Genomic DNA, 114,218 nt, shown 5'->3' with positions numbered 1-114,218 from the left:
ATGAATTCACCAGCAAGGCGATGTCTTCTACCCGATTGCGCAAGGGCGGCAAATGAATGGGGAAGGCGCTGATGCGGTAGTACAGGTCCTGCCTGAACTCGCCTTTTTCCATCATTTTTTCCAGCGGCTTGTGGGTGGCGGCAATCAACCTGAAATTGGCGTGGAAGGTCTCGACACTGCCGACCCGGCGATAGGTGCCCGATTCGATCAGGCGCAACAGTTTGACCTGCATGGCCAACGGCACATCGCCAATCTCATCCAGGAACAATGTGCCGCCCTGGGCGGTTTCGACCAAGCCGGGCTTGCGGGTGATGGCGCCGGTGAAGGCGCCTTTTTCATGGCCGAACAGCTCGCTCTCAAAGAGTGTTTCGGTCAAGCCCGAGCAATCCACCACGACAAACGGCCCGCTGGCCCGTTCGCTGGTTTCATGGACGGCGCGCGCGAACAGCTCCTTGCCGGTACCCGACTCGCCCAGGAGCAGCACCGGCAGCATGGACGGCGCCACCCGCTGCAGTTCCGACAGGGCAAGGTTGAAGGCCGGTGAACAACCGACCAGCCCTTCGTTGCTCGGCCGCGCCGAGGCGCTGCGCACCAGCGTCAGGCGCTCAACATAAGCGGTGATCACCCCATGTTCGTCGAGGATCGGCCGTAATTCGACGTCGACATGCTCAGGCCCCCGAGGCGTGTGGTGGATGTGCAAGACACGATCCGGCCCGCGCTTTTCCTGGGCCTTCTTCATCGGGCAATTCTCACCCGCCTGGTCACAAGGGACGTCGTAATGGTGTGAGATCTGATAACACTTATGGCCGATAAAGGGTTTGTCAGCGCTGCCGAACTGGCGCTGATAGGCCGTGTTGGCTGCCAGGATGTTGTAGTCCGGATCGAGCACGATCATCGGATTGGGTTCGTGTTCCAGAAACGAAACAAGCGACTGCACTTGATCCGGGTGTGGAACGGCGTTGGCTGGGGTAGGCAGAAAAGTCTTCATCATGGCTCCTGGAATCCATTTTTCCATCCTGTTGTGGCACTGCCACCTCTGTCAAGGCACTGCCAATGGCAGAAGAATCCCCCAGATACAGGCCTGAATACCCCTATACAGAAACACAAAGCCCAATAAAATCAATTGGATATTAGGCTATTTCGGCAAAACCATGGCCTGGCAAACTTATTGCTATGTCAGTCCTTAGTCTAAGCGGCTCGAAAAAAAAGCCCCCCCTAAGGAGACAGTTCATGCGCGTCAAACTTCACGTCGAAGGCTTCTTCGACTCTGCCACCAACACCGTCAGCTATCTGGTACTGGACGAGACCACCCTCCACTGCGCGATCATCGACAGCGTATTGGATTACGACCCTAAATCCGGCCACACCGCCACCACGTCCGCCGACCGCCTGATCGCGCGGGTGAGCGAGCTGAATGCGCAGGTCGAGTGGATTCTCGAGACCCACGTCCACGCCGACCACCTGACCGCCGCGCCCTACCTGAAAGAAAAGCTCGGCGGGAAGATCGGCATCGGCAGCCAGATTTCGACGGTACAAAAGGTCTTCGGCACGCTGTTCAATGCCGGTAGCGATATGCCCCGCGATGGCAGTCAGTTCGATCACCTGTTCGTCAACGACGAGTCGTTCAGCATTGGCACGCTGCACTGCACCGCACTGCATACACCCGGCCATACGCCGGCCTGCATGACTTATGTCGTCAGCGATGGCAGCGAAACGGCAGCCTTCGTCGGCGACACGCTGTTCATGCCCGACTACGGCACCGCCCGCTGTGACTTCCCCGGCGGCAATGCGCGCACGCTGTTCCAGTCAATCAACAAAGTGTTGAGCCTGCCGGCGGATACATTGCTGTATATGTGCCACGACTACCAGCCGGGCGGCCGCGAGGTGCAATTCGTCAGCACCGTTGCCGAACAGCGCGAGCAGAACGTGCATGTGCGTAATGGCATCAGTGAGGAGGAGTTCGTGGCGATGCGTACCAAGCGGGATGCCTCGATGGACATGCCGACCCTGATCCTGCCCTCGGTCCAGGTCAACATGCGAGCCGGGCATTTGCCCGAGCCTGAATCGAACGGGATTCGCTACCTGAAAATCCCACTCAACGTCGCCTGACATTCCCCCCACCCTAAAAAAATCATAAGAAAAATACCCATAACGGAGACACTTATGGATATCCGCCGCCTTGCGCCTGCTTTATCAGTATCAGAACAGATTTTCCCCAGCCAATTGGCCGAACTGAAAGCCGCCGGCTTTCGTGCCGTCATCTGCAACCGCCCCGATGGCGAAGGCAGTGACCAACCGTTGTTTGCCGAAATCAAACGCGCCGCCGACGCGGTCGGCATCGAAGCGCACTACCTTCCCGCCGAGTCGGGCAAAGTCACCGACGAGCAGGGAATTGCCTTCGGCGAGTTGCTGGAAACGCTGCCCAAACCGGTGTTGGCTTATTGCCGGTCCGGGATGCGCTCGACAACGATGTGGGCGCTGTCGCAAGCAGGTCAGCACGACCTGCCGCACATCGTCGAAAGCGCCAAAAAAGCCGGCTTCGATATGAAAGGCGTGATCCGGCGGATCGCGAACCAGGGCCGCACGCCGGTCGAAGTGGCCGAAGCACAACATACCGTGGTCATCATCGGTGCCGGCGCGGCGGGTATCGCCACCGCCTCCAGCCTGCTGGCCCGCGCGCCGGGGCTCGACATTGCGATCGTCGACCCGGCCGATGTGCATTACTACCAACCCGGCTGGACGCTGGTCGGCGGTGGTGTGTTCGATGCGCGCCAAACGGCGCACACCATGGGCACCACCCTGCCCCGCGGCGTGCATTGGATCAAGGCGGCGGTGGCGGCTTTCGAACCCGAGCGAAATGCGGTGATTCTGGATGGCTGCCGGGTCGTCAAATACGAGCAACTGATTGTGTGCCCCGGCCTGAAGCTCGATTGGCATGCCATCGAGGGATTGTCGGAGACCCTGGGCCGCAATGGCGTGACCTCCAATTACCTGTATCACCTGGCGCCTTATACCTGGGAAAAGGTCCAGCAACTGCGGGGTGGCCGGGCGATTTTCACGCAGCCGCCGATGCCGATCAAATGCGCCGGGGCGCCGCAAAAAGCCATGTACTTATCGGCCGACCACTGGAAACGCAGCGGTGTGCTGGATGCCGTCGAGATCGAGTTCTACAGCGCCGGCGCGGTGCTGTTCGGGGTTCCCGATTATGTGCCCGCGCTGATGGAATACGTCACCGCTTACGGCATCGACCTGAATTTCGGCAACACCCTCACCCGCGTCGATGGCCCGGCGCGGACGGCCACGTTCAGCGGCGTGAACCCGGATGGCAGCCCCCGTGTGCTGACCCGTGAGTTTGATTTGCTGCACGTGGTGCCACCGCAGGTCGCGCCGGACTTCATTCGGGTCAGCCCGCTGGCTGACGCGGCCGGCTGGATCGATGTCGACCCCACCACGCTGCGCCACAAAACCTTTGCCAATATCCATGCGCTGGGCGACGCGGCCAACACGAGCAACGCCAAGACCGCGGCCGCTGCGCGCAAGCAGGCGCCGGTGGTGGCGCATAACGTGCTGGCAGCCATGGGCAAGGCCAACGGTTGCGCGCAGTACGACGGTTACGGCTCCTGCCCGCTGACGGTGGAGCGCGGCAAGATCGTCCTGGCGGAGTTCACCTATGGCGGCAAGGTCGCCCCCAGCTTCCCGTCATGGCTGATCGACGGCACCCGCCCTTCCCGGCTGGCGTGGCTGCTCAAAGAGCGGATTCTTCCGCCGCTGTATTGGAAGGGTATGCTCAAGGGCCGCGAATGGCTGGCGAAACCCGAGTTGACCGACCAATGAAATCAGCGCTGAACGCAAGGAGACTGAGATGATCATCGTCTTACTGCTCGGGCTGACAGTCGGCGTGATTCTGGCCCTGACCGGCGCCGGCGGCGGTATACTCGCAGTGCCGTTGCTGGTGTTTGGGGCGGGCTTGAGCATGGCCGAGGCCGGGCCCATCGGGTTGTTGGCGGTGGGCCTGGCCGCGACGCTGGGCGCGGTGATGGGCCTGAAAAACGGCACCGTCCGCTACAAGGCGGCGCTGTTGATCGCCACCGCCGGGATCATCTGCTCGCCGCTGGGCCTGTGGTTGGCGCAGCGCACGCCGAATCGTCCGTTGACGATCCTGTTTGCCTGCGTGCTGATGTACGTGGCGTTCCGGGTATTCAAACGGTCGTTGCCGCCGTCCCCGGCGTCGAAGGCCGCCGTCGCGACCAAACCGCCGCCCTGTGTATTGGACGCCCAACGCGGCAAGCTGAACTGGACGGCGCCGTGCGCCTGGGCGCTCACGGTGTCGGGCGTGATCGCGGGCGGGCTTTCGGGGTTGCTCGGCGTGGGTGGCGGCTTTGTGATGGTGCCGGCGCTGCAGCGCTACACCAATTTGACCGCGCAGTCGGTGCTGGCGACGTCGCTGGCGGTGATTGCGCTGGTGTCGATGGCCGGCGTGGCCGCCAGCTCGGCGGCCGGGCATTTGCAGTGGGCCGTGGCCCTGCCGTTCTCCGTGGGCGCCTTGTTTGGAATGGCCGGCGGGCGCCTGATCGCGGCGCGGCTGGCAGGCCCGCACTTGCAACGCGGATTTGCCGCCGTGTCGATGCTGGTGGCGGTGGCCCTGCTGGTCAAAGCGCTTGGATCATGAGCGCGGATTCCCGACTTTCCAGGCGTGCGTGAAACACGCCTGTCAGGGTTCAACGTCACGCTTCGGTCGTGCCTGGCAGGCGTGGGCATTGGCGCGCCATCGTGGCAGCCGTTGATCACCCGGGCCGCCAAGATACAAGTACCCGCACGGCACGTTATTAGATAAAGGCTAAATAAATATCCAACTTACCGGCTGAATCGAATCACTGGCTTAATCCGAGAAAATACTATAAGTGCGCGCGCAACATTATAAATCGCATGAATATGCGCCCCAAAGGAATTGAACTTTACCGCCTCACCCGTTAGCCATTAGTCGAATACTGCCTTTCGCGGACAGCGTTTTATAGTGTGTAATAGAAAAACCATCCACTATTAAAATTGATCCTCGGTACTTTGAATGTCGCCCATCCCCTCTTCGCCGAATACCCTTCCGATAAATGAGGAGCTGTTGCAATTACTCCAAGCGACGGCTAACGCCCAAACCGCCTGGATGACAACTGTCAATCATTTGGAAGCGGCCTGTGATGAGGTATGGCTGGCTCGCATGTGGGAAGTCGAACACCTTGAAAATCAATACAGGGCCTGCCAGGACCAGCTGTTTTCCTATCTGAAAAAAGCGATCAAGATCTAGACTTATCAGTACGGCCCTGCACTCTTTTCGGTCGTTCGCGCGCCGAAAACAGCGCCCGCCAGAACTCGGGCCGGCTGAATATTCGACTAAAGTACAAAGCCGCACTACGCGTGTCGAAAAAGCCACCTTAGTTGAATAACCGACAACTCCGCCAACGCCCGACAGACGTGGAGCTGTATCCTTTCAGTCGCACCGCCAATCAATCTCCCTCGCATCCTGATATTTTTCATACATGGCCCGATTTGCCATCTGGATCAGCCTGACCATCACACTAGTGCTAAAGCATTGGGAGGGATGGTCGACATTCAGGTGATAAAGGATCAATCAACCTGAGTTACTCACTGGAGTCCATATGTTCGGCTGGATCAGCAATATCCGAGTCAGTGCTAAATTAAGTTTGGGATTCGGCCTGGTACTGGGGCTTGCGTTGTTGCTGGCCGCGACCGGCTGGTACGCAGTGGTGACATTGACCGACCGCGGGCTCAAGGTTGAGGAAATTGCTCAGGTCAGCGATTACACCAAAGACTTGCGGATCATTCGCTTGCGCATCGGTACGAACACCCAACCGGATGCCTATCAACCGCTGCAGCAAACCCTGGATCGCCTCGCAGCCCACTTGGACAGTATCGGGGATACGTTCGTCGACCCACAGGATCAAAACCTGATTCAACAGCAGGAAAATGCAGTCAAAGGGTACGGGCAACTGCTGCATGAATTGGCCACCCCCAACATTGACCAGGCGGCCTTGTTTAAACGGATGGGCCAGTTGGGCGACGTGTTGCTCGACACCACACAAAAGCTGATTGAATCGCAAAACACCAAACGCGATACCGATGCCGCGTCCGCCAAGGCCTCGCTGAGCCTCGTCGCGACCCTGGCGCTGCTGCTGGGCGCGCTCGCCGCATGGGTGATCACACGGCAAATCGTCAATCCACTGCAGCACACGCTCCAGGCGGTGAACCGCATTGCCCGGGGCGATTTGACCGAGCATGTGACGGTGACCCGGCGCGATGAGCTGGGCCAACTGCAGTCGGGCCTTCAGCAGATGATGCTCAACCTTCATGAGCTGATCGATGGCATTCGATCCGGCGTCATTCAGGTTGCCAGCGCGGCCGAACAACTGTCGGCGGTGACCGAGCAAACGAATTCGGGGATCAGCACCCAGAAAGCCGAAACGGATCATGTCGCCACCGCAATGAACGAGATGACTGCCACCGTCCACAACGTCGCACGCAACGCCGAGGAAGCTTCCGTCGCTGCCTCGGCCGCCGATCAGCAAGCCAGCGAGGGCGAGCAGATCGTGGGTGAAGCCATCGAGCAGATCCAGCGCCTGGCGACAGAACTCAACCAGTCGGCAGACGCTGTGCGCCACCTCCAGGAACAGAGCGATAAAATCGGCGGTGTCCTGGATGTGATCAAAGCCGTCGCCCAGCAAACCAACCTGCTGGCGCTGAACGCCGCGATTGAAGCCGCCCGCGCCGGAGAGGCCGGCCGTGGTTTTGCGGTGGTAGCCGACGAAGTGCGCAACCTCGCCCTGCGCACCCAGCGCTCCACCGAAGAAATCGAGAGCCTGGTCGCCGGTGTGCAAAGCGGCACCCAAGCCGTGGCCTCGGGCATGGAAAGCAGCCTTCTGCTGAGCGAAAGCAGCGTGGAATGCACACACCGTGCCGTCAGCGCGCTGGAGAACATCACCAGCAAGGTCTCGATCATTCAGGCCATGAATCAGCAGATTGCGACGGCGGCGGAAGAGCAAAGCGCCGTCACCGAGGAGATCAATCGCAGCGTGATCAACGTTCGCGACATCTCCGACCAGACGGCCAACACCTGCGAGGAAACCGCCGCGTCGAGTAACGAACTGGCGCGGCTGGGACATGAGCTGGAACGGCTGGTGGAGCGTTTCAAGGTCTAGGTGCGGCGGCCTGCGCGGCCTGGGCTTTGCCAGAGGCCATCACTCCCCTTTCTGATCGTCTGTCAGGAGCGGGCAAGGCTCAGACTTTGCCCCCTCAGCCCCTCCCCCAAAAAACAAAGGGCGAAACAAGGCTAGACCACCTAATGCACAACGGCCAGCCCCTAGCGCCTGGCGCGGTTGGCGCGACCCGCCATTCAACTTTCATAAAAGCTTAACGAAAGTGCTGCAGAGTTCGGGAGCCCGTTATCACAATGAGTTCCTTCGATGAAAAATTTGATGAAGTCTGCTGCACTCGCCGTTGCGGTTTCTCTTTGTGCAAGTTCCATGGCTTTTGCTGAGGAAAGCGTTCGTCTGAGCGGCTCAGGCGCTAGTTTCCCGGCACCGATCTACCTGACCTGGTTCAAGGATTTCAGTAAGAAAACCGCAGGCGTCACTGTGGATTATCAATCCAAGGGCAGTGGCGCCGGTGTGCAGGACTTCCTGAACAAAACCGTCGATTTCGCCGCCAGTGACTCGGCAATGAAAGACGAAGATATCGCCAAGGTTGCCGAAGGCGTGCAGTTGCTGCCGATGACGGCAGGTGAAATCGTGTTGGCTTTTAACCTGCCGGGCAATCCTAAAGAACTCAAATTGCCACGCGACGTTTACTCCAACATCTTCTTGGGCAAAATCACCAAGTGGAACGACCCGAAAATCGTTGCAGCCAACCCGGGCCTGAAACTGCCTGATATGCCGATCACCGTGGTCGTGCGTGCAGACTCCAGCGGTACCACTGCGGTATTCACAAAGCATCTGGCGACGATCAACCCACAGTTCCAGAAAGATTTGGGTGAAGGCAACACCGTCAACTGGCCTGCCAGCGACAAATTCATCAAATCGCCGAAGAACGATGGTGTGACAGCGACCGTGCGCCAGACTCCGGGCGCTATCGGCTACATCGAATACGGTTTCGCCAAGCTGGCCAAGGTTGACTTTGCCCAACTGCAGAACAAGGCCGGCAAGTACGTTGTCCCTAACGCAGAAAGCGGTGCCGAGGCCCTCGCGGCTGTGAAAATGCCGGAAAGCCTGGTGGCCTGGCTGCCGGATCCGGACGGCGCCAAGTCCTACCCGATCACGTCCTACACCTGGATGATCTTCCGCAAGCACAACGAGAACCCGGCCAAGGCCAAGGCGATGCGCGAAATGGTCGAATACAGCCTGACCGAAGGGCAGAAAATCGCCGACTCGATGGGTTACATCCCGCTGCCGAAATCGGTTGTCGATGAGGTTCGCAAAGCGTCCGCCAACATCCAGTAACGCACGTGAGGCCTCTCTCGGTATGCGCGCTCAGCCATACCGGGAGCGTTTCCCCCTTGTTCCGGAGTTAGCCTATGAGCACACCTTTTGTCGTACCGGTTAACCAGGATTCTGCCTGCCAGCCACCCTCTGCAAAGGATTTCCTGGTTGATCGCACCTTCCGTGCGCTCGCACGAATAGGGGTGATTCTGATTCTGGCGTTGGTCTTCGCCTTGGTATTCGAGGTGGGACGCAAGGCCCTTCCAGGCATGGAAAAGCACGGTTTTGATGTGCTTCTCGACAGCGTCTGGGACGTTAACCAAGGCAAGTACGGCATTTTGCCGGCCATTTGGGGCACGCTCTACAGCGCCCTGATCGCGCTGCTGATCGCAGGCTTTTTCGGCGTCAGCATGGCGATTTTCCTGACCCAGGATTTCCTGCCGGCGAAGCTGGCAGCCGTGTTTCGAACCATCGTCGAATTACTCGCGGCCATCCCCAGCGTCGTTTATGGCCTGTGGGGGATTTACGTGGTGATCCCGACGATTCGCCCGCTTACGGCGTGGCTGAACAGCGAACTGGGCTGGATACCTTTTTTTGGCACGACCTTGAGCGGGCCGGGGCTGCTTCCTGCGGCGTTGGTACTGGCCATCATGATTCTGCCGACCATTGCGGCCGTGTCGCAGGACGCCCTCACCGGTGTCCCGATGAAAACCAAGCAAGCCGCCTACGGCATGGGGACGACCCATTGGGAAGCGATTCTGAAGGTGATGGTGCCATCCGCCGCCACCGGTATTTTCGGTTCCCTGGTCCTCGGCCTGGGTCGCGCGCTAGGGGAAACCATGGCGCTGGCCATGCTGGTGGGCAACGCGAACAACATCTCGCTTTCTCTGTTTGCCCCGGCCAATACGCTAGCGGCCTTGTTGGCGCTGAACTTCCCCGAAGCCGGGCCGAACGAAATCGAAGTATTGATGTACGCCGCACTGGTACTGATGTTTATCACGCTCCTGGTGAACATCATCGGTTCCATGATCATGGTCTATGCCCAACGTGGTACTAAATGATGACTGACATCACTTCCTCTACAGCCGCTTTACCAAGCCTGCAGCGCAAGTTTGAAGGCCGCGCCCTGCGCAGCCTGGTGTTGACCACACTGGTCTGGGGTGGTGCTCTACTGGCCAGCGTGCCGCTGATTTCCGTGCTCTACATGCTGATCACGCGCGGAGGGGCACGCCTGAGCCTGGAGGTATTCACCGAACTGCCGCCAACCGGTTTCGAGACCGGCGGTGGCTTCGGCAACGCGATGGCAGGCACCTTCGTCATGGTCGGTATCGCGGCGGCAATCGCGGTGCCGGTCGGCATCATGGCGGCCATCTTTCTGGCGGAACTGGGGCCAGACAGCAAGCTGGCAAACGCCGCGCGCTTTGCCGCCAAGATGCTCACGGGCCTGCCATCCATTCTGGCCGGGGTGTTTGCCTACGCGCTGGTGGTGATGACCACCGGTACCTATTCAGCACCGGCGGGTGGCGTGGCACTGGCGGTACTGATGTTGCCCATCGTCGTGCTGACGGCTGAAGAGTCGATGAGGATGGTGCCTAAAATCATGAAGGATGCGGCCTACGGCATGGGTTGTACCCGCTCGCAGGTCATCTGGAAAATCGTCTTGCCTACCGGCATGCCGGCGATCCTGACGGGCGTCATGCTCGCCGTGGCCCGCGCCGCGGGCGAAACCGCGCCGTTGTTGTTTACCGCGCTGTTCAGCAACTACTGGATTTTTCACGACGGCAGCCTGGCAGTCATGAATCCGACGGCATCGCTTGCCGTGCTGATTTACAACTTCTCCGGTATGCCCTTCGACAACCAACTCGAGCTCGCATGGGCAGCCTCGCTGGTGCTGGTGATGATCGTATTGGTCGTGAATATTGTCAGCCGCATTTTCGGCAAGCCCAAGTATTGAGAACGGGAGCATCTGAATTTTGAACGTATCAACTGCGCAAATAGCCGCTCCGTTTGTCACCCAGGCGCCTGTCGTCATGGACTGCAAGCTGGACAAAATTTTCTACGGCAACTTCATGGCGGTACGTGACAGCCATGTGCCGATCGAAAAAAACAAGATCACCGGTTTCATCGGCCCTTCTGGCTGCGGCAAAAGTACCGTGCTGCGTAGCCTCAATCGGATGAACGATCTGGTGAAAGGCTTTCGGTTTGAAGGGCACGTGCATTTCCTTGGGCAAGACGTCTATGGCAAGGGCGTTGACCCGGTGGTCGTGCGACGTTACATCGGTATGGTTTTTCAGCAGCCGAACCCATTTTCGATGAGCATTTTCGACAACGTTGCGTTTGGCCTGCGCCTCAATCGCTACAAAGGCGACCTGGGAGACCGTGTAAAGCACGCCCTGCAAGGCGCGGCGCTGTGGGATGAGGTCAAGGACAAGCTCAAGGTCAGCGGCCTGTCACTCTCCGGCGGCCAGCAACAACGGCTTTGTATCGCTCGCGCCATCGCGACCGAACCTGAAGTGCTGTTGCTGGATGAGCCCTGTTCGGCACTCGACCCGATCGCGACGCGCCGGGTCGAGGAGTTGATGGTTGAGCTGAAGAAGGATTACACCATCGCCCTGGTCACCCACAATATGCAACAAGCCATCCGTGTTGCGGACACGACAGCGTTTTTCTCGGTTGATATTTCCCAGGGCACGCGCACCGGTTATTTGGTTGAGATGGGCCCAACGGCGCAGATTTTCGATAACCCGCGCGAACAAATGACCGGGGATTACATCAGCGGCAAGTTCAGCTAAACAGCAAACGTCCAGTCAAGACCGCATACCGCTATAGTGCCAAAGGTGCTTTAGCGGGCATCCGGTCGTTTTACCTGCTTATCTACCGTTTCCCAGGATTGCCAATGCCTGCACCCCGTCGTCTTGATCTACCTGCAATCGAACGCGCGCTACGCGAGGTGCAGAGCCGCTTTTCCGAGCTCAGCAGGCACTTTACCGAGCCGCGCGACCCCTTGACCGACGAAGTGCTGCACAATGTACTTGAAGGTTATGCGTTGATTGACAGCTATGTCGCAAGCGGCGTAGACCTGTTCGACCTTCAGCAACTGAACCTGATGCTGGAGATCAACGCCACCGTGCTCTGTGGCCGGGACCCGGTACGCCGACGAGAATACGCTCAACATCTGGCGGCGACCGAGGAACACTTCTTCAACAACGTCGAGGGGGGGATAAAAGACTTGTTCAATTGGTACTGTGCGTATCGCAGCGAATCCGTCTGGAAACGTGCAGCCGGTGTCTACGTGCGAATCCTCAGCAAGCCGCAGTTGTTTATTGAAGGCAATAACCGCAGTGGGTCGCTCATCGTCAGCTATTTGCTCATGCGCGCAGGTTTGCCTCCATTCGTGCTGACGCTGAAAAACGCCGAGGGCTACTTCAACCCGTCATCGGTCATACGCAACTCCGCCAAGCATGGCGTCAAGGCGTTGTATGAATTGCCCAAGATCAAGAAAAAGTATGCAGCCTTCCTGGAAGATCAGGCATCTGATTCAATGAAATTTCTTCTCAACGACAAGGCCTCGCCCCTTTACCAGGAGGGTCATCGATGAGCCGGTATCCCACGCTCGCTAAATGCCGAGCTTCCGGCAGCCGGGTATGGCACGCCATGCGGCGCGCCGTCCCGATGCACGGATTCAGGCGTCAGCGCATACGCATTTCGTTCGATATCGATGACACCCTGGCCTGCCAACTCCACCACTGCGCGGTCGAGCCAAGCCGGCTGCCGGCCTGTGTGCATCGTTGGCTGGGTGAACCACTGCGTATCGGCACACGCTCCCTGACCCAAGAGTTACGTCGCCAGGGCTGCAGTATCTGGGTCTACACCTCGTCCGGTCGCACTCCGTCCTACATCAGGCGTTGGCTTTTGCTGTACGGCATCCGCGTCGACGGGGTGGTCAACAGCATGCTGCATAACCGTGCCCTGACGGTGCATGGCCTGTCGAACGCGCCCTCGAAATTTCCGCCGGCATTCGATATCGACTTACATGTCGACGATTCCGAAGGCGTGCGGACTGAAGGGCGTGATCACGGTTTTCGCGTTGTTGTCGTGCATCCGGAGGATGAGCGCTGGGCACAGAAAGTCCTCGATGCCGTGGCGGAAGTCCAAGCACAGCTCGCTTGGCAACAACCGTTCAGGAACAAGAAGCCAGCACAACAATGCTCGGAAATTGTGCCCTCGTGATTTTTAGTAACCCTGGCTTATCACCGCGGCCCATGGCTGCAAAAAAATCTTCACGGTCTGGACATTCTCTTGTGTGTTCATCGAAATCGCTCCATTGCCTTTACCCTGGATCGTGTCCGATCTAACCGGACACGTTGTGGGCCTGCGGGTGAGGAAGAGGGTATTCGCACGCCGCGCGGGTATTGGCTGGCAGTCAACTCGATCAAAAGCGACGCGCAACGCGATCTTGCCTGATGCGCAGGACGTGCTTAGGGCGCGAGTATTTCCTGAAGAAACGCGATGAATACACTGATGCGGCTGGAACCACGGTGGTTGGGCAGATACAGCGCATTGATGCAGGTGCTTGCACTGCCTGGGTTGACTTCATATTGCTCCAGCACCCGCGTCAGCCGACCTGCACTGACGTCCTCACGTACCAGCCAATCGGCCAATAGCGTCACCCCGCCACCGGCCAAGGCAGCCTCGCGCAGAATGTCGGCATTGTTGCTTTGCAGCCGTCCCTGCACGTTCACGCGGATGACGTCCTCATCGCCCAGGAATGTCCAGTCGTGGTGGCCCGTGTGGTAATCGAAACGCAAGCACGGGTGCTCGAGCAAGTCGCGAGGGTGTCGCGGCAGTCCGGTTCGTGTCAGGTATTCGGGACTCGCCACCACCCAACGCTGGAAATAGCCCAGCCGCTTGCTGACGATGTCATCACTGACAACCGATGAACCAAGACGTACTGACACATCGATTTGTTCGCTGAGCAGGTCACTGACCTCGTCGCTCAGCGAGAGACTGATTTCCAGACCGGGATGGCGTTCAAGCAACCGCCCCAAGTGCGGGGCGATGATTCGCCGGCCGAATTCCACCGGGACACTGACCCGCAAACGCCCCTGAGCTTCGCTGCCACGGTCGGCAACGACGGCATCCGCGCCATCGATGGCCTCAAGGATCGCCACGACTTTATCGAAATAGTGCTGCCCCGCCACCGTGACGCTCGTATTGCGCGTGGTGCGGTTGAGCAGGCTGGCGCCCAACTCACTTTCCAGCCCCGCGACCTGCCGTGTCACAGACGATGTGGAGATGCCGAGCTTACGCGCCGCAGATGAGTAACCCCCACAGCGCACCGTTTCGACAAACATTTTCAGCGCCAGCAACTTGTCCATGCACGGATTCCGAGATCGAAAGGTAAAGGTAGCGACTGTGCATGACCAGGCAATGGGAGTCTTGCATGGCTGTGCTCAATGGCTTGATTGGTTAAGGAGGCTTGCGATCTCCCTATTGATCGGATGATAATCAAAATTGATCAAATGATCGACCGATTAATAGAGCGACGTCTCGGAGCGGGTACATGCCACGGCGGGAACCGGTCGCTCTGAACCCGTGCAAGCACAAAGGCGCGCACTTGAACCCGTCAAGACAACAATAAAAAGGAGATCGACGATGCAATGCCCCTGCTGTCTTTCAAAGACCCGTCGCCAACTGCTGGGCATCATGGCAGCTACCGCCGGTGGTCTGCTGGTTACCCGTTTATCACCCGCCTCGGCGGCACCGATCAAGAAAGGTGCCGATGTCCCGGTGCGATCGGTGGACATCCATGCACATTACTACCCTGAAGAGTTCTTACACCTCCTGGGAAGTGAGGGCAAAACGTTCGGTGCAAGCTATACCCGCCAGGAAACTACTTTCAGCTTCTCCACCCCGGCCGGAGGATTGGGGCCATTGCCGTTGAAATTCATCGACGTGCAGGCGCGTTTGCTCGATATGGACCATTCCGGCGTCGACGTACAGGCGCTGTCCCTTAGCGTGCCAATGGTGTACTGGGCAGATCGACAACTCAATGCCCGCCTGGCACGTGCCTGGAACGATGCTGCGTCGATGGTCCATCGCCAACACCCACAACGTTTTGTGGTGCTGGCCACGTTGCCGATGCTAGAGGCTGACGATGCCATCGCCGAGCTGGAACGCGCCGCCGAATTGCCTGGGGTTCGTGGGGTGTACATGGGCACAAACATCAACGGCCTGGACCTGGACAATCCGCGCTTCGCGCCCGTCTTTGCCCGTATAGAACAGCTCGGACTCCCAGTATTCCTGCACCCGCAACAAACGGTCGGCGGCAACCGTCTGAGCAACTACTACTTGAGCAACTTGCTGGGCAACCCGTTCGATACCGCTATCGCGGCGTCACACCTGATCCTCGGCGGAGTATTGGATCAATACCCTCAACTGCATGTGTCATTGCCTCACGCCGGTGGGGCTTTGCCAATACTCGTGGGACGTCTCGATGCCGGGTGGACCTCACGTCCTGAGACACGACGCCTGGCCCAGAAGCCGAGCAGCTACTTGACGCGATTCAGCTACGACACCGTGTCGCACTCCGGGCCGGTGCTGGACTATTTGATCGCCAACGTCGGTATCGACCATCTGGTCCTGGGCAGCGACTACTGCTTCGACATGGGCTATGAACAGCCGGTGCGTTTTGTCGAAAGCGTAGGCTTGGGTCCGCGCGAGAAAGCGGCAGTACTCGGCGCCAACGCGGCCAGAATCCTGAAACTCCCCGTATAGCGTTGGCGAAACTCTCGATTTCCCTTTGGCCGGTTTGACCGGCCTTTTTTTTGCGAACCGTTCAAGACTTCACCAAATCGTCTCTGCCGTTCGCTCGGGCCCCCAGCCAAGATGATCGAACCGAATAAACAAATACTGATCAATCATAACCATGGGCCCATACGACTTTAAATAAATCAGTCAAAAGACTATAAAAACCAACCGACCCGCATTGCCGACAGCAAGCACTACACCCATTAAATTATATTGGCCCATCTGTAGACAAACATGGATAAACATCATTTTCGGTAATAATCAGTATCCCGCCTGAGCATTTCTACAAACAACCTGGCGACAGCATAATCAGCTCCAGAAGCAAACAAAGAGATCTTGTCCCCTCTCTCACTCTTACTGGAAGACACCCTGATGAAATATGCAATGCTCGCCTCACTGATGATGTTTAGCGTATACGCTTCAGCCCATGATGGCGCCAACAACAATGCCTCTGCCCCTGAACCTGAGCAGTACAATTATTCCGAACACCTGGATATCGCCAAGGTCATCGACATCACTACAGCAGAGGACACAAACAACGCTTGTGGCCCAGTGGACGCGCACATGGTGTATGTGGATCACAAGGGTATAACGCACGACCTGCAATACAAAATACTCGGTGGCGCTTGCCAGAATGGTTAAAACTTCAAAGTTTACAGGTGCTAAAAAAGAGGAGACCGCTTCGATCTGAAGCTAATCTCCTCTTTTTATATTCAGTCTAGAAAGACTGCAACAGCCCAACGATCACACCCCACTTTCATCCCGCCAACGCAAGGCTCTCGCCAATAAGTCCGATGTGAGCCGCTCCATCAGGCTTGGGCGATCCCCATAATCCGATTGCCCATACTCACCCCCCAATCCGCCATACGCATGCCTTCTGCAAGTTGTTGGTGCTGCCAGGCAAGCAGGGCTTTATCGAGGTCGCCGATGTCGTCGATTGCTTGCGCCAGGGCCAGTGCATTGCGGGCTGCCTTGGCCGTGCTTCCGGCGGTATGAGGACGCGGCACAAAAGCGGCGTCGCCAGTCAACAGCACACGGCCAAACACCATCTGAGGAACTTTGAGATCAAGGATCGCTTGCACAAAAATATCTTGGGTCTGGCGAATCAGTTCCCGAAAAGCCGGGTTCGCCTGCCGCTCACCCATTCCCCGTATGTAAGCATCCTGCCCAGCGGCCAAGGCTCCGGGTGGAATGGAGTGACTACGCCGACGGCCATCGCTGTCAGTGAGCACAGCGTCCAGTTCCGCCCCTTGCGCAGCTTTCAGGTACCACAGCCAATTGAACCGACGCTCGCCCGGATTAACGGAGCCATTCACGCTCGGCACCATGTATTCCAGCATCAGCGATTCAGGGTCTTGTTGAAAAACAAAGTCCTCGTAAAGCTGCATTTTGGCGAAGTCTGGAAGTTGCTCTTCATCGACCAGCCCGCGCCACACCACATACCCCGAATAGCTGGGTACTGTTCCAGGCAACACCACGCTTCGCACGGTTGAACCCGAGCCATCAGCGCCAATCAGCAGGTCTGCCTCGGCAGTGCTGCCGTCGGCAAAAATCGCAGTCACCCGGTGTTCATTCTGAGTCAGATCCACCAACGTCTTGCCACGGTGATAATGCTCAGCAGCAAATGCAGAAAATAATGAGCTGTACAGTGTGTTCCAGGACGTCTGGGTTTGCGGCATCGGCTCTTTATGCACGACGCTACCCTCTCGATCCAGATAGAGACGATCATGGGACCGGACGCCGAGCGCACCTGCCGGATGAATGCCCGCATAACGAAAATGGTGCAGGACGTCCGCTTGCAGAACGATGCCCCCGCCACGACTATCCATCGCCGCAGGGGATCGCTCGTAAATATCGACCTGCCAACCAATCGCGCGTAACGCCGTGGCGGCGAACAGCCCGCCCAGGGAACCACCAATGACCAAGGCCTTTGGAACGCCTGAACTCTTCATTACCTTTCTCCTCGTTGCAGGGTGATTCCCGCAGCTGCGGTTTACCGTTGCGTTATGCCAACACCGGATAGTCGATGTACCCCTTGGCGTCGCCGCCAAAAAAGCTGTTGCCGTCAGCCACGTTGAGTTCGTTGCGACCACGCAAGCGAGCCGGTAAGTCGGGGTTGGCAATGAACGGGCGACCAAACGCAATGAGGTCTGCACGGCCCTGCGCAATGGCCTGTTCGGCCGTTTCGCCGGAGTAGCCACCCGCCAACATCAGAACGCCGTGGAAGTCAGTACGCAGTTGCTTGATGATCGCGTCCCAGCGTGGATCGTTACTTTCATCGAGCACTGTGCCGACCATCATCGGTTCTACCAGGTGCAGATAAGCGAGATTCCAGTGATTGAGCCGGGATGCGATGTAGCCAAAGGTTTGTTCCGGGGTGTCATCGCCCATTCCCATGAAACGTCCCATCGGTGTCAGGCGGACAGCAACACGTTCTGCACCTACTTCCGCGGTCACGGCTTCCACGACTTCAAGCAGCAACCGCGCACGGTTTTCGATACTTCCCCCGTAGCGATCACTTCGCTGATTGCTGGCGCTGTTGATGAATTGGTCGAGCAGGTAGCCGTTGCCCGCGTGAATTTCCACACCATCCATACCGGCCAGAATCGCGTTGCGAGCGGCCCTGCGGAAGTCGGCAACGATCGCTTCGATCCCAGGAATGTCCAGCGCCTGAGGGACAGGTACATCACCCCATACGCCTTCGCCCTCTTCATTCAGGATGAAGGTCTTGCCGGGCACTGGCTGCGCGGTCGGTGCCACCGGCAAGCCGCCGTTAGGCTGGAACACCGGGTGCGACACTCGCCCCACATGCCAGAGCTGCAGGAAAATGCGCCCGCCTTCTGCGTGTACGGCTTCGCTGACAGCCTTCCAGCCCTGAATCTGCTCGTCGCTATGGATGCCGGGCGTCCAGGCGTAACCCTGGCCCTGCTGCGAAATCTGTGTAGCCTCGGTAATGATCAATGCAGCACTGGCACGCTGACGGTAGTACTCGACGTTCATCGATGTCGGTACGTTGCCAGGTTGCCCCGCTCGCGAGCGAGTCAGAGGCGCCATGACGACGCGGTGATCGAGGGTGAATTGGCCGAGTTTGATAGGGCTGAACAAGTGATGAGTCATGATGATGTCCTGAATGGATTGGGATTGAAAAACCGCCTCAGGCGGCTTGGCTTCGCTTCAGTATCTGGATCATTATTTCGATGGGCTGCGCGCCACTGATCACGTCATCTGCGATCTGGATACTCGGCACCGAGCGCACACCGGACGCCTTGGTTTGGGCTTCGAGCTTCAAGACTTCAGCGGTGCCTTCATCGGCCTTGAGAAAGTCGACAATGACCTCTCGGTCCAGCCCGGTTTCGACAGCGATGTCGGCCAGCACAGTGAGGTCGCCGATATCCCGCCCTTCGCTGAAGTACGCTTTGAAAATGGCCTTGACCAGCAAGGAAGCGTCTCGACCCGCCTGTTGCTCGCGCCATACCAACCGATGCGCGGCCAGGGTGTTGGGGGTTTTTTCGACGCGCTCATAATCGAACTCAAGGCCGACGGCCTTACCGGCGTGGGTGACCTGTGCGTCCATCGCCTGGCTACGCGCCCAGCTGCCGAACTTGCCAGAGCGATAGGCTTTGCGATCCATGCCTCGAACCGGCATGTCCGGGTTCAACTGATAAGGCAGGAAACTGATTGGGCGGTCCGTTGAAAAACCCGAAGCGGCCAGCGCGCGTTCAAGATTTTCCTCACCGATCCAGCACCATGGGCAGATGAAGTCGTAAGTCACCTGAATTTTGGATGAATGCAAACTCATGACGGTCTCCGTGGTTGAATGTTTCACCCCCCCAAGGTAGGTGCCGGAGCGCCGACAGAGAATCCACCTGCTGCACAACGTAGCTTTTCGCAAAACGCAACGATGCACCGATCACGTCGTCGGCTGTGTTTGCGACTTGAGCAATTCGGTGAGGAAATCAATGAACGCATTGATACGTTTCGAGCCGCGATGATTGGGCAGGTACAAAGCCGAGATCGCTGAACTGGCGCTGTTCGGATTGACGACAAAAGCGTCGAACAAGGCAGTGAGTCGACCACTGTCGACGTCATCATTGACCAACCAATCGGGTAACAGCGCCACCCCGCACCCGGCCAGCACCACTTCGCGCAGGACCTCGGCATTGTTGCTCTTGAATTGCCCTTCGACGGGCACGCGCAGCTCTTGGCCCTGCTCTGTAAATGTCCAGAACTGCTGTGGCGCGCCATAGTTGAAGCACATGCACTCGTGCTGCATGAGGTCCATGGGTCGGTCGGGAAATCCTCGAGCGTTCAGGTACTCGGCGCTGGCGACTACGCGGCGGCGAAAGTTGCCGATGCAGCGGCTGACCAGCGTTTCCATCGCCGCTGGCGACCCCAGCCGGATCGATAGATCGATGCGTTCGCCGAGCAGATCGACGATGTCGTCCGATAGCGTCATATCCAGTACGAGCAGGGGATAGCGCGCTAAAAGCGCGCCGATATGAGGGGCAATAAGACGCTGTCCAAACGCCACGGGCACGGAGATACGCAACTGTCCCGCGGGCACTTCACCGCGGTCCGAAACTGACTCGTCAGCGTCAGCCATGGCGCTCAGAATATCCCGGCTTTTCAGGTAGTACACACTACCGGCATCGGTCAACGTGACTCGCCGGGTAGATCGATTCAGCAGCACGGCACCCAGGTCATCCTCAAGCCTGTCGATCATTCTGGTGACTGAAGAGGTCGCCAGATTGAGTTGCCTGGCGGCAGACGAAAAGCCCTTGGAATCTACTGACTGGATGAATATTTTCAGTGCGAGCAGCTTGTCCATGAAACCCCTTCCGTCATTACGCTCCTTGAGCGCCTATCTTTGGACATCGGCGCACCCTGCGCGAGTTAACGGTTGTTAATTCTGCCGCCGTTGCGCCTGGCGCAATGTAGCGTTGCGCCTTGATGGGGTACTCCATCACAAGCGCCCTCTCTAAGCTCACGACATGGAAAATCGCCGCCCATCGCACGCGGCGGATTGAAAAATCTGTCGTTAATTCAGCTCGAGAGGTAAGGCGATGAAGCGCAAGACGATCATCGGTGCCGTTCTGGCAATCGGCGTCGCGGGGTTAGGCTTTGCGTTCTGGATGATGTGGAGGCCGGAAATTGCCACTGTCAGCCAACACCTGAATGCTGATCGCGAGACGCTGGACAGAGGCCGCCGCGTGGTCGAAGCGGGCGACTGTGCGGTCTGTCACACACGGCCAGGGGGCGCCTACATGGCCGGTGGGTTGCCGCTGGTAACGCCCTTCGGAACCCTCTTCACCACCAACATCACCCCGGACCCGCAGTCCGGTATCGGTCAGTGGTCGCTGGACGCCTTTGAACGGGCCATGCGTGAAGGCATCGCGCGTGACGGCCACTTTCTCTATCCGGCCTTCCCCTACGTGCATTACCGGAAGCTGAGCGATGCCGATATTGCCGACGCCTATGCCTTCCTGATGAGTGTGGACCCGATCAAATACACCGCACCGGAAAATCATATGGTCTTCCCCATGAACTTCCGTCCGCTGGTGTCTTTCTGGAACTTACTGTTCCTGCATGGGGATCCGCTGGAACCACTTCCCAACCGATCAGCACAATGGAACCGCGGACGTTATCTGGTCGAAGGCGCGGGGCACTGTTCGTCGTGCCATTCGCCCCTGAATCTGATTGGTGGGGAGAAAGGCAGCGAACTGTTCAACGGTGGCGTCGTCGACGGCTGGACAGCTCCTGCCCTGCGCGGAATGACCGAGGCACAACACCCCTGGAATGAAGCCCAGTTGGTCGCCTATCTGACGGGCGAGGTCGCCGAAGGACATGGCGCAGCGGCGGGCCCGATGTTGCCGGTCAGCCTGAGCATCGCGCAATTGCCGGCGGAAGACGCGCATGCCATCGCGCAGTACATTCTTGACCTCAAGAAGACTTCATCGGATGCCCCATCGCCGCCCTGCACCTCTGGGGTCAAGCCCAGCGCCACGGCGCTGCGGGGCGCCGCGTTGTTCGAGGGGGCCTGCGCGAGTTGCCATGGCCGCGCGGCGCCGATGCGCGTCATTGAATCGCGGCCGGCACTGGCGAACACCTCGGCGGTGAGGGCGGACTCGCCACGCAATTTGATCCAGACCATCCTGCAGGGCATCCCGATGTCCAGCGCCGCTTCCAGCCACTACATGCCTGCCTTCGCCCACAACCTGGACGACACCCATGTAGCCGCACTTGCCGAGTACTTGCGCAATGAAAGCTGTGCAAACCGACCCTGGACGGATCTCGACAAGACAATCAAAAGTATTCGGGCTCAGGAGCAGCAACCGTGATCACACTTGACATCAACGGCAAGACTCACGAACTGGACATCGCGGACGACATGCCCCTGCTATATGCCTTGCGCAACCAGGTGGGGCTCAATGGCGCCAAATACGGCTGCGGCCTGGGTCAGTGCGGCGCGTGCACCGTGTTAGTGAACGACAAGCCGGTGTTTTCCTGCCTGACGCCGTGCGGCGCACTGGCGGGCAAATCGGTACGCACCGTCGAGAGCCTGGGCAGCGTCGACCAACCGGGGCCGTTGCAGAAAGCCTTTATCGATGAACAGGCCGCCCAGTGTGGTTATTGCATCGCGGGAATGATCGTGAGGGCGCAGGCGCTGCTGGAGGCCAACCCTCATCCGGACGATGAAACGATCCGCCGCCACATGGCACCGAATTTATGCCGCTGCGGCACCCACGTGCGGATCTTCGCCGCGATCAAGTCGGTTGTCGCGCAGGGAGGCAAGGTATGAAAACCCCCACGCAAAACGTCAATCTGAGCCGCCGCGCCTTCGTGATAAACGGGGCTTTGGTGATGGGGTTCGCGATGCTTCCAGGTATTCCCCGGGCCTTCGCTGACACCGAGGTGGACACCTTGGGTACGACAATCCTGGCGCCTGATCTGCCCGGCAGCCTGCGGGCCACGCCCTATCTGGACGCCTGGATCCGCATTGATGCGAAAGATGGCATCACCGTCTACACCGGCAAAGTGGAACTGGGCACGGGTGTTAAAACTGCGCTCCTGCAGATCGCCGCCGAACGCCTTGAAGTGTCACCTGGGCTCATCCGTTTTCTCACTGCCGACACTGCACTGACACCCAATGAAGGTTACACCGCCGGCAGCCATACGATCGTCGACAGCGGCACTGCACTGTTCAACGCCGCGGCCCAGGTGCGGCAGTTGTTACTCGAGTCCGCAGCACGGCAATGGCAGCGCAGCATCGACAGCCTGACCACGCGGGATGCGGTGATCTACGATACACAAGGCCGCAGCATGACCTACGCACAGGCAGTGGTGGGGGTTCAACTGCATCGCTTTGCGTCGGCCAACTCGCCCTTCAAGCCAGCTGGCAGCTTCACCCTGATCGGCAAATCGTTACCTCGGCTGGACATCCCGGCCAAAGTCAGCGGCGGTGCGGCCTATGTGCAGGACATGCGGCTGCCCGATATGCTGCACGCCCGGGTGATACGCCCGCCCCGGCGCGGCAGTCAGCTTCTGGAGATCGACGAGGCCGCCCTCAGGCAACTTCCCGGCGAGGTGAAACTGGTCCGCAATGGCAGCTACCTCGCCGTGGTCGCCACCGATGAATGGCTGGCGGTCAAAGCGATGCGCGAGGGCTACGCCAAGGCCCGCTGGACAGAAGGTAACCCGCTGCCTGACTCGACACACATCCATCAACTCCTCACCGAATTACCGGCGCGGCGCTATCCGGTGAGCGCCAAGGGTGACCTCCCGCAACCGCTGCCGCGTGCTTACAAGGCCCGGGTGACCAAGCAATACCTGATGCACGGCTCCATCGGGCCCTCCTGCGCAGTGGCCTGGTTCAAGGATGGAACATTGACCGTCTGGACCCATACCCAAGGTGTCTACCCTCTGCGCGCGGGTATCGCCGAGATGGTCGGCCTGCCAGTGGCTCAGGTGCGTTGCATCCACGCGGAAGGTTCCGGTTGCTATGGCCACAACGGCGCCGATGACGCCGCCGCCGATGCCGCGCTGATTGCCATGGCCATTCCCGGCAAGCCGATACGGGTGCAATGGATGCGCGAACAGGAAAACCTCTGGGAGCCGTACAGCTCGGCCATGCTTGCCGAGGTGGAAGCGGGACTGGACGACAGTGGGCGTCTTCGTGACTGGAAATACGAGCTCTGGAGCACCCCGCACAACGAACGTATCGTCAATGCCGGGCGCCTGTTGCCGGCGTGGCTGTTGGCCAATCCCTTCACCCCGGCACCTTCGGTGCCGATTGCTCAGCCCGAAGGTGACGGCGACCGTAATGCCGTTCCGTTGTATGAGATACCCAACCTGAAGGTCGACATGAACTTTGTGCTGACCATGCCATTCAGGACCTCGGCCATGCGTTCGCTCGGTGCCCATATCAACATCTTCGCCATCGAGAGCACCGTCGATGAACTGGCGGCTAGGGCCACCATCGACCCGGTGCAATTTCGTCTGAATCACTTGAGCGATCCGCGAGCACGGGCGGTGGTGGAGCGCGTGGCCGCTGAGTTCCGCTGGCCGCACAAAGCAACGGGACCCGGTAGCGGAATCGGCTTCGCCTTTGCCCGCTACAAAAACATCATGGGTTACTGCGCGATCGCCGTGCAGTTGCATGTGCAGCGCCAGACCGGGCAAGTGATGATCGATCGCGTAGTCGCCGCCGTCGACGTGGGGCAAATTGTCAGCCCCGACGGGCTGCTCAATCAGATCCAGGGGGGCATCGTGCAGTCCGCGAGTTGGACGCTCTATGAACGAATCCTCTATGACGCCAGCGGCATGCACAGCTTCGACTGGAGCGGCTATCCGATCATGCGTTTTCCGGATTTACCGCAACAGGTCGAGGTCCACATGATTGATCAGCCGGATCAGCCATTTCTGGGTGCCGCAGAAATCGTCCAGGGCCCCATGGCCGCAGCACTGGGCAATGCCATCAACGATGCCACCGGCAAGCGTTTGCTCGATCTGCCCCTGGCACGACGTGGCTGGCAGGATGCGCTGGGGTCATGACCGATCCGGGCGGTGTCGACGTTATGCCCTTCAGCCAAAAGTAAGCCACCCGATTCCGGCGAAACGTCTGAATCGGTAGCCAGGCGCACGCTCGTGAGCGCCTGGAGCTCATGCAGCAACTAGTTAACGCGAACACTAATAACCCGAATCAATCAGCCTTCAGCAGCGCTCTCCATGTTGCCGGCGTACCCAGTTCAGAATCGACCAACTGATTTTCGAATCGATTGCGCTCACCTATGGCACTGACCGAGCGATCGGTAATAGAGAACCAAAAGATACCGACAAATGCTACGGCCATGGAAAACAAGGCCGGATATTCGTATGGGAACCAGGCTTGCGGATTATGGAGGATCTTGACCCACACGGTCGGGCTAAGAATGCATAGGGTAATGGCTGATACCAGCCCCAGCGATCCGCCAATCACGGCGCCACGTGTCGTCAGGCCCTTCCAGTAAATCGACAATAACAGCACGGGGAAGTTGGAACTTGCGGCGATGGAGAACGTTAAGCTCACAATAAATGCGATGTTCTGTTTTTCAAAAGCAATGGCCAATAGAATCGACAACACCCCCAACACGATGGTTGTAACGCGAGAGACGCGCATCTCTTCACGGTCGCTGGCGGTGCCCCGGCGCAAGGCATGTGCATAGAGGTCATGCGAAACAGCAGACGAGCCTGCAAGGGTGAGCCCAGCCACCACCGCCAATATCGTCGAGAACGACACAGCACACATAAACCCTAGGAACACATTACCGCCTACGTTGTGTGCGAGGTGAATCGCAACCATATTAACGCCGCCTGATATTCCCCCTGATGCATCGTGATAGGCCGGATTGCTGGCAACCAAGGCGATAGTGCCGAAGCCGATGATTACGATCAGGGCATACCCTATGCCGACAAGACCGGTGGCATAAAGAATACTTTGGCGTGCGGCCTTAACGTTACCGACAGTGAAAAACCGCATGAGAATATGTGGAAGGCCTGCCGTGCCGAAGACTAATGCCAGGCCTAGGGAAATCGCAGACACCGGGTCGCTGATCAGACCGCCTGGACTCATGATTGCGACATGGGAAGGATGCACCTGGGTCGCTTGAGTAAACAGCTGGTTCAGGCTGAATCCGAATTGGGACAGCACCATGAAAGCCATGAAGACGCAGCCGGTCAGCAGTAATACGGCCTTGATAATCTGAATCCAGGTGGTTGCTAACATCCCGCCAAAGAAAACATAAATCACCATTAGCGTGCCCACTAGAAGCACTGCTGCGGTGTAATCGAAACCAAACAGCAACTCCACTAGTTTTCCGGCACCTACCAGTTGAGAAACCAGGTAAAGCAACACGATCACAATGGAACTGGAGGCTGAAAATGCTCGTATGGGCCGCGGTTTCAACCGATAGGACAGTACATCTGCCAGGGTGTAGCGCCCCAGGTTTCGCAGTGGCTCCGCAATCAGAAACAGAATGATCGGCCAACTGGCAAGGAAGCCGATCGAGTAAATCAGCCCATCAAATCCACTGGTGAAAACCAAGGCGGAGATGCCCAGCAAAGACGCCGCAGACATGTAGTCGCCAGCGATAGCCCAGCCATTCTGGAAGCCGGTAATTTTTCCTCCTGCGGCATAGTGATCCGCGACGCTATTGTTTTTGCGTGCCGCCCACCGGGTGACGAACAGCGTGAAAATAACGAAGGCCAAAAACATGCCGATGGCAATGGGATTATGTTTTTGTACGGCGCCAGGGATATCGGCCGCGTATACCGTTACCGAAGCAAGCATGGCGGAGATTGTAATAAGTAGACGCTTCATTTGTTGAAGCTCCTGATAATTGTTTTTATTTTAGGGTCGTAGCAGGTGTTAGTGCGCCAGACATAGACAGCAACGAGGAGAGTCGTGAAAGCGAGCATTCCAAAACCGATTGGCACGCCCCACGTCATCGGCTGCCCTTCTGTGATAGGCGTACCCAAACGGGCAGGTATAAAGGCCAGGGAAAGAATAAAACCAAAATAGACGGCGAGCATAAGCGCCGTCATGCTCCACGAAAATAGTCGGCGCTGTTTTACCAAAGCACGAAACTCCGTATTTTCGAGAATCGGGTTTTGAATAGTGTCGTCAACCTGTTCAGCGGACATGGTCGGGCCACCGTCTTGCGGATATGCATGTTCCATGGTGATCTCCAGCAAATGGCTTGTGGCTGAGTTAAAACTTCACGGGCACTGCAGTCTCACGCATCACGGCTTCCGGAGTCCGGTACAACTCCGCCATGTCACGCTCTTCCTCGCTTTTCAGTTGCGCCTGCATATACGCGCCAAGATGCCTGGCGTGCTGAACAATCGAGGCGCCGAAACGACAGCGCCGCTCGCTGTAGTCCGCCAATGCCTCTTCAACCGTTGCATGTCGCGCAAGTGCGTCCACGATTGCCAACGCATCACCGGCGGCCTTGGTAACGCCCATCCCACAATGGGGACGCGCCACGAATGCCGCGTCGCCGAGCAATGCAACACGGCCAAAATTCATCTTCGGTACTTCCAGGTCGTAAATTGGCTGGAATAACGGCTGAGCAGCTTTCTTAACGACTTCGGCAAACTGCGGGGCCAGTAATGTCTCTGCGGACTTGTACATATTGTCGAGCACATCACGGCGTATCAGCGCCGGAGGAATCCCGCCTTCAAACTGTTTACCGCTTTCATCACGCAGCAAATCCTTCAAGTCATCGTCACCGCTGGTGCGGTACCACACGAAGTTGTAACGGCGCTCGCCGACAAGGGTACTGTTGGAATGCCCGGCAACTGGATACCCCAGGATCTGCTCATGCGGGGGCAAACAAAACGCGAATTTATCGAAAAGCGCGGCGTGGGCAGCGTCAGACAGAGCACTTTCATCGACTAACCCGCGCCAGGCGATATAGCCGGCATATTGCAGGTGCACATCGGGTAAAAAATGTTGGCGAATCGTCGACCGAAACCCATCAGCCGCAACAATGACGTCTGCTTGATGAGTCGTCCCATCGGCCAATGTCACGCTGGCATGGGTTTCAGTACTTTCGACCGACACCACACTGCCACCGCAGCGATACCGTGAGTCTGGGAATGCGCAGCGAAGCACCTGGTACATCTTCCCCCACGCGGTCAACGTTTGTGGAAGCGCATTCTCAAGTACGGCTTCGCCGTCCTGGGCCAAAGTGACGCGCGACAGCACATCGATACCTACCGATGCGTCGAGGGGAATTCCCGCTGCGGCCATCGCTTCGAACAACTCAGGGTGTGTAACGATCCCTGCGCCTCGTCCAGCGAGTTCATCCGGAACGCGTTCGAAGACCTCAACGTCCCAACCGTTGCGCAACAGCATATTTGCTGCAAACAGGCCGCCCAGCGAGCCGCCCACGACTATGGCGCGGGGCTTGTTCGAGGCGTTCATCATGGCTGCTCTCCCACCGTTGCAGAGGCATGGGAGGCGTAAGAACCCACAGCATCGATCTCGGAAGCCGGGAAATTGAGCTCGATGGTGACACCAGACGGATCTTCGATGAACACTTGATGCAGGCCTAGACTCGGCACGGTGCGATCGCGCCACGCAATCCCTTCGGCTTTGAAGACGTCCCAGAACTCGACCAGGCCGGTGACCAAAAAAGCAATGTGATCAACCGTCCCAGTGCCTGTCAGCGGGATTTCTTTATCGCCCAGGTATTTTTTCAGGCCTTCAGGATTGGAAGGATCAATCCCGATAATGTGGACCGTGCCGAAGTCCTTCTCATCACCGCCCATGTACAACCAAACGCCAGGGAAATCGAATGGCGGCCGGTAGCCAGGAGTAAAACCGAGGACCCTTTCATAGAATCGACTGGACTTTTCCAGGTCGAACGACCGGATCGAGTAGTGAGCGAGCTTCACGACTTGCATGGTGCCTCCAACAGTTTTTTTGTATTTATTTATCAGTTGATAAACAATACGACCAGCTGAAATTGAAGTAAATAGGTGGCGGATCAAATTTTTGAGGACAGGCTTGAGCCACGCTGTGGCGTCGCCAACAGCGAACGGGCTTCAGGCGTTGGGAAAGGGCTTTTCAGAGCAGGATGGTGCGCGGAAACCCCTCCTCACCCGCTCAGTTGAAGGCTGAAACAGGTGATGAGTGGTCGACAAAAAAGCAGGGCAAAATAGGCGATCAGGAGGCAACAAACAGGAAATCGAAACCGATCAATTCAAGCGAGGCTTCTTACCCAAATCGTTATCGACTTGCTGCAGTACGTGGGGACTGCCGTTAAGGAACGCATCGACCATTTGCTCGATCAGCGCATCTATGTCCTCAGTCACTGGAAGATCGTAAATCCATTTGCGAACACCGATATAGAAAATGCTGGCATGCAGACTCCAGATCAGCTCGAGCTCTTTTTCATTGATCGTGTCACCTGAGGATGGCGCCAATCCATGAGTCTGGCGGATTTCTGCAATGACAGGGATGAAGACCCGCTCACGCAATTTAGCCAGATACCGATCATTGATACCTTCACGTGTCAGCCCGGCGAATACGAAGATACGAATCCACTCTCGCCGCAGAATCACACGAGCGTATGAGGTGTAGAAATGAACCAGGCGAGACTGAAGGGGTTCGGAGCGATCCTTGATCATCGCCTCCCACGAGGAATCCCACTGATATACCTCGTCGTACACGCGGTCTATCAGTGCCTCTTTGCTGGGGAAATATCGATAGAGTAACGGTTGGGTAATATCCAGTTGTCGCGCCAGCTCACGGGTACTGCCCGAGAATCCGCACGTCGCAAAATGCTCGATAGCTTTCTGCACGATTTGCTTTTCCCTGACCTCAGGCGAAAGGCGTCGAGTCGTCGATTTGACGGGGTCTGCTGATTTCGCTGATTTTCCCGACTCGTTCTCGTCTCTATCTTTTGAGTCTTGCATAACGCCTCGCTGGAGCTTCATTAAGGCATCATACAAAACAAAAGAATGCACTGGCTATGAACCACACCTATTTGGCCAGACGACTTTCAATATCCTTCTTGAACAACGCAGGTCGGCTTAAATAATGCCCCATGGCCAACACTTCCATTTGGCCGTCGATCTCCAGCGCAAATGCCGGAAAGCCGCGCGCATTCAGAGCTTCAAGCATCTCGTTGCTGCGCTTGATGTGGTCTTGCAATGAGTCTGCCGTGATCAAATCAAAAGTTGCCATAAACGATTCGGGTTCAAACCCAAGCTCATTGGCAATGCCGGCGATTACCCCTCGGTCAGCAATGGCCTGACCTTCTTGGTAGTAGGCAATTTGCAGGCGTTTGAGCATTTCGATGCCACGTCCGGACAGCTGTTGAGCGGTCAACATCGCTGCAATCGGTGGTGAAGAGTCCAGCTGGACATTTTCATGTTCCAGTACGCCTTGAACATAGGCGTCCGCGAAGGTCTGTTTGCTGAATGCCGTAATCCGGGCTTCGTGAGGACGAACAAAATCGCGCCACTCACCCGACATCAACTTGCTTTTGTCCCCCGAGAGCATGCCCACGCCATGGGCCTGAATTTCCAGGCCAGGAATAGCGGTGGCCGCCGTGATCATCGGCGCCGCCCCATAGCACCAGCCACAGAACGGGTCGTAGACGTAATGCAATGTCGCAGTGCTCATTCAAATCTCCGGGATCTGCCGTGCCACACGGTGAAAGAGGTTCGTTACGTCGTGGATCAAACATGCGAAAACAGCAATGAGGCGATCAGCGCTCGGCCAAGCCTTCAGGCCCGAGCAATTCGCTGATGAAATCGATAAACGCATTGACGCGTTTGGAGCCACGATGATTGGGAAGATACAACGCAGAAATGGCCGAACTGGCATCGTTCGGATTGATAACAAAGGACTCGAACAATGACGTCAAATCACCGCTGCCAATATCGTCGTTGACGAGCCAGTCAGGTAACAGAGCCACCCCGCCACCCGCCAGCGCAACCTCACGTAAAACTTCCGCATTGTTGCTTTTGAAGCGCCCCTCAATCGGTACCCGAGTCTCCTCACCTTCCTTTAAGAAAGTCCACACCTGCTGCTTTGGGCCGTAACTAAAACGCAGACACTCGTGTTGCATGAGGTCCATGGGATGTTCAGGAAAACCATGTGCATTCAGGTACTCGGCACTGGCCACAACCCGGCGTCTGAAATGACCGACGGGACGACTGACGACACCATCCATGGCTGCTGCCGATCCCAATCGGATCGCCAGATCGACGCGTTCCCCCAGTAGTTCGACGATGTCATCGGAGAGCGTCATGTCCAACACAAGTTGAGGGTATCGCTTCAACAGCGAGGCAATATGCGGCGCAATCAGGCGGCGCCCCAACGCTACAGGCACGGAAATACGAAGATGGCCCGCAGGGAGTTCTCCGCGGTCAGTGACCGAGGCATCCGCCTCGGCGACAGCATTCAGCACCTCCCGCGCTTTCAAGTAGTAGGCGGCCCCGGCATCTGATAATGAGATTTGACGCGTGGATCGATTAAGCAGGACAGCGCCTAGTTCCGCCTCAAGCCCATCGATCATCCGAGTCACAGAAGACGTCGCCAGGCCTAACTGTCGAGCGGCAGAAGAAAAGCCCTTCGAATCCACAGCCTGGACGAACATCTTCAATGCGAGCAGCTTGTCCATGACACTCCTTGACTCACCCGTTGTTCATCTTGAGCATTGCGCCAGTTCGGGTCCGACGAGAAACCACCGAGAAGACGACCAAAGCGACCAGTGACAATCCGCTTCCCACCGCAGCAATCGCCAACCAGCCGGCATGTTCATAAAGCGAACTGGCCACCGAAGAACCGATTGCACCACCGATAAAGATACTGATCATGTACAACGCATTCAGACGGCCTCTGTTAGCAATGCCCAAGGCGTAGACGGCTCGCTGACCCAACACCATGTTCATTTGCACTGCAAAATCCAGCGCTACACCGGTGACCGCTAACCCAATCACACCGTAGAAGGGATTGATGAAGGCCGGTAGGAAACTCAATATACCCAGCACCATGGCCAACTGCGACGCTCGTCGAGTATGCCCTGCATCAGCGAGTCGACCACTGATAGGTGCGGCAATTGCACCGATGGCGCCGACCAGAGAGAAAATCGCAATCTGACTTTGCGTGAGGCCGAACTCACGACTCAATATCAACGGCACAGCGGTCCAGAACAAACTGAACGCCGCAAACATCAGCCCTTGATAAAGCGCGCGCTGACGCAGCACGGGCTCGCGACAAAACAGTTGTCCCAGGGACATCAGCAATTGACCATACGACGCGCGATGGGTCGGTTGCCATTTAGGCATGGTCATGCCAATCACGATGGAGATAACGAGCATCAAGGCGGCGGCCCCGATAAACACCGCCCGCCAGCCCAAATGATCGGCAACCAGACTCGACAGCGGCCGCGCAAGCAGAATCCCTAGCAGCAAGCCACCCATAATCCCGCCAACTACCCGACCGCGAGATTCTTCCGGTGTCAGATGTGCCGCCAACGGGATAAGCATCTGCACGGAGACTGAGCTGAAACCGATGAGTGCCGACACCACTAGAAATACACTCGGCTGCTTGGACAAACCGGCGGCTACCAGGCTGAAGATCGTAATCACAATTGTCGCGATCATCAGCCGACGGTTTTCTACCAGATCCGCCAAGGGCACCAGGAAAAACAATCCGAGCGCATAACCAATCTGAGTCAGCGAAACGATGAAACTCGCGCTTCCACTCGACATGCCGATATCCGGGGCGATCAAGCTGATAATCGGTTGAGCGTAATAGATGTTGGCCACGATGGCACCGCAACAAAAAGCAAACAGAAGCACGAGCCCCTTTGTCATCGACGCTTTTTGTATCGTCGCTGCTGTATCTCTTGTAGAAACGCCCATGCCATAGACTCCTGAGGTTCGACAGCGGTGACTCTTCAGAAAAGGTCACGCGCATTGATGTTTTCCAGGTCAACAACATAGGCGGCACTGCATCTTGAGAGAATATGGTCAGGACGCAACGTCGCGTTGCGTCTTGCGCAAGAGATACCCAGGCTCGGTGAGCGCCCCCGCTTGATTCGAGGACGAGGAATTGATCGAGACGCCTCATTGTCGGCCCCTCCGCCTCATAACTTTTGACTTGCCTGGCCCCGCTCATTTGATGACCACAACTCACCTATCAGCCGACTGGTGAACGACGGGCGAGGAATCGCCATGCGCCCAGTAAACTGAATCGCCGATGATCCAAAGGCCAAATACGACTTCCGATGGGATCTGGCTGCTTACACGGTGGCCGAGCTGTTGCATGGCGAAGAAAATGCGGTGTACGCGGACGCTGGATACACCGGTATCGAGAAGCGTGAAGAACATGAAAGTCGTGAGGTGATCTGGCAAATCGCGGCGCGCCGCAGCACCTATTCCAAGTTGAATAAACTCAGTGTGCTTTACAAAGCCAAGCGCAAGATTGAGTACTGCAAAGCTCAGACACGAGCCAAGGTTGAGCATCCATTTCGGGTGATAAAGCGGCAATTTGGTGACGTGAAAGTGCGCTTTCGCGGTCTGGTGAAAAACACAGCTCAGTTGACTACACTGTTCGCTCTGTCAAACCTGTGGAAGGCTCGAAAAAGACTGATGGGTATGGGCGAAAGCGCCCGCAAAACACGATATATATCGGGCCGTTTCGGCTGATAGCGATGAGTGTCGGGAAAGTTTCGACTTGCCGCCGCAACGCGGCAAGTTGATCGGAGCATCCCTAGCTTTTGAGATGAAATTCGCTGTCCAGACGAATACCCTGTAAGAAAACTTCGTCGTGGGACACCACGATCAATGCCCCTTGGTACTGAATCAGCATCTGCTCCAGCGCGATTCTGCTGGGCAGATCCAGATGGTTATCCGGCTCGTCCAGCAACAGCAATTGCGGAGGGCGTTGTGCATACAGCTGCGTAGCCAAGGCTATTTTCAGCCGTTCGCCACCGCTTAGCTGGCAGGTCTTGAGCATCGCACGATTCGCATCAATTCCCATTTGAGCCAGGCGGGTCCGCGCCTCGGCCTCGGGCAACTCCGGATTACTCCCGTAGAGCCATTGCACTGCCGTGCGTTCGGGGTACTGCAATCCGGCGTGTTGATCCAGCCAGCCAACATGGCAACTGCGGATGACTTCGCCTTCGTGTACCGGCAGTTGGCCGGCGATCACTCGCAACAAGGTCGATTTGCCGCTGCCGTTGGCGCCCAAGATCGCCATGCGCATAGGCCCGGTCAGCGTCAGATTGATCGGTGCCGCGTAACCGAACGGGAGAATCACGTCGTTGAGTTGCACAATCAACTTGCCATTGGGCACTACGCTTTCCGGGGACAACATCATTCGTTGAACGTCCGGCGCACACCGCGCACGGGCCTCAGCAATCCGTTGCTGCTGCTGTTCCCGGGCTACCAGTTGATTGAGGCGCAATTTTCCCTGACTGTTTTCACTTCGCTCTTTCTGGGCGTTGGTGATCAGCTTGGTCTGATTGCCGTCACGGGCCTGGCGGTCACCGCGGGCATTGCGCCGTTGCTGACGCTCCATCTGCACGACCATCTCACGTTGCTCACGCTTGGCCTGCGCCCGCTCCCCCTGCAATGCCGACTGGAACGACTGCTGCTCCTGCTCGCGTGCCGCAGCATACTGACTGTAGTTACCGCCATAAACCGACAGCCCCATGGGCGAAAGCTCGACAATTTCGTTCACGTGCTCCAGAAGTCCGCGGTCGTGGCTGATCAACACCAGGCCGTTGGGCCAGCGATCAATCTGCTGCGCAAGCTTGTGTTGCTGATCGATATCTAGGTGGTTGCTGGGTTCATCCAGAATGAGCCAGTCGGCCCGAGACAACCACGCCCCCAGCAGCGCCACACGCTGCCGCTCGCCTCCACTGAGGGCGTCGGTACGGGAGTCTGCATTCAAACGGCCCAGACCGATCTTCTCCAGCTCCGCCTGAAGGCGTGTGGCGCAATCCCATTGGTCAACCGCTAGCGAATGGTCGTCATCGTCAACGCAGCCCAAGGCAATGCGATCCAGCGTTGCCAGAATATGGTCAACACCGGCCAGTGCAGCAACGCTAGGATAACGCTCGGGCTCCAGTAACTGCGCCACGGCGTAAACCTGCCCTTCGCGACGAACGATGCCGCTGGTGGGCAGTTGCTCCCCCGTCAGGAGTCGGCCAAGCAACGACTTGCCACAGCCATTGGCGCCCACGATGCCCGTGGCCCTGGTACTGAAGGTGTGGGTCAATTGATCGAACAGAACGCGCCCGTCGGGCAGGTTGTACGACACTTGATCAAGTTGAAGTAACCGTTGAGTCATGACGCGTCCTTAAACAACCGGCCCGATAGGCACTGAATCACTCCCTGATGGTGCGCAACAGCACACGGCGGATGGGCCATGACCGTGAACACCTCCACCGGCCCCAGCAAAGCCGCGAGACGCAGGTTGATTTCGTCAAACTCGATCCGATGACCATTGAGTGTGAGCTGACTGTCGGCCCGCCCCAGATACGACAACTGGACTGAATCGCCTCGGACTCTCTAGACACCTTGCGAGCTCAATGGACTGCCCCCAGCATCGTAGACATCTCCAGCCTATGCCCCGATACGGGTATTCGCTGGTAAATTAGCCCAACGTCGAAAACTCTTAACCTTTTCAGTGAGCTCTTAAGCTCAAGTAGGTATGTGTCGCATGAAGATATGCAATTGGGCGTTTCTCGTCAAAGGGCCACGCTCCTCCTTAGAGTGCCTGCCTCAGATCACGCCTTGGTGGTCATTGAGCCTGTCGACTGAGCACCTCGAGTGGGAGGTATTCTTACCCGACGAACAACACGAAGAAGATTTCGAAAAGCAACTCGATATGGCCATTCAGGCAATTGTCAGAATGAACGGTATTGCTGTCAGCGCCGGACATCCCGGCCTGATCGAAATGACTCACCACGTCGAATACGACGCGCAAAACAACAGGTCTCTGGCCATTCCACTGCGAGTGGCTCTTAAAGTCACCAAGCTCAGCGGATTTGGTCCGACGGAGCCCGCATCGATTGATTTCTCCAGGATCAGTGCGGTCAAGCTCTCGATATTGGCCACCTTGCTGGATTACTGGGGACAACCAAATGCAGAGTCCTACGAAGGGTTGTATAAAATTTACGAACTCATTCAGTCAGTCGCCCCAGAGTTGCCCCGGGCCATATCCAACAACAAACTTTCTCGTCTAAAACAAACCTGCAACAACATTTCCTCAGGCCCTACAGCCAGACATGCAGACCTCAATGCGGATCCGGTGAGCAAACCTCTACCGCTTTCAGAAATAAGACAGACCATCGGCTATCTTTCCGAACTCTTCATTCAGTCCATCACGCTGCCTCCGCAGCAAGCTGACGACCCCACCTATGACCAAACCGCCGAAATCGCGCACCGGCCCGATGGGAGGGCATAGGGCATAATTGGTGCTTTCATCATCAGGAACTTCATAGCCCCCATCAACACGCACCTCTCCCGATGACACCATGTATATCCGACGACTGTACCGGAGCCTGAGCGATTCCCGGACCATTTCACTAGCAACAGTGAGCTCCGCACTGCCTATAGCCATCGCTAGTAGCTCGCTTCACTTTAACAAGCGACTTCGCACCTTCAAACTCTTGCACTAATACCACTGCCCAAGGGCACGAGAGTCGAACGCCGCTCAAGCGGCATATTTACCGAGACCCAAACAATCCGTGGGAGTAAATGTGGGAGTATTTTTGAGACATGAAAAAGCCCAATCTTTTCAGATTGGGCTAAGTCATTGAAAAATATGGTCGGGACGGAGTGATTCGAACACTCGACCCCTAGCACCCCATGCTAGTGCGCTACCGGACTGCGCTACGCCCCGACTAGGCGTGTTACTGGGTTCGCTTCGCAATGAAGCGATCAGGAATATACCGCAAGCTTTTGAAATGTGGAAGTATTTTAAAAGCCTGAATCATTTTTTCAGAACCACCAGCACATCTTCGAGTTCGGAGATCATTTGGCGGATCAGTTGCTTGTATTGGGTGGTGTCGTCTTTGGCTTCATCACCGGACATGCGCTGGCGCGCGCCGCTGATGGTGAACCCCTGGTCGTACAGCAATGCACGGATCTGTCGGATCATCAGCACATCCTGGCGCTGATAATACCGACGGTTCCCGGTGCGTTTGACGGGGTTGAGTTGAGGAAACTCCTGCTCCCAATAGCGCAGCACATGCGGTTTTACCGCACAAAGCTCGCTGACTTCACCGATGGTGAAGTAGCGTTTGCCTGGGATGACGGGTAGCTCGTCGTTATGACTTGGTTCCAGCATAAGCCTCAACTCGGGCCTTCAACTTCTGCCCTGGACGAAAGGTGACCACACGGCGAGCCGTGATCGGGATTTCTTCTCCCGTTTTTGGATTGCGGCCAGGCCGCTGGCGTTTGTCTCGCAGGTCAAAATTGCCGAAACCGGACAATTTGACCTGTTCATTGTCTTCCAGAGCGTGTCTGATTTCTTCAAAGAACAACTCGACCAATTCCTTGGCCTCGCGTTTGTTCAGACCCAACTCTTCGTACAGACGTTCCGCCATCTCAGCTTTCGTCAAAGCCCCCATACGTCACTTCCTTAACGTGGCGTTCAACCTTTGTTCGAGCGAGGTGAGGATATTTTGTGTCGTGGTATTCACCTCATCGTCATTAAGAGTGCGCGATGGATGCTGCCAGGTCAAGCCAACTGCAAGGCTTTTTCTATGCGGATCAATGCCTTTACCCTGATAGACGTCAAATAGCCTGAGGTCCGTCAGCCATTCGCCTGCATTTTCACGGATGACATCCAGAACGGCCGTGGCGGACACTTCACGATCGGCGATCAGCGCCAGGTCGCGACGCACTTCCGGGAAGCGCGACAGCTCGCTGAATTTCGGCATCTTGCCCAAAGCGACTTCGGCCAGGACCAGTTCGAAAACGAAGACCGGACGGTCGAGACCGAGGGTTTTCGACAGTTCCGGGTGAAGGGCACCGACGAAGCCCACCAGTCGACCTTCGCGCTCGATGCGCGCCGTCTGGCCCGGGTGCAACGCTGGGTGGCTGCCTGGCACGAACGAGAAGTCGTTCAGTGCTCCGGCAAAGCCCAATACGGCTTCCACGTCCGCTTTAACGTCGAAGAAGTCCACTGCATCACGGCCTTGGGCCCAGCCTTCCGGCAAGCGGCTACCGCAAACAACACCGGCAAGCATCGGCTCTTGCTTCAAGCCATCCAGCTGGCCGACGAAACGCAGGCCGCTTTCGAACATACGCACGCGGTCTTGCTGGCGGTTCAGGTTGTGGGAAAGTGCTTTCACCAGGCCGGGCCACAACGACGAACGCATGGCAGCCATGTCGTTGGAGATCGGGTTGGCCAACAACAGCGGCTCGACGCCTGGGTTGAACAGTTCGAACTGCTTAGGATCGATGAAGCTGTAGGTCACCGCTTCCTGATAGCCACGGGCAACCAGCAGACGGCGCAGCTCAGGCAGGTGCGCGCGCGCTTCGGCCTTGGGTTGCGGCGCCAGGCGCGCTTGCGGGTAGCGAACCGGCAGACGGTTGTAGCCGTAGAGACGGGCCAGTTCTTCGATCAGGTCGACTTCGAGACTGATATCGAAGCGATGGCTTGGCACCTCAACGCGCCACTGTCCGGCTTCACCGGCGGCAATGCCCAGGCCGAGGGCCGAAAGCAGACGCTCGATTTCCGCTGGCTCGATCACCAGGCCGAGCATTTGCTCAACGCTTTTGGCGCGCAGGGTGATCGGTGCAATCGACGGCAGGTATTGTTCGCTGACGGTTTCAGTGATCGGGCCCGCTTCGCCACCGGTGATTTCCAGCAGCAGGCCAGTGGCGCGCTCCATGGCTTCACGCGCCAGTTTCCAGTCCACGCCACGCTCGTAGCGGTGCGACGCATCGGTGTGCAGGCCGTAGGAACGAGCCTTGCCGGCGATGGCGATCTGGTCGAAGAATGCGCTCTCAAGAAAGATGTCACGCGTGGTTGCGGACACACCGCTGTGTTCGCCACCCATCACACCGGCAATCGCCAGGGCGCGGGAATGGTCGGCGATCACCAGGGTGTCGGCACGCAGGCTGACTTCCTGGCCGTCGAACAGAACCAGCTTCTCGCCTTCTTCCGCCATCCGCACACGGATGCCGCCATTGATTTCGGCGAGATCGAACGCGTGCAACGGCTGGCCGAGTTCAATCATCACATAGTTGGTGATATCGACGGCAGCGTCGATGCTGCGCACGTCGGCGCGACGCAGGCGCTCAACCATCCACAGCGGCGTTGGCTTGGACAGGTCGACGTTGCGGATCACACGCCCCAGGTAACGCGGGCACGCGTTGGGTGCCAGTACTTCGATCGAGCGCACTTCATCATGCACCGCAGCAACTGCGGCAACCACCGGCCGGGTGACGGGCGCGTCGTAGAGCGCGCCTACTTCACGTGCCAGGCCCGCCAGGGACAAGCAGTCGCCACGGTTCGGGGTCAGGTCGACCTCGATGCTGGCGTCTTCCAGTTCCAGGTAGACACGAATGTCCTGGCCCACGGGCGCGTCGGCCGGCAGCTCCATCAGGCCATCATTGCCCTCGCCCACCTGCAGTTCCGCCTGGGAGCACAGCATGCCGTTGGACTCAACGCCACGCAGCTTGGCTTTCTTGATCTTGAAGTCGCCCGGCAGTTCGGCGCCGATCATGGCGAACGGGATCTTCAGGCCCGGGCGCACGTTAGGCGCTCCGCACACGACCTGGAACGTCTGCGCGCCATTGCTGACCTGACACACACGCAATTTGTCGGCATCGGGGTGCTGCTCGGTGCTCAGCACCTCACCCACGACCACACCGCTGAATACGCCGGCGGCCGGAGTAACGCTATCGACCTCAAGACCGGCCATCGACAGACGAGCAACCAGCTCGTCACGGCTTACCTGCGGGCTTACCCAGCCACGCAGCCATTGTTCACTGAATTTCATCCTGCTCTCCTAAAGATTCGTTACGACTAGCGAAATTGCGCGAGGAACCGCAAGTCGTTGTCGAAGAACAGACGCAAGTCGTTCACGCCGTAACGCAGCATGGCCAGACGCTCAACGCCCATGCCGAAGGCAAAGCCCGAGAACTCTTCCGGGTCGATCCCGGACATGCGCAGCACGTTGGGGTGAACCATGCCGCAGCCCATCACTTCCAGCCAGCCGGTCTGCTTGCAGACGCGGCAGCCTTTACCGCTGCACATCACGCATTCCATGTCGACTTCGGCGGAAGGCTCGGTGAACGGGAAGAACGATGGACGGAAACGCACCGCCAGCTCTTTCTCGAAGAACACCCGCAGGAACTCTTCGATGGTGCCTTTGAGGTCGGCGAAATTGATATCGCGATCGACCAGCAGGCCTTCGACCTGGTGGAACATCGGCGAGTGGGTAATATCGGAGTCGCTGCGGTACACACGGCCTGGGCAGACGATGCGGATCGGCGGCTTGTTCGCTTCCATGGTGCGGACCTGTACCGGCGAGGTATGGGTGCGCAACAACATGTTCGCGTTGAAGTAGAAGGTGTCGTGCATCGACCGGGCCGGGTGATGGCCTGGGATGTTGAGCGCCTCGAAGTTGTGATAGTCGTCTTCGACCTCAGGGCCTTCGGCGATGCCGTAGCCGATATGGGTGAAGAACTGCTCGATACGTTCCAGAGTCCGGGTGATCGGATGCAGACCGCCCGAGGCCTGGCCACGGCCAGGCAAGGTTACGTCAATGGACTCGGCGGCGAGCTTGGCCGAAAGTTCGGCCTCCTCGAGCGACGCCTTGCGCGCATTGAGAACCTCTGTGACACGCTCCTTGGCGACGTTGATCAGCGCACCGACTTGCGGACGCTCTTCAGCCGGCAAATTCCCCAGGGTCTTCATCACCTGAGTCAATTCACCCTTTTTACCAAGGTAGTGAACCCGGATTTGCTCCAGGGCATTGATATCTTCAGCGCTTTGCACAGCCTCAAGAGCTTGAGCGACGAGCGCGTCCAGGTTTTCCATGTACAGACTCCAGATACAAAATAGGGGAAGAGCTTGAAGGCTCTTCCCCTATTTATGACGTTTAACACCTTGGGCCACAGGAGTAGCCCAGGGTGACTGTCGGGGGTACTTAAGCCAAGGTGGCTTTAGCTTTCTCGACAATCGCAGCAAACGCCGCTTTTTCGTTCACTGCCAGATCAGCCAGAACCTTACGGTCGATCTCGATGGACGCTTTTTTCAGGCCAGCGATGAAACGGCTGTAGGACAGACCGTTAACACGAGCACCAGCGTTGATACGAGCGATCCACAGAGCGCGGAACTGACGTTTTTTCTGACGACGGTCACGGTAGGCGTATTGGCCTGCCTTGATTACCGCTTGCTTGGCAACACGGAATACGCGTGAACGCGCGCCGTAGTAGCCTTTAGCAAGTTTCAGAATTTTTTTGTGACGTTTACGGGCAATGACGCCACGCTTTACACGAGCCATGAGTTACTTCCTCTATTCTTGATCCAAAAATTAACGAAGGCGCAGCATGCGCTCGACTTTTGCCACGTCAGACGGATGCAGCAAGCTGCTACCGCGCAGTTGACGCTTACGCTTGGTCGACATTTTGGTCAGGATGTGGCTCTTGAAAGCGTGCTTGTGCTTGATACCGTTAGCAGTTTTCAGAAACCGCTTAGCAGCACCACTTTTAGTCTTCATCTTTGGCATGTTCGGATACTCCGCATTCAGTTGATAAACATAATCAGAAGGCCTGCCGTGCCCTATTGATTACTTCTTCTTTTTCGGGGCGATGACCATGATCAGTTGGCGTCCTTCCATCTTAGGATGCTGTTCGACCGAACCGTACTCGAGCAGGTCAGCTTCAACCCGCTTGAGGAGTTCCATCCCCAGCTCCTGGTGGGCCATCTCACGGCCGCGGAATCGCAAGGATACCTTGGCCCTGTCCCCATCACTCAGGAAACGTACCAGGTTGCGCAGTTTTACCTGGTAATCCCCTTCCTCCGTCCCTGGACGAAACTTGATTTCTTTTACTTGAATCTGCTTCTGGTTCTTCTTCGCCGCAGCAATCTGCTTCTTCTTTTCGAAGATCGACTTGCCGTAGTCCATCACCCGGCAAACAGGTGGGACTGCGTCGGCGGAAATTTCCACCAGGTCCAGTTTGGACTCTTCAGCGATACGAAGCGCTTCATCAATCGAGACGATGCCAATCTGCTCGCCGTCAGCGCCAATTAACCGAACCTCGCGTGCCGAGATATTCTCGTTGATCGGGGCTTTCGGTGCAGCTCGTTTATCTTGTCTCATTTCACGCTTAATAATAATTACTCCGAATCTGGGCGACCACGCCGGGAAACCGCTTGCGCGAGGAACTCAGCGAACTGGGCGACGGGCATCGAGCCCAGGTCAGCACCTTCACGAGTACGCACAGCGACAGTCTGCATCTCGACTTCCCGATCTCCGATAACCAAAAGATAGGGAACCTTGAGCAAAGTATGCTCGCGGATTTTAAAGCCGATCTTTTCATTTCTCAAGTCGGACTTGGCACGAAATCCGCTTTCGTTGAGAGTTTTTTCAACTTCAGCAGCAAAATCGGCCTGTTTATCAGTGATATTCATGATCACTGCCTGGGTCGGAGCCAACCACGCGGGGAATGCGCCCTCGTAGTGCTCGATCAGGATACCGACGAACCGTTCGAACGAGCCGAGGATCGCCCGGTGCAGCATAACCGGGTGTTTACGGCTGTTGTCTTCGGAGACGTATTCGGCTCCCAGACGGATCGGCAGGTTAAAATCGAGCTGCAAAGTACCACATTGCCAGACACGACCAAGACAATCTTTCAGCGAAAACTCGATTTTCGGACCGTAGAAGGCGCCCTCACCCGGCTGCAGATCATACGCAAGGCCCGCGCTGTCTAGCGCAGCGGCCAGTGCGGCTTCGGCGCGATCCCACAATTCATCGGAACCGACGCGTTTTTCCGGACGAGTGGACAGCTTCATTTCGACTTCGGTAAAGCCGAAATCGCGATAAACGTCCATGGTCAGCTTGATGAACGCAGCGGATTCGGCCTGCATCTGCTCTTCGGTGCAGAAGATGTGGGCGTCGTCCTGAGTGAAGCCGCGCACGCGCATGATGCCGTGCAGCGCACCCGACGGCTCGTTACGGTGGCAGGCACCGAACTCGGCCAGGCGCATCGGCAACTCGCGGTAGCTCTTCAGGCCTTGGTTGAACACCTGCACGTGGCAAGGGCAGTTCATCGGCTTGATGGCGTAGTCGCGGTTTTCCGACTGGGTAGTGAACATGTTGTCGGCGTAGTTGGCCCAGTGCCCGGATTTCTCCCACAGGCTGCGGTCAACGACCTGGGGAGTCTTGATCTCCAGGTAGCCGTTTTCGCGCTGAACCTTGCGCATGTACTGCTCGAGCACCTGATACAGGGTCCAGCCGTTCGGGTGCCAGAACACCATGCCCGGCGCTTCTTCCTGGAGGTGGAACAGGTTCAGGCGCTTGCCGATCTTGCGGTGGTCGCGCTTCTCGGCTTCTTCGATGCGCTGGACGTAGGCGGCCAGCTGCTTCTTGTCAGCCCAGGCCGTGCCGTAGATCCGCTGCAGTTGCTCGTTCTTCGCGTCGCCGCGCCAGTAGGCACCGGACAGTTTGGTCAACTTGAACGATTTGAGGAAACGCGTGTTCGGCACGTGCGGGCCACGGCACATGTCGACGTATTCTTCGTGGTAGTACAGGCCCATGGCCTGTTCGTCCGGCATGTCTTCCACCAGGCGCAGCTTGTAGTCTTCGCCACGGGCAGTGAACACGTCGATCACTTCGGCGCGCGGCGTGACTTTCTTGATCACGTCGTAATCTTTTTCGATCAGCGCATGCATGCGCTGTTCGATCGCGGCCAGATCGTCCGGAGTAAAAGGACGCTCGTAGGCGATGTCATAATAGAAGCCATCGTCGATGACCGGGCCGATCACCATTTTCGCCGTCGGGTACAGCTGCTTGACCGCGTGGCCAATCAGGTGTGCGCAAGAGTGGCGAATGATCTCCAGCCCCTCTTGATCCTTGGGCGTGATGATTTGCAGGCTGGCATCGGCGGTGATCAGGTCGCTGGCGTCAACCAGCTTGCCGTCGACCTTGCCGGCCACGGTGGCCTTGGCCAGGCCGGCACCAATGGATGCGGCGACCTCGGCTACGGAAACCGAATGATCGAATGAACGTTGACTGCCATCGGGAAGAGTAATAGTTGGCATGGCGCCTCCTCTCCTAGTGGTGACCCCTACCAAAGGTCACGTGGGTTGGGATGAGCCAGTACAAGATCCAATACCAGGCCGTTCAGTGATGAACGCCTGCCTTACAGCGGCAGGAGCCTTTCGGCCAACCGGTGATCGAACCAGAGTGACTGGAGTGGACGAAAAAGAAACATGGCAAGGCGGCATTTGGCGCGCCCGGAAATAGCCAAGCACACGATGCTAGCACAGATGAACGGTCATCGCGCCCACGGCGCCACAGCCAATAACAAATTCCCGCTTTTATAGCGGCAAAAGTGAACTTGAGCTGTACGTCCCCCGTCAAATCCGCCGAGAATCGCCATTCGTCCTCACGACTTTAGGAGCATTTAATGATGCGTTTTTCCTCGACCTTCGCGCTTGCAGCATCCCTTACCCTTCTCTCCCTCGGCGCACAGGCTGCCGCCCCTTCGAACTGGCCTGCGGGCGCCAGGGACGCATTCGTCAAAGACTGCAGCTCAGCCGCCAGCCAGAACGTGGACATCAAAACCGCCAAAGATCACTGCGAATGCGGCGCCGACAAGATCAATGCTGAATTGAGCACCGCGGAAATCAAGGAACTCATGACCAACCAGAACGCGAGCCAGGCGCTTAAAAACAAAGCAGTCTCGGCTATTTCGTCCTGCAAAGTCGTGAAGAAAAAGTAAGAATCGCTGCAATTCGGATGGCAGTTTTTCGGTAAAAGCCCTCTTAAAACTGCCATTTCGCACAAAATACGCAGCTTTTACGGCTTTTTTTACCAGCTGATATTTCGTGCGAAAGCCCCGTAGATCGGGGCTTTCAGCCAACCGAAGGACTAAACCCGGGGCTATTGATTAGCAAACAGTGCCTTGGGGGGGCTCCCAAGCCGAACATTTCGACTATGATAGCCCTGTGTGCCCAGTTGGCCTGAGCAGCACAGCACTACTGAAAATATATGTTTCTTGGAGATACACCATGTCTAATCGCCAAACCGGCACCGTTAAATGGTTCAACGATGAAAAAGGCTTCGGCTTCATCACTCCTCAAGGTGGCGGTGACGACCTGTTCGTACACTTCAAAGCTATCGAAAGCGACGGTTTCAAAAGCCTGAAAGAAGGCCAAACCGTTTCCTTCGTGGCTGAGAAAGGCCAAAAGGGTATGCAAGCTGCACAGGTTCGCGGCGAGTAATTCTCCGCTGAGCTAAAAAAACCCCGTCCATGTGACGGGGTTTTTTATGGGCGCTGCAAAAGCCTGTGGCTATCAGCCGCAATTGACCCGGGTGATCACCAGGTTGTCGTCGGTGTTGAGGTTAAGGCGGTCGGAGCGGTATTCCAGGGTGATCATATCGTTAGGCTTGAGAATTCGGGCGTTCTGCGCACCGGCACGGGTACGCGCTTGCTCCAGCAACTGGGGCGAGGCTTTCTGGCCGATCGTGAACTCGGCGGCCTTCGCCTCACAGCGGCTATGACCGGCATCGGTCACGGCGGCATCTTTGGCTGGCTCAGAGGTACCCGGGGTGCTGCAACCCGCCAACGCGAGTGCCGCCAACAAAGTACCGAATGATGCGAGCTTCCAAGGCATGAAGCCTCCTATGATAAAAAATGGACAGAGATCGTGCGACAGCGATCAGGCGGATTGGTTTCAAGACGTAAATCGCCTGCTGGCAAGTCTGCCTGACTCAGGGCAGGCATTCGCCCGATCAATCGTCACCAGATATGAACGAATTCAGTAGATGTCGATGTAGTCAAACGGTGGCTTTGGCCAGTTCTGTTTCAAGGCATTGAAAATCTGTGTGACCCAGACCTCATCGCTGGCGGCCACGTTTCCGACGTAACCGGAGCCCTTGGCCCAGGTTTCCAGGCGAAACAGCAACCCATCGATATCGACGCCGCCGACGGCCTTGCCGGAGGAGATGTAGGCAATACCTGCCCTGGTGACTCGCAATTGAGTGTGTTCATCGTCACTGGCACTGGCAAGCAGTTGGCGCACGGCGGCCAGTGTCAGGTTCTCGGGGTTGTTCAAGTCGATCTGCACGCGGTGTTCCCCGGTCATTAAAACAGGCTGACAGTGTCGCACACTGCTTGCCTCATTTCGAAATACCTCATGCATAAGTAGCAGTGCCAAACGCCGTACAAAATGCTTAACTGCCGACGTAAGAACCGCGTTTTAGCGCATCACCCCGTACTTCCAGCTCGTGAGACACCCATGACCACCGTAACGCTCCAAGCCGACATCAAAGCCAAGTGGCCCCAAGGGCAGAGTTCCTACAGCCCCGGAAGCCCGGAAGAATTGGCGATCATCGGTATCGACCTGTTGGTCAAGGAGTTGGGCACCCAGGCCGCGCAAGCGTTCATTGGCCAGGTTTTCGAGAAATACCCGGCCGATCACATGGGCGCACACAACCCCGGGCGCGATTAAGCACCGGCCGGCGAGCGCCGACCGGCAATCACCTTACTTCAGGCGCGCCAGGCGCTCGGTCAACAGATCGAAAAAGCCCTGGGCGTCGCCATTCTCAACCCAGAACACATTCTTTTCCTGCTTCAGGCCGTCATACCAATCGACGATGGTCTGGCCAAAGGTCGGCCCTTCGCGGCTGTCCACCACCATATTGGCCTGACGCCCGCTGAACAACGAAGGTTTGAGCAGATACGCGATGACTGTGGCGTCATGCACCGGGCCGCCAGGAATGCCGTAGTGCTCCATATCGCCTTTGACGTATTCATTGAGAATATCGCCGACGACTTTGCTCGCGTTGTTGTTGATGTCGGCGATCTTCTTCAGGCGCGCTTCACTGGTCAGCACCTTGTGGGTCACGTCCAACGGCAGATAGGTCAGCTTGACGCCACTCTTGAGCACAATCTCGGCTGCGACCGGGTCGGCGAACAGGTTGAACTCGGCCACCGGCGTGATATTGCCGCCGTTGAAGTGCGCGCCGCCCATCACCACCACTTCCTTGATGCCCTGGGTGATCTCAGGCGCCTGGGTCAGCGCCAACGCCAGGTTGGTCTGCGGGCCAAGCATGGCGATGGTGATGCTGTGCGGCTTGGCGGTGCTCAGCGTCTTGATCAGGTAATCAACGGCATTGCCTTCGGCCAGGGCCTTTTTCGGCTCATGTACGGCGACACCGGAGATGCCTTCCTTGCCATGGATATTTTCGGCGTAGATCGGCGTGCGCAGCAGCGGTTTCGGCGCGCCCGCGTACACCGGGATGTCCTCTCGCCCTGCCCACTCACGAGCCAGGCGCGCGTTACGCGAGGTCTTGTCCAGGCGCACATTGCCGGCGACGGTGGTCAGCGCCCGAATGTTCAACTCCTCCGGGGAGGCCATGGCAAACAGCAAGGCCACTACATCGTCGGCACCTGGGTCGGTGTCGATGATCAGGTCGATTTTTTCCGCCGCTTGGGCGCTCACTGCGGTGAGTGCGGACAAAAGCAAAACACTCCGGAACAGATTTCTCAGGGTTGGAAGATTACGCGGCATGAAACACTCCTTGTCGTTGGGGAACTCTAGAACGTGACGCCGGACACCAGTGCGATATTGCAATAAGGCTGGCACTCGCCCGTGCGGACAATGGCACGCGCGCTGCGGCTCAGTTGCTTGAATGCGTCATGACTGAGCAGACGCCGCTCGCCGAGCTCCGCCTGGTCGGTCAGGGCATTGAGCGCGCTGAGCGCCGGCGGTTGCTTGAGCAGGATTTCTTCGGCCAGCACGTGGCTTTCCACCTGCATTTCGCTGAGCACAATGCGCAAGGTGCTGATGAAGTCGGGAATGCCCTGGGTCAGGGCCAAGTCGATCAACTCGACGCCCGGCGGCACGGGCAGGCCCGCATCACCGATAACCAGGATGTCGCCATGCCCGAGGGAGGCGATCAGGCGTGACAGGGCGATATTGAGCAGCGGTGTCTTTTTCATGAGGGCACAAAACCTTGAACGTCGTGCAGCGTAGGAATGGAGGGTTGCGCGCCGGCGCGGGTGACTGACAGCGCGGCTGCCACCTGACCAAAACGAATCGCCTCGGCTTCGCTTTTGCCATGGGCCAGCGCTGCGGCAAAACCGCCGACGAACGTGTCGCCGGCAGCCGTGGTGTCCACCGCCTTGACGTTGGGCGCTGCCAGGTGCTCAACACGGTTGCCATCGCTGAACAGCGCGCCCTGAGCGCCGAGGGTGATGATCACTTTAGCGGCGCCGGCCTTGATCAACTGCGCCGCGGCGAGCTTGGCGCTGTCCAGGGAGTCCACCGTCACGCCGCTCAGGGCGGTGGCTTCGCTTTCGTTGGGGATCAGGTAATCGATCGAGGCATACCACTGCGCCGGCAAAGGACCGCTGGCCGGGGCCGGATTGAGGATCACCGTCTTGCCCAGTTCACGCCCGCGCTTGAGCGCATACCCGACGGTCTCCAGCGGCACTTCAAGCTGACAGACGATTACGTCGGCGGCCTGCAATACCGCATCGGCCGCCTGCAACGAAGCGGGCGTCAGCTCACCGTTACTGCCGGCAACGATCACGATCGCGTTCTGGCTGCTGTCGTCCACCACAATCAACGCCACACCGCTGGAACCGTCGACACGGCTCACAGCCTGGCAATCGATGCCTTCGACCAGCAACGCATCGCGCAATTGGACGCCGTAGGCGTCAGAGCCGACGCAGCCGATCATCGCCACCTCAGCCCCCAGCCGCGCCGATGCGACGGCCTGGTTCGCGCCCTTGCCACCGGGGACGGTGGAGAACGATTGGCCGATCAGGGTTTCACCGGCGCGGGGCAACCGGCAGGCGCGGGTGACCAGGTCCATGTTCAAGCTGCCTACTACCACTACTTTTGCTGGCATACATCAGTACTCATCAATTCGGTTCAGCGGTATTGGGCGAACACACCGGCAAGTGGCGCCGTCGACTCACGCAAGACAATACTCGGCGTCACGATGCGTTGATCGATCGGCAGTTGGGGGGTCGCAATTCGTCGCAGTAACAACTCGGCCGCCGTCTCGCCCAATTGCACGATCGACTGCCCGACCGTGGTCAGCGCCGGGTACACGTAGCGGCCCATTTGGATGTCATCGAAGCCGATCACCGACAATTCGCTCGGCACGCGGATGTTGCGCTCGGCTGCCGCACGCAACACGCCGAAACCGATCATGTCGTTGCTGGCGAAAATCGCGCTCGGCGGGTTTTCCGACAGCAACTTCACTGCCGCGGCATAACCGCCGGTGCTGGTGAAGTCGCTTTCCAGGGTGCGATTGGCGGCAACGTCGATACCCGCCTCGCGCAAAGCGCGGTGATACCCCGCCAGACGCATTTGTGCCACACGGGTATGGCCAGGGCCGCCGATGCAGGCGATGTCCCGATGGCCCAGTTCAAGTAAATGCCGGGTCGCCAGGTAGGCGCCCTGCTCGTGATCTATACGCACCAGGTCGACATCAATACCGTCCAGCGCCCGGTCGACAATCACCATGGGCGTGCGGACCGCGCTCAAGCCCGCGGCCAGGCCGCTGTCGTCGCCGCCCACCGAGGTCACGATCAAGCCATCGACGCGCTTCTCCAGCAACACTCGCAAATAGCTGCGTTGCTTTTCGGCGTTGTCGTCGGAGTTGCAGAGGATCACGCAATAGCCATTACGCTCGCAGTAATCCTCGATCCCCCGGGCCAGCTCGGCGAAATACGGGTTGAGGCTGTTGGGCACAAGCAGGCCGATGGTGGCGGTGGTCTTGGCCTTGAGCGAACGCGCCACGGCGCTGGGCACATAGTCCAGTTGCTTGATCGCCGCTTCCACCTTGAGGCGCACCGGCTCGCTGACCGGGCGCGTCTTGTTCACCACATGCGACACGGTGGTGTAGGAAATACCTGCAAGGGCTGCCACATCCTTAATCGTCGCCATGGTTCAGCCCCGCCGACTGGCGCGTTGACTGCGGTAGGTATCGAGGACCACGGCAATCACAATCACGGCCCCGGTGATGATGCGCTTGGTGGGTTCGGTGGCACCGATCTGCGCCAGGCCAGCCGCCAATACCGAAATAATCAACACACCGAAGAACGTACTGATCACCGAGCCGCGCCCGCCCATCAGGCTGGTGCCGCCGATCACCACGGCCGCGATCACTTGCAGTTCCAGGCCGGACCCGGCGTTCGGGTCTGCCGCCTCCAGGCGCGATATCTGGAACAGCGCCGCAACACCCGCCAGCAGGCCCATCAGGCTGAACACCAGGATCTTGTAAGGTTTGGGATTGATCCCAGCCAGACGCACGGCTTCTTCATTGGTACCGATACCGATCAAGTAACGGCCGAATACCGTGCGAGTCAACACCAGTTGGGCGACGACGATCACCAGCAAAGCGATGATGAACGAAGGCGAAATCCCGAAGGCGATCGGATTGGACAGCCAGGCAAAGGAGTCACCGATATAAGCCGTGCGCGAGCCGGTCATCTGGTACGCCACGCCGCGTGCCATTTCCAGTACGCCAAGGGACACGATAAACGACGGAATCCGCCAGGCCACGGTGATCGAGCCGGTGATGGTGCCGGCCAGCGCGGCGCAGCCCATGCCGAGCACGGCGGCCGGCAACACGCTCCAACCCCAGCCGAGAATCGCCACGCTGACCGCCGACGCCGCCAGGGCCAGCACCGAGCCCACCGACAGGTCGATACCGCCGATGATCAGGATGAAGGTCATGCCCACCGCCAGCACCATCAGGTCCGGGATCTGGTTGGCCAGGGTGCTGAAGGTGTCGTAGGACAAGAAGTGATCGCTGAGCACCGAAAACAGCGCAATCATCGCCAGCAACGCACCCGCCAGCCCCAGGTAGGTGCCCAGGCCGTAAAAATTGCCGCCCGCTTTACCGGGGGAAGTTGTTGTTTTCATTGGGCATCCCTAAGCGCTGCGTCATTGAGCAGCGCGTCACGTTTCTGATAGCCGGCGAAGGCGGCGGCAAGCAATTCATCCTGGGTCCAGCGGTCGCGCTCGAAGGTCTCGATCAACCGCCCGGCAGACAGCACGCCGATGCGGTCACAGATCAACATCAGCTCGCGCAGGTCGCTGGACACCACCACCAGTGCTTTGCCCTGGCGGGTCAACTCGCCGAGCAAGGCGTAAATGTCGAACTTGGCCCCCACGTCGATGCCACGGGTCGGCTCATCGAACAGCATCACCGAGCAGTCGCGCTCCAGCCAGCGGCCAATCACGACTTTCTGCTGATTACCGCCGGACAATTCGGACACCAACTGCGCCGGACTGGAACTGCGGATACGCATGGCGTCGATCTGACGCTTGGCCAGGGCGGTTTCGTCGCGACTATTTACCACACCGCCGCCGGAAATTTCCGGCATGTTGCCCAAGGCGATATTCGCGCTGATGGATTGCGTCAGCAGCAGACCTTCGCCCTTGCGGTCTTCGGTGATCAAGGCGATGCCGTGGCCCACTGCGTCGACCGGCGAGCGAATGCTCACCACTTGGGCTGGCGCCCCCAGGGCAATGGTGCCGCTGTCGGCCAGGTCGGCACCGAAGATCAGGCGCAGCAATTCCGTGCGGCCGGCGCCGATCAGGCCGGAGATGCCATAGATCTCGCCGGCACGCACTTCAAAGGAGACGTCGCGGACCTTGTCCGCACGGGTCAGCCCTTTCACCGTCAAGGCCGGGCCGCCGATGGTACGGGGCCCCAGGTCAATGTGCTCGCCCAGCTCGCGGCCGACCATCAAGGTCACCAGTTGCTCGCTGTTGTAATTGGCCATCGGCTCGACGCAGACCAGTTTGCCGTCACGCAGTACTGCAATGCGTTGGGCGACACGGGCCAACTCTTCGAGCCGGTGCGAAATATAAATGATCGCCACGCCCCGGGCCTGCAGGCGGGTGATTTGCTCAAACAGCATCTCGACTTCACGGGCGGTCAACATAGCCGTGGGCTCGTCGAGAATCAGCACATGGCAGTCGCCGATCAGGTTGCGGGCGATCTCGACCATTTGCTGATGGCCAATACCCAGGCTGCCGACCAGGGTGTCCGGGTCGATCGCATCCAGGCCGACCTGCGCCATCGCTTCGATCGCCGCGCTACGCAGCTGCTTACGGCTGATCCAGCCACAGTGGCTGGGCAAGTTGTCCAGGAACAGGTTTTCGGCCACGGTCAGCGTCGGCAGCAGGTTGAGTTCCTGCATGACCATCCGCACGCCCAGCTCTTCGGCCTGGGTGCGACTGCCGGGGCGGTAGTCCTGACCGTTGAATTGCATGTGCCCGGCGGTCGGTGTGACCAGCCCGCCGATAATCTTCGACAAGGTACTTTTGCCTGCGCCGTTTTCACCGGTCAGCGCCAGCACTTCCCCGCGATTGAGCGTCAAGGTGATGTCGGACAGAACCGGCTGGGCATAAGTCTTACCGATACCGCTGACCGAGAGGACAGCGTTCGGGGCGGAAGATGACATAGGAAAATCTCCAGGCGTCCGCTCAGGGTGAGCGGACGCTGTTGGGTGCAGCCGGGATTACTTCTTGAGGACGAGTTCGACCGGGGTTTCGATCACGCCGTCTTGAGCGTCGACCTTCTCACCCTTGACCAGCTTGAGCGCGTTCTGGATACCGAACACGGCCTGCTGTGCGGCGGCCTGGTCGGCGGTCGCCAGGACACGGCCGTCCTGCAGCATCGGCTTGATCGCGGCGATGTTGTCGTAGCCTACGACCAGAACCTTGCCGGCTTTGCCTGCCGCACGCACGGCCGAGACGGCGCCCAGGGCCATGTTGTCGTTACCGGCCAACAGCGCCTTGAGGTCGGGGTATTCGCTCAGCATCGCAGAGGCGACCTTCTGGCCCTGGTCGATTTCCCAGTTGCCCGATTGGGTGGAGACGATCTTCATGCCGGCCGCGTCCATCGCATCCTTGTAGCCTGCGGTGCGCTGCTGCGCGTTGGTAGTGGTCGGTACGCCTTCGATGATGCCGACCTTGTCACCCGCGGCCAGTTGCTTGGCCAGGTAATCACCCACCAGCTTGGAGCCTTTGCGGTTGTCCGGGCCGACGAAGGGAATATCGAGGTTTTTGCTTTTCAGCACGCCCGGGTCCAGGCGGTTATCGATGTTGACGACCTTGATGCCGGCATCGGAGGCTTTTTTCAGCACGGTGACCAGTGCCTTGGAGTCAGCCGGTGCGATGACGATGGCGTTCACTTTGGCGAGGATCATCTGGTTGACGATATCGATCTGCGCGCTGGTATCGGTTTCGTTCTTGATACCGTTGGTGATCATGTCGAAATCAGCGGCGTGGGACTTCTGGTAGTCCTTCGCGCCCTCTTGCATGGTGACGAAGAATTCATTGGCAAGGGATTTCATCACCAGGCCGACCTTGGGTTTGGCGGCGGTGTCGGCGGCGAATGCAGAAGAGAGAGGCAGAGCAGCGGATGCGGCGGCAAGCACAGCGACAGCAAGAAGACGTCCAGCGAATGGCAGCTTCATGGGTTCACTCCGATCTTATGATTATTGGGAGCAACGCTTGCACCGAAGAACACTTCGGCAGCCCACCCACCCGGGCGACTGATACGAGCTTTCAAGACGTTCAGGGCGTACCCGCGAAACATCTCGCAAACGTTTGCGTTAAACAAACTATGAGAACCTTGCCAGGATTTGTCAACGGAAGAAAACCGCCCTCCACCCAAGCCCTCTAGCGCCTGCGTTCCAGCCTGTCTCGCGGGGTTATTAAACATCACCGTCGCCGGATCGTTCTCTAAAACGACAGGCAGTGCCGCCGATGTCATACGCCTCCGGCGACTATCCCGTCATTATTTTCGGACAACCGAACGCAACAGCCACGCTTTGTTCGGAAAGCCGGACAAGTGCATGGACAAACCGTCTTAAAGATAAATTTAATTTGTTTTAAATCAATACTTTAGACAATAAACACGGAAGTGTTCAGGCTGGTACAAATCCTGCTCCCTTCCTGCACCTCGAGGCGTTCAGAACCGCCCGAGCGCTCTAGATGAACTTGCTACCGCACTCATCAAAAACCAGAGAGAAAAATAATGAAATCTGCACTGAAGACCTTTGTTCCGGGCGCACTCGCCCTCCTGCTGCTGTTCCCCGTTGCCGCTCAGGCAAAAGAAGTCGAAACCAAAGCCAAACTCTCCAACGTGGTGATCCTCGCCACCGGCGGCACCATTGCCGGCGCTGGCGCCAGCACCGCTAACAGCGCCACCTACCAGGCAGCCAAAGTCGGCATCGAGCAATTGATCGCCGGTGTTCCCGAGCTTAGCCAGATCGCCAATGTGCGCGGCGAGCAAGTCATGCAAATTGCCTCCGAAAGCATCAATAACGAAAACCTGCTGCAATTGGGTCGCCGCGTCGCCGAACTGGCTGACAGCAAGGACGTCGACGGCATCGTGATCACCCACGGCACCGATACCCTGGAAGAAACCGCTTACTTCCTGAACCTGGTGGAAAAAACCGACAAACCCATCATTGTTGTCGGCTCGATGCGCCCAGGTACCGCCATGTCGGCAGACGGCATGCTCAACCTGTACAACGCCGTCGCCGTCGCCGGCAGCAAGGATGCCCGCGGCAAGGGCGTGCTGGTGACCATGAACGACGAGATCCAGTCGGGTCGCGACGTGAGCAAGATGGTCAACATCAAGACCGAAGCGTTCAAGAGCCCATGGGGCCCGTTGGGCATGGTGGTTGAAGGCAAATCCTACTGGTTCCGCCTGCCGGCCAAGCGTCACACCATGGACTCCGAGTTCGACATCAAGACCATCAAGAGCCTGCCCGACGTCGAAATTGCCTACGGCTACGGCAACGTAAGCGACACTGCCGCCAAAGCCCTGGCCCAGGCCGGCGCCAAAGCCATCATCTTTGCAGGCACCGGCAACGGTTCGGTGTCCTCCAAGGTCGTCCCGGCCCTGCAGGAACTGCGCAAGCAAGGCGTGCAGATCATTCGCTCGTCCCACGTGAATGCCGGCGGTTTCGTGCTGCGCAACGCCGAACAGCCTGACGACAAGTACGACTGGGTGGCTGCCCACGACCTGAACCCACAGAAAGCGCGGATTCTGGCAATGGTTGGCCTGACCAAGACCCAGGACAGCAAAGAGCTGCAACGGATGTTCTGGGAATACTGATTCCTGGTAACACCTGTGCAGGGGCGGATTCGCCCGCCCCTGCTTCCCCGCAAAACCCTCGCTACATATCTCCCCGCCCTACATCAATTCGCTTGAATCACTGTCAGACGAGCTTGTTGAATTTTAAGCAGTTGCGAAATCGCCTACAGTTAAATACTGTATGCACGTACAGCTTACTAAGGAATACTCCGTGGCAAAGTCCTCTTCCGCAGCGCCAACCCCGCCTGATGCTTACGAACGCCTGGCCCTTCGTGTGCAAAAGATCATCAATTCGACCAACGCCCAGAAAGCCAAGGCAGCCTTGATCTTCCGCCTGCCGGATGAACCGGAGGACGAATGGCAACGTCTGCTGGAGGAAATTGCGGAGAACGACAACGTCACACTCGCCTACCGGGACGACGGTGGCGTGCAGATTTTCTGGGTTGTGCCGAAGGAAGATTGATTCAATGAGTGTCCGTTTTACTGCTGTGTTTTTGTGCCTGTTTTTTGCCGTCGCCGCCCACGCCCAAGCGCCCCGAACGTTCAGCGAAGCCAAGAAAATCGCCTGGAAACTCTACGCACCACAATCCACCGAGTTCTATTGCGGCTGCAAATACACGGGCAACCGCGTAGACCTGAAAGCCTGCGGCTACATCCCACGCAAAAACGCCAGCCGCGCCGCGCGCATCGAGTGGGAACATATCGTGCCGGCCTGGCAGATCGGGCATCAGCGCCAGTGCTGGCAGAATGGCGGGCGCAAGAACTGTACGCGGTATGACGACGTGTTCAAACGTGCCGAAGCCGACCTGCACAACCTCGTGCCGAGCATCGGCGAGGTCAATGGCGACCGGAACAACTTCAGTTTTGGCTGGCTGCCGGTGCAAAGCGGGCAGTACGGTTCATGCCTGACCCAGGTCGACTTCAAGGCCAAGAAGGTCATGCCGCGTCCGTCCATTCGCGGGATGATCGCACGGACGTATTTTTACATGAGTAAACAATACGGCTTGCGCCTGTCGAAACAGGATCGCCAACTGTACGAAGCCTGGAACAAGACCTATCCGGTGCAGACCTGGGAGCGCCAACGCAATCAGACGGTAGCCTGCGTGATGGGGCGCGGCAACGAGTTCGTCGGCCCGGTGAATCTGAAAGCCTGCAACTGAAACCGAGCGGGAAAAATCGGTATTTTCCCGCCCAATCGGCCGGTTACTGCGCGACCTTGTGTTCGATGATCTGCGACTCGGTGTCGTTTTTCTTGGCACGGGCAAGTTTTTCCGTCAGCAAGGCCTGTTTGGCTTCAGCCTCGGCCCTGGTTTGGAATGGCCCCAACAGCACCACATCCTTGCCGTCTTCCTTCACGATATAAAAATTGAAACCATGCTCCAGCAACCAGGCGGTCAGGTCGGTGATCGCCTGCAGCTTGTGATCCGGCGGACCCACGCGCAGGTCCCACTCCTGAGCGGCAATCGCACCGGTTTGCGGCTGGCTTTCAGTCACGGCGGGCTTGGCCCTGGGCTCTTCGACACGCTTGCCTTCACCGCAACCGGCCAATGCCAACACCGCCATTGCCATCGCTACTTTACGCACTGCCCTGCTCCTTTAAGGATAAAGAGGCAACTTTATCATCCACTGTCTATTCTGGCCGTCATAAACGTTGGGTTAAACAATGCGAATCATGTATCGCAGACCTGTATGATGACGCCATGGGAATTAATGTCGCCTCTATGCGTCCTAAAAGAGGCAGTCACAGGGAAGCGCTTAGCAGTAAGCTACACACATCCGACACCTGCCCTGTCTGAAACATGTGTCCTTAAAAGTAATCAAGGAGAAGTCCATGCTGATACTCACCCGTAAAGTTGGTGAAAGCATAAACATCGGTGATGACATTACGATCACCATCCTGGGCGTCAGCGGCCAGCAAGTACGAATCGGCATCAATGCACCGAAGGATGTTGCCGTGCATCGCGAGGAAATCTACCAGCGCATCCAGGCCGGCCTGACGGCGCCGGACAAAAACCAGACGCCTTGAAGCGCCTTCAGTAGCCAGCCTTTTCGTTCACGGTCACGGCTGGCGAAAACCCTATTGGCCTGCTCGCGTTCTTTTCGCGTTCAGCGTATCCGGCCCTTTCATCGTCGCTAAAAAGATGAAACTGTCATTACGCCCGGAACTTGTTACATGATTTGCAGCCGAACCTCGTGAGAACCTCTTCCGCCATACGAGTGCACTCAGGAGCACATCGATGAGGCCTAGCACGAAGCGACCTTTTGCCGCCCGTTCCTGGATGATCGCCCTGTTCATCGGGCTCGTCTTTGCAGGATTGGAATGCGGCTTGAGGTTCGAAATCAAAGACATCTACGTCACCGATGTACCGTCATGGCTGGACTTGACGCTGTTGCTCGGCGGCTACCTGTTTGTGTTCTGCCTCAAGCCGATCCAGAAAACCGTCCAGCGCAAAATGTGCCAGCGCGCAGCTCCCGGCGAACACCGGAGAACTACCCACTGACGGCTGATGCCTGGCTATCAGATCGCCGGTATTTACAGCCCTGCAGCAGCACCTATGCTTGGCCTTGCACGGTCGGCTGAAAGGCGTTGAAGCAGATGGACACCCTGAGCAAATCCCAAATCGAATCTGCACTGGCATCGCGCTTGCCCAGCTATAAGGTCGTCTGCACATTACATGCTGACGGCACCCTCTCAGCCATTCTCAGCGGCCCGAACACCGACCACTTCGCAATCACCGGCATCGTGCGCGCACACTATCGCGGCGAAGAAGCGATTGCCCGACTTGCCAATGAGATACTCAGAGAGATGGTGCTGTCGCGCCAGGGCGTGAAAAATTATCCTTTGCACACGCCCGGCGCCCCAGGCACGTGTGAAGAAGGCCACGGCCGATAGAACGCGCGCCCTGCTCCTCTCACTCCATTCGGCGCTCGACGCGCAGCAGGCCTTCAGCGTCGCGCCGCACCTGAAACTGCTCATACCCGTCGATCCAGGCATGCGCAGTCACCATGGGTGTCAGGTGCGTCGAGGTCACGACCATCACATCCGCGCCCGCCGCCTCCCCCGCTCGGATCCCCACCGTCGCATCTTCGAATACCAGGCAGTCCTGGGCCGCGACACCCAGACGTTGCGCACCCAGCCTATAGCAGGCGGGATCCGGCTTGCCGTTGGCGACATCCTCGGCCGTCACCCACACCGCCGGCGGACTGATGCCCGCCGCCTGTAGGCGCCGTAGCGCCAACTCCCTGGGGGCGGACGTCACCAACGCCCATTGATCGCTGGGCACATCATTCAAGAACGCAACAGCACCGGGAATCGCCACCACACCCTCGACATCATTCAGCTCGGCCTCGGTGATCCATTGCGCCTCAGCCTCAGGATCGACCCCAGGCAACGCCTGACGCCTGATCGTATCGATCGCCCGCGCGCCATGAATGGTGGTCAGGAACGCCGCCACATCCAGGCCATGACGTTCAGCCCAGATACTCCACACCCGTTCGGCAGCCGCAATGGAGTTGAGCAAGGTGCCATCCATATCGAACAGGAAGGCGCGATAACGCTGGGCAAATACGGCTGAACCGGGGATGGGCACGGTGTGGCTTCCTCGCAGGCGACGACAAAAATAGACTCGAGGCAATCTACGGATCACCTCGACGCTTGTAAACGCCAACAGCGCTCACGCGACGCATCCCCGGCGCTACAGCGGCAGAGCCCAGGGCGGGGCGACGTGTTTCGAGTGGTTTTTTCCAAGGCGGGAGAATTGTTGCTGCAGACCGACAAACCGTGTGAGCAATCGCCTTGTGTCGGCCCGGCGTGAAGATTCTCATTCAGCCACTACACTCAACAAAGCAACCGCACGTTCTGTGCATCGTTCAGGGCAAGATTGCCGACAAAGAGGCTAGCCACTATGTACGCCGGACAAACGCATATGGAAACGTTCAATGGCGAAATTCTCGGCCAGATGCTCGTCCAGATCATCTGTCTGCTAGCGGTGGCTCAGCTTTTCTTCTGATCGCCCGCTTCACCGTCCGCCGCGAACGGGGCGTGGCGAAACTGCGCGCAAATTTCAGGCAACAAAAAAGGGCCCACCTTTCGGTGAGCCCTTCCAGACCGCCCAGCAGAGCGGATTTTGTTTGGTAGGCGCGATTGGACTCGAACCAACGACCCCCACCATGTCAAGGTGGTGCTCTAACCAACTGAGCTACGTGCCTGCTGTGAGGCGGCATTCTACGGAATTCCGGAGGGCTGTCAACATCTTTTTTGCAGCTAACCCTATGAATATGCGAATTTTTTATTTTCGGCCCGTACACCCGTATTTTTCGGGCGGCTGGCAGGCGATTTTCAACTCAGGTAGGATCGGGGCACTCGTAAAAAATATAAAACAGAGGTTCCAGGATGGCGAACACCCCCTACCCCCAGTCGTATTACGCCGCGTCGGCGAATGCGGCTCCGCCTCGCCCAGTGCTGCAAGGTGAAGTCGAAACCGATGTGTGCGTGATCGGTGCTGGCTACACCGGGCTCTCCAGCGCGCTGTTTCTGCTGGAGAACGGTTTTCGCGTGACAGTCCTGGAGGCGGCCAAGGTAGGGTTTGGCGCGTCTGGCCGCAACGGCGGGCAGATCGTCAACAGCTACAGCCGCGATATCGATGTGATCGAGCGCAGCGTCGGGCCGAAGCAGGCGCAGTTGCTGGGACAGATGGCGTTCGAGGGCGGCAGGATCATTCGTGAGCGGATCGCCAAGTACCAGATTCAGTGCGATCTGAAGGACGGTGGAGTATTCGCCGCGCTGAACAGCAAGCACATGGGTCACCTGGAGTCGCAGAAGCGCTTGTGGGAGCGTTATGGCCATACGCAGCTGGAGTTGCTGGACGAGCGGCGCATCCGCGAGGTGGTGGCCTGTGACAATTACGTCGGCGGCCTGCTGGACATGAGCGGCGGACATATCCACCCGCTCAACCTGGCGCTGGGCGAAGCAGCAGCCGTAGAGTCCCTCGGCGGCACGATTTATGAGCAGTCAGCCGCATTGCGCATCGAGCGCGGCGCCAACCCAGTGGTACACACCGCCGAGGGCAAGGTCAGGGCGAAGTTCATCATCGTCGCCGGCAATGCCTACCTGGGGAACCTGGTGCCGGAATTGGCGGCCAAATCGATGCCGTGCGGCACGCAGGTGATCACCACCGCACCGCTGGGGGACGAGCTGGCCAAAACGCTATTGCCACAGGACTACTGCGTCGAAGATTGCAACTACCTGCTCGACTACTACCGCCTGACCAGTGACAAACGCCTGATCTTCGGCGGTGGCGTGGTCTATGGCGCGCGGGACCCGGCCAATATCGAAGCAATCATCCGCCCGAAGATGCTCAAGGCCTTCCCGCAGCTCAAGGATGTGAAGATTGACTACGCCTGGACCGGCAATTTCCTGCTGACCCTGTCGCGCTTGCCGCAAGTCGGTCGCCTGGGCGACAACATCTATTACTCCCAAGGCTGCAGCGGCCACGGCGTGACGTACACGCACCTGGCGGGCAAGGTACTGGCAGAGGCCCTTCGAGGCCAGGCAGAGCGTTTTGACGCGTTTGCCGACCTGCCGCACTACCCGTTCCCCGGCGGGCAACTGTTGCGCACGCCGTTTGCCGCGATGGGCGCCTGGTATTACGGGCTACGGGATAAGCTGGGGTTCTGATGGGAAGGCTTGCCTGGGATGCTGGCACGGCGCACTCAGCCGACGCCATCACAGGCAAGCTTGCGTCCACAGAGGCTGAGGTAGCTTGCCGACACGCGCTGATCAATGCTGAATCGCAGACACAAAAAACCCCGGTCTTTCGACCAGGGTCTTTGCTATCGGGTCAAAGGCAGCCAACGGCTTTCTTTGTGCTGCAAGGCGTTCAGTGGGCCTTGAAGCAGATATGGCGCAGCGGACGGGACTCGAACCCGCGACCCCCGGCGTGACAGGCCGGTATTCTAACCGACTGAACTACCGCTGCGTATCGCTTGACCGGCCGAGCGTAAACCCTCGACCGTCTTTAAACATCTGGCTGATCAGCCTTGGCTGTTCAACCTCAAGCCCGACGAATCGAACCTGGAAAATATGGCGCAGCGGACGGGACTCGAACCCGCGACCCCCGGCGTGACAGGCCGGTATTCTAACCGACTGAACTACCGCTGCGCGTCGGTGCAACCTTTAACGTTGCGTCTTACCCTAGGGCAAAACTCTCAAGAAGTGGTGGGTGATGACGGGATCGAACCGCCGACCCTCTGCTTGTAAGGCAGATGCTCTCCCAGCTGAGCTAATCACCCTTTGCTTCGTTGAGGCCGCGAAATTTACGCAGATAGCGGACCTAAGTCAATAGCCTGCTTGAAGTTTTTCTGAAAAAGACAAAATAGTTTCAAGACGGCTACCCACCCTACTCGCTGTAAATCATCTTCTTGCTCATGCCGCCGTCCACCACAAACTCCTGGCCGGTGACGAACCCGGCCTGGCGCGACAGCAGCCATGCCACCAGCGCCGCCACGTCCTCCACCGTGCCAACCCTGCCCGTCGGATGCTGGGCGTGGTCGGCGTCGGTCAGCGGCTCTGCGCGACGGGCTGCCGGATCACGCGCATCGATCCAGCCAGGGCTGACGGCGTTGACCCGCACTTCCGGGCCAAGGCTCATCGCCAAGGCGTGTGTCAGGGCCAGCACGCCGCCCTTGCTCGCCGCGTAGGCTTCGGTGTCCGGCTCCGACTGCCGAGCCCGGGTCGAGGCCAGGTTGACGATCGCACCGCCATGGGCGCGCAGGTACGGCGCACAGTGCTTGGCCAACAGCATCGGGCCGCCGAGGTTCACCGCCAGCACGCGATTCCAGGAGGCCAGGTCAAGGCTTTCAAGGGTGATATTGCGCGGGTCGGCCACCGCCGCATTGCACACCAACGCATCCAGGCGCCCGAACTGCCCAAGCACTTCAGCGACGCCCTGGGCGACTTGCTTCTCGTCAGCCACGTCCATGGTGATAAACCAGGCGTTCTCGCCGAGCACCTTGGAGACCTTGGAGCCGCGCTCGCGGTCCAGGTCGGCCAACACCACCTGCCAGCCTTCGCTGATCAGCCACGCCGCGATCCCCAGGCCAATGCCCCGGGCAGCGCCCGTCACCAGCGCGACGCGGCCGTTACCGCCCGCAGCCGCTTCCATGGACCACTCGATCACAAGGCCGCCAGCCCACGGGCCAGATCAGCCTGCAAGTCAGCGACGTCTTCAAGCCCCACCGCAACACGGATCAGGCTGTCGCGAATACCCGCCGCTTCCCGCTCCTGCGGCGCCAGGCGGCCGTGGGACGTGGTGCCGGGATGGGTAATGGTGGTCTTGCTGTCACCCAGGTTGGCGGTGATCGAGATCAGGCGCGTCGCGTCGATAAAGCGCCAGGCGCCCTCTTTGCCGCCTTTCACTTCAAAACTCACCACCGCACCGAAGCCGCGCTGCTGGCGCTGGGCCAATGCGTGCTGCGGATGGCTCTTGAGGCCGGCGTAGTGAACCTTCTCGATACCGTCCTGCTGCTCCAGCCACTCGGCCAGGGCCTGGGCATTGGCACAATGGGCTTTCATCCGCAGGCTGAGAGTCTCCAGGCCCTTGAGGAAGATCCATGCATTGAACGGGCTCAGGGTCGGGCCGGCCGTGCGCAGGAAACCCACCACTTCTTTCATCTGCTCGCTACGCCCCGCCACCACACCACCCATGCAACGGCCTTGGCCGTCGATGAACTTGGTCGCCGAATGCACGACAACATCCGCACCCAGCTTCAACGGCTGTTGCAACGCCGGCGTGCAGAAGCAGTTGTCGACCACCAGCATGGCGCCTTTGGCATGCGCGACTTGCGACAGCGCGGCGATGTCTACCAACTCGGCCAGCGGGTTGGACGGCGACTCGACGAACAGCAGCTTGGTATTGGCTTTGATTGCCGCATCCCAGCCGGAAAGATCCGCCAAAGGCACGTAGTCCACTTCGATACCGAAGCGCTTGAAATACTTCTCAAACAGGCTGATGGTCGAACCGAACACGCTGCGCGACACCAGCACATGGTCGCCGGCGCTGCACAAGCTCATGACCACCGCCAGGATCGCCGCCATGCCGGTCGCCGTGGCGACCGCCTGCTCAGCGCCTTCCAGTGCGGCGATACGCTCTTCGAACGCGCGCACGGTCGGGTTGGTGTAACGGGAATAGACGTTGCCCGGCACTTCACCGGCAAAACGCGCAGCGGCGTCGGCAGCGGTGCGGAACACATAGCTGGAGGTGAAGAACATCGGATCACCGTGCTCGCCTTCCGGCGTGCGGTGCTGACCGGCGCGCACAGCCAGGGTATCGAAAGCTACGCCATCGAGGTCGCTGTCCAACCGACCGGCATCCCATTCCTGACTCATGCTGCGACTCCTTACTCAATGCTTTGTTTAAGATACAAAACCGGCCCCTCAGGGCCGGTGTTCACTCAATTGTTGTACAGATCGATGATCGCACTGACCGCCTGGGTCTTGATCTTCGACGAGTCGTTACGCGCCTGCTCGATCTTGTTCAGGTAAGCCTCATCGACATCACCGGTCACGTATTTGCCGTCGAACACCGCGCAGTCGAACTGCTCGATCTTGATCTTGCCACCGCCGACCGCTTCGATCAGGTCGGAAAGGTCCTGATAGATCAGCCAATCGGCGCCGATCAGATCGGCTACGTCCTGGGTCGTGCGGTTGTGGGCGATCAGCTCGTGGGCGCTCGGCATGTCGATGCCGTACACGTTCGGGTAACGCACGGCAGGCGCGGCGGAGCAGAAGTACACGTTCTTCGCGCCAGCTTCGCGGGCCATCTGGATGATCTGCTTGCAGGTGGTGCCACGCACGATGGAGTCATCCACCAGCATCACATTCTTGCCGCGGAATTCCAGTTCGATGGCATTGAGCTTCTGGCGTACCGACTTCTTGCGCGCCGCCTGGCCAGGCATGATGAACGTGCGGCCGATGTAGCGGTTCTTGACGAAGCCTTCACGGAACTTGACGCCCAAGTGGTTGGCCAGCTCCAGCGCAGCGGTACGGCTGGTGTCCGGGATCGGGATCACCACGTCGATATCGTGCTGAGGGCGCTCGCGCAGGATCTTGTCGGCCAGCTTCTCGCCCATGCGCAGGCGCGCCTTGTACACCGAAACGCCGTCGATGATCGAATCCGGACGCGCCAGGTAGACGTGTTCGAAGATGCACGGGGTGAGTTTCGGCGCAACAGCGCACTGGCGGGTGTGCAACTTGCCATCTTCGGTGATGTACACCGCTTCGCCCGGTGCCAGGTCGCGGATCAGGGTGAAGCCCAGCACGTCCAGGGACACGCTTTCGGAGGCGATCATGTACTCGACGCCTTCATCGGTGTGACGCTGACCGAACACGATCGGGCGGATGCCGTGCGGGTCACGGAAACCGACGATGCCATAACCGGTGACCATCGCCACTACCGCGTAACCACCGACGCAACGGTTATGCACGTCGGTGACGGCGGCGAACACATCTTCTTCGGTCGGCTGCAGCTTGCCGCGCTGGGCCAGCTCGTGCGCGAACACGTTGAGCAGCACTTCCGAGTCAGAGTTGGTGTTGACGTGGCGCAGGTCAGATTCGTAAATCTCCTTGGCCAGCTGTTCAACGTTGGTCAGGTTACCGTTATGCGCCAGGGTGATGCCGTAAGGCGAGTTGACGTAAAACGGTTGAGCTTCGGCCGAGGTCGAGCTACCGGCAGTCGGGTAACGCACATGGCCAATGCCCATGTGCCCGACGAGGCGCTGCATGTGACGCTGATGGAACACGTCACGTACCAGACCATTGTCCTTGCGCAGGAATAACCGGCCGTCGTGGCTGGTCACAATACCGGCAGCGTCCTGGCCGCGGTGCTGGAGGACGGTTAGCGCGTCATACAGCGCCTGATTGACGTTCGACTTACCGACGATACCGACGATGCCACACATGCGACGCAACCCCTACTTAATGAATCTTGACTGAACACTGCTTACTGAGGCGTTTTGGCCGGTAAGAGGTGCTCCTTGAACGGAAGATCAGCGGGTACGCTGATCCCGCTGGCCAGCCACTGACTGCTCCACCCCAAAATGAGGTTCTTGGACCAATCTGCAACCAATAGAAATTTTGGCACGAGTACCGACTCCTGCCACCACGAATCCTGCTGTACTGGCCCCAGGCTCAACAGCCCGACCGCCACGACCACCAGCAACGCACCACGCGCAGCGCCGAAGGCCATGCCGAGAAATCGATCGGTCCCGGAGAGGCCGGTGACACGTATCAACTCGCCAATAAGATAATTGACCATTGCTCCCACCAGCAGCGTGGCGATGAACATGATGGCGCAGCCCGCGATGACGCGAGCCGAAGGTGTCTCGATGTACCCGCTCAAGTAGACCGACAGCGAACCGCCGAACATCCAGGCGACGACTCCTGCAATGATCCAGGTCAGCAACGACAGTGCTTCTTTTACGAAGCCGCGGCTTAGACTGATCAAAGCGGAGATGGCGACGATTGCGACGATCGCCCAATCAACCCAGGTAAATGGCACGGTGCAGCCTACAGACGGATAAGGCGGCGCATTTTAGCAGAGCGCCGGGCTATCGGTAAGCTGTGATTGCGGGTGCTTTGCAAAACAATAGTTTGTGACGAGTTAAGCGCATTTCAAGGCCCGCACAAAACCAAAGTGGGAGGGGGCTGGCTTCCGATGGCGGTGGGTCAGTCAGCACAACCGATACTGATCGACCGCCATCGGGGGCAAGCCCCCTCCCACACTTGACTGCATTCCAAGCTGAAAGCGGCGTGAACTCAGCCGCGTTCAGGCTGGAAACGCACCACAAAACCGTTGAGATTCTGCTGACGCCCCAACAAATCGCGCAGGCGGTCCGCCTCGGCACGCTCGATCAACGGCCCGATAAACACGCGGTTCTTGCCATCGGCGCTGCGGATGTAAGCGTTGTAGCCCTGACTGCGCAGTTTTTTCTGCAAGGCCTCGGCGCTTTCGCGATTGGCCAGGCTGGCCAACTGGATCGACCAACTGATCGGCAGGCCATTCGGGTCGATGCGGCTCTGACCCACGTCCGGTTTGCCCGGCGCGGCAGGCTGCGGCACGACCGGCTTGGGGGCAGGCGCTGGCGTGGCAGGCTTGGCAGCGACGGCAGGCGCCGGCTTGACCACAGGCACACTCGGCTGCACCGGCATCGAAGGGGCCGGCTGCGCGGCCAATTCCTCATCGGCCGGCACCGGCTCTTCTTCAGGCAATGCCTGCGGCTCAGGCACCACCACTGGCTCAACCTGCACCTGAGGCACGACCGGCGCCTGGGGCGCTGCCGGGGCCTCAACGACCACCTGGCGCTGTTCGTCCTGACGGGAAAACAGCATCGGCAGGAAAATCACCGCCAAGGCCACCAGCACCAGGGCACCGACCATCCGCTGCTTGTATGCGCTATCCAGTAATGCCATGTGCAGCTTCCTCCGTGGAGCGCCGGGCCAACCATTCGAGCGCCTCGGCAACACAATAAAATGACCCGAACAACAGAATCTCATCCTCGGGCGTGGCAACCGCACACTGCGCTTCAAGGGCCGCAGTGACACTTGCATACGACGCCACGCGCGCACCAAGGTTCTGCAAGGCCGCCTCAAGCTCGGCGGCCGGACGGCTACGCGGCGTGTCCAGGGGCGCCACGGCCCAGGCCTGGACATTCCCCAGCAACGGCGTCACTACGCCCTCCAGATCCTTGTCGGCCAGCAAGCCGAACACCGCCAGGCGGCGACCGACCGGCGCTATACGCGACAGGCGTTGCGCGAGGTATTCGGCGGCGTGGGGGTTGTGCCCCACATCCAGCAGCAGGTTCAGGCGCTTGCCCTGCCAATCGAAGGCACGGCGATCGAGACGCCCGACAATCCGCGTCGCCAGCAATGTACGAGCAATCTGCGCAGGATTCCACGGCAGATCCAATAGCAGATAGGCTTGCAGGGCGAGCGCGGCGTTTTCCATCGGCAGGTTCAGCAGCGGCAGGTCATGCAACGCCACGAGCTGGCCGCGCGCATCACGCCCGCGCCACTGCCAATGCTCAGCACCGACCTCAAGATTGAACTCACGCCCGCGCAGGAAGAATGGGCAATCCAGCTCCCGCACCCGGTCGAGCAACGTCTGCGGCGGGTCCAGGTCACCGCACAGCGCAGGCTTGCCCTGGCGGAAGATGCCGGCCTTTTCATAGGCCACGGATTCACGGGTATCGCCCAGGTAGTCGACATGGTCGACACCGATGCTGGTGACCAGCGCCAGGTCGGCATCCACCACGTTGACCGTATCCAGGCGCCCGCCCAGGCCCACTTCAAGCACGACCACGTCCAGGCGCGCCCGTTCGAACAGCCAGAACGCCGCCAGAGTGCCCATCTCGAAGTACGTCAGGGAAATCTCACCGCGCCCGGCATCGAGCGCGGCGAAGGCTTCGCAGAGCTGCTCGTCAGTGGCTTCCACACCATTGAGTTGCACCCGCTCGTTGTAGCGCAGCAGGTGCGGCGAGCTGTACACGCCGACCTTCAGGCCTTGGGCCTGCAGCAGCGCTGCGACAAAGGCACAGGTCGAGCCCTTGCCGTTGGTCCCCGTCACCGTGATCACTCGCGGCGCCGGGCGGCCCAACCCGAGGCGGGCCGCTACCTGTTGCGAGCGCTCCAGGCCCATGTCGATGGCGGACGGATGCAACTGCTCAAGGTAGGCGAGCCATTCGCCCAGGGTACGTTGGGTCATAGGTTTGCAGGCACCGGTGGCACGACGATCGGCTCAACCTTCGGCGCGATGTAGACCGGCGTCGGCAGGCCCATCATTTGCGCGAGCAGGCTACCCAGGCGTGGACGCAACTCGCCACGGGCGATGATCATGTCGATCGCACCGTGCTCCAGCAGGAATTCGCTGCGCTGGAAGCCTTCCGGCAGTTTTTCGCGAACGGTCTGCTCGATCACACGCGGGCCGGCAAAGCCGATCAGGGCCTTGGGCTCGCCGACGATCACGTCGCCCAGCATCGCCAGGCTGGCGGAAACACCGCCGTACACCGGATCGGTCAGCACGGAGATGAACGGAATGCCCTCTTCCCGCAGACGCGCCAGCACCGCGGAGGTCTTGGCCATTTGCATCAGGGAGATCAGGGCTTCCTGCATGCGCGCACCACCGGAGGCTGCGAAGCAGATCATCGGGCAGCGGTTTTCCAGGGCGTAGTTGGCGGCGCGCACGAAACGCTCGCCGACGATGGCACCCATGGAACCGCCCATGAAGGAGAACTCAAACGCCGACACCACGACCGGCATGCCCAGCAGCTTGCCGCTGACCGAAATCAGCGCGTCTTTCTCACCGGTCTGCTTCTGTGCAGCGGTCAGGCGGTCCTTGTACTTCTTGCCGTCACGGAACTTGAGGCGGTCAACCGGCTCGAGGTCCGCGCCCAGCTCGTTACGGCCGTCGGCGTCGAGGAAAATGTCGATGCGCGCGCGAGCGCCGATACGCATGTGGTGGTTGCACTTAGGGCAAACGTCCAGGGTCTTTTCCAGCTCCGGGCGGTACAACACCGCGTCGCAGGATGGGCATTTGTGCCACAGACCTTCAGGAACCGAGCTTTTTTTCACCTCGGAACGCATGATCGAAGGGATCAGTTTGTCTACTAACCAGTTGCTCATGCTTTCTTTCTCCAGTACCGGTGGCTTGAACACAGCCCCGCGTATGCCCTTGAGCTAAATTCATATGTGGCGATGACACATGCAGGACGGGGTCAGACGTTCGACCAGCCATTTCCCGCATGTTTCCTCAGCCTTCCAGACAACCTGCCCGTGCAGGGTTGCCACTTCATTTCCGGGCCTCCCGCAGGTGGCACCGGGCTGTTTTACACAGTGGTAGTTATGGACGGCGGCAGACTGCCAGCCGTCACATCACGCCATCGCTGTTGCGCACAGCCTGCATGAATGCGCGAATCTTGCCGTGGTCCTTGATGCCCTTGCCCTGCTCTACCCCACCGCTGACATCCACAGCATACGGCCGGACCTGCTCGATCGCCGCCGCGACATTGGCGGGGGTAAGCCCGCCGGCCAGGATGATCGGTTTGCTCAACCCCTCGGGGATCAGCGACCAATCGAAGGCTTCGCCGGTGCCGCCGGGTACGCCTTCGACGTAGGTGTCCAGCAGTATCCCGCGCGCGCCGGTGTAGGCGGCGCAAGCGCTGGCGATGTCATCCCCGGCCTTGACTCTCAACGCCTTGATATACGGACGCTGGTAGCTTTCGCATTCGTCAGGGCTTTCATCGCCGTGAAACTGCAACATGTCCAGTTGCACGGCATCCAGGGTTTCGTTGAGTTCGCAGCGGCTGGCATTGACGAACAAGCCCACGGTGGTCACGAACGGCGGCAGTGCGGCGATGATCGCCCGCGCCTGCAGCACATTCACCGCCCGCGGGCTCTTGGCATAAAACACGAAACCGATGGCATCCGCCCCCGCTTCGACTGCCGCCAGCGCGTCTTCTATGCGGGTAATCCCACAAATCTTGCTGCGAACGGCTGACATGTCGTGGAAACCTCAGGGGTTGAACCGAGAAAGTCCCGGATGGTAACAAAAGCTTTTCCGGGCGTCAGCCGCCAAGTTCGCTGAAACCTGTGAGGAAGTGTGGCCCGATGAAGCGCTGCGGCAGCTCGAACTCGTCGCGGTACTCCACTTCCACCAGATACAGGCCAAACGGATGCGCCGTGACGCCGCCGGTCCGCCGAATACGGCTTTCCAGTACTTCCCTGGCCCACTCCACCGGGCGCTCGCCGGTGCCGATGGTCATCAACACACCGGCAATGTTGCGCACCATATGGTGCAGGAACGCTCCGGCGCGGATATCCAGCACGATCATCTTGCCGTGACGCGTCACCCGCAAGTGATGGACTTCCTTGATCGGTGACTTGGCCTGGCACTGGCCGGCACGGAACGCGCTGAAATCGTGGACGCCAACCAGATGCTGCGCGGCTTCGGCCATGCGCTCGGCATCCAGCGGGCGGTGGTTCCAGGTGATTTCTTCGTTGAGGTGCGCCGGGCGGATCTGATCGTTGTAGATCACATAGCGGTAACGCCGGGCGATCGCCTTGAAGCGCGCATGAAAGTGCGCCGGCATGACCTTGGCCCAACTGACACTGACGTCATGGGGCAAATTGATATTAGCGCCCATCACCCACGCTTTCATCGAGCGCTCGGCCTGGGTGTCGAAGTGAACCACCTGGCCGCAGGCGTGGACGCCGGCGTCGGTACGCCCGGCGCACATCAGCGATACCGGCGAGTCGGCGACTCTGGACAGGGCCTTTTCCAGGGTTTCCTGCACCGTCAGCACGCCGGACGCCTGGCGCTGCCAGCCGCAATAGCGCGAACCTTTGTATTCCACGCCCAGGGCGATGCGGTAAAAGCCTGCAGCCGCCATTTCGGCAGCCGGGTTATCTATATTTGCCAAGAACTGAGAGCCTGATGAGTTGCGCAAAGGCGGGCATTATAAGGCGCTGCGCCCCAGACGCCATGTGTTTGGTACCGGCAATGCAAAACGGCGGCCCGAAGGCCGCCGTCTGGGTCATCCCGTGGCGATTACACCAGTCGGCCAAGCATTTCCTTGGCCTCGCCGCGCTGGGTTTCATCGCCCTCGGTCAGCACTTCGGAAAGGATATCCCGCGCGCCGTCCGTATCGCCCATGTCGATATAGGCCTGGGCCAAATCCAGCTTGGTTGCGACCTCATCGGTGCCGGAGAGGAAGTCGACCTCCGGTTCGTCACCGCCCAGCGCCGCATCTTCGGCGGTGAAGGACGGCTCGATCGGCGGGTTTTCCAGGCTCTGGGACAGACGATCGAGCTCGGCGTTGACGTCATCCAGCTCCGAGGCGAACGCATCGGGTTTGGCCGCCGGGGCGTCCGGCTCGTCAGCCAGGGACAGGTCGAAGTCTTCCGGCAGGTCGAGGTCGTCCAGGGCGGCCGGGGTCAGGGTCGGCGGTTCGACCGGCGACACGTCCTTCATCTGATCTTCAAGCCCCGAAAGGAAGTCGTCATCGGACTGGGACGCCGGCGGGTCCAGTTGCAGGTCGAGGTCAAAGTCCGACAGATCTTCCGGGCTCGGCTTGGCATCGGTCTGTTGCTGCAGCAGCGCTTCGAAGGTCTGCTGATCGGTCTTGTCCAACGCCGCTGGCGAAGCCGCCTCCAGCTCGTCCAGACTCAGATCGAAATCAGTATCGAACGGCTCCGCTTCTGCCGTCGCTTGCGGCGCGGCGGCCGGCTTGTCTTCCAGCAGATCCTTGACGTATTGAGCGTCCATCGCGGCGGCGGCCACGGCGGCACTCACTCCCGCCGCCAACACGGCCATGGCCGGGAAGCGCGACTTGAGCTGCTCGACCTGGGCATGGTTTTCACCATTGGCCACCAACTGACGCTCCTGGACGACAAAACCGTCCTTGTCGTTCTGCAGGCCGTAGACTTCCATCAGCTTCAAGCGCAGGTCGCTGCGCTTGGGTTCGTACTTGATGGCTTGTTCCAGCACATCGGCCGCCTGGTTCAAGTGACCGCGGTCGATATGGGATTGGGCCTGGACCAGCGCATCATTGGTGTTTTCCGGCGCTACGGCGCCAGCCAGTGGCGCAAGCACCGAGGCCGCGCTTGGTGCCGCTGCCGGCGCGACCACAGGTGCCGGCGCAGGCGCAGGCGCGGCGGTCAACGTCACGTTCGGTGCCGGTACTTCCAGGCCAGCGAAGCTGTCCGGTGGCAGATCAAGGTCGATGTTCGAAGCGAATTCCGGCTCTTCGGACAGGGCCCGCGCCATGCGCAGGTGCTTTTCTTCTGCGCGACGGGCATTGCGATGACGCGCCCACAGCAACAGGAGCAACAACGCCACCACGCCGGCCGCGCCGCCGATGACGCCAAGCACAATCGGGTTGGTCAGCAGTTCGTTGAATTTGTCTTCGCTGGTCGCAGGCACGGCGTCGGGCTTGATCGGCTCGGCCACCGGGGTCGCGGTGGCGGCCGGCTCAGCGGGCGCGACTGCAGCGGCCGGCGGCTCACCTGCCAACTGCGCGGGCATGACCGCAGTCGCCGGGGTTGCCGGGGCGCCTTTTTCAGCCTGCAACCTGGCCAGTTGATCGTTTTTCAGTTGGATCAGCTTTTGCAGCTTGTCCAATTGGCTCTGCAGGTCTGCGGCGCGACTTTTCAGTTCTTCGTTGTCACGGCGTGTGGTGTCGAGCTGTTCCCGGGCCATCGCCAGCTTGTCGCTCAGGGCCTGGCCATCACCCGCCTTGCCCTTCGCGCCCTTCTTGGCGGAGTCGGCCGAAACCAGACTCAAGTTGTCCTTGGCGTTGGTGCTCGCCGGCGCATTACCAGCCTGGGTGCGCTTGGTGGCGTCCAGTTGTTGCTTACCGGCCGTCTGGTGGGGCGCGGCACGGCGGCCCTGGCGCCAGGCGACGTTCTGCGCGGTCACTTCGGCAATGGCCTTGGGCTGCGGTAACGCCGTGCTTTGTACGGTATCCGGCAGGCGCAGCACATGGCCGGTTTTCAGACGGTTGATGTTGCCGCCGATAAAAGCGTCAGGGTTGAGTGCCTGGATCGCCAGCATGGTCTGCTGCACAGAAGCGCCATTACGGTGCTTCTCGGCGATTTCCCACAGCGTGTCACGGGCCGTGGTGGTGTGCTGGGCCGGCACGCTCAACGCGGGCGCGCTCAAACGCGGCGTGGCTGCGCTGTTGGTCGGCGTCGACTGGTCGAACTTGGCCGGGTCGAGCAGCACGCTGTAGTCACGCATCAAGCGGCCATTGGGCCATTGCACTTGCAGCAGGAACCGCACGTAGGCATCAGGCAGCGGCTTGCTGGACGTGACACGCACCACACTGCGCCCGGCCGGGTTGATCACCGGGGTGAACGTCAGGTCATTGAGGAACGCCTGGCGATCGACGCCGGCATCGACAAACGCCTGGGACGACGCCAGGCTCGGGGTGATCTCGGAGGCCGTGAGGCCGCCGACGTCGAGCAATTCGATTTCCACCGACAACGGCTGGTTCAACTTCGACTTGAGGGTCATCTCCCCCAGCTGCAGCGCCTGCGCCATACCGGAGGACAGCGCCGAGGCGGCCGCTATTGCTAACACCAGTTTGCGAACTTGAACCATAGCCTCATCCTTTGTTTGAACACTCCCCGGCCTGCGAGAAGGTTGGTAACCGTTGCCATAAGGCACGGCGAGCCGATAGGTCACCGACACGCAACTGTTCCTGCTTGGGGCCAAGCATAGCGCCTGGTTAGAATCAATCTACAAATTGCCGCCAAGTATCTTTTACACAAGGCCTTTTATCAACAACTGCGCCAGCTGCACCGCATTCAGCGCGGCGCCTTTACGCACGTTATCTGACGTCAACCACAGATTTAGTTCCGCCGGATCGTCCACCCCCGCACGCACTCGTCCGACGTAGACTACATCCTGGCCGACGGCATCACCCACGGCTGTCGGGTAATCCCCCTCCTCCACCCGCTCGATACCCGCTGCGGCGTCGAGCGCACGGTTGACGGCGGCAAGGTCGACCGGCGAACCCAATTGCAATGACACAGTCAAGCTATCGCCAAAAAACACCGGGGCTTGAACGCAAGTCGCAGAAATCTTTAGTAAAGGAGTTTCCAGCACCGCGCGCAGTTCGTGTACGAGACGTTTCTCCAGCGCTGTATGACCCTGGGCATCCGGCGTGCCGACTTGTGCCAACAGGTTGAATGCCATCTGCCGATCAAAGAACTTGGGCTCCAGCGGGCGCACATTCAGCAACTCGGCGGTTTGGCGCGCCAGCTCGCTGACCGCTTCACGGCCCTGGGCAGACACCGCCAGATTGGCGGTAACGCTGACACGCTGGATATCCAGAATCCCACGCAGCGGCGCCAGCACCACCGCGAGGTTGGTCGCGGACGGGCTCGGGCTGCCGAGCTGGAACGGCTTTTTCAAGCCATCCAGCACATGGGCATTGGCTTCCGGCACCACCTGAGGCGCTTGCGCGGCCGGCAATGCGCCCGACAAATCGATCACCGAACAGCCGGCCGCCGTGGCGCGTGGGGCGAAGCTCAGGGTCACCGCCGGGCCGGCGGCGAAAAACGCCAGTTGCGCCTTGCTGAAGTCAAACTCATCGACTTCCCGCACGCGCACGTTCTTGCCACGGAACGGCACCGACGCGCCCGCGGAGTTGCTGCCCGCCAGCAGGTACAGGGTGCCCACCGGGAAAGCCAGCTCTTCGAGGATCTGCACCAGGGTTTCACCGACGGTGCCGGTGGCGCCGATCACGGCGATATCAAAGGTCTGGGTCATGGGAGCTGCCTCGGGCATTGCGGGGGGAGCGGCACTTTACCGGGTGGTGGGGGGTGAGGCAATTGGGCTGGGCCTTGCGGTGCGACGATTCGACTTGCTCCCGATGCCTTCCTGAAAGCCAACAAAAAACCCGCGCCTGTCACCAGTCGCGGGTTTTTCTTAGTGCCTCAGGCGATCAACGCTCCAGCAGAATCCGCAGCATGCGCCGCAGCGGTTCGGCCGCGCCCCACAGCAACTGGTCGCCGACGGTGAACGCGCCCAGGTACTGGGTGCCCATGTTCAGCTTGCGCAGACGCCCCACCGGAACATTCAGGGTGCCGGTAACCTTGGTCGGGCTCAGCTCCTGCATGCTGATTTCGCGGCTGTTCGGCACCAGCTTGACCCAAGGGTTGTGCTGGCTGATCAGCCCTTCGATATCGGCGATCGGCACGTCTTTGTTCAGCTTGATGGTCAGCGCCTGGCTGTGGCAGCGCATGGCGCCGATACGCACGCAGATGCCGTCCACCGGGATCGGGCTCTTGAAGCGACCGAGGATCTTGTTGGTCTCGGCCTGGGCCTTCCACTCTTCACGGCTCTGCCCGTTCGGCAGTTCCTTGTCGATCCACGGGATCAGGCTACCGGCCAACGGCACGCCGAAGTTCTCGGTCGGGTAGGCGTCGCTGCGCATGGCCTCGGCCACACGGCGGTCGATGTCGAGGATCGCGCTGGCCGGGTCGGCCAGTTGATCGGCGACCGCCGCGTGGGTCGCGCCCATCTGCTTGATCAGTTCGCGCATGTTCTGCGCGCCGGCGCCGGACGCCGCCTGATAAGTCATGGCGCTCATCCACTCGACCAGGCCGGCTTCGAACAAGCCGCCCAGGCCCATCAGCATCAGGCTGACGGTGCAGTTGCCGCCGATATAGTTCTTGGTGCCAGCGTCGAGTTGCTGGTCGATGACCTTGCGGTTGACCGGGTCGAGCACGATCACCGCATCGTCCTGCATGCGCAGGCTGGACGCAGCATCGATCCAGTAACCCTGCCAGCCGGCTTCGCGCAGCTTGGGGAACACTTCGCTGGTGTAGTCGCCGCCCTGGCAGGTCAGAATCACATCGAGGGTTTTCAGCTCTTCAATGCTGTAGGCGTCCTTGAGCGGCGCAATATCCTTGCCCACGGACGGCCCTTGGCCACCCACGTTCGAAGTGGTGAAAAACACCGGCTCAATAAGATCGAAATCCTGCTCTTCCAGCATCCGCTGCATGAGCACGGAACCGACCATACCGCGCCAACCGATCAGACCTACACGTTTCATCGCAACTACACCTTGTTAAAAAGTGGGCCGACTTGCAGCAACAACTGCAAGCGGGCCCGAGAGATTACAGATTCCGCAACGCGGCGACTACTGCGTCGCCCATTTCTTGCGTACCGACTTTGGTGCAACCCTGCGACCAGATGTCTCCGGTGCGCAAGCCCTGGTCCAACACCAGGCTCACGGCCTTCTCGATGGCATCCGCCGCGTCGCCCAGGTTGAAGCTGTAACGCAGCATCATCGACACCGACAAAATGGTCGCCAGCGGGTTGGCGATGCCAAGGCCTGCGATGTCTGGCGCCGAACCGTGGCACGGCTCGTACATGCCCTTGTTGTTAGTGTCCAGGGACGCCGACGGCAGCATGCCGATGGAACCGGTGAGCATCGACGCCTGGTCGGACAGGATGTCGCCGAACAGGTTGTCGGTGACGATCACGTCGAACTGCTTCGGCGCGCGCACCAGTTGCATGGCGGCGTTGTCGACGTACATGTGGCTGAGTTCGACGTCCGGGTAGTCCTTGGCGACTTCTTCGACGATTTCGCGCCACAGCTGGCTGGAGGCCAGGACGTTGGCCTTATCGACCGAGCAGATCTTCTTGCTACGCACGCGGGCCATGTCGAAACCGACCCGGGCGATACGGCGGATTTCGCTCTCGCTGTACGGCAGGGTGTCGTAGGCCTGGCGCTCGCCATTCGGCAGTTCGCGCACACCGCGCGGCGAGCCGAAGTAGATACCGCCGGTCAGCTCGCGCACGATCAGGATATCCAGGCCCGCCACCACTTCCGGCTTGAGGCTCGACGCGTCGGCCAGTTGCGGGTAGAGGATTGCCGGGCGCAGGTTGCCGAACAGGCCCAGTTGCGCGCGGATCTTCAGCAGGCCGCGCTCAGGGCGGATGTCACGCTCGATCTTGTCCCATTTCGGGCCACCCACGGCGCCGAGCAACACGGCGTCGGCCGCACGGGCGCGGTCCAGGGTCTCGTCGGCCAGGGGCACGCCGTGCTTGTCGATGGCAGCGCCGCCGATCACGTCGTGGCTCAACTCGAAGCCCAGGTTGTACTTGGTGTTGGCCAGTTCCAGGACTTTGACCGCTTCGGCCATGATTTCCGGACCAATACCGTCGCCTGGGAGAATCAGAATCTGCTTGCTCATGCGTTCCTCATTTCATCATGCGACCCGCCCTGGGGCAGGTCGGAAAAAATACTCAGCGTTCGGCCCAAACCACCAGCACGTCGGTGCTGAAGGTGCCGTCGGCTTGAATTTCGTAATAATCGCGGACTTCCTGGCCCATTGCCTGTTGCAGCTCAAGGATCGCCGCACGCAAAGGCGCTGGTGTACGCATGCGCTCGACCCACGAGGTGTATTCCAGGCGCAGGCGCTGGCGGCTGCTGTTGCGCACATGCAGACCGGCTTCGCTGAGCTGGCGCATCCATTCGGCGGCGGAGTAATCGCGCACGTGGCTGGTGTCGCGCAGCACTTCGACGGTTTGCAGGTAAGTGTCCAACAGCGGGCTGCCCGGTGACAAGACATCGACAAACGCCGCCACGCCACCCGGCTTGAGCACCCGGCGCACTTCGCGCAGGGCCAGGCCGAGGTCGCTCCAATGGTGCGCCGAATAGCGGCTGAACACGAAGTCGAATTCGCCATCGGCGAACGGCAAGCGCTCAGCGGCGCCGTGGACCGTGCGGATATTGCCCAGGCCACGGTCTGCGGCAGCGGCGGCGACCACGTCGAGCATCTGCTGCGACAGGTCGTAGGCCACCACTTCTTTTACCAGCGGCGCCACATGGAAACTGACATGACCGGCGCCGCAGCCCAGATCCAGCAGTCGCGCAGCGCCGTGCCCGGCCAGTTCGGCCTGGAGCAGCGCGAATTCAGGGCCTTGGGCGTGTACGGCACTGCTCAGGTAGGCCGAGGCCTGCTCGCCGAATTGTTTTTGCACGACTTGGGTGTGGGCGGCTTTGGTCATGGTGAGTTTCCTGGGTTTTGTGTGGTTAACACTGACCCCATCGGGGGCAAGCCCCCTCCCACATGTTGATGTGTGAACACGTTCAAATGTGGGAGGGAGCTTGCTCCCGATGGCGGCGGTCCTGCCTACATCACATCAAGCGTCGCGAAACAACCACGGCTGGCTGGCCCGGTGCCTGGTTTCAAACGCGGCAATCGCATCACCGTCCTGCAAGGTCAGGCCGATGTCGTCCAGGCCGTTGAGCAGGCAGTGCTTGCGGAAGGCATCCACTTCAAAGTGGTACACCTTGCCGTCCGGACGGGTCACGGTCTGCGCGGCGAGGTCGACGGTCAGTTCGTAGCCGGGGTTGGCTTCCACTTGCTTGAACAGCTCATCCACTTCGGCATCGCTCAAGATGATCGGCAGCAAGCCGTTCTTGAAGCTGTTGTTGAAGAAGATGTCGGCGTAGCTCGGCGCGATGATGCTGCGAAAGCCATATTCTTCCAGGGCCCACGGCGCGTGTTCGCGGCTGGAGCCGCAGCCGAAGTTTTCCCGCGCCAGCAGCACGCTGGCGCCCTGGTAACGTTCGGCGTTGAGCACGAAGTCCTTGTTCAGCGGGCGCTTGGAGTTGTCCTGGTAGGCGTAGCCCACGTCCAGGTAGCGCCACTCGTCGAACAGGTTGGGGCCGAAACCGGTGCGTTTGATCGACTTCAAGAACTGCTTGGGGATGATCTGGTCAGTGTCCACGTTGGCACGGTCCAACGGCGCGACAAGACCAGTGTGTTGGGTAAAAGCTCTCATCGGGTATTCCTCAGATCAATTCGCGAACGTCGATGAAACGACCGTTGACGGCAGCGGCGGCGGCCATGGCCGGGCTCACCAGGTGAGTACGCCCACCGGCGCCCTGACGCCCTTCGAAGTTACGGTTGGAGGTCGACGCGCAATGCTCGCCGGACTCCAAGCGGTCCGGGTTCATCGCCAGGCACATGGAGCAGCCCGGTTCACGCCATTCAAAACCGGCTTCGAGGAAGATCTTGTCCAGGCCTTCCGCTTCGGCCTGGGCCTTCACCAGGCCCGAACCCGGCACCACGATGGCCTGCTTGATGGTCGAGGCGACTTTGCGGCCCTTGGCGATCACTGCCGCGGCGCGCAGGTCTTCGATCCGCGAGTTGGTGCAGGAACCGATGAACACGCGATCCAACTGAATGTCGGTGATCGCCTGGTTGGCTTTCAAGCCCATGTACTTCAAGGCGCGCTCGATGGAACCGCGCTTGACCAGGTCGGCTTCCTTGGCCGGGTCCGGCACGTTCTGGTCGACGGCCAAGACCATTTCCGGCGAGGTGCCCCAACTGACTTGCGGCTTGATCTGGCTGGCGTCCAGTTCCACCACGGTGTCGAACACGGCATCGGCGTCGGAGACCAGGTCTTTCCAGGCCTCAACGGCGGCATCCCAGTCGGCGCCTTTGGGGGCGAACGGACGGCCTTTGACGTACTCGACGGTTTTTTCGTCCGCCGCCACCATGCCCACGCGGGCACCGGCTTCGATGGACATGTTGCAGATGGTCATGCGGCCTTCGATGGACAGGTCGCGAATGGCGCTGCCGGCGAATTCGATGGCATGGCCGTTACCGCCGGCGGTGCCGATCTTGCCGATCACGGCGAGCACGATGTCCTTGGCGGTCACACCGAAAGGCAATTGGCCTTCGACGCGCACCAGCATGTTCTTCATTTTCTTGGCGACCAGGCACTGGGTGGCGAACACATGTTCCACCTCCGAGGTGCCGATGCCATGGGCCAGGGCGCCGAACGCGCCGTGGGTGGAGGTGTGGGAGTCGCCGCAGACCACGGTCATGCCGGGCAAGGTCGCGCCCTGCTCCGGGCCGATCACGTGGACGATGCCTTGGCGCACGTCATTCATCTTGAATTCGGTGATGCCGTATTCGTCGCAGTAGTCGTCGAGGGTCTGCACCTGCAAACGCGACACGGTGTCGACAATGGCGTCGATCCCGCCCTTGCGCTCCGGGGTGGTCGGCACGTTGTGATCCGGGGTGGCGATGATCGAGTCGACGCGCCAAGGCTTGCGCCCGGCCAGCCGCAGGCCTTCGAACGCTTGGGGCGAGGTCACTTCATGGATGATGTGACGGTCGATATAGATCAGCGACGAGCCATCGTCGCGCCGTTTCACTTCATGGGAATCCCAAAGCTTGTCGTAAAGCGTTTTGCCGGCCATCAGTCGGTCCTCATCAGCGGTCTTTCTATGCCCCGGGTCTTGAGACATTCAATAACCCTTTGGCTTGTGAGGCTGATGGTATGGCGCTACATTAAATAACTCAAATTCATATTTTTTATGCTTTGGATTACCAACTGGAATACCACAATGGACCTGGCCAACCTCAATGCTTTTATTGCCATCGCCGAGACCGGCAGCTTCTCCGGCGCCGGCGAGCGCCTGCACCTGACCCAACCGGCCATCAGCAAACGCATTGCCGGCCTCGAGCAACAACTGAAGGTGCGCCTGTTCGATCGCCTGGGCCGTGAAGTCGGCTTGACTGAAGCCGGGCGCGCCCTGCTGCCGCGCGCCTATCAGATTCTCAACGTCCTGGACGACACCCGGCGCGCCCTCACCAACCTCACCGGTGAAGTCAGCGGGCGCCTCACATTGGCTACCAGCCACCACATCGGCCTGCATCGCCTGCCGCCGATCCTGCGCACCTTTACCCGGCAATACCCCAACGTGGCGCTGGATATTCAGTTTCTCGACTCGGAAGTGGCCTACGAAGAGATCCTGCATGGCCGCGCCGAAGTGGCGGTGATCACCCTGGCGCCCGAGCCGCACAACCTGGTGCGCGCCACCCCGGTGTGGGACGACCCGCTGGATTTCGTGGTGGCGCCGGAGCACAGCCTGACCCGCAACGGCTCGGTCACCCTGGCGGACATCGCCGGGCACCCGGCGGTTTTCCCCGGCGGCAACACCTTTACCCATCACATTGTCAGCCGCCTGTTCGAGGCCCAGGGCCTCACGCCGAACATCGCGATGAGCACGAACTATCTGGAAACCATCAAAATGATGGTGTCCATCGGCTTGGCGTGGAGCGTATTACCGCGCACCATGCTCGACGATCAGGTGACAAGTATCGCTTTGCCGGGCATACAACTCAGTCGCCAGCTAGGCTATATCGTGCATACCGAAAGGACACTGTCGAACGCTGCGCGGGCTTTTATGAGCCTCTTGGATGCACAGGTCGAGCTGCCAGGGACACCGGCATGAAGCTGTGCGGCCTCAAGGCCTGAATAAAACCGCGCCGAACGCCCATCGAGCCAAGGCTTTTTGATAATGCGCAATCCCGTCGACCCTATGCCACCCCTGCCCCGCATTTACGCCCTCGACCCTGAAGAGGCGGAACAAAGCTGGGACAGCGCCCCGCAACTGCTGGCAGCGCTTAACGCTGCACGGCTGGGTGCATGGTGCTGGGAAATCGATACCGGGCGTATCAGTTGGTCGCGGGGCACCCAGGCGCTGTTCGGCTTCGACCCGCGCCAACCGTTGCCCAAGGATCTGGAGTACCTGGACCTGCTCGCGCCGCAAGACCGCGCCCGGGTGATACGCGCGTTTCACGCGGTGCTGGCCGGCGAGCCGTTCGAGCAGGCCATGCACCACCACATCCAGTGGCCGGATGGCAGCCAGCACTGGCTGGAAATCAACGGCAGCCTGGCGCCGGACAAAACCGGCCGGCGCCGCATGATCGGCGTGATCCGCGAGACCACCCGCCAGCGCGAACGGGAACACGCCCTCAGCCACTCCGAAAAGCGCTTCGCCACGCTGTTTCACTTGTGCCCGAACATGGTCCTGTTCACCCGCCAGTCCGACGGCTTGATCAGCGAAGCCAACCAGTATTTCCAGATCCTCTTCGGCTGGCCGGTCGCCGACGCCATCGGTCGCACCACCCTGGACCTCGGCCTGTGGCTCCACCCTGAACAGCGTGCGCAGTTGGTCAGGGCCACCCAGCGCAAGGGCGAACCCATCACCATGGAAGTGCAATTCTGTGCCAGCAACGGGCAGATCCACGATGGCACGCTCTGCGCGCAGAAGGTCGAGCTGGACGGCGAGGCCTACCTGATCAGCACCTTTCTCGACACCACCGAGCGCAAAAACGCCGAGCAAGCCTTGAAAGACAGCCAGGAGCGCCTGGACCTGGCCCTGGACTCCGCGCAATTGGGCACCTGGGACTGGCACATTCCCACCGGCATGCTCTACGGCTCGGCCCGCGCCGCCCAACTGCACGGCCTGCCGGCGGAAGCGTTCCATGAATCGTTCGAGGCGTTTTTCGAGGGCATGCCCAAGGAAGAGCGCGAGAGTATGCGCAACGCCTATCGCACCCTGCGCGAAGGCCCGGCCGGCAACTATCAGCTGACTTACCGTGTACAACTGGAAGACGGCAGCCCGCGCTACCTGGAAAGCCGCGCACGCCTGTACCGCGACGAAAAAGGCGCGCCACTGCGCATGGCCGGCACCCTGCTGGACATCACCGACCAGGTCGAGCGCGAACAACGCCTGAGCGCCTCCGAAGAAAAATTCGCCAGCCTGTTCCAGGCCAGCCCCGACCCGATCTGCGTCACCCGCCTGGACAACGGCGAGTTCATCGAGATCAACCCCGCCTTCACCCAGACCTTTGGCTGGACGGCCGCCGAAGTGATCAACATGAGCGCCGAACAGATCGGCCTGTGGGACGAGTCGAGCCAGCGCCTGCAACGCATCGAACAGGTGATTCGCGACCAGGCGCTGAACAACGTGGCGATCATCGCGCACCACAAAAGCGGCCAGGCCCTGACCTGCGTGATTTCCAGCCGGATGATCAAGGTCGGCGACCAGCCGTGCATCGTCACCACCCTGCGCGACATTACCCAGCAGCAACGCTCCGAGGCCGCGCTGAAGGCCAGCGAAGAAAAATTCGCCAAGGCCTTCCATTCCAGCCCCGACGCGATTTCCATCACCGAACACGACACCGGCCGCTATGTGGAGGTGAACGACGGGTTCTGCCGCTTGACCGGTTTTCGTGCCGAAGACGTCATCGGCCTGACGCTGTACCAGGTCGGCATCTGGGCCGATGAAAACCAGCGCGCGGTGCTGCTGGCCGAACTGCAACTCAAAGGCCGTATCCGCCATTTGGAAATGCTCTGGCACAACAAGCGCGGCGATGTGCTGGCGGTGGAGGTTTCTGTCGAGCCAATCACCCTCAACGAAACCCCTTGCCTGTTGCTGACCGCGCGGGATGTGAGCCTGTTGAAAAACGCCCAGGCGCAGATCCGCCACCTGGCCTACCACGACCCGCTGACCAACCTGCCCAACCGCGCACTGCTGATGGACCGCCTGAGCCAGCAGATCGCCCTGCTCAAGCGCCATAACCTGCGCGGTGCATTGCTGTTTCTCGACCTCGACCACTTCAAGCACATCAATGATTCCCTCGGTCACCCGGTGGGCGACACCGTGCTGAAAATCGTCACCGCGCGCCTCGAAGCCAGCGTGCGTATGGAAGATACCGTGGCGCGCCTGGGCGGCGATGAGTTCGTGGTGCTGCTCAGCGGCCTGGATGGCACGCGCACCGAAGTCAGCGCCCAGGTTCAGGAACTGGCCGACACCCTGCGTGAATTGCTCTCCGAACCGATGTTCCTCGACGGCCAACGCCTGCAAGTCACGCCGAGCATCGGTGTGGCGCTGATCCCCGATCATGGCTCGACCCCGGCCGACCTGCTCAAACGTGCCGACATCGCGCTGTACCGCGCCAAGGATTCGGGGCGCAACGCCACGCAGATGTTCCACAACAGCATGCAGAAAACCGCCAGCGAACGCCTGCGCATGGAAACCGACCTGCGCCTGGCCCTGTCACGCGGCGAATTCAGCGTGCATTACCAACCCCAGGTGGACGCGCGCGGCAATAAGATCGTCGGCGCCGAGGCGCTGGTGCGCTGGCAGCATCCGCAACTGGGCGCGCAGGCGCCGTCCGAATTCATCAAGGTGCTGGAAGACAGCGGGCTGATCCTCGAAGTCGGCACCTGGATACTCGACGAAGCGTGCGCCGCCTTCGAGCAATTGATCAAAGAAGGCAAGGTGGACCCGCTGAATTTCAGCCTGTGCGTGAACATCAGCCCCCGGCAGTTCCGCCAGAACGACTTTGTCGAACGCGTCGAGCACAGCCTCAAGCGGCATTCACTGCCTTACTGCCTGCTGAAACTGGAAATCACTGAAGGCATCGTGATCCAGAACCTGGATGACACCATCAGCAAAATGCGTCGCCTGAAAAAGCTCGGTGTGAGTTTTGCGATGGACGACTTCGGCACCGGTTACTCATCGCTCACCTACCTCAAGCGCTTGCCGGTGGATGCGCTGAAGATCGACCAGTCATTCGTGCGCGATGCCACCCACGACCCCAACGACGCCGAAATCATCCGCGCCATTGTGGCCATGGCGCGCAGCTTGAACCTGGAAGTGATCGCCGAAGGCGTCGAAACCCCGGAGCAACTGGCGTTCCTGCAAAAGCTGGGCTGCCACTTGTTCCAGGGCTATTTGCACAGCCGGCCCTTACCGATAGAAGGGTTCAGGCTCTTGCTGGATTGAGGCTCAGACCAGCTTCAGGGCCCGGAACCCCGAACTCATCCAGCGCGATGAGGCCAGGTCGTGCTTTTTTCCATAGAAATCCAGCGCCCCATCGATCACCGCCACCGAATGCCAGTTGTCTGCCAGGGTGCCGATCGCCCCGTTGGCCAACTCTGCGACCGTGCTTTCACGCACGTAGCCAAACAACCCCAGGCGGCGCAGCGCTTCGCCAGGGTACTCGCCATCGTTGAGGGTTTGCAGAGCCGTCGTGTAACTCTGGCGGGCACGAAAATCGTTGTTCTCGATCTGCGCGCGCTTGGCACTGACTGCGTACAAAAAGTGCGCGGCATTCAGCAACTGTCGATTATTGCCATGAAAGTTCGACTCGGCGGCAGCCTGGCGCACTTCCTCGTGGGTCAGTTGCAACCGGAAGGCATCTCGCATGACCACGTCAAACCCCGTCGGCGTGATTTGAACCTGCTTATAGATCGCCCTCGGGTCTTGCCCGAACCGGATCATCGCCGCCTTGATCGCCGAGACCGTGACGCAATTGCCTTCGACCCCCTGGTAAAACCCGCTCCAGATGTCCGCGGGCCGGACGCTCGCGACCACAGGGGCGGCGCCGCGATTGCTCGGCGGCGGCAGTTGATCATCGAACAAGACATACCCATAGCCCCGATCAGCCGTTCGTGGTGTCCCGCCATCATGCCTGACCCCCTCGCGCACCAGCGCCGACCCGCGGTTATGGGTCTCCAGCACCCCTACCGCGCCCTTGCCCGCCATATCGCTCACCGGGACGAACTGCGACAGGCCGAACACCCCCATGCCTTGCAGACAACGCTGGGTGGTCTCGCCCTCGAGTGTCTTTGCCAAGGCGGCTTCGAACGTGGCATAGCCCCCGGTCAGTTGCTTGCGTTTGACAAAGGCGGCAAACATGAAATTGGCATCCTTTACCACGCCGGCGTCCGCCCCCGTGAAGCGGGAAGCCTGCGACGCCTGCTGCAACTCCTGGCGGGACAGGTGCAGCTTGAATTCATCCTTCATCGTGACGTCGTACCCATCGCCCGAGGGTAGCAACTCGTTAAACATCGCGGCTGGACGCTGACCGAACGTCATCATCATCAACTTGATCACCGCCGCGTGGCTGCTGCAATCAAAACTCTCGCCGAAGCGCCGCTCGCTCGTGTGGAATGCCGAAGCGATATCAGCCGGCCTTTCACCTGCGGGTTTCACCGGAAATACGGGAGAAGCCCCGCGCTGCTGGGCCGTTTCGATCATCGAACGGCTAGCTGTGGAGATATACATGCACTGGGTTCCTGACGCTTGTAAAAAATAAGCAGCCGAACGGGCAGCCAGGTTTGGGCTGACTGCCCCGTTCGCAGCCCTTCAATTCAACGGATTCACCAATAGGGCTATGGCACCAGAGCTATGGCATCGCCGTGCGTGGGCGCTTTTCCCTGTCGCCCCCATAGCTCTTCGCGACCGTTGATGACCGCCACCGAATGCCGGGCCCGATTGCACATGCCCAACTGCCCCTTGGCGAGCTCACGCACGGGGACCCTCTTCATGTGCTTGCTCAGCCCCAGCCGCTTCAACCCCTCCCCCGGCCCTCGCTCATCCTCGCCATCATTCAGGCTGCGGATCGCCGCACCGAAACTGCGTGCCGCCCTGCCATCGTTGTTTTCGTCCTGGGCACGCTTGGCGCTGATCGCGAAAAGAAATTGCGCGTCTTTGAGCATCTCTTTGTCAGCCCCGACAAATTTTGCCCCACGCGCACCTTCGGCGAGCTCCCGGTCCGTCAGGTTGACGGTTACGTCATCGCGCATGACCACGTGATAACCACGCTCGGTTTTTTTCACCTCCTTGAAAATATCCGTAGGGCTTTGGCCAAACTGGTACATCGCCGCCTTGATGGCCGATACCGTCACGCAGTTGCCATCCGGCCCTTGGCGAAAGCCGCTCCAGATATTGTCGGGCTTCGCGCCGTTGCGCTTCTTCGAAAGGCCCGCGATCATCGCCGCAGGCTCGGGTTTGGGCGGCGCCGGCGCAGGCACCACAGGCGTAGTGACCTCCGGCCGCGATGGGGATATTCCCGGCACCGGCTTCTCTTTGTTATCAGAGACCAAGTTAATCAGCTGAGTTAAAAACGAAGTAAACAGCGTCATTAACTTATCGAGCGGCTCTGAATTATTCGCCACGCCATGAGTATTTTCCCGCACGTGCTCCAGTACCCCCTGGCTCGCCGGAGACGGCACACTCAAGAAACCGCTTAATTGCGCAAACTGTTCATTTTTTGCTTTCATGGAATCGACAGGAAGTACCTGACGAACATCCACAACACGCGCAATATTATTAATTGAACAACATGACATACGGGCCTCCACTTGCAGGCACTTCCCGGAACATCAGTCCCAAAGAAGTGCACATCCAGTTCAATACGTATAAAGGAAGTTGCTGACGTCAGGCTCTGAATGCAGGCCGGCGGCTGGTCCGCCAGTCGCGCATATCAGATTGACGTTCAGCCGGGCCGGGACTGGTTATATCCGGGGTAGGCGTATCTGGTTGTGGTTGTGGTTGTGGCTGTGGCTGTGGTTGTGGCTGTGGCTGTGGCGTGATCGCCGGTACTTCCGGGGTGGCCGGTCGCGGCTTGACCTCAAGCGCATGCACACCCGGCTTGGGTGCCGGCATGACCTCCGGCGTAGGTGTGTGCTTGTGCGTAGGCGTGTGCGTGTGCGTAGGCATGGGCATGGGCGTAGGCATGGGCATGGGCGTAGGCATGGGCGTAGGCATGGGCGTAGGCGCAGGCGTGTGCGTGTGCGTAGGCATGGGCGTAGGCGTAGGCGTGTGCGTAGGCATGGGCGTAGGCGCAGGCGTGTGCGTGTGCGTAGGCATGGGCGTAGGCGTAGGCGTGTGCACAGGCACCACTTCAACCTTGCGAGCGGCTTCCGGCATCGGCATGACGCGAGGTAAAACCGCTGCCGCATTCGGTTTCGTTTCGCCGCTCAGCGCCTTCGTATCGGGGCAATGACAATGACCGACGTTAACGTTCACTTGCACCTGATTGTCGGCATCCTTGATCACGGAGGCAGCGGATTGATGCATGTGGGGTGACACCGGAAGAGCCGGCTGGCCTCGCCGATCAGCCGTCAATGCGAGGTGTCCAGGCTTCTCCGGCAGCTTGCTCGCATCCACCGGAATGGCGGGCGTTTTATCCGCCCCAGGCAACATGCCGGACACCATGTTCCGCCCCGAAAACATCTCACGCACGGTTTTGACAACCTGCTCCAGCATGTCAAGCAAGCGCGCAAGCCCGCCTGTCTCGATTGTCATGTTGCTGTTCGAAACCTTGAAAGGGTCATGAGGCACGCCAGGGTGAGCCACAGTCGTATTGGCCCCCAATGTGCCGGTTTGCGTGAAGGTTTTCGACATGGATGGCGACAACCGCTCCATGGATGTTGTATCGCCGTTGAACAAAGGTGAATGATTAATCGATAGCGACATCAGTAAGTTCCTTATTGGCACGGCCCGGCTCGGTTAATCAGCGGGGCAGGCGAGAGTTTTTTATCGACTGGAAACAACCCTTGCTGCTTCACAGTCGATACTTTCGTGGAATACGAGGCTATCGAGTTCCAGAAATCGCGACTCATATAAGGAAACCAAATCAAACTTTCGGACTTTTCCCCCTGTTAATTTTTAAAAGACCGCAAACCAAGTAGCCTTAGCCAGATCCGACTGGACACACACGCTAATAAACCACCCTCGGGGCAACTTACCGACACAACCCCAAAACCTGCACGGCATCCGGCTGTGTTATTTCGCCCCGACTTCCTCGCGCAAAAACGCAAAATGCCCCGCATCTTTCGATACGGGGCATTTTCTTCAAACAAACGAGCGGCGCATTCAAGCGCAACGGGTCACCCCTCAGACGCGGCAGGATGGGCCATCCCCAACAACCGGCTCACCTGCTCCAAATCCGTCTCCCGACGCATGGCGGTGAACAGCTCGACGGCCTCCGGGTAATTGCGCGTCAGCATCGCCAACCACTGCTTCAGCCGGCCGGGCGCCTGGCGTTCGGTCAGTTGGGCCACCGACTGGGTCCAGAAGTCCTGGAGCATCGGCTGCATCTGCGCCCAGGTCATTGCCACGACGTCGTCGCCGGCGCGTGCCGCCGCGATCTGCCGCGCAAGATCCGGACGCGCAACCAGCCCGCGACCCAGCATGATGTCTTCGGCGCCGCTGACTTCGCGGCAACGCTTCCAGTCTTCGACGCTCCAGATATCGCCATTGGCGAACACTGGCACCTTGACCACATCCTGCACGCGTGGAATCCACTCCCAGTGAGCCGGCGGTTTGTAGCCATCGGTCTTGGTCCGCGCATGCACGACGATATGCGCCGCGCCGCCCTCGGCCAGCGCCGTCGCGCATACCAGCGCGCCATCCGGGCTGTCGAAGCCCAGGCGCATCTTGGCGGTCACCGGGATATGCGCCGGCACTGCGCGACGCACATGCTCGACGATGCGGTTGAGCAGCTCCGGCTCCTTGAGCAGCACCGCGCCGCCACGGGACTTGTTGACGGTCTTGGCCGGGCAGCCGAAATTCAGGTCGATCACCTCGGAGCCCAACTCGCAGGCCAGGGCCGCGTTCTCTGCCAGGCACACCGGGTCGGAACCGAGCAACTGCACACGCAGCGGCACGCCAGCAGCGGTGTGGGCACCGTGCAGCAGTTCGGGGGCGAGCTTGTGGAAATAGGCCGGGGTAAGCAGGCGGTCGTTGACACGGATGAACTCGGTCACGCACCAGTCAATACCGCCCACGCGGGTCAACACGTCCCGCAGGATGTTGTCGACCAACCCCTCCATGGGCGCCAAAGCAATTTGCATGGAAAACACTCAACAAAAATCGTGGCGCAGTTTACTGGGTTTCCCGCCGCGACCGTTAACCCCCTGTCAGGGCGGCGCCGTAGCCGTCGAGAAACTCCGCCGGCATGCGCTTGGGCTTGCCGCTGGACAGTTCGATGCAGACAAAGGTGGTTTGTGCGCGCAGCAGGGTCGCGCCGTCGCGAGGGCGTACCAGTTGGAAACGCCGGGTCATTTTCAGGCGCTGGTCCCAGTCGACGATCCAGGTCGCCAGTTGCAGCTCGTCGCCTTCATAGGCGGCCGCCAGGTAGTCGATCTCATGGCGCACCACGGCCATGGCGCGGTCCAGTCGCCGGTACTCGGTGAGGTCCAGCCCCAGGCGCTGGGAATGGCGCCAGGCGCAACGCTCCAGCCAGGACACGTACACCGCGTTATTGGCGTGCCCCAGGCCGTCGATGTCCTCAGCGACGACCTGCAGATCGATGATAAACGGCGTTGCCAAATCCCAGCCCATGCCTTGCTCCAGTCGATTGATGTCGGCAGGGCAGTGTATCAGGCAGTTTGGCGCGCCTGTAAACAGCTGCCCGCCAGCAGCGCCAGCACTGCCTCGACCACCCGCGGATCGGCCAGCACGCGCTGGTGCCCGCCCTGCTCCAGGCGCAACAGGCGACTGTCGAACCAGGCGTCGTGGATAACCTGGGAAGCGCTGACCGGCACGAAGGTATCGTCTTCGGCATGCACGATCAGGCCGGGGAGGCCCATCTGGTAATGGGCCACGTCCAAGTGCTTGAGCGGCATGCCCAGGGTCAGCTCGACTTCCTGGATAAACGCTGAGCGCGCCCGCGACGGCAAACCGACCATCCCGGCAAACCCGCCGAGCACATCAAGGAAGCGCGACGGCGCGGCAATGCTCACCAGCGCTTCGGTACGCAGCCCCAATTGCACCGCCAGCATCGCACTGGCGCCGCCCATGGAGTGGCCGACCACCGCATGCAACGGCGGCAGCTCGGCCGCCGCTTCAAGCATCGCGCGGGCAAACAGCAGTACGTGGGCTTCACGCCCCGGCGAACGGCCATGGGCCGGGCCATCGAGGGCGAATACCGAATAGCCGTTCTGCACCAGCGCAGTGATCAGGCTGGCGAACTGGGTGGGCCGGCCTTCCCAACCGTGCATCAGCAGCACCGCCGGGCCCTGGCCCCAGCGCAACGCCGACAGGCCGAAACGCAAGGTGACGCGCTCTGCGTGCGCCAGCAGCGGCAACTCCCAATCCCGCGGTGGCAGATCCCGCGGGGTCATGAACACCCGCCGCATGCTGTTGGCCACCGTGTGCGGCGCCAGGCGCCCCAAGGTGCCGTTGACGCCACGAATCCAGGTCAATGCGCCCATTTTTACAACCCCTCTTAACGTATGGCCGACTTGGCGGCACGCAACACACGATCGGACAATTCACCCGGCCCCAGGGCACGCGCCAATGCCAGCCCACCGACCATCAAGGCCATGTCCGCCAGGGCCTTGTCAGTGTCTTCCGGGCTGGCGGCCAGTTGTGCGGCCATCAGTTCCACATGTTCGTTGAGGACATCGCGAAAGGCGTCCGGCAGGCGGCCCATCTCGCCCACGGTTGCCGGAATCGGGCAAGCCTTGGCCGTGGAGTCGCGGTGCTTGCGCGACAGGTAAAACGCCGCAACCAGGCCACGGCGCTCTTCGCCGGTGAGTTGGGCATCCATGTCGTCGATCGATGCACGGCGCTGGGCCAGCAATTGGCTGAAGGCTTCCAGCATCAGCGCATCCTTGCTTTCAAAGTGCGCGTAGAAGCCGCCGACAGTCAGCCCCGCCGCCCCCATGACCTCGCCAACGCTCGGCTCGGCCGGGCCACGCTGGACCAACGCGGCGCTGGCGGCCTGCAGGATACGTTCGCGGGTTTGCGCTTTTTTATCGCTCATCGTGTGCCTCCGACTCTCATGGGTTAAATATTATAGCCATAATAATATTTCGCAAGCGAGCGGCACGACCATTGGTCAGAAGCCCGGAGGGGCAAGGGAAGGGAGAATTGGCCAAACGCCAGACAAACAAAAGGGCCATTCAATAATTGAATGACCCTTAAAAATCCCGCAGAGCGGGTAATCGTGGCGTCCCCTAGGGGACTCGAACCCCTGTTACCGCCGTGAAAGGGCGGTGTCCTAGGCCACTAGACGAAGGGGACACAAACCTTCTATACAACTGATCAGGCTGAGACTGATCGATCCAAGGGCGGCGTGGCCAAAACCTTGAACCTGTAAATTGGTGGAGCTAAACGGGATCGAACCGTTGACCTCTTGCATGCCATGCAAGCGCTCTCCCAGCTGAGCTATAGCCCCGGATTTTTCGCCTCGCGGCGCAGCAGACCTTGCGAACTGCTTGTTGAAACTGGCGTCCCCTAGGGGACTCGAACCCCTGTTACCGCCGTGAAAGGGCGGTGTCCTAGGCCACTAGACGAAGGGGACAAAACCTTCTGTACAACCTGATCAAGCTAGGCCTGATCGATTCAAGGACGGTGTGGCCAGACCTTGAACCTGTAAATTGGTGGAGCTAAACGGGATCGAACCGTTGACCTCTTGCATGCCATGCAAGCGCTCTCCCAGCTGAGCTATAGCCCCTCATCGGTGAGGACGGGGCGAATCTTAATGGCGCTTTGGGAACGTGTCAAATTTATTTTCAACAATTTCCAAAATTTTTTGCCGGGATAACAATCACTTACCAACCAAACCCCGAAAAACCGGGGTTTGGCCGCCACAAGCGCTGACTCAGGCGATCGCGCCCAGCAGCTTCTCCCACTCTTTGTTTTCTTTCTTCGACACACCACCAAGCAAATCAAGGGCTTGGCGCAGACGGAAACGCGTAAGGTCCGGGCCGAGAATTTCCATCGCGTCGAGTACCGACACCGAACTGGCCTGCCCGGTGATCGCGGCAAACATCAACGGCATGGCATCGCGCAATTTCAGCTCGAGGGATTCGACCACGGCCTGGATCGTCGCGGTGATGGCGTCCTTCTCCCACTGGCGCAGGCTTTCGAGCTTCCACAGGATCAGTTGCATCAACTGGCGCACCTGATCGGCGGAGAGTTTCTTCGACTCAAACAGTTTGACGTCCGGGTTCACGCCACCGGCGAAGAAGAAACTGGCCAACGGTGCGACCTGGCTGAACGTCTCCACCCTGCCCTGCACCAGCGGCGCGATCTTCATCATGTACTCGGGGTTCAACGCCCACTGCTGCACGCGGCTGGCGAACTCTTCCACCGGCAGGTCACGCAGCCACTGGCCATTGAGCCACGACAGCTTCTCGATATCGAAGATCGGCCCGCCCAGCGATACGCGGGACAGGTCGAAGTTATCGACCATTTCCTGCAGCGAGAACTTCTCGCGCTCGTCCGGCATCGACCAACCCATGCGGCCCAGGTAGTTGAGCATCGCTTCGGGCATGAAGCCCATACGCTCGTAGAAGGTCACCGAGGTCGGGTTCTTGCGCTTGGACAGCTTGCTCTTGTCCGGGTTGCGCAGCAGCGGCATGTAGCACAGCTGCGGTTGTTCCCAGCCGAAGTACTCGTAGAGCAGGATCAGCTTCGGCGCCGAGGGCAGCCATTCTTCCCCGCGCAGCACATGGGTGATGCCCATCAGGTGGTCATCGACCACGTTGGCCAGGAAGTACGTCGGCAGGCCGTCGGTCTTCATCAGCACTTGCATGTCCATGCGGTCCCACGGGATCTCGACGTCGCCGCGCAACATGTCCGGCACCACGCACACGCCTTCGCTCGGCACCTTCATGCGGATCACATGGGGCTCGCCGGCCGCCAGGCGCGCGGCCACTTCTTCTTTCGACAGCAGCAGCGCACGGCCGTCGTAGCGCGGGGTTTCGCCACGGGCCTGTTGTTCGGCGCGCATCTGGTCCAGTTCTTCGGCGGTGCAGAAGCAGGGGAACGCATGGCCCATGTCGACCAACTGCTGGGTGTACTGCTTGTAGATGTCGCTGCGCTCGCTCTGGCGATACGGGCCGTGCGGGCCGCCGACGTCCGGGCCTTCCGACCAGGTGATGCCCAACCAGCGCAGGGCATCGAAAATCTGCTGTTCGGACTCGCGGGTCGAACGCAGTTGATCGGTGTCTTCGATCCGCAGGATGAATTCACCGCCGTGCTGCTTGGCAAAGCAGTAGTTGAACAAGGCGATGTAGGCAGTGCCGACGTGGGGGTCCCCGGTAGGCGATGGCGCGATGCGCGTGCGGACGGTGGTCATGGCTGGTCTCGAATGGGCGATATAACTGAAATTGAAACAAGGGGGGAATGGTAACAGCCATGGGCACTTAGGCTCCAGCGTCCTCCGTACCGAGCATGGCATATAGGCCAAGTTTGAGCCTGGAGACTCGCCGTAGCTATTTGCCAGCTGGCTGGCTGGTTATATTCCATTACCTCTTGTTACAGACTCCGCGCCCATGCCTGCCCCACTGAAACGCCGCCTGCTTATCTTCGTATTGATCGTGAGCCTGATCGCCCTGGGTTTCTTCGCCCATTGGTTCCTCAGGGGCCGCTTCTACGAAAGCACCGACAACGCCTACGTGCAGGGTGAGATCACCCGTGTCTCCAGCCAGCTCGGCGCGCGGATTGTCGAGGTGCTGGTGGGCGACAACGAACACGTGCAACAAGGCCAGTTGCTGGTGAGGCTTGAAGACGACGACTTCCACCTCGCCGTGGACCGCGCCAACGCCGCCCTCGCCATGCGCGAAGCCGAGCGCACCCAGGCGCAGAGCAAGTTGACCCAGCAAGCCAGCCTGATCGCCGCCGGCGAAGCCAAAGTCGCGTCCAGCCAGGCCAGCCTGGGCCGCTCGCAGATCGACCTGTCCCGCGCCCAAACCCTGCGCAAACCCGGCTACGTCTCGGAAGAACGGGTGACCACCCTCTCCGCCGACAACCATATCGCCCGCTCCCAAGTGGCCATGGCCCAGGCCGACTTGCAGGGGCAGCGCCAGCAGGTCAACGCGCTGAATGCCGAGATCAAGCGCCTCGACGCGCTGATCGCCAACGCCAGAACCGACCTGGCCCAGGCCGAGCTGAACCTGACCCGCAGCGAAATCCACGCGCCCATCAGCGGCCTGGTCGGCCAACGCGCCGCGCGCAACGGCCAATACGTACAGGCCGGTGCCTACCTGCTGTCGATCGTCCCCGACCAGGACATCTGGATTCAGGCCAACTTCAAGGAAACCCAGATCGGCCACATGCAGCCTGGGCAAAAGGCCGAGCTGACGTTCGATGCTTACGGCGATACGCCGATCGAGGCGCGGGTCGACAGCCTGTTCGCGGCCTCCGGGGCGCAGTTCAGCCTATTGCCGCCGGACAATGCCACCGGCAACTTCACCAAAGTCGTACAACGGATTCCGGTGAAACTTACGTTTGCTGCGGATAACCCGCTGAAGGGCAAGATCCGCCCCGGCATGTCCGTTACGGTCAAAGTGAACATCAAAGATCAGCCTGATGGCCGGTGATCAACTGCTGCGCCCGGTCGGCGAACCGACCCGGCGCGACTGGATCGCGGTGATGAGCGTGATGCTCGGCGCCTTCATGGCGGTGCTCGACATCCAGATCACCAACTCGTCCCTCAAGGACATCCAGGGCGCGCTGTCGGCCACCCTGGAAGAAGGCTCGTGGATTTCCACCTCCTACCTTGTGGCCGAAATCATCATGATCCCCCTCACCGCCTGGCTGGTGCAGTTGCTCTCGGCACGGCGCCTGGCGGTGTGGGTGTCGGTGGGGTTCCTGATCGCCTCGCTGATGTGCTCCATGGCCTGGAGCCTGGAAAGCATGATCGTGTTCCGCGCCCTGCAGGGGTTTACCGGCGGCGCGCTGATCCCGCTGGCGTTCACCCTGACCCTGATCAAGCTGCCCGAGCATCACCGCGCCAAAGGCATGGCGATGTTTGCCATGACCGCCACCTTCGCGCCGTCCATCGGCCCGACCATCGGCGGCTGGCTCACGGAAAACTGGGGCTGGGAATACATCTTCTACATCAACGTGCCGCCCGGGCTGCTGATGATCGCCGGGCTGCTCTACGGCCTGGAAAAAAAGGCGCCCCACTGGGAGTTGCTCAAAAGCACCGACTACGCCGGCATCGTCAGCCTCGCCATCGGCTTGGGCTGTTTGCAGGTGTTTCTGGAAGAAGGCCACCGCAAGGACTGGCTCGAGTCGAACCTGATCGTCAGCCTGGGCAGCATCGCCCTGCTGAGCCTGATCACCTTCGTGATTGTGCAGCTGTCCAAACCCAACCCGCTGATCAACCTTGGCATCCTGGCCAATCGCAACTTCGGCCTGTCGAGTATTTCCAGCCTGGGGATGGGCGTCGGCTTGTATGGCTCGATCTATCTGCTGCCGCTGTACCTGGCGCAGATCCAGAACTACAACGCGCTGCAGATCGGCGAAGTGATCATGTGGATGGGCATTCCGCAGCTGTTCCTGATCCCGCTGGTGCCCAAGCTGATGAAATACGTGTCGCCCAAATGGCTGTGCGCCGTAGGCTTCGGGCTGTTCGGCCTGGCGAGTTTTTCCTCGGGGGTGCTCAACCCAGACTTTGCCGGCAGCCAATTCAACCAGATCCAGATCATCCGCGCCCTCGGGCAGCCGTTGATCATGGTGACCATCTCGCTGATCGCCACGGCCTACATCCTGCCGCAGGACGCCGGGTCGGCTTCCAGCCTGTTCAACATCCTGCGCAACCTCGGCGGCGCCATCGGTATCGCACTGCTGGCGACCTTGCTGGATGCGCGCACCAAGACCTATTTCGATTATTTACGCGAAGCGATCGTGCCGACCAACCCGCAGGTGGCGGAGCGGCTGGCAACGCTGACGGAACAGTTCGGCAACCCGACGGCGGCGCTGGGCAAACTCAGTGAGATTACGCACCAGCAGGCGCAGATCATGGCCTACAACGATGCGTTTCACTGCGTGGGGTTCGCGTTGGGCGTAAGCATGCTCGCGATCTTGTTGACCAAGACGTTGCCGGCGGGGCTTAAGGCTGGGGGGAGTCATTGAGGCCGTGTCGCGCCTATCGGGAGCAAGCTCCCTCCCACATTTGACGGCATTTCAAGCTTGGGCATGCTGGTGACTTTGTTGACCAAGACGTTGCCGGCGGGGCTTGAGGCTGGGGGAGTCATTGAGACTGTGTCGCGCCTATCGGGAGCAAGCTCCCTCCCACATTTGATCGGGTTCCAACTTTGAAATGCGGTCAAATGTGGGAGGGGGCTTGCCCCCGATGAGGCCAGTACCGCCACCACCGATCAAACCGCCAACAGGCGCTCACGCAACTTGCCGATTTCATCGCGGGTTTGCGCCGCCGCTTCGAACTCCAGATCCCGCGCCAGCTGGTACATTTTCGCGCCTATCGGGAGCAAGCTCCCTCCCACACTTGATCGGGTTCCAACGTTGAAATGCGGTCAAATGTGGGAGGGGGCTTGCCCCCGATGAGGCCAGTACCGCCACCACCGATCAAACCGCCAACAGGCGCTCACGCAACTTGCCGATTTCATCGCGGGTTTGCGCCGCCGCTTCGAACTCCAGATCCCGCGCCAGCTGGTACATTTTCTCGCCTATCGGGAGCAAGCTCCCTCCCACATTTGACGGCATTTCAAGCTTGGGCATGCTGGTGATTTTGTTGAGCACGGCGTTGCCGGCGGGGCTTGAGGCTGGGGGAGTCATTGAGACCGTGTCGCGTCTATCGGGAGCAAGCTCCCTCCCACATTTGACGGCATTTCAAAGTTGGAACCCGGTCAAATGTGGGAGGGGGCTTGCCCCCGATGAGGCCAGTACCGCCACTACCAATCAAACCGCCAACAGACGCTCACGCAACTTGCCGATTTCATCGCGGGTTTGCGCCGCCGCTTCGAACTCCAGATCCCGCGCCAGCTGGTACATTTTCTCTTCCAACTGGCGGATACGCTTGGCGATCTCGCTCGGCGAGCGCAGTTCGTTTTCGTACTTGGCGCTTTCCTCGGCGGCCTTGGCCATGCCTTTGCGCTTCTTGCTGCGCGAGCCAGGCACGGTGGCGCCTTCCATGATATCGGCGACGTCCTTGAACACGCCCTTGGGCGTGATGCCGTTCGCCAGGTTGAAGGCGATCTGCTTGTCGCGACGGCGCTCGGTCTCGCCAATCGCCCGCTCCATGGAGCCGGTGATGCGGTCGGCGTAGAGAATCGCCCGGCCATTGAGGTTACGCGCCGCACGGCCGATGGTCTGGATCAGCGAACGCTCGGAGCGCAGGAAGCCCTCCTTGTCCGCGTCCAGAATCGCCACCAGCGACACTTCCGGCATGTCCAGGCCTTCGCGCAGCAGGTTGATCCCCACCAGCACATCGAAGGTGCCCAGGCGCAGGTCGCGGATGATCTCCACGCGCTCCACGGTGTCGATGTCCGAGTGCAGGTAGCGCACGCGCACGCCGTGGTCGGCCAGGTAGTCGGTCAAGTCTTCGGACATGCGCTTGGTCAGCGTAGTGACCAGCACCCGCTCTTCCAGGGCCACGCGCTTGCTGATTTCCGAGAGCAGGTCGTCGACCTGGGTCAACGCCGGGCGGATTTCGATCTGCGGGTCGACCAGGCCGGTCGGGCGCACCAGTTGCTCGATCACGCGCCCCGCGTGCTCAGCCTCATAATTGCCGGGCGTCGCCGAGACGAAGATGGTCTGCGGGCTGATGCGTTCCCATTCGTCGAAGCGCATCGGCCGGTTGTCCAGCGCCGACGGCAGGCGGAAGCCGTATTCCACCAGGGTTTCCTTGCGCGAACGGTCGCCCTTATACATCGCGCCGACTTGCGGCACGCTGACGTGGGATTCGTCGATCACCAGCAGCGCGTCGTCCGGCAGGTAGTCGTAGAGCGTCGGCGGCGGCGCTCCGGATTCACGGCCCGAGAGGTAGCGCGAGTAGTTTTCGATGCCGTTGCAGTAACCCAGTTCCAGGATCATCTCCAGGTCGAAACGGGTGCGTTGTTCCAGGCGCTGGGCTTCCACCAGCTTGTTGTTGGCGCGCAGGTATTCCAGGCGCTCGGCCAGCTCGACCTTGATGCCCTCGACGGCGCCCATCAGGGTTTCGCGCGGCGTGACGTAGTGGCTTTTGGGGTAGAAGGTGAAACGCGGCAGTTTGCGGATCACTTCGCCGGTCAACGGGTCGAACGCCGACAGGCTCTCGACTTCATCGTCGAACAGCTCGATGCGGATCGCTTCCAGGTCGGACTCCGCCGGGTAGATGTCGATCACATCGCCGCGCACGCGGAAGGTGGCGCGGGCGAAGTCCATGTCGTTGCGCGTGTATTGCAAGCTCGTCAGCCGACGCAGCAGTTCGCGCTGGTCGAGTTTGTCGCCACGGTCGACGTGCAGCACCATCTTCAGATAGGTTTCCGGGCTGCCGAGACCGTAGATGCACGACACCGTGGTGACGATGATCGCGTCCTTGCGCTCCAGCAGCGCCTTGGTCGCTGACAGACGCATCTGCTCGATGTGGTCGTTGATCGATGCGTCCTTCTCGATAAAGGTATCGGAGGACGGCACATAGGCTTCGGGCTGGTAGTAGTCGTAGTAGGAAACGAAGTACTCCACCGCGTTGTTCGGGAAGAACGCCTTGAACTCGCCATACAACTGCGCGGCCAGGGTTTTGTTCGGTGCCAGTACCAGGGTCGGGCGGTTGATCTGCGCGATCACGTTGGCGATGCTGAACGTCTTGCCCGAACCGGTCACCCCGAGCAGCGTCTGGTGCGACAGGCCCGCTTCGATGCCTTCGACCATCTGGCGAATCGCTTCGGGTTGATCGCCGGCGGGTTCAAAGCGGGTGACGAGCTGGAAATCCGACATAACGTACCTCTTTCAAGTCACCCCCGGCTGCACTCCACCAAGGACGAAAAAAGCTCAGCGACCCGCGAATTTTCATCGCAGGTTGCAGGAAAAAACCATGATAGCTGTAGAAGTGGTGACGAATGTGCCGGGTTTCAAGGCAATCGTCCGACCTGCCGTCTACGCTCAAGGTTGGATTAAGACTGACGGTCGGTAAATAAACCGAAAAACTTGGCCGAAAAGCCGTTTCGGTTGTCGCCCTTGACCGTGATGGCCTCTATACTAGCTCCCCGTTTGTGCACCGCTCTAGTGCATTCGGCTGGAGCGCGACACGTCCCTCCTTTCCCCCAAAGAGCTGCCGCAAAAATGAGCCTGTTCTCCGCTGTCGAAATGGCACCACGCGATCCAATCCTGGGCCTCAACGAAGCATTCAACGCCGATACACGAACCACCAAGGTCAACCTTGGCGTGGGCGTTTACTGCAACGAGGAGGGGAAGATTCCACTCTTGCGTGCCGTTGCCGAAGCGGAAGCCATTCGCGTGGCGCAACACGCCGCCCGTGGCTACCTGCCGATCGACGGGATCGTGGCCTACGACCAGGCTGTGCAAAAGCTGCTGTTTGGTGCTGACTCGCCGCTGCTGAGCGCTGGCCGTGTGATTACCGCACAAGCGGTCGGCGGCACCGGCGCGCTGAAGATCGGTGCAGACTTCCTCAAGCAACTGCTGCCCAATGCCGTGGTTGCCATCAGCGACCCAAGCTGGGAAAACCACCAGGCGCTGTTCGAAAAAGCCGGCTTCCCGGTGCAGACCTACCGCTACTACGACGCCGCCACCCACGACGTGAACCGTGCTGGCCTGCTCGCCGACCTCAACGCCCTGCCGCCGCAATCGATCGTGGTGCTGCACGCCTGCTGCCATAACCCGACCGGCGTCGACCTGAGCCCGGCCGACTGGCAACAAGTGCTCGACGTGGTCAAGGCGAAAAACCTGGTGCCGTTCCTCGACATGGCCTATCAGGGTTTTGGCGATGGCATTTACGAAGACGCCGCCGCAGTGCGCCTGTTCGCGGAATCGGGCCTGACGTTCTTTGTATCGAGCTCGTTCTCCAAGTCGTTCTCCCTGTACGGCGAACGCGTGGGCGCGCTGTCGATCGTCAGCGAATCCAAGGAAGAAAGCGCGCGCATCCTGTCCCAGGTCAAGCGTGTGATCCGCACCAACTACTCCAACCCGCCGACCCACGGCGCGGCGGTCGTGGCCGCAGTGCTGAACAACCCTGAGCTGCGCGCCCAGTGGGAAGCCGAGCTGGCGGAGATGCGCCTGCGCATCCGTGGCATGCGCGAGCAGATGGTCGCCGAACTGGCCAAGGCTGCGCCGGGCCACGACTTCAGCTTCGTCGGTCGCCAGCGTGGGATGTTCTCCTATTCCGGCCTCACCGTTGAGCAAGTCACCCGTCTGCGCACCGAGTTTGGCATCTACGCGCTGGACACCGGGCGTATCTGTGTGGCCGCGCTGAACCAATCGAACATTGGTGCGGTAACGAAGGCGATTGTTCAGGTTCTATAAACCTGGCGGCGCTGAACGAAGGGAAGCTACGGCTTCCCTTTTTAATGCCTGTCAGAAAACGCCCTGCTCCCCTAGACTGAACCCCGACTGCCCCTTTGCTGTGAGAGCCCTATGAGAAACGACGACCTGGACCTGCGTGCCGACCGCGACGAACTGGACCACTTCACCCCGCGCGCGCCGCAAGCCAAGCGCCAGAAAAGCCTGGTCTTGCAAGTGGCCCTCGGCGTATTCCTCGGCGGGTTGGCCCTGTGGCTGGTGCAATTGGGTGCGACAGCGATAATGGCCAAATTGGCGATGGGTACCCTGCAATTCGGCGGCTGATGAAGATTGAAATGTGGGAGGGGCAAGCCCCCTCCCACATTGGTTTTATGGGGTTGCCAGGACGCGTTCCTCCAGTAACCTTACGAAGCTGTTCAGGCTCTGCGACACCGTGCCTCGGCGCCAGATCAACCAAGTGTGCAAGACGCGGAAACTGTCCGTCAGCGGCCACACACTCACCGTGGTAAACCCCGGCATGCTTTCCAACATGCTGCGCGGCATCAGCGCCAGGCCGGCCCCGGCGCTGACGCAGGCAAGCATGCCGTGGTAAGACTCCATCTCGAAAATCCGCCCCGGCACCGCGCCGTCCTGTGCGAACCAGCGCTCGAAGTGGTGGCGGTACGAACAGTTGGAACGAAAGGTATAGATGCTTTCCCCGTTCACATCCTGCCCGCGGGTGATCGGCGCGTGATGCAGCGGTGCAATCACCACCATCTCCTCCTCGAACACCGCCAGGCCCTCCAGGGTGGCATGCAACACCGGTCCATCGACGAATGCCGCCGCCAGACGCCCCGACAACACGCCTTCGATCATCGTGCCCGAGGGCCCGGTACTCAGGTCCAGCTCGACCTTGGCGTGCTTCTGGTTATATGCCGCCAGCAGTGCGGGAATACGCACCGCTGCGGTGCTTTCCAGCGAACCGAGGGCAAACGCGCCCTGGGGCTCCTCCCCCGCCACCGTCGCACGGGCTTCCTGTACCAGGTCGAGAATACGCCGCGCATAGCCGAGGAAATTCCACCCGGCCGGGGACAGACGCAGGCGGCTCTTCTCGCGGATAAACAGCGCCACGCCAAGATCCTGCTCCAGTTGCTTGATGCGCGTGGTCAGGTTGGACGGCACCCGATGAATCAACTGCGCGGCGGCGCTGATGCTGCCTTGCTCGGCAACGGCCTTGAAGATTTCCAGCTGCACCAGGTCCAAATCATTCTCCAATCGTGAACGTATCGCTTAATATTATTCACTTTCCAGAAAAGATATAGCCCCTTACGCTGATTCCAATCCAAACCTTCAGCAGGACGGTGCCATGAACGCTATCGCTCACCAGACCCACGCCCTCTCGATCAACCCCGCCACCGGCGAAACGGTCGGCAGTTACCCGTATGAAAACGAGAACCAGCTGGACGCCACCCTCAACCGTGCGACCGCCGCTTTCCGCACCTGGCGCCGCCAGCCGCTCAGCCAGCGCGCAGAGCGGTTGCAGGCCCTGGCCGGCGTGCTGCGTGAGCAAGCCGAAGCAATGGCGCAGATGATCACCCTGGAAATGGGCAAACCCATCGTCCAGGCCCGCGCCGAAATCGAGAAATGTGCGCAACTCAGCGAATGGTACGCCGCCCACGGTCCAGCCATGCTCGCCGCGGAACCGACGCTGGTGGACAACGGCAGCGCGCACATCGAATACCGCCCGCTGGGCCCGATCCTCGCGGTGATGCCGTGGAACTTCCCGGTCTGGCAAGTCCTGCGCGGCGCCGTGCCGACGCTGCTCGCTGGCAACACTTACGTGCTCAAACACGCACCGAACGTGATGGGCAGCGCCTACCTGATGAAAGCGGCGTTCCACAAAGCCGGCTTTGCCGAAGGCCTGTTCGAAGTGCTCAACGTGACCCAGGACGGTGTTTCCAAAGCCATCGCCGACCCACGCATCGCCGCCGTCACCCTCACCGGCAGCGTGCGCGCCGGTATGGCCATCGGCGCCCAGGCCGGTGCCGCGCTGAAGAAATGCGTGCTCGAACTGGGCGGCTGCGACCCGTTCATCGTGCTCAACGACGCCGACCTCGACGCCGCCGTCCAGGCCGCGGTGATCGGCCGTTTCCAGAACAGCGGCCAAGTCTGCGCCGCGGCCAAGCGCCTGATCATCGAAGCCGGCGTGGTGGACGCCTTCACCGCCAAGTTCGTCGAAGCCAGCCGCCAACTGGTGATGGGCGACCCGACCTCGACCCACACCTACGTCGGCCCGATGGCCCGCTTCGACCTGCGCGACGAACTGCACGGCCAGGTCCAGGCGACCCTGGCAGAAGGCGCGACCCTGCTGCTGGGCGGCGACAAAGTGCCCGGCGCCGGCAACTACTACGCACCGACCGTACTGGCCGACGTCACCGACCAGATGACCTCGTTCAAACAAGAGCTGTTCGGCCCCGTCGCCTCCATCATCAGCGCCCGCGACGCCGATCACGCCGTGGCCCTGGCCAACGACAGCGAGTTCGGCCTGACCGCGAGCATCTTCACCCGCGACTCGGCGAAAGCGCGCGAGATCGCCGACCAGCTGGAAACCGGCGGGATCTTCGTCAACGCCTTCAGCGTGTCCGACCCGCGGGTGGCGTTTGGCGGCGTGAAGAAAAGCGGCTTTGGGCGGGAGTTGTCGCACTTTGGCGTGCGGGAATTCTGCAATGCGCAGACGGTGTGGCTGGATCGCAAATAATCCACAGCAACCCCTGTGGCAAGGGAGCGTGATCCCGCGGGCTGCGCAGCAGGCTCAGCAGCGGATATGCCGGCGCACGCACTGCACCAGCCCGTCCAGCGCCTCTGACTTCACTGGCGCGAGCACACAGACCGTGTGCTCGCGTTCACCTTCGGTCACGGTCAGGGTGTAATGCACCTGGCCTGGATTACCGGGTTCCGGCGCGGTGCTTTGCGGCAACTGAAAGAAGTGTGAAGCCTCGATCAGTTGCCGCAACTCTTGCTGGTCCGCCTCGGGCAGCGTCTCCAGTTCCACGGTGTTCGGTCGGGCCAGGCCCGGGAAAAACGCGGGTCCCCCAATTTCCTTGATCGAAATTTGCATGGCTGTTCCTCACCGCCCAGGCGGGTTGTCAGACGTTAATGCCCACTGCTTTCCAGCCTTCCTTCACCGCCTTGTGCTCGGCCTTGCCAGCACCGTACAGCCGACCGGCAATGTCGTAGGTGATGCGCGCGAAACGCAGGAACCCCGCGTTCGGCCGCAACCGCGCATCGCGTAGCGCGTCATACCAGATACGCCCTGCGCGCTCCCAGGCAAACCCGCCGATCTTCGTGGCTACCTGATAGAACGCATGGTTGGGAATACCGGAATTGATATGCACCCCGCCGTTGTCCTCATAGGTCTGCACGAAATCGTCCATATGCCCCGGCTGAGGGTCCTTGCCCAGCAGCTTGTCATCGAACGCGGTGCCCGGCGCTTTCATCGAGCGCAACGCAGTGCCTTTGATTTTCTTGGTAAACAACCCTTTGCCGATCAACCAATCCGCATCTTGCGCCGTTTGCTGCAGCGCGTACTGCTTGATCAGTGAGCCGAACACGTCGGACAGCGACTCGTTCAACGCACCGGATTGATTGAAATACATCAGCTTGGCCTCATCTTCGGTCACACCGTGGGCCAACTCATGGCCAATGACATCAAGGGCTATCGTGAACCGGTTGAATAGTTGCTGATCGCCATCACCAAACACCATCTGGCTCGAGTTCCAGAATGCATTGTTGTAGTTCTGGCCAAAATGAACGGTCGCGTCCAACGCCATACCGGCGTCGTCTATGGAGTTGCGGTCGAAGACCTGATCGAAAAAATCGAATGTGGCGCCCAACCCATCGTAGGCCTCGTCCACCGCCACATCACCACTGACGGGCTGCCCTTCGCCACGGATCAACTTGCCCGGCAGGCTATCGGCGCCCTCGGCACTGTAGATCGAACGCCGTTTTTCGGCGCCCATGGGCAGGGCCATGTGGGCGACCCCTTTGGCGGGTACGGCAACCATGCGCAACGAACGAAACGTGCTGTCTTTGGCGCGTGTGCGTAACGCGACTTCCCGTTGCGCTTTATCGCCGTTGCGGGCGATCTGGTCGAGCATGTATGGCGGGATCAGGCAGAAAATCGGGTTGCGATGCTGGCGAACACACATTGGCTGGCTCCATTTTGGCGTGGGGTGAACGTCCGGGTAACCGTTCAAGAATAGTCCTGCCGTGGCGGCTTGGGCCAAATTGTCATGAAGCTATGCTGCAGTAGTGTTAATCCGAGGACTGCGAGGAACTTACAATGCCCCCACGCGCCACCAAAATCGACCTTTCGCACCGCCCCCGGCTCGCCGATCTGCGCCCGTTGCTCGCGGCCGGCCCCAGCCTCATGGAGGCCAGGGCGGCGACTGCGCGTGTCACCGCGGCCAAGGACCTGCAGGACCGGCGCGGCTACGCTGAAGCGTTTCTCGACCGCTTCGTGGTGCCATGGCCCACGGTGGATGAAGCCCTGCTGGCTGACGTACAGCCGCTGCGCCTGGACTACACGCATTTCTCAGTGACCATGTCGCGCTCGAGGCGACTGGCACTCTACGTGGGCGCCAATATCGATGGCGCACAGCATGTGGATATCATCCGCAGCAACGACGCCTGGGCCTACGACGGCCGCCTGCCCATCAGCGCACAGGTGGGCGACGCGCTCTACACCGACAATGGCCTGGACCGCGGTCACCTGGTGCGCCGACAGGACCCCAACTGGGGTGACGCGGCCAACATCGCCAATGCCGACACCTTCCACTTCACCAACTGCTCACCGCAGATGAGCGGGTTCAACCAGAAGACCTGGCTGGAACTCGAGGACTACATTCTCGATAACACACAACGCTGGAAAGCCCGGGCCACGGTGTTTACCGGCCCGGTGTTGGCGGACGACGATCGCGTCTACCGGGGCATTAAAATCCCCAAAGCGTTCTGGAAAGTGGTCGCCTACCTCAGCGACGACGGCAAGCCCTGCGCCAGCGCCTACATGATCGACCAAAACCGCGAGCTGGGTCAGCTCGACCTCATGTTCGGCCAGCTCAGAACCTACCAGCGCAGCGTGATTCAGATCGAACGCTTGACCGGTATCCGCTTCGCCAACCTGGCCGACTACGATGGTTTCAGCAATGAAGAGCGCGCCACGGGGACGCGAATTGAAGCGCTGATCCAGGGCCCTGAAGATATTCGTCTGTAACCAGGCGACCTAAGGCTATATCGCCCCGCCGTGATCGACTACCATACCGCGCCGGTTCCCAAACGGGACTAATAGGGAATCCGAAGCGCGGTACACCGCGCCAATCGGAACTGCCCCCGCAACTGTAGATGCCGAGCCCGCTCCCCCACTGCCACTGGACCCCGTCCGGGAAGGCTGGAGCGTGGCGACGACGCATCAGTCAGGAGACCTGCCGGCCCAGCAAAATCACTAACCGGCGGGGTGTCCGGGAAGGACATCCTTGCCTGCCTCACCCGCAGCGGTCGAGGGCGTGTTTCCGAACCGTACACCCCCTGTTCCAGGTACGGCTCCAAGGAGATTGCCCAATGCTGCCACGCGTTACCGCCCTGCTCACCGGCCTGGGCCTGTGTGCCCTGGCCCAAGCGGCCCCCACTCAGTACCCGCTGACAGTGGAGAACTGCGGCAGCAGCCTGACCTTCGCGCAAGCGCCCGCCCGCGCCGTGACCATCGGCCAGGCCGCCACCGAAATGCTCTATGCCCTCGGCGTGGGCGATAGAGTGGTCGGCACGTCGCTGTGGTTCAACAACGTGCTGCCACAGTTCAAGGCGCTGAACGACGGCATCGAACGCCTGGCCAATAACGAACCGAGCTTCGAGTCGGTGATCGCCAAGCGCCCGCAACTGGTGGCGGCCGAACTGGAATGGGTGGTCGGCCCGCAAGGCGTGGTGGGCACCCGCGAGCAGTTTCATGAGTTGAAGATCCCCACCTACCTGCTGCCCTCCGACTGCGAAGCCAAGAACAACCGGGTGGGCGCCGACGGCACGCGGCTGGAGCCGTTCCGCATCGACACGATCTACAAGGGCATCCGCCAGTTGGCGGAGATTTTCGACGTGCAGGATCGCGGCCAGCAACTCAACGATGAACTCAAGGCGCGCCTGGCCAAGTCCGTCGCCACCGTGCAAGCCAAGGGGCTCAAGCAGGCCAGTGCGCTGGTGTGGTTTTCCAGCGCCGAGATGGCCAGCGATCCCTACGTGGCCGGTCACAAGGGTGTCCCCGAGTTCATGCTGCAAACGCTCGGCCTGCGCAACGTGGTGCAGTCCGATGAGGAATGGCCCGCCGTCGGCTGGGAAACCATCGCCAAGGCCAACCCCACCGTGCTGGTGATCGCCCGCATGGACCGCCGCCGCTACCCGGCCGACGATCATGCACAGAAGCTCGCCTTCCTGCGCAGCGACCCGGTGACGCGCAACATGGACGCGGTGAAACACAACCGCATCATCATCCTCGACGCCATGGCCCTGCAGGCCAGCGTGCGGACCTTCGAGGGTCTTGAACAACTGGCTGCGGCCATCGACGGCTACGACCTGCCGAAATGATACGAACCCTACTCGCCCTGGCATTGCTACTGATCGCCGTGCTCGCCGGCGTGGCCATCGGCGAAACCGCCATCGCGCCGCAGGTGGTGTTGCAGGTACTCGCCAACAAACTGTGGGCGGCCGGCTACGTGCTGGACCCGATCGATGAAGGCGTGGTGTGGAACTACCGCCTGACCCGCGCCCTGGTCGCCGCCGCATGCGGGGCCGGGCTGGCCACCTGCGGGGTGATTTTGCAGTCGTTGTTGCGCAATCCCCTGGCCGATCCTTACCTGCTGGGCATCAGCGCCGGCGCGTCGACAGGCGCAGTCCTGGTGGTGCTGATGGGTGTCGGCGGCGGCTTGGTTTCGCTGTCGGTCGGTGCGTTCGGCGGGGCGATGGCGGCGTTTGCGCTGGTGGTATTGCTCGCGCGGGCCAGCGGTTCGTCCAGCGGCACCGGGCAGATCATCCTCGCAGGCATTGCCGGCTCGCAGCTGTTCAATGCGCTCACCGCGTTCCTGATCACCAAGTCGGCCAGCTCCGAACAGGCGCGCGGCATTCTGTTCTGGCTGCTGGGCAACCTCAGCGGCGTGCGTTGGCCGTCGGTGTGGCTGGCGGTGCCGGTGGCGGTCGCCGGGTTGGCGGTGTGCCTGTGGCATCGTCGGGCGCTGGATGCGTTCACCTTCGGCCGCGACTCGGCGGCCTCCCTCGGCATCCCGGTACGCCGCGTGCAATGGGTGCTGGTGGGCTGCGCGGCATTGGTCACGGCGGTGATGGTGTCGATTGTCGGCTCCATCGGTTTTGTCGGGCTGGTGATTCCCCATGCCGCGCGCCTGCTGCTCGGCACCGGGCACTCGCGCCTGTTGCCGGCCAGCGCATTGGGCGGCGCGCTGTTTCTGATTGCAGCGGATGTACTGTCGCGCACCTTGATCAAGGGCCAGGTGATTCCGGTCGGCGTGGTCACTGCGCTGGTCGGCGCGCCGGTGTTTGCACTGATTCTGATCGGCCGGAGAAACCCTCGATGAGTGCGCCGGTATTGAGCTGCAGCGGGCTGGGCTTCAAGGTGCGGGAAGCCGAGTTGCTGCGGGATATCCACCTGGAGGTGACGCTCGGCGAAACCCTCGGGATCGTCGGCCCGAACGGCTCGGGTAAATCCACCTTGCTCAAACTGTTGGCCGGGTTGCGTACCCCCGCTCATGGCGAAGTACGCCTGGGTGGCGAGCGCCTGGGCGAGCTGCCCCGCCGCACCGTGGCACAACGTCTGGCCGTGGTGGAACAACAGGCCGACACCGACGATGCCATTCGGGTGTTCGACGCTGTCGCATTGGGCCGCACCCCGTGGCTGTCAGCGCTGAGCCCGTGGTCCGAGGCAGACGATCGCATCGTGCGCCAGGCGCTGCACGACGTGGACGCCATGCACTTGAGCAACCGCGCCTGGCGCAGCCTCTCCGGCGGTGAGCGCCAACGCGTACACATCGCCCGCGCCCTGGCGCAACGGCCACAGATTCTGGTGTTGGATGAGCCGACCAACCACCTGGATATCCAGCATCAACTGTCGATTCTCAAGGGCGTGCAGGCGTTACCCGTGACGACCCTGATCGCCCTGCACGATCTCAACCAGGCACTGACCTGTGATCGCCTGGCCGTGCTGGACCGCGGGCGTTTGGTGGCGCTGGGCAAGCCGCAGGACGTGCTGACGCCGCAGCGGCTGCAGGACACCTTCGGGGTGCAGGCGCACTACCTGACGGACCCGTTTGACGGGGCGCAGATTCTGCGACTGCGCGCTTAACGGCAACACCGTTCAAATGTCGGCGCTGTCGAGCCCGGCGAGGCGGCGATGGGATCAGCGCGCAGCACCTGCCGAACTGCCGCGTGCGCTGGGCTAATCCTCGACAATCCTCAGCCAAGGCCACCGCGCCTGATAGCTGCGCGCCTTCTGCGCAAACAACTCCGGCTCAGGATTGATCGGGTTGATCCTGAGCAGGCCCTGCTCCATATCAGTCAAACCAAACGGCGCATACACCTCACCCGTCGCCACATCCAGCCCGATGCACGTCCCGGCCACCAGGTAACGATCAATCCCGGCGCGCGCGGAGTGCAGCTGCGGATACGGTCGGCCAAACCGCTGGCCATACCAAAGGTGAACGCGCGCCTGATTCTTCACTTCAATTTCTACCTCCAAATCCTCGAACAGCCGCTGTGCAGCGCGAATGACCGCGTCTTCGGCCTCCCAGGAAAGGTCCGGGTCGAAGTAAAAAATGTCGTAGTCCTTTACCCCCTGGTCAGCAGGCAGATTCGACTGATGATTCCAAACAGCCTGGAACAGACAGCCCGCGGTCAGCATGCACTGGTTCACACCAAGGGCCGGCAGGCGCGCGGTGATCTCGGCGTTGATGGGGTTGGCCATGGCCAACTCGAGAAAGGTTTCGACGGTCAATGTCATGTTCAATCCTTTGCAGTGGGCACCTGTCCTGGGGAGCCAACAGTACAACAACGCGGGTTACGCTTTCACGTAACGGCCTCTTCTTCACGTCATCAAAATTCGCTAAGGTGCCTCGACACACCGCTCCCCTATTGCCCTCACCGAGACGCCGACCTTGGCCCATTCCCCGACTGATCGCCCCGCCAGCTCCTGGTCGGTGTTTCTGATTTTCCTGCGCTTGGGGCTCACCTCCTTCGGCGGCCCCGTCGCACACCTGGGTTACTTTCGCGACGAGTTCGTCACCCGGCGCCGCTGGCTGAGCGAGCGCAGTTATGGGGATTTGGTCGCGCTGTGCCAATTCCTGCCCGGCCCGGCCAGCAGCCAGGTAGGTATCGCGCTGGGCCTGTCGCGGGCCGGCTACGGTGGGGCGCTGGCGGCATGGTTGGGGTTTACGCTGCCGTCGGCCGTTGTGCTGATCCTGTTCGCCTTGGGCATTGCCCAGCACAGCACGGCGCTCCCGCCGGGTGCGCTGCATGGCCTTAAGGTGGTGGCCGTCGCCGTGGTCGCCCAAGCCGTGTGGGGCATGGCGCGCAATCTGTGTAGCGACGCAGCGCGCATCACCGTGATGCTGATCGCGGCGTGCGTGGCCCTGCTGCAAACCTCGGCGTGGGGCCAGGTCGCGGTGATCAGCGCGGCGGCGCTGGCGGGCCTGCTGCTGTTCAAGCCCACGCCACCGGCCGCGCACGATGCGTTACCCGTGACGCTCAGCCGCCGCGCGGGGGCGATGTGGTTGTCGCTGTTTGTGCTGGTGTTGGCCGGCCTGCCGATCCTGGCCCAACTGATCCCCAATCAGGGCCTGGCGATGATCGACGCGTTCTACCGCAGCGGCTCGCTGGTGTTCGGCGGCGGCCACGTGGTGCTGCCACTGCTGCAGGCCGAAGTCGTGCCCACCGGCTGGGTGAGCAACGATGTCTTCCTCGCCGGCTATGGCGCCGCCCAGGCCATGCCCGGCCCCTTGTTCACCTTCGCCGCGTTCCTCGGCGCGTCGATGAGCCAGGCCCCGAGCGGCTGGCTCGGCGGCCTGCTCTGCCTGCTGGCCATCTTCGCCCCGTCGTTTTTACTGGTGCTCGGCGCACTGCCCTTCTGGGAAAGCCTGCGCCGCAGCCCGCGCACCCAGGCCGCCCTTGCGGGCGTGAACGCTGCGGTGGTGGGGCTGTTGCTGGCGGCGCTGTACCAGCCGGTATGGACCAGTGCGATCTTCAGCGCACGGGATTTCGGCCTGGCCCTGGTCGGCCTGGTGGCGTTGATGGTGTGGAAGCTGCCACCGTGGCTGGTGGTTGTCGGAAGCGGCGCGCTCGGATGGTTATTGAGTCTTGCCCTGTAACACGTCCACCGCGCCTTGCTGCTTGACCTGTCCGAAGACCTCGGCGGCTGACGACTAGCCCTTCAACTCACTCGCGCGATTGCTCGCCGCGTCGTCGTAAGCCACATACAACGACTCGGCGATTTGGCTCTTGATGGCTTTGGTGGACTCAAGGCCCAAGACAAAACCTTCGGCTTTGCCGCCGGCACGGTTGAGTTCTTCGTGGGTGGAGGCACCGGTGATGGCGTCGAGGAGTTTGGAGGCGTGAGGGCCGACACCTTTGGGAAGGGAGATTTGGTCGATGGTCATTGCGATGCCTTTATGAAAAATGGACGGTAGCGCGTGGACCACTGCCGGGCTGGCATGGTAGACCTGTTTGTCGAGAAAGGGGCTGCTTTCGGCCCAAAACCGGATATCGAGTGTCTACAGATTCAGTGGCCCTTTCCGACCGCCCAAAACAAAACCCCTGTCTGCGTGAGCAAACAGGGGTTCTGGAATTTAATCTTGACGATGACCTACTCTCACATGGGGAAACCCCACACTACCATCGGCGATGCATCGTTTCACTGCTGAGTTCGGGATGGGATCAGGTGGTTCCAATGCTCTATGGTCGTCAAGAAATTCGGGTACTGAGTCGTGACCTGTTGGCCTCGCTTCAGCAAATTGGGTATGCGATAGCTTTCGGTGTTTTGTAAGAGTCGAACTTTCGGTTCGTTTCGTCTTCACACACCGCAATCTGGTCTCTTTCGAGTTCGCAAATTGCTTGGGTGTTATATGGTCAAGCCTCACGGGCAATTAGTATTGGTTAGCTCAACGCCTCACAGCGCTTACACACCCAACCTATCAACGTCGTAGTCTTCGACGGCCCTTCAGGGGACTCAAGGTCCCAGTGAGATCTCATCTTGAGGCTAGTTTCCCGCTTAGATGCTTTCAGCGGTTATCTATTCCGAACATAGCTACCCGGCAATGCCACTGGCGTGACAACCGGAACACCAGAGGTTCGTCCACTCCGGTCCTCTCGTACTAGGAGCAGCCCCTCTCAAATCTCAAACGTCCACGGCAGATAGGGACCGAACTGTCTCACGACGTTCTAAACCCAGCTCGCGTACCACTTTAAATGGCGAACAGCCATACCCTTGGGACCGGCTTCAGCCCCAGGATGTGATGAGCCGACATCGAGGTGCCAAACACCGCCGTCGATATGAACTCTTGGGCGGTATCAGCCTGTTATCCCCGGAGTACCTTTTATCCGTTGAGCGATGGCCCTTCCATACAGAACCACCGGATCACTAAGACCTACTTTCGTACCTGCTCGACGTGTCTGTCTCGCAGTCAAGCGCGCTTTTGCCTTTATACTCTACGACCGATTTCCGACCGGTCTGAGCGCACCTTCGTACTCCTCCGTTACTCTTTAGGAGGAGACCGCCCCAGTCAAACTACCCACCATACACTGTCCTCGATCCGGATAACGGACCTGAGTTAGAACCTCAAAGTTGCCAGGGTGGTATTTCAAGGTTGGCTCCACGCGAACTGGCGTCCACGCTTCAAAGCCTCCCACCTATCCTACACAAGCAAATTCAAAGTCCAGTGCAAAGCTATAGTAAAGGTTCACGGGGTCTTTCCGTCTAGCCGCGGATACACTGCATCTTCACAGCGATTTCAATTTCACTGAGTCTCGGGTGGAGACAGCGCCGCCATCGTTACGCCATTCGTGCAGGTCGGAACTTACCCGACAAGGAATTTCGCTACCTTAGGACCGTTATAGTTACGGCCGCCGTTTACCGGGGCTTCGATCAAGAGCTTCGCGTTAGCTAACCCCATCAATTAACCTTCCGGCACCGGGCAGGCGTCACACCCTATACGTCCACTTTCGTGTTTGCAGAGTGCTGTGTTTTTAATAAACAGTCGCAGCGGCCTGGTATCTTCGACCGGCATGAGCTTACGGAGCAAGTCCTTCACCCTCACCGGCGCACCTTCTCCCGAAGTTACGGTGCCATTTTGCCTAGTTCCTTCACCCGAGTTCTCTCAAGCGCCTTGGTATTCTCTACCCAACCACCTGTGTCGGTTTGGGGTACGGTTCCTGGTTACCTGAAGCTTAGAAGCTTTTCTTGGAAGCATGGCATCAACCACTTCGTCATCTAAAAGATAACTCGTCATCAGCTCTCGGCCTTAGAATCCCGGATTTACCTAAGATTCCAGCCTACCACCTTAAACTTGGACAACCAACGCCAAGCTGGCCTAGCCTTCTCCGTCCCTCCATCGCAATAACCAGAAGTACAGGAATATTAACCTGTTTTCCATCGACTACGCTTTTCAGCCTCGCCTTAGGGACCGACTAACCCTGCGTCGATTAACGTTGCGCAGGAAACCTTGGTCTTTCGGCGTGGGTGTTTTTCACACCCATTATCGTTACTCATGTCAGCATTCGCACTTCTGATACCTCCAGCAAGCTTCTCAACTCACCTTCACAGGCTTACAGAACGCTCCTCTACCGCATCACTTACGTGATACCCGTAGCTTCGGTGTATGGTTTGAGCCCCGTTACATCTTCCGCGCAGGCCGACTCGACTAGTGAGCTATTACGCTTTCTTTAAAGGGTGGCTGCTTCTAAGCCAACCTCCTAGCTGTCTAAGCCTTCCCACATCGTTTCCCACTTAACCATAACTTTGGGACCTTAGCTGACGGTCTGGGTTGTTTCCCTTTTCACGACGGACGTTAGCACCCGCCGTGTGTCTCCCATGCTCGGCACTTGTAGGTATTCGGAGTTTGCATCGGTTTGGTAAGTCGGGATGACCCCCTAGCCGAAACAGTGCTCTACCCCCTACAGTGATACATGAGGCGCTACCTAAATAGCTTTCGAGGAGAACCAGCTATCTCCGAGCTTGATTAGCCTTTCACTCCGATCCACAGGTCATCCGCTAACTTTTCAACGGTAGTCGGTTCGGTCCTCCAGTTAGTGTTACCCAACCTTCAACCTGCCCATGGATAGATCGCCCGGTTTCGGGTCTATTCCCAGCGACTAGACGCCCTATTAAGACTCGCTTTCGCTACGCCTCCCCTATTCGGTTAAGCTCGCCACTGAAAATAAGTCGCTGACCCATTATACAAAAGGTACGCAGTCACCTAACAAAGTAGGCTCCCACTGCTTGTACGCATACGGTTTCAGGATCTATTTCACTCCCCTCTCCGGGGTTCTTTTCGCCTTTCCCTCACGGTACTAGTTCACTATCGGTCAGTCAGTAGTATTTAGCCTTGGAGGATGGTCCCCCCATATTCAGACAAAGTTTCTCGTGCTCCGTCCTACTCGATTTCATGACTAAGAGATTTTCGCGTACAGGGCTATCACCCACTATGGCCGCACTTTCCAGAGCGTTCCGCTAATCTCAAAGCCACTTAAGGGCTAGTCCCCGTTCGCTCGCCACTACTAAGGGAATCTCGGTTGATTTCTTTTCCTCAGGGTACTTAGATGTTTCAGTTCCCCTGGTTCGCCCCTTACACCTATGTATTCAGTGTAAGGTAACCATCTTATGATGGCTGGGTTCCCCCATTCAGACATCTCCGGATCAAAGTCTGTTTGCCGACTCCCCGAAGCTTTTCGCAGGCTACCACGTCTTTCATCGCCTCTGACTGCCAAGGCATCCACCGTATGCGCTTCTTCACTTGACCATATAACCCCAAGCAATCTGGTTATACTGTGAAGACGACATTCGCCGAAAATTCGAATTTCTCAATTAAGAGAACTCACAAATTTTACCTTAGCCTGATCCGTTACCAGTGAAAGTAACGTTCAGTCTATCTTTCTATCACATACCCAAATTTTTAAAGAACGG

General features: G+C 59.8%; 103 protein-coding genes, 9 tRNA genes, 2 rRNA genes, 3 pseudogenes and 1 riboswitch (1 of these 118 running past the window's edge). Of the genes and pseudogenes, 41 read left to right on the top strand and 76 right to left on the bottom strand.

The window, feature by feature from the left end:
- Positions 1 to 988, bottom strand: the 5' portion of a protein-coding gene (locus tag ACVWZP_RS00585; protein ID WP_057005704.1) for a sigma-54 interaction domain-containing protein. The gene continues 344 nt to the left of window position 1, outside the view; 988 of the gene's 1,332 nt are visible here — the first part of the coding sequence; the start codon lies at positions 986 to 988; its stop codon lies off the left edge, out of view.
- 242 nt (positions 989 to 1,230) lie between these two features.
- On the opposite strand from ACVWZP_RS00585, the gene ACVWZP_RS00580 reads away from it, so the two are divergent.
- From ACVWZP_RS00580 to ACVWZP_RS00530, 11 genes are all read left to right on the top strand, one after another.
- Positions 1,231 to 2,109 carry an MBL fold metallo-hydrolase gene (locus ACVWZP_RS00580; protein WP_017847580.1) on the top strand — a complete coding sequence of 293 codons (879 nt, stop codon included), beginning with the start codon at positions 1,231 to 1,233 and terminating at the stop codon, positions 2,107 to 2,109.
- Between the two features lie 54 nt (positions 2,110 to 2,163).
- Entirely contained in the window at positions 2,164 to 3,834 is a 1,671-nt protein-coding gene (locus ACVWZP_RS00575) for a TIGR01244 family sulfur transferase (RefSeq protein ID WP_457369273.1), read from the top strand.
- A 28-nt stretch (positions 3,835 to 3,862) separates the two neighbouring features.
- Complete coding sequence (locus ACVWZP_RS00570; protein WP_017847582.1) at positions 3,863 to 4,669, top strand: sulfite exporter TauE/SafE family protein; 807 nt, start codon at positions 3,863 to 3,865, stop codon at positions 4,667 to 4,669.
- 447 nt (positions 4,670 to 5,116) lie between these two features.
- Entirely contained in the window at positions 5,117 to 5,299 is a 183-nt protein-coding gene (locus tag ACVWZP_RS00565; RefSeq protein WP_017847583.1) for a hypothetical protein, read from the top strand.
- A 352-nt stretch (positions 5,300 to 5,651) separates the two neighbouring features.
- The gene (locus ACVWZP_RS00560; RefSeq protein WP_046382746.1) at positions 5,652 to 7,208 is read left to right on the top strand and encodes a methyl-accepting chemotaxis protein; all 1,557 of its coding nucleotides are present in this window, start codon (positions 5,652 to 5,654) and stop codon (positions 7,206 to 7,208) included.
- Positions 7,209 to 7,472: 264 nt separating this feature from the next.
- Positions 7,473 to 8,504 (top strand): phosphate ABC transporter substrate-binding protein PstS, encoded by a 1,032-nt coding sequence (gene pstS, locus ACVWZP_RS00555; RefSeq protein ID WP_026140103.1) that lies wholly within the window; start codon positions 7,473 to 7,475, stop codon positions 8,502 to 8,504.
- Between the two features lie 74 nt (positions 8,505 to 8,578).
- Positions 8,579 to 9,544 (top strand): phosphate ABC transporter permease subunit PstC, encoded by a 966-nt coding sequence (gene pstC / locus ACVWZP_RS00550; RefSeq protein WP_457369272.1) that lies wholly within the window; start codon positions 8,579 to 8,581, stop codon positions 9,542 to 9,544.
- A complete protein-coding gene (pstA, locus tag ACVWZP_RS00545; protein WP_026140105.1) occupies positions 9,544 to 10,437 on the top strand; it encodes a phosphate ABC transporter permease PstA in 894 nt (297 codons plus the stop codon). The genes pstC and pstA overlap by 1 nt, the downstream gene beginning before the upstream one ends.
- Positions 10,438 to 10,513: 76 nt before the next feature.
- On the top strand, positions 10,514 to 11,275 hold the full coding sequence (gene pstB, locus ACVWZP_RS00540) for a phosphate ABC transporter ATP-binding protein PstB (RefSeq protein WP_017847588.1): 762 nt from the start codon (positions 10,514 to 10,516) through the stop codon (positions 11,273 to 11,275).
- A 104-nt stretch (positions 11,276 to 11,379) separates the two neighbouring features.
- The gene (locus ACVWZP_RS00535) at positions 11,380 to 12,081 is read left to right on the top strand and encodes a hypothetical protein (RefSeq protein WP_017847589.1); all 702 of its coding nucleotides are present in this window, start codon (positions 11,380 to 11,382) and stop codon (positions 12,079 to 12,081) included.
- Positions 12,078 to 12,713 carry a hypothetical protein gene (locus ACVWZP_RS00530; protein WP_169850792.1) on the top strand — a complete coding sequence of 212 codons (636 nt, stop codon included), beginning with the start codon at positions 12,078 to 12,080 and terminating at the stop codon, positions 12,711 to 12,713. The genes ACVWZP_RS00535 and ACVWZP_RS00530 overlap by 4 nt, the downstream gene beginning before the upstream one ends.
- A 248-nt stretch (positions 12,714 to 12,961) precedes the next feature.
- Here ACVWZP_RS00530 and ACVWZP_RS00525 read toward each other — a convergent pair whose 3' ends face one another.
- A complete protein-coding gene (locus ACVWZP_RS00525; RefSeq protein ID WP_046382743.1) occupies positions 12,962 to 13,861 on the bottom strand; it encodes a LysR family transcriptional regulator in 900 nt (299 codons plus the stop codon).
- A gap of 277 nt (positions 13,862 to 14,138) precedes the next feature.
- On the opposite strand from ACVWZP_RS00525, the gene ACVWZP_RS00520 reads away from it, so the two are divergent.
- Both ACVWZP_RS00520 and ACVWZP_RS00515 read left to right on the top strand, forming a co-directional pair.
- Positions 14,139 to 15,260: an amidohydrolase family protein gene (locus ACVWZP_RS00520; RefSeq protein ID WP_057005724.1), complete on the top strand. Its 1,122-nt coding sequence runs from the start codon at positions 14,139 to 14,141 to the stop codon at positions 15,258 to 15,260.
- 405 nt (positions 15,261 to 15,665) lie between these two features.
- Positions 15,666 to 15,935 carry a DUF2790 domain-containing protein gene (locus tag ACVWZP_RS00515; RefSeq protein ID WP_128192417.1) on the top strand — a complete coding sequence of 90 codons (270 nt, stop codon included), beginning with the start codon at positions 15,666 to 15,668 and terminating at the stop codon, positions 15,933 to 15,935.
- Between the two features lie 167 nt (positions 15,936 to 16,102).
- On the opposite strand, the gene ACVWZP_RS00510 is transcribed toward ACVWZP_RS00515, so the two are convergent.
- From ACVWZP_RS00510 to ACVWZP_RS00495, 4 genes are all read right to left on the bottom strand, one after another.
- The gene (locus ACVWZP_RS00510; protein ID WP_079444318.1) at positions 16,103 to 17,245 is read right to left on the bottom strand and encodes an FAD binding domain-containing protein; all 1,143 of its coding nucleotides are present in this window, start codon (positions 17,243 to 17,245) and stop codon (positions 16,103 to 16,105) included.
- A 52-nt stretch (positions 17,246 to 17,297) separates the two neighbouring features.
- Positions 17,298 to 18,410, bottom strand: a complete 1,113-nt coding sequence (locus ACVWZP_RS00505) for an alkene reductase (RefSeq protein ID WP_046382739.1) — start codon at positions 18,408 to 18,410, stop codon at positions 17,298 to 17,300.
- A 37-nt stretch (positions 18,411 to 18,447) separates the two neighbouring features.
- Complete coding sequence (locus ACVWZP_RS00500) at positions 18,448 to 19,092, bottom strand: DsbA family oxidoreductase (protein ID WP_046382738.1); 645 nt, start codon at positions 19,090 to 19,092, stop codon at positions 18,448 to 18,450.
- Positions 19,093 to 19,203: 111 nt separating this feature from the next.
- Entirely contained in the window at positions 19,204 to 20,121 is a 918-nt protein-coding gene (locus ACVWZP_RS00495; RefSeq protein WP_457369271.1) for a LysR family transcriptional regulator, read from the bottom strand.
- Between the two features lie 235 nt (positions 20,122 to 20,356).
- Between ACVWZP_RS00495 and ACVWZP_RS00490 the strand changes: the two genes are divergently transcribed.
- Genes ACVWZP_RS00490 through ACVWZP_RS00480 form a run of 3 tightly spaced genes read left to right on the top strand, consistent with a single transcriptional unit; the run spans position 20,357 to position 24,344 of the window.
- Positions 20,357 to 21,631, top strand: coding sequence for a c-type cytochrome (locus tag ACVWZP_RS00490; RefSeq protein WP_079444321.1), 1,275 nt, complete (start codon positions 20,357 to 20,359; stop codon positions 21,629 to 21,631).
- Positions 21,628 to 22,092: a (2Fe-2S)-binding protein gene (locus tag ACVWZP_RS00485; RefSeq protein WP_017847599.1), complete on the top strand. Its 465-nt coding sequence runs from the start codon at positions 21,628 to 21,630 to the stop codon at positions 22,090 to 22,092. Before ACVWZP_RS00490 ends, ACVWZP_RS00485 begins: the two co-directional genes overlap by 4 nt.
- Positions 22,089 to 24,344, top strand: coding sequence for a xanthine dehydrogenase family protein molybdopterin-binding subunit (locus ACVWZP_RS00480; RefSeq protein ID WP_261754812.1), 2,256 nt, complete (start codon positions 22,089 to 22,091; stop codon positions 24,342 to 24,344). Before ACVWZP_RS00485 ends, ACVWZP_RS00480 begins: the two co-directional genes overlap by 4 nt.
- Positions 24,345 to 24,492: 148 nt before the next feature.
- Here ACVWZP_RS00480 and ACVWZP_RS00475 read toward each other — a convergent pair whose 3' ends face one another.
- The 8 genes from ACVWZP_RS00475 to ACVWZP_RS00440 all read right to left on the bottom strand — a co-directional run bounded on the left by ACVWZP_RS00475 (position 24,493) and on the right by ACVWZP_RS00440 (position 32,213).
- Positions 24,493 to 26,148 carry a cation acetate symporter gene (locus ACVWZP_RS00475; protein WP_128192422.1) on the bottom strand — a complete coding sequence of 552 codons (1,656 nt, stop codon included), beginning with the start codon at positions 26,146 to 26,148 and terminating at the stop codon, positions 24,493 to 24,495.
- On the bottom strand, positions 26,145 to 26,507 hold the full coding sequence (locus tag ACVWZP_RS00470) for a DUF485 domain-containing protein (protein WP_046382733.1): 363 nt from the start codon (positions 26,505 to 26,507) through the stop codon (positions 26,145 to 26,147). The genes ACVWZP_RS00475 and ACVWZP_RS00470 overlap by 4 nt, the downstream gene beginning before the upstream one ends.
- A gap of 31 nt (positions 26,508 to 26,538) precedes the next feature.
- Positions 26,539 to 27,759 (bottom strand): FAD binding domain-containing protein, encoded by a 1,221-nt coding sequence (locus ACVWZP_RS00465; protein WP_128192424.1) that lies wholly within the window; start codon positions 27,757 to 27,759, stop codon positions 26,539 to 26,541.
- The gene (locus ACVWZP_RS00460) at positions 27,756 to 28,238 is read right to left on the bottom strand and encodes a VOC family protein (protein ID WP_057005733.1); all 483 of its coding nucleotides are present in this window, start codon (positions 28,236 to 28,238) and stop codon (positions 27,756 to 27,758) included. The genes ACVWZP_RS00465 and ACVWZP_RS00460 overlap by 4 nt, the downstream gene beginning before the upstream one ends.
- Positions 28,239 to 28,532: 294 nt before the next feature.
- Complete coding sequence (locus ACVWZP_RS00455) at positions 28,533 to 29,252, bottom strand: TetR/AcrR family transcriptional regulator (protein WP_046385219.1); 720 nt, start codon at positions 29,250 to 29,252, stop codon at positions 28,533 to 28,535.
- A 67-nt stretch (positions 29,253 to 29,319) separates the two neighbouring features.
- Entirely contained in the window at positions 29,320 to 29,964 is a 645-nt protein-coding gene (locus ACVWZP_RS00450) for a DsbA family protein (protein ID WP_046382730.1), read from the bottom strand.
- A gap of 85 nt (positions 29,965 to 30,049) precedes the next feature.
- Positions 30,050 to 30,967: a LysR family transcriptional regulator gene (locus ACVWZP_RS00445; protein WP_017847603.1), complete on the bottom strand. Its 918-nt coding sequence runs from the start codon at positions 30,965 to 30,967 to the stop codon at positions 30,050 to 30,052.
- Between the two features lie 13 nt (positions 30,968 to 30,980).
- A complete protein-coding gene (locus ACVWZP_RS00440) occupies positions 30,981 to 32,213 on the bottom strand; it encodes an MFS transporter (protein WP_057005734.1) in 1,233 nt (410 codons plus the stop codon).
- A gap of 387 nt (positions 32,214 to 32,600) precedes the next feature.
- Here ACVWZP_RS00440 and ACVWZP_RS00435 point away from each other — a divergent pair.
- A pseudogene (locus tag ACVWZP_RS00435) lies at positions 32,601 to 32,999 on the top strand (transposase); the annotation flags it as partial.
- A gap of 64 nt (positions 33,000 to 33,063) precedes the next feature.
- On the opposite strand, the gene ACVWZP_RS00430 reads toward ACVWZP_RS00435, so the two are convergent.
- Positions 33,064 to 34,647: an ABC-F family ATP-binding cassette domain-containing protein gene (locus ACVWZP_RS00430; protein WP_457369270.1), complete on the bottom strand. Its 1,584-nt coding sequence runs from the start codon at positions 34,645 to 34,647 to the stop codon at positions 33,064 to 33,066.
- A 372-nt stretch (positions 34,648 to 35,019) separates the two neighbouring features.
- Between ACVWZP_RS00430 and ACVWZP_RS00425 the strand changes: the two genes are divergently transcribed.
- Positions 35,020 to 35,766, top strand: coding sequence for a hypothetical protein (locus ACVWZP_RS00425; RefSeq protein ID WP_017847608.1), 747 nt, complete (start codon positions 35,020 to 35,022; stop codon positions 35,764 to 35,766).
- A gap of 361 nt (positions 35,767 to 36,127) precedes the next feature.
- Here ACVWZP_RS00425 and ACVWZP_RS00420 read toward each other — a convergent pair.
- The 9 genes from ACVWZP_RS00420 to thrS form a co-directional block, all read right to left on the bottom strand.
- A tRNA-Pro gene (locus ACVWZP_RS00420) sits at positions 36,128 to 36,204 on the bottom strand.
- Between the two features lie 90 nt (positions 36,205 to 36,294).
- Entirely contained in the window at positions 36,295 to 36,651 is a 357-nt protein-coding gene (locus ACVWZP_RS00415; protein WP_003174972.1) for a MerR family transcriptional regulator, read from the bottom strand.
- Positions 36,632 to 36,934: an integration host factor subunit alpha gene (ihfA, locus tag ACVWZP_RS00410; protein ID WP_002553164.1), complete on the bottom strand. Its 303-nt coding sequence runs from the start codon at positions 36,932 to 36,934 to the stop codon at positions 36,632 to 36,634. Before ihfA ends, ACVWZP_RS00415 begins: the two co-directional genes overlap by 20 nt.
- Positions 36,935 to 36,937: 3 nt before the next feature.
- The gene (gene pheT, locus ACVWZP_RS00405; protein ID WP_457369269.1) at positions 36,938 to 39,316 is read right to left on the bottom strand and encodes a phenylalanine--tRNA ligase subunit beta; all 2,379 of its coding nucleotides are present in this window, start codon (positions 39,314 to 39,316) and stop codon (positions 36,938 to 36,940) included.
- A gap of 26 nt (positions 39,317 to 39,342) precedes the next feature.
- Positions 39,343 to 40,359: a phenylalanine--tRNA ligase subunit alpha gene (gene pheS, locus ACVWZP_RS00400; protein ID WP_017847666.1), complete on the bottom strand. Its 1,017-nt coding sequence runs from the start codon at positions 40,357 to 40,359 to the stop codon at positions 39,343 to 39,345.
- Between the two features lie 109 nt (positions 40,360 to 40,468).
- On the bottom strand, positions 40,469 to 40,825 hold the full coding sequence (gene rplT, locus ACVWZP_RS00395) for a 50S ribosomal protein L20 (RefSeq protein ID WP_002553161.1): 357 nt from the start codon (positions 40,823 to 40,825) through the stop codon (positions 40,469 to 40,471).
- 30 nt (positions 40,826 to 40,855) lie between these two features.
- The gene (gene rpmI, locus ACVWZP_RS00390; RefSeq protein WP_002553160.1) at positions 40,856 to 41,050 is read right to left on the bottom strand and encodes a 50S ribosomal protein L35; all 195 of its coding nucleotides are present in this window, start codon (positions 41,048 to 41,050) and stop codon (positions 40,856 to 40,858) included.
- 60 nt (positions 41,051 to 41,110) lie between these two features.
- Positions 41,111 to 41,662, bottom strand: coding sequence for a translation initiation factor IF-3 (gene infC / locus ACVWZP_RS00385; protein ID WP_169850653.1), 552 nt, complete (start codon positions 41,660 to 41,662; stop codon positions 41,111 to 41,113).
- Positions 41,662 to 43,584, bottom strand: coding sequence for a threonine--tRNA ligase (gene thrS / locus ACVWZP_RS00380; RefSeq protein WP_017847667.1), 1,923 nt, complete (start codon positions 43,582 to 43,584; stop codon positions 41,662 to 41,664). Before thrS ends, infC begins: the two co-directional genes overlap by 1 nt.
- 368 nt (positions 43,585 to 43,952) lie before the next feature.
- Here thrS and ACVWZP_RS00375 point away from each other — a divergent pair, with 368 nt between their 5' ends.
- Positions 43,953 to 44,267: a hypothetical protein gene (locus tag ACVWZP_RS00375; protein ID WP_082107723.1), complete on the top strand. Its 315-nt coding sequence runs from the start codon at positions 43,953 to 43,955 to the stop codon at positions 44,265 to 44,267.
- A 289-nt stretch (positions 44,268 to 44,556) separates the two neighbouring features.
- Positions 44,557 to 44,769, top strand: coding sequence for a cold-shock protein (locus ACVWZP_RS00370; protein ID WP_003234260.1), 213 nt, complete (start codon positions 44,557 to 44,559; stop codon positions 44,767 to 44,769).
- Positions 44,770 to 44,841: 72 nt separating this feature from the next.
- On the opposite strand, the gene ACVWZP_RS00365 is transcribed toward ACVWZP_RS00370, so the two are convergent.
- Both ACVWZP_RS00365 and ACVWZP_RS00360 read right to left on the bottom strand, forming a co-directional pair.
- Positions 44,842 to 45,162, bottom strand: coding sequence for an I78 family peptidase inhibitor (locus ACVWZP_RS00365; RefSeq protein ID WP_017847669.1), 321 nt, complete (start codon positions 45,160 to 45,162; stop codon positions 44,842 to 44,844).
- 144 nt (positions 45,163 to 45,306) lie between these two features.
- Positions 45,307 to 45,615 carry a hypothetical protein gene (locus ACVWZP_RS00360; protein ID WP_026140116.1) on the bottom strand — a complete coding sequence of 103 codons (309 nt, stop codon included), beginning with the start codon at positions 45,613 to 45,615 and terminating at the stop codon, positions 45,307 to 45,309.
- 171 nt (positions 45,616 to 45,786) lie between these two features.
- Between ACVWZP_RS00360 and ACVWZP_RS00355 the strand changes: the two genes are divergently transcribed.
- Positions 45,787 to 45,999: a hypothetical protein gene (locus ACVWZP_RS00355; protein WP_017847671.1), complete on the top strand. Its 213-nt coding sequence runs from the start codon at positions 45,787 to 45,789 to the stop codon at positions 45,997 to 45,999.
- A gap of 33 nt (positions 46,000 to 46,032) precedes the next feature.
- Here the strand turns inward: ACVWZP_RS00355 and ACVWZP_RS00350 are convergent, their stop codons facing one another.
- The 7 genes from ACVWZP_RS00350 to ACVWZP_RS00320 are packed head-to-tail and all read right to left on the bottom strand — an operon-like array spanning position 46,033 to position 53,000.
- Positions 46,033 to 47,061, bottom strand: a complete 1,029-nt coding sequence (locus ACVWZP_RS00350; RefSeq protein WP_046382653.1) for a nucleoside hydrolase — start codon at positions 47,059 to 47,061, stop codon at positions 46,033 to 46,035.
- 26 nt (positions 47,062 to 47,087) lie between these two features.
- A complete protein-coding gene (gene rbsD, locus ACVWZP_RS00345; RefSeq protein ID WP_457369268.1) occupies positions 47,088 to 47,492 on the bottom strand; it encodes a D-ribose pyranase in 405 nt (134 codons plus the stop codon).
- On the bottom strand, positions 47,489 to 48,406 hold the full coding sequence (gene rbsK / locus ACVWZP_RS00340) for a ribokinase (RefSeq protein ID WP_457369267.1): 918 nt from the start codon (positions 48,404 to 48,406) through the stop codon (positions 47,489 to 47,491). The genes rbsD and rbsK overlap by 4 nt, the downstream gene beginning before the upstream one ends.
- A 23-nt stretch (positions 48,407 to 48,429) precedes the next feature.
- Positions 48,430 to 49,452, bottom strand: coding sequence for a LacI family DNA-binding transcriptional regulator (locus tag ACVWZP_RS00335; RefSeq protein WP_046486747.1), 1,023 nt, complete (start codon positions 49,450 to 49,452; stop codon positions 48,430 to 48,432).
- A gap of 3 nt (positions 49,453 to 49,455) precedes the next feature.
- Positions 49,456 to 50,433 (bottom strand): ABC transporter permease, encoded by a 978-nt coding sequence (locus tag ACVWZP_RS00330; RefSeq protein ID WP_046382649.1) that lies wholly within the window; start codon positions 50,431 to 50,433, stop codon positions 49,456 to 49,458.
- Positions 50,430 to 51,983 carry a sugar ABC transporter ATP-binding protein gene (locus tag ACVWZP_RS00325; protein ID WP_128192428.1) on the bottom strand — a complete coding sequence of 518 codons (1,554 nt, stop codon included), beginning with the start codon at positions 51,981 to 51,983 and terminating at the stop codon, positions 50,430 to 50,432. Before ACVWZP_RS00325 ends, ACVWZP_RS00330 begins: the two co-directional genes overlap by 4 nt.
- Positions 51,984 to 52,040: 57 nt before the next feature.
- Positions 52,041 to 53,000 carry a sugar ABC transporter substrate-binding protein gene (locus ACVWZP_RS00320; protein ID WP_026140120.1) on the bottom strand — a complete coding sequence of 320 codons (960 nt, stop codon included), beginning with the start codon at positions 52,998 to 53,000 and terminating at the stop codon, positions 52,041 to 52,043.
- A gap of 563 nt (positions 53,001 to 53,563) precedes the next feature.
- Between ACVWZP_RS00320 and ACVWZP_RS00315 the strand changes: the two genes are divergently transcribed.
- The 3 genes from ACVWZP_RS00315 (at position 53,564) to ACVWZP_RS00305 (ending at position 55,791) form a co-directional block, all read left to right on the top strand.
- Positions 53,564 to 54,652: an asparaginase gene (locus ACVWZP_RS00315; protein ID WP_017847679.1), complete on the top strand. Its 1,089-nt coding sequence runs from the start codon at positions 53,564 to 53,566 to the stop codon at positions 54,650 to 54,652.
- Between the two features lie 190 nt (positions 54,653 to 54,842).
- Entirely contained in the window at positions 54,843 to 55,094 is a 252-nt protein-coding gene (locus ACVWZP_RS00310) for a DUF1654 domain-containing protein (protein ID WP_017847680.1), read from the top strand.
- Positions 55,095 to 55,098: 4 nt separating this feature from the next.
- Entirely contained in the window at positions 55,099 to 55,791 is a 693-nt protein-coding gene (locus ACVWZP_RS00305; protein WP_017847681.1) for an endonuclease, read from the top strand.
- Between the two features lie 43 nt (positions 55,792 to 55,834).
- On the opposite strand, the gene ACVWZP_RS00300 is transcribed toward ACVWZP_RS00305, so the two are convergent.
- Positions 55,835 to 56,215: a hypothetical protein gene (locus tag ACVWZP_RS00300; protein WP_026140121.1), complete on the bottom strand. Its 381-nt coding sequence runs from the start codon at positions 56,213 to 56,215 to the stop codon at positions 55,835 to 55,837.
- 247 nt (positions 56,216 to 56,462) lie between these two features.
- Between ACVWZP_RS00300 and csrA the strand changes: the two genes are divergently transcribed.
- The 3 genes from csrA (at position 56,463) to ACVWZP_RS00285 (ending at position 57,524) form a co-directional block, all read left to right on the top strand.
- Positions 56,463 to 56,657: a carbon storage regulator CsrA gene (csrA, locus tag ACVWZP_RS00295; protein WP_003192511.1), complete on the top strand. Its 195-nt coding sequence runs from the start codon at positions 56,463 to 56,465 to the stop codon at positions 56,655 to 56,657.
- A 211-nt stretch (positions 56,658 to 56,868) separates the two neighbouring features.
- Positions 56,869 to 57,132, top strand: a complete 264-nt coding sequence (locus ACVWZP_RS00290; RefSeq protein WP_046382646.1) for a hypothetical protein — start codon at positions 56,869 to 56,871, stop codon at positions 57,130 to 57,132.
- 95 nt (positions 57,133 to 57,227) lie between these two features.
- A complete protein-coding gene (locus ACVWZP_RS00285) occupies positions 57,228 to 57,524 on the top strand; it encodes a hypothetical protein (RefSeq protein ID WP_017847684.1) in 297 nt (98 codons plus the stop codon).
- Between the two features lie 19 nt (positions 57,525 to 57,543).
- On the opposite strand, the gene ACVWZP_RS00280 is transcribed toward ACVWZP_RS00285, so the two are convergent.
- On the bottom strand, positions 57,544 to 58,221 hold the full coding sequence (locus ACVWZP_RS00280; RefSeq protein WP_017847685.1) for an HAD family hydrolase: 678 nt from the start codon (positions 58,219 to 58,221) through the stop codon (positions 57,544 to 57,546).
- 542 nt (positions 58,222 to 58,763) lie between these two features.
- A tRNA-Val gene (locus ACVWZP_RS00275) sits at positions 58,764 to 58,840 on the bottom strand.
- Positions 58,841 to 59,024: 184 nt separating this feature from the next.
- Here ACVWZP_RS00275 and ACVWZP_RS00270 point away from each other — a divergent pair.
- Positions 59,025 to 60,308: an NAD(P)/FAD-dependent oxidoreductase gene (locus ACVWZP_RS00270; RefSeq protein ID WP_017847687.1), complete on the top strand. Its 1,284-nt coding sequence runs from the start codon at positions 59,025 to 59,027 to the stop codon at positions 60,306 to 60,308.
- Positions 60,309 to 60,532: 224 nt separating this feature from the next.
- Here the strand turns inward: ACVWZP_RS00270 and ACVWZP_RS00265 are convergent.
- The 19 genes from ACVWZP_RS00265 to leuC form a co-directional block, all read right to left on the bottom strand.
- Positions 60,533 to 60,609: transfer RNA gene (locus tag ACVWZP_RS00265), tRNA-Asp, on the bottom strand.
- Positions 60,610 to 60,714: 105 nt separating this feature from the next.
- Positions 60,715 to 60,791: transfer RNA gene (locus ACVWZP_RS00260), tRNA-Asp, on the bottom strand.
- 55 nt (positions 60,792 to 60,846) lie between these two features.
- Positions 60,847 to 60,922, bottom strand: a tRNA-Val gene (locus ACVWZP_RS00255).
- A 107-nt stretch (positions 60,923 to 61,029) separates the two neighbouring features.
- Positions 61,030 to 61,794 (bottom strand): SDR family oxidoreductase, encoded by a 765-nt coding sequence (locus tag ACVWZP_RS00250; protein WP_457369266.1) that lies wholly within the window; start codon positions 61,792 to 61,794, stop codon positions 61,030 to 61,032.
- A gap of 11 nt (positions 61,795 to 61,805) precedes the next feature.
- On the bottom strand, positions 61,806 to 63,017 hold the full coding sequence (locus tag ACVWZP_RS00245) for an O-succinylhomoserine sulfhydrylase (RefSeq protein ID WP_017847689.1): 1,212 nt from the start codon (positions 63,015 to 63,017) through the stop codon (positions 61,806 to 61,808).
- A 65-nt stretch (positions 63,018 to 63,082) separates the two neighbouring features.
- Positions 63,083 to 64,588: an amidophosphoribosyltransferase gene (gene purF, locus ACVWZP_RS00240; protein ID WP_017847690.1), complete on the bottom strand. Its 1,506-nt coding sequence runs from the start codon at positions 64,586 to 64,588 to the stop codon at positions 63,083 to 63,085.
- A gap of 41 nt (positions 64,589 to 64,629) precedes the next feature.
- Complete coding sequence (locus tag ACVWZP_RS00235) at positions 64,630 to 65,187, bottom strand: CvpA family protein (protein ID WP_026140123.1); 558 nt, start codon at positions 65,185 to 65,187, stop codon at positions 64,630 to 64,632.
- 257 nt (positions 65,188 to 65,444) lie between these two features.
- Positions 65,445 to 66,098 (bottom strand): SPOR domain-containing protein, encoded by a 654-nt coding sequence (locus ACVWZP_RS00230; RefSeq protein ID WP_169864893.1) that lies wholly within the window; start codon positions 66,096 to 66,098, stop codon positions 65,445 to 65,447.
- On the bottom strand, positions 66,082 to 67,389 hold the full coding sequence (gene folC / locus ACVWZP_RS00225; RefSeq protein WP_057005682.1) for a bifunctional tetrahydrofolate synthase/dihydrofolate synthase: 1,308 nt from the start codon (positions 67,387 to 67,389) through the stop codon (positions 66,082 to 66,084). The genes ACVWZP_RS00230 and folC overlap by 17 nt, the downstream gene beginning before the upstream one ends.
- Complete coding sequence (gene accD, locus ACVWZP_RS00220; RefSeq protein WP_046382640.1) at positions 67,386 to 68,306, bottom strand: acetyl-CoA carboxylase, carboxyltransferase subunit beta; 921 nt, start codon at positions 68,304 to 68,306, stop codon at positions 67,386 to 67,388. Before accD ends, folC begins: the two co-directional genes overlap by 4 nt.
- A 244-nt stretch (positions 68,307 to 68,550) precedes the next feature.
- Positions 68,551 to 69,183 (bottom strand): phosphoribosylanthranilate isomerase, encoded by a 633-nt coding sequence (locus ACVWZP_RS00215; RefSeq protein WP_126589558.1) that lies wholly within the window; start codon positions 69,181 to 69,183, stop codon positions 68,551 to 68,553.
- A 64-nt stretch (positions 69,184 to 69,247) separates the two neighbouring features.
- On the bottom strand, positions 69,248 to 70,072 hold the full coding sequence (gene truA / locus ACVWZP_RS00210) for a tRNA pseudouridine(38-40) synthase TruA (RefSeq protein ID WP_046382638.1): 825 nt from the start codon (positions 70,070 to 70,072) through the stop codon (positions 69,248 to 69,250).
- Positions 70,073 to 70,230: 158 nt separating this feature from the next.
- Complete coding sequence (locus tag ACVWZP_RS00205) at positions 70,231 to 72,783, bottom strand: FimV/HubP family polar landmark protein (protein ID WP_057005684.1); 2,553 nt, start codon at positions 72,781 to 72,783, stop codon at positions 70,231 to 70,233.
- 162 nt (positions 72,784 to 72,945) lie between these two features.
- Entirely contained in the window at positions 72,946 to 73,956 is a 1,011-nt protein-coding gene (locus tag ACVWZP_RS00200) for an aspartate-semialdehyde dehydrogenase (RefSeq protein WP_057005685.1), read from the bottom strand.
- Positions 73,957 to 74,131: 175 nt separating this feature from the next.
- Complete coding sequence (asd, locus tag ACVWZP_RS00195; RefSeq protein WP_017847701.1) at positions 74,132 to 75,244, bottom strand: aspartate-semialdehyde dehydrogenase; 1,113 nt, start codon at positions 75,242 to 75,244, stop codon at positions 74,132 to 74,134.
- A 64-nt stretch (positions 75,245 to 75,308) separates the two neighbouring features.
- A complete protein-coding gene (leuB, locus tag ACVWZP_RS00190; RefSeq protein WP_017847702.1) occupies positions 75,309 to 76,391 on the bottom strand; it encodes a 3-isopropylmalate dehydrogenase in 1,083 nt (360 codons plus the stop codon).
- A gap of 52 nt (positions 76,392 to 76,443) precedes the next feature.
- Positions 76,444 to 77,208: a class I SAM-dependent methyltransferase gene (locus ACVWZP_RS00185; RefSeq protein WP_128192433.1), complete on the bottom strand. Its 765-nt coding sequence runs from the start codon at positions 77,206 to 77,208 to the stop codon at positions 76,444 to 76,446.
- Between the two features lie 135 nt (positions 77,209 to 77,343).
- Positions 77,344 to 77,988: a 3-isopropylmalate dehydratase small subunit gene (gene leuD / locus ACVWZP_RS00180; protein ID WP_026140124.1), complete on the bottom strand. Its 645-nt coding sequence runs from the start codon at positions 77,986 to 77,988 to the stop codon at positions 77,344 to 77,346.
- Between the two features lie 10 nt (positions 77,989 to 77,998).
- Entirely contained in the window at positions 77,999 to 79,417 is a 1,419-nt protein-coding gene (gene leuC, locus ACVWZP_RS00175) for a 3-isopropylmalate dehydratase large subunit (protein WP_046382634.1), read from the bottom strand.
- A 147-nt stretch (positions 79,418 to 79,564) separates the two neighbouring features.
- Here leuC and ACVWZP_RS00170 point away from each other — a divergent pair, with 147 nt between their 5' ends.
- Positions 79,565 to 80,455 carry a LysR family transcriptional regulator gene (locus ACVWZP_RS00170; RefSeq protein WP_017847706.1) on the top strand — a complete coding sequence of 297 codons (891 nt, stop codon included), beginning with the start codon at positions 79,565 to 79,567 and terminating at the stop codon, positions 80,453 to 80,455.
- A 66-nt stretch (positions 80,456 to 80,521) separates the two neighbouring features.
- Positions 80,522 to 83,800: an EAL domain-containing protein gene (locus tag ACVWZP_RS00165; RefSeq protein WP_457369265.1), complete on the top strand. Its 3,279-nt coding sequence runs from the start codon at positions 80,522 to 80,524 to the stop codon at positions 83,798 to 83,800.
- A 3-nt stretch (positions 83,801 to 83,803) separates the two neighbouring features.
- Here the strand turns inward: ACVWZP_RS00165 and ACVWZP_RS00160 are convergent, their stop codons facing one another.
- Both ACVWZP_RS00160 and ACVWZP_RS00155 read right to left on the bottom strand, forming a co-directional pair.
- Entirely contained in the window at positions 83,804 to 85,084 is a 1,281-nt protein-coding gene (locus tag ACVWZP_RS00160) for a hypothetical protein (protein ID WP_457369264.1), read from the bottom strand.
- A gap of 107 nt (positions 85,085 to 85,191) precedes the next feature.
- The gene (locus ACVWZP_RS00155) at positions 85,192 to 86,082 is read right to left on the bottom strand and encodes a hypothetical protein (RefSeq protein WP_046382631.1); all 891 of its coding nucleotides are present in this window, start codon (positions 86,080 to 86,082) and stop codon (positions 85,192 to 85,194) included.
- Between the two features lie 308 nt (positions 86,083 to 86,390).
- Between ACVWZP_RS00155 and ACVWZP_RS00150 the strand changes: the two genes are divergently transcribed.
- A complete protein-coding gene (locus tag ACVWZP_RS00150) occupies positions 86,391 to 86,807 on the top strand; it encodes a hypothetical protein (protein WP_457369263.1) in 417 nt (138 codons plus the stop codon).
- Positions 86,808 to 87,693: 886 nt separating this feature from the next.
- Here ACVWZP_RS00150 and ACVWZP_RS00145 read toward each other — a convergent pair.
- The 9 genes from ACVWZP_RS00145 to gltX form a co-directional block, all read right to left on the bottom strand.
- Entirely contained in the window at positions 87,694 to 88,659 is a 966-nt protein-coding gene (locus ACVWZP_RS00145) for a tRNA dihydrouridine synthase (RefSeq protein ID WP_193040964.1), read from the bottom strand.
- 55 nt (positions 88,660 to 88,714) lie between these two features.
- On the bottom strand, positions 88,715 to 89,149 hold the full coding sequence (locus ACVWZP_RS00140) for an acyl-CoA thioesterase (RefSeq protein WP_017847711.1): 435 nt from the start codon (positions 89,147 to 89,149) through the stop codon (positions 88,715 to 88,717).
- 38 nt (positions 89,150 to 89,187) lie between these two features.
- The gene (locus tag ACVWZP_RS00135) at positions 89,188 to 90,021 is read right to left on the bottom strand and encodes an alpha/beta hydrolase (protein WP_046382630.1); all 834 of its coding nucleotides are present in this window, start codon (positions 90,019 to 90,021) and stop codon (positions 89,188 to 89,190) included.
- A 14-nt stretch (positions 90,022 to 90,035) separates the two neighbouring features.
- The gene (locus ACVWZP_RS00130) at positions 90,036 to 90,575 is read right to left on the bottom strand and encodes a TetR/AcrR family transcriptional regulator (protein WP_079444391.1); all 540 of its coding nucleotides are present in this window, start codon (positions 90,573 to 90,575) and stop codon (positions 90,036 to 90,038) included.
- A gap of 184 nt (positions 90,576 to 90,759) precedes the next feature.
- Positions 90,760 to 90,835: transfer RNA gene (locus tag ACVWZP_RS00125), tRNA-Glu, on the bottom strand.
- A gap of 78 nt (positions 90,836 to 90,913) precedes the next feature.
- Positions 90,914 to 90,989, bottom strand: a tRNA-Ala gene (locus ACVWZP_RS00120).
- A 50-nt stretch (positions 90,990 to 91,039) separates the two neighbouring features.
- Positions 91,040 to 91,115, bottom strand: a tRNA-Glu gene (locus tag ACVWZP_RS00115).
- Between the two features lie 77 nt (positions 91,116 to 91,192).
- Positions 91,193 to 91,268 (bottom strand) — tRNA-Ala (locus ACVWZP_RS00110).
- Positions 91,269 to 91,415: 147 nt separating this feature from the next.
- The gene (gene gltX, locus ACVWZP_RS00105) at positions 91,416 to 92,897 is read right to left on the bottom strand and encodes a glutamate--tRNA ligase (protein WP_017847714.1); all 1,482 of its coding nucleotides are present in this window, start codon (positions 92,895 to 92,897) and stop codon (positions 91,416 to 91,418) included.
- A gap of 196 nt (positions 92,898 to 93,093) precedes the next feature.
- Between gltX and ACVWZP_RS00100 the strand changes: the two genes are divergently transcribed.
- Positions 93,094 to 94,140, top strand: coding sequence for an HlyD family secretion protein (locus ACVWZP_RS00100; RefSeq protein WP_126589605.1), 1,047 nt, complete (start codon positions 93,094 to 93,096; stop codon positions 94,138 to 94,140).
- Between the two features lie 49 nt (positions 94,141 to 94,189).
- On the top strand, positions 94,190 to 95,680 hold the full coding sequence (locus ACVWZP_RS00095) for an MDR family MFS transporter (RefSeq protein WP_169850652.1): 1,491 nt from the start codon (positions 94,190 to 94,192) through the stop codon (positions 95,678 to 95,680).
- 245 nt (positions 95,681 to 95,925) lie between these two features.
- Here the strand turns inward: ACVWZP_RS00095 and ACVWZP_RS00090 are convergent.
- From ACVWZP_RS00090 to uvrB, 3 genes and pseudogenes are all read right to left on the bottom strand, one after another.
- Positions 95,926 to 96,024, bottom strand: a pseudogene (locus ACVWZP_RS00090) (UvrB/UvrC motif-containing protein); the annotation flags it as partial.
- Positions 96,025 to 96,133: 109 nt separating this feature from the next.
- Positions 96,134 to 96,235: pseudogene (locus tag ACVWZP_RS00085) on the bottom strand (UvrB/UvrC motif-containing protein); the annotation flags it as partial.
- Between the two features lie 231 nt (positions 96,236 to 96,466).
- A complete protein-coding gene (uvrB, locus tag ACVWZP_RS00080) occupies positions 96,467 to 98,482 on the bottom strand; it encodes an excinuclease ABC subunit UvrB (RefSeq protein ID WP_017847718.1) in 2,016 nt (671 codons plus the stop codon).
- 345 nt (positions 98,483 to 98,827) lie between these two features.
- Between uvrB and ACVWZP_RS00075 the strand changes: the two genes are divergently transcribed.
- Both ACVWZP_RS00075 and ACVWZP_RS00070 read left to right on the top strand, forming a co-directional pair.
- A complete protein-coding gene (locus tag ACVWZP_RS00075) occupies positions 98,828 to 100,024 on the top strand; it encodes an amino acid aminotransferase (RefSeq protein ID WP_017847719.1) in 1,197 nt (398 codons plus the stop codon).
- Positions 100,025 to 100,135: 111 nt separating this feature from the next.
- A complete protein-coding gene (locus tag ACVWZP_RS00070) occupies positions 100,136 to 100,345 on the top strand; it encodes a hypothetical protein (protein ID WP_017847720.1) in 210 nt (69 codons plus the stop codon).
- Between the two features lie 45 nt (positions 100,346 to 100,390).
- Here the strand turns inward: ACVWZP_RS00070 and ptrR are convergent, their stop codons facing one another.
- Positions 100,391 to 101,263, bottom strand: a complete 873-nt coding sequence (ptrR, locus tag ACVWZP_RS00065; protein WP_046382626.1) for a putrescine utilization regulator PtrR — start codon at positions 101,261 to 101,263, stop codon at positions 100,391 to 100,393.
- Positions 101,264 to 101,366: 103 nt separating this feature from the next.
- Between ptrR and ACVWZP_RS00060 the strand changes: the two genes are divergently transcribed.
- Entirely contained in the window at positions 101,367 to 102,758 is a 1,392-nt protein-coding gene (locus ACVWZP_RS00060; RefSeq protein WP_169885029.1) for an aldehyde dehydrogenase family protein, read from the top strand.
- Positions 102,759 to 102,812: 54 nt separating this feature from the next.
- Here the strand turns inward: ACVWZP_RS00060 and ACVWZP_RS00055 are convergent, their stop codons facing one another.
- Complete coding sequence (locus tag ACVWZP_RS00055; RefSeq protein WP_017847723.1) at positions 102,813 to 103,118, bottom strand: protealysin inhibitor emfourin; 306 nt, start codon at positions 103,116 to 103,118, stop codon at positions 102,813 to 102,815.
- A gap of 28 nt (positions 103,119 to 103,146) precedes the next feature.
- The gene (locus ACVWZP_RS00050) at positions 103,147 to 104,208 is read right to left on the bottom strand and encodes a M4 family metallopeptidase (protein WP_108526355.1); all 1,062 of its coding nucleotides are present in this window, start codon (positions 104,206 to 104,208) and stop codon (positions 103,147 to 103,149) included.
- A 134-nt stretch (positions 104,209 to 104,342) separates the two neighbouring features.
- Here ACVWZP_RS00050 and ACVWZP_RS00045 point away from each other — a divergent pair, with 134 nt between their 5' ends.
- The 4 genes from ACVWZP_RS00045 to ACVWZP_RS00030 all read left to right on the top strand — a co-directional run bounded on the left by ACVWZP_RS00045 (position 104,343) and on the right by ACVWZP_RS00030 (position 108,392).
- Positions 104,343 to 105,272, top strand: a complete 930-nt coding sequence (locus ACVWZP_RS00045; RefSeq protein WP_108526357.1) for a DNA/RNA non-specific endonuclease — start codon at positions 104,343 to 104,345, stop codon at positions 105,270 to 105,272.
- A 35-nt stretch (positions 105,273 to 105,307) separates the two neighbouring features.
- Positions 105,308 to 105,502: riboswitch (cobalamin riboswitch) on the top strand.
- A gap of 114 nt (positions 105,503 to 105,616) precedes the next feature.
- Complete coding sequence (locus ACVWZP_RS00040; protein ID WP_079444394.1) at positions 105,617 to 106,627, top strand: ABC transporter substrate-binding protein; 1,011 nt, start codon at positions 105,617 to 105,619, stop codon at positions 106,625 to 106,627.
- On the top strand, positions 106,624 to 107,628 hold the full coding sequence (locus tag ACVWZP_RS00035; RefSeq protein ID WP_046382622.1) for a FecCD family ABC transporter permease: 1,005 nt from the start codon (positions 106,624 to 106,626) through the stop codon (positions 107,626 to 107,628). Before ACVWZP_RS00040 ends, ACVWZP_RS00035 begins: the two co-directional genes overlap by 4 nt.
- Entirely contained in the window at positions 107,625 to 108,392 is a 768-nt protein-coding gene (locus ACVWZP_RS00030; RefSeq protein ID WP_017847728.1) for an ABC transporter ATP-binding protein, read from the top strand. The genes ACVWZP_RS00035 and ACVWZP_RS00030 overlap by 4 nt, the downstream gene beginning before the upstream one ends.
- A 93-nt stretch (positions 108,393 to 108,485) precedes the next feature.
- On the opposite strand, the gene ACVWZP_RS00025 is transcribed toward ACVWZP_RS00030, so the two are convergent.
- The gene (locus tag ACVWZP_RS00025; RefSeq protein ID WP_046382620.1) at positions 108,486 to 109,046 is read right to left on the bottom strand and encodes a nucleotidyltransferase family protein; all 561 of its coding nucleotides are present in this window, start codon (positions 109,044 to 109,046) and stop codon (positions 108,486 to 108,488) included.
- A gap of 154 nt (positions 109,047 to 109,200) precedes the next feature.
- On the opposite strand from ACVWZP_RS00025, the gene chrA reads away from it, so the two are divergent.
- The gene (chrA, locus tag ACVWZP_RS00020) at positions 109,201 to 110,409 is read left to right on the top strand and encodes a chromate efflux transporter (RefSeq protein WP_046382619.1); all 1,209 of its coding nucleotides are present in this window, start codon (positions 109,201 to 109,203) and stop codon (positions 110,407 to 110,409) included.
- A gap of 54 nt (positions 110,410 to 110,463) precedes the next feature.
- On the opposite strand, the gene ACVWZP_RS00015 is transcribed toward chrA, so the two are convergent.
- The 3 genes from ACVWZP_RS00015 to ACVWZP_RS00005 form a co-directional block, all read right to left on the bottom strand.
- The gene (locus ACVWZP_RS00015; protein ID WP_017847731.1) at positions 110,464 to 110,697 is read right to left on the bottom strand and encodes a hypothetical protein; all 234 of its coding nucleotides are present in this window, start codon (positions 110,695 to 110,697) and stop codon (positions 110,464 to 110,466) included.
- A gap of 193 nt (positions 110,698 to 110,890) precedes the next feature.
- Positions 110,891 to 111,006: ribosomal RNA gene (gene rrf / locus ACVWZP_RS00010) — 5S ribosomal RNA — on the bottom strand.
- 156 nt (positions 111,007 to 111,162) lie between these two features.
- Positions 111,163 to 114,054 (bottom strand): 23S ribosomal RNA (locus ACVWZP_RS00005).
- Between the last annotated feature and the right edge of the window lie 164 nt (positions 114,055 to 114,218).

The organism is Pseudomonas sp. TE36184 (assembly GCF_054060055.1).
The sequence above is the reverse complement of the archived record's forward strand: the minus strand, read 5'-3'. Positions and strand labels throughout refer to the sequence as shown.

Coding starts and splice junctions, on each gene's coding strand:
- ACVWZP_RS00045 (WP_108526357.1), top strand. CDS start 104,343: ATGCCCCCACGCGCCACCAAAATCGACCTTTCGCACCGCCCCCGGCTC.
- ACVWZP_RS00470 (WP_046382733.1), bottom strand. CDS start 26,507: ATGGAACATGCATATCCGCAAGACGGTGGCCCGACCATGTCCGCTGAA.
- rpmI (WP_002553160.1), bottom strand. CDS start 41,050: ATGCCAAAGATGAAGACTAAAAGTGGTGCTGCTAAGCGGTTTCTGAAA.
- ACVWZP_RS00480 (WP_261754812.1), top strand. CDS start 22,089: ATGAAAACCCCCACGCAAAACGTCAATCTGAGCCGCCGCGCCTTCGTG.
- ACVWZP_RS00455 (WP_046385219.1), bottom strand. CDS start 29,252: ATGCAAGACTCAAAAGATAGAGACGAGAACGAGTCGGGAAAATCAGCG.
- ACVWZP_RS00440 (WP_057005734.1), bottom strand. CDS start 32,213: ATGGGCGTTTCTACAAGAGATACAGCAGCGACGATACAAAAAGCGTCG.
- ACVWZP_RS00215 (WP_126589558.1), bottom strand. CDS start 69,183: ATGTCAGCCGTTCGCAGCAAGATTTGTGGGATTACCCGCATAGAAGAC.
- ACVWZP_RS00145 (WP_193040964.1), bottom strand. CDS start 88,659: ATGCAAATTGCTTTGGCGCCCATGGAGGGGTTGGTCGACAACATCCTG.
- ACVWZP_RS00535 (WP_017847589.1), top strand. CDS start 11,380: ATGCCTGCACCCCGTCGTCTTGATCTACCTGCAATCGAACGCGCGCTA.
- ACVWZP_RS00040 (WP_079444394.1), top strand. CDS start 105,617: ATGCTGCCACGCGTTACCGCCCTGCTCACCGGCCTGGGCCTGTGTGCC.
- truA (WP_046382638.1), bottom strand. CDS start 70,072: ATGGCGGCTGCAGGCTTTTACCGCATCGCCCTGGGCGTGGAATACAAA.
- ACVWZP_RS00500 (WP_046382738.1), bottom strand. CDS start 19,092: ATGAGTTTGCATTCATCCAAAATTCAGGTGACTTACGACTTCATCTGC.
- ACVWZP_RS00325 (WP_128192428.1), bottom strand. CDS start 51,983: ATGTCATCTTCCGCCCCGAACGCTGTCCTCTCGGTCAGCGGTATCGGT.
- ACVWZP_RS00460 (WP_057005733.1), bottom strand. CDS start 28,238: ATGCAAGTCGTGAAGCTCGCTCACTACTCGATCCGGTCGTTCGACCTG.
- ACVWZP_RS00320 (WP_026140120.1), bottom strand. CDS start 53,000: ATGAAGCTGCCATTCGCTGGACGTCTTCTTGCTGTCGCTGTGCTTGCC.
- csrA (WP_003192511.1), top strand. CDS start 56,463: ATGCTGATACTCACCCGTAAAGTTGGTGAAAGCATAAACATCGGTGAT.
- leuC (WP_046382634.1), bottom strand. CDS start 79,417: ATGGCCGGCAAAACGCTTTACGACAAGCTTTGGGATTCCCATGAAGTG.
- ACVWZP_RS00530 (WP_169850792.1), top strand. CDS start 12,078: ATGAGCCGGTATCCCACGCTCGCTAAATGCCGAGCTTCCGGCAGCCGG.
- ACVWZP_RS00055 (WP_017847723.1), bottom strand. CDS start 103,118: ATGCAAATTTCGATCAAGGAAATTGGGGGACCCGCGTTTTTCCCGGGC.
- ACVWZP_RS00245 (WP_017847689.1), bottom strand. CDS start 63,017: ATGAGTCAGGAATGGGATGCCGGTCGGTTGGACAGCGACCTCGATGGC.
- ACVWZP_RS00520 (WP_057005724.1), top strand. CDS start 14,139: ATGCAATGCCCCTGCTGTCTTTCAAAGACCCGTCGCCAACTGCTGGGC.
- ACVWZP_RS00495 (WP_457369271.1), bottom strand. CDS start 20,121: ATGGACAAGCTGCTCGCACTGAAAATATTCATCCAGTCAGTAGATTCC.
- ACVWZP_RS00270 (WP_017847687.1), top strand. CDS start 59,025: ATGGCGAACACCCCCTACCCCCAGTCGTATTACGCCGCGTCGGCGAAT.
- accD (WP_046382640.1), bottom strand. CDS start 68,306: ATGAGCAACTGGTTAGTAGACAAACTGATCCCTTCGATCATGCGTTCC.
- ACVWZP_RS00135 (WP_046382630.1), bottom strand. CDS start 90,021: ATGGGCGCATTGACCTGGATTCGTGGCGTCAACGGCACCTTGGGGCGC.
- ACVWZP_RS00060 (WP_169885029.1), top strand. CDS start 101,367: ATGAACGCTATCGCTCACCAGACCCACGCCCTCTCGATCAACCCCGCC.
- rbsD (WP_457369268.1), bottom strand. CDS start 47,492: ATGAAAAAGACACCGCTGCTCAATATCGCCCTGTCACGCCTGATCGCC.
- ACVWZP_RS00425 (WP_017847608.1), top strand. CDS start 35,020: ATGAAGATATGCAATTGGGCGTTTCTCGTCAAAGGGCCACGCTCCTCC.
- ACVWZP_RS00305 (WP_017847681.1), top strand. CDS start 55,099: ATGAGTGTCCGTTTTACTGCTGTGTTTTTGTGCCTGTTTTTTGCCGTC.
- ihfA (WP_002553164.1), bottom strand. CDS start 36,934: ATGGGGGCTTTGACGAAAGCTGAGATGGCGGAACGTCTGTACGAAGAG.
- ACVWZP_RS00525 (WP_046382743.1), bottom strand. CDS start 13,861: ATGGACAAGTTGCTGGCGCTGAAAATGTTTGTCGAAACGGTGCGCTGT.
- ACVWZP_RS00330 (WP_046382649.1), bottom strand. CDS start 50,433: ATGAAAACAACAACTTCCCCCGGTAAAGCGGGCGGCAATTTTTACGGC.
- ACVWZP_RS00450 (WP_046382730.1), bottom strand. CDS start 29,964: ATGAGCACTGCGACATTGCATTACGTCTACGACCCGTTCTGTGGCTGG.
- ACVWZP_RS00445 (WP_017847603.1), bottom strand. CDS start 30,967: ATGGACAAGCTGCTCGCATTGAAGATGTTCGTCCAGGCTGTGGATTCG.
- pstC (WP_457369272.1), top strand. CDS start 8,579: ATGAGCACACCTTTTGTCGTACCGGTTAACCAGGATTCTGCCTGCCAG.
- ACVWZP_RS00100 (WP_126589605.1), top strand. CDS start 93,094: ATGCCTGCCCCACTGAAACGCCGCCTGCTTATCTTCGTATTGATCGTG.
- ACVWZP_RS00030 (WP_017847728.1), top strand. CDS start 107,625: ATGAGTGCGCCGGTATTGAGCTGCAGCGGGCTGGGCTTCAAGGTGCGG.
- ACVWZP_RS00230 (WP_169864893.1), bottom strand. CDS start 66,098: ATGGCATTACTGGATAGCGCATACAAGCAGCGGATGGTCGGTGCCCTG.
- ACVWZP_RS00515 (WP_128192417.1), top strand. CDS start 15,666: ATGAAATATGCAATGCTCGCCTCACTGATGATGTTTAGCGTATACGCT.
- ACVWZP_RS00025 (WP_046382620.1), bottom strand. CDS start 109,046: ATGACATTGACCGTCGAAACCTTTCTCGAGTTGGCCATGGCCAACCCC.
- ACVWZP_RS00285 (WP_017847684.1), top strand. CDS start 57,228: ATGGACACCCTGAGCAAATCCCAAATCGAATCTGCACTGGCATCGCGC.
- ACVWZP_RS00475 (WP_128192422.1), bottom strand. CDS start 26,148: ATGAAGCGTCTACTTATTACAATCTCCGCCATGCTTGCTTCGGTAACG.
- ACVWZP_RS00070 (WP_017847720.1), top strand. CDS start 100,136: ATGAGAAACGACGACCTGGACCTGCGTGCCGACCGCGACGAACTGGAC.
- ACVWZP_RS00015 (WP_017847731.1), bottom strand. CDS start 110,697: ATGACCATCGACCAAATCTCCCTTCCCAAAGGTGTCGGCCCTCACGCC.
- rplT (WP_002553161.1), bottom strand. CDS start 40,825: ATGGCTCGTGTAAAGCGTGGCGTCATTGCCCGTAAACGTCACAAAAAA.
- thrS (WP_017847667.1), bottom strand. CDS start 43,584: ATGCCAACTATTACTCTTCCCGATGGCAGTCAACGTTCATTCGATCAT.
- ACVWZP_RS00465 (WP_128192424.1), bottom strand. CDS start 27,759: ATGATGAACGCCTCGAACAAGCCCCGCGCCATAGTCGTGGGCGGCTCG.
- ACVWZP_RS00050 (WP_108526355.1), bottom strand. CDS start 104,208: ATGTGTGTTCGCCAGCATCGCAACCCGATTTTCTGCCTGATCCCGCCA.
- ACVWZP_RS00035 (WP_046382622.1), top strand. CDS start 106,624: ATGATACGAACCCTACTCGCCCTGGCATTGCTACTGATCGCCGTGCTC.
- ACVWZP_RS00160 (WP_457369264.1), bottom strand. CDS start 85,084: ATGTATATCTCCACAGCTAGCCGTTCGATGATCGAAACGGCCCAGCAG.
- ACVWZP_RS00170 (WP_017847706.1), top strand. CDS start 79,565: ATGGACCTGGCCAACCTCAATGCTTTTATTGCCATCGCCGAGACCGGC.
- pstS (WP_026140103.1), top strand. CDS start 7,473: ATGAAAAATTTGATGAAGTCTGCTGCACTCGCCGTTGCGGTTTCTCTT.
- ACVWZP_RS00200 (WP_057005685.1), bottom strand. CDS start 73,956: ATGACCCAGACCTTTGATATCGCCGTGATCGGCGCCACCGGCACCGTC.
- ACVWZP_RS00130 (WP_079444391.1), bottom strand. CDS start 90,575: ATGAGCGATAAAAAAGCGCAAACCCGCGAACGTATCCTGCAGGCCGCC.
- purF (WP_017847690.1), bottom strand. CDS start 64,588: ATGTGTGGCATCGTCGGTATCGTCGGTAAGTCGAACGTCAATCAGGCG.
- ACVWZP_RS00350 (WP_046382653.1), bottom strand. CDS start 47,061: ATGCCGCGTAATCTTCCAACCCTGAGAAATCTGTTCCGGAGTGTTTTG.
- ACVWZP_RS00560 (WP_046382746.1), top strand. CDS start 5,652: ATGTTCGGCTGGATCAGCAATATCCGAGTCAGTGCTAAATTAAGTTTG.
- ACVWZP_RS00430 (WP_457369270.1), bottom strand. CDS start 34,647: ATGACTCAACGGTTACTTCAACTTGATCAAGTGTCGTACAACCTGCCC.
- ACVWZP_RS00250 (WP_457369266.1), bottom strand. CDS start 61,794: ATGGAAGCGGCTGCGGGCGGTAACGGCCGCGTCGCGCTGGTGACGGGC.
- ACVWZP_RS00140 (WP_017847711.1), bottom strand. CDS start 89,149: ATGGGCTGGGATTTGGCAACGCCGTTTATCATCGATCTGCAGGTCGTC.
- ACVWZP_RS00505 (WP_046382739.1), bottom strand. CDS start 18,410: ATGACTCATCACTTGTTCAGCCCTATCAAACTCGGCCAATTCACCCTC.
- ACVWZP_RS00570 (WP_017847582.1), top strand. CDS start 3,863: ATGATCATCGTCTTACTGCTCGGGCTGACAGTCGGCGTGATTCTGGCC.
- leuB (WP_017847702.1), bottom strand. CDS start 76,391: ATGAGCAAGCAGATTCTGATTCTCCCAGGCGACGGTATTGGTCCGGAA.
- rbsK (WP_457369267.1), bottom strand. CDS start 48,406: ATGCCAGCAAAAGTAGTGGTAGTAGGCAGCTTGAACATGGACCTGGTC.
- ACVWZP_RS00575 (WP_457369273.1), top strand. CDS start 2,164: ATGGATATCCGCCGCCTTGCGCCTGCTTTATCAGTATCAGAACAGATT.
- ACVWZP_RS00205 (WP_057005684.1), bottom strand. CDS start 72,783: ATGGTTCAAGTTCGCAAACTGGTGTTAGCAATAGCGGCCGCCTCGGCG.
- pstA (WP_026140105.1), top strand. CDS start 9,544: ATGACTGACATCACTTCCTCTACAGCCGCTTTACCAAGCCTGCAGCGC.
- pheT (WP_457369269.1), bottom strand. CDS start 39,316: ATGAAATTCAGTGAACAATGGCTGCGTGGCTGGGTAAGCCCGCAGGTA.
- ACVWZP_RS00355 (WP_017847671.1), top strand. CDS start 45,787: ATGACCACCGTAACGCTCCAAGCCGACATCAAAGCCAAGTGGCCCCAA.
- ACVWZP_RS00375 (WP_082107723.1), top strand. CDS start 43,953: ATGATGCGTTTTTCCTCGACCTTCGCGCTTGCAGCATCCCTTACCCTT.
- leuD (WP_026140124.1), bottom strand. CDS start 77,988: ATGAGAGCTTTTACCCAACACACTGGTCTTGTCGCGCCGTTGGACCGT.
- folC (WP_057005682.1), bottom strand. CDS start 67,389: ATGACCCAACGTACCCTGGGCGAATGGCTCGCCTACCTTGAGCAGTTG.
- ACVWZP_RS00165 (WP_457369265.1), top strand. CDS start 80,522: ATGCGCAATCCCGTCGACCCTATGCCACCCCTGCCCCGCATTTACGCC.
- ACVWZP_RS00290 (WP_046382646.1), top strand. CDS start 56,869: ATGAGGCCTAGCACGAAGCGACCTTTTGCCGCCCGTTCCTGGATGATC.
- ACVWZP_RS00370 (WP_003234260.1), top strand. CDS start 44,557: ATGTCTAATCGCCAAACCGGCACCGTTAAATGGTTCAACGATGAAAAA.
- ACVWZP_RS00490 (WP_079444321.1), top strand. CDS start 20,357: ATGAAGCGCAAGACGATCATCGGTGCCGTTCTGGCAATCGGCGTCGCG.
- ACVWZP_RS00510 (WP_079444318.1), bottom strand. CDS start 17,245: ATGAAGAGTTCAGGCGTTCCAAAGGCCTTGGTCATTGGTGGTTCCCTG.
- ACVWZP_RS00365 (WP_017847669.1), bottom strand. CDS start 45,162: ATGCCTTGGAAGCTCGCATCATTCGGTACTTTGTTGGCGGCACTCGCG.
- ACVWZP_RS00185 (WP_128192433.1), bottom strand. CDS start 77,208: ATGACCAAAGCCGCCCACACCCAAGTCGTGCAAAAACAATTCGGCGAG.
- uvrB (WP_017847718.1), bottom strand. CDS start 98,482: ATGTCGGATTTCCAGCTCGTCACCCGCTTTGAACCCGCCGGCGATCAA.
- pstB (WP_017847588.1), top strand. CDS start 10,514: ATGGACTGCAAGCTGGACAAAATTTTCTACGGCAACTTCATGGCGGTA.
- ACVWZP_RS00415 (WP_003174972.1), bottom strand. CDS start 36,651: ATGCTGGAACCAAGTCATAACGACGAGCTACCCGTCATCCCAGGCAAA.
- pheS (WP_017847666.1), bottom strand. CDS start 40,359: ATGGAAAACCTGGACGCGCTCGTCGCTCAAGCTCTTGAGGCTGTGCAA.
- asd (WP_017847701.1), bottom strand. CDS start 75,244: ATGAAACGTGTAGGTCTGATCGGTTGGCGCGGTATGGTCGGTTCCGTG.
- ACVWZP_RS00580 (WP_017847580.1), top strand. CDS start 1,231: ATGCGCGTCAAACTTCACGTCGAAGGCTTCTTCGACTCTGCCACCAAC.
- gltX (WP_017847714.1), bottom strand. CDS start 92,897: ATGACCACCGTCCGCACGCGCATCGCGCCATCGCCTACCGGGGACCCC.
- ACVWZP_RS00335 (WP_046486747.1), bottom strand. CDS start 49,452: ATGGCGACGATTAAGGATGTGGCAGCCCTTGCAGGTATTTCCTACACC.
- ACVWZP_RS00155 (WP_046382631.1), bottom strand. CDS start 86,082: ATGAAAGCAAAAAATGAACAGTTTGCGCAATTAAGCGGTTTCTTGAGT.
- ACVWZP_RS00075 (WP_017847719.1), top strand. CDS start 98,828: ATGAGCCTGTTCTCCGCTGTCGAAATGGCACCACGCGATCCAATCCTG.
- ACVWZP_RS00315 (WP_017847679.1), top strand. CDS start 53,564: ATGAAATCTGCACTGAAGACCTTTGTTCCGGGCGCACTCGCCCTCCTG.